The 114,773-nt window shown below is 65.0% G+C and carries 101 protein-coding genes, 1 pseudogene and 1 riboswitch (1 of these 103 running past the window's edge); of the genes and pseudogenes, 53 read left to right on the forward strand and 49 right to left on the reverse strand.

The genetic code is table 11. The features are described from left to right. Positions 1-107 (forward strand): annotated as a pseudogene (locus EN786_RS38725) (IS110 family transposase); the annotation flags it as partial. Positions 108-179: 72 nt separating this feature from the next. Here EN786_RS38725 and EN786_RS26230 read toward each other — a convergent pair. Together EN786_RS26230 and EN786_RS26235 are read right to left on the reverse strand one after the other, a co-directional pair. Continuing rightward, on the reverse strand, positions 180-689 hold the full coding sequence (locus tag EN786_RS26230; protein WP_127312152.1) for a flavin reductase: 510 nt from the start codon (positions 687-689) through the stop codon (positions 180-182). A gap of 11 nt (positions 690-700) precedes the next feature. After that, entirely contained in the window at positions 701-2,245 is a 1,545-nt protein-coding gene (locus EN786_RS26235) for a 4-hydroxyphenylacetate 3-hydroxylase N-terminal domain-containing protein (RefSeq protein WP_127312153.1), read from the reverse strand. A 94-nt stretch (positions 2,246-2,339) separates the two neighbouring features. On the opposite strand from EN786_RS26235, the gene EN786_RS26240 reads away from it, so the two are divergent. After that, entirely contained in the window at positions 2,340-3,209 is an 870-nt protein-coding gene (locus EN786_RS26240; protein WP_135909005.1) for a helix-turn-helix domain-containing protein, read from the forward strand. Positions 3,210-3,330: 121 nt separating this feature from the next. Here EN786_RS26240 and EN786_RS26245 read toward each other — a convergent pair whose 3' ends face one another. From EN786_RS26245 to EN786_RS26260, 4 genes are read right to left on the reverse strand one after another with little or no spacing between them, the layout of a single operon-like run. Beyond that, positions 3,331-4,686 (reverse strand): aminotransferase class III-fold pyridoxal phosphate-dependent enzyme, encoded by a 1,356-nt coding sequence (locus EN786_RS26245; RefSeq protein WP_127311383.1) that lies wholly within the window; start codon positions 4,684-4,686, stop codon positions 3,331-3,333. After that, the gene (locus EN786_RS26250; RefSeq protein WP_135909007.1) at positions 4,679-5,374 is read right to left on the reverse strand and encodes an HAD-IA family hydrolase; all 696 of its coding nucleotides are present in this window, start codon (positions 5,372-5,374) and stop codon (positions 4,679-4,681) included. Before EN786_RS26250 ends, EN786_RS26245 begins: the two co-directional genes overlap by 8 nt. Next, positions 5,371-6,657, reverse strand: coding sequence for a Tm-1-like ATP-binding domain-containing protein (locus EN786_RS26255; RefSeq protein ID WP_127311385.1), 1,287 nt, complete (start codon positions 6,655-6,657; stop codon positions 5,371-5,373). The genes EN786_RS26250 and EN786_RS26255 overlap by 4 nt, the downstream gene beginning before the upstream one ends. Further along, the gene (locus EN786_RS26260) at positions 6,654-7,418 is read right to left on the reverse strand and encodes an IclR family transcriptional regulator (protein ID WP_127311386.1); all 765 of its coding nucleotides are present in this window, start codon (positions 7,416-7,418) and stop codon (positions 6,654-6,656) included. Before EN786_RS26260 ends, EN786_RS26255 begins: the two co-directional genes overlap by 4 nt. Before the next feature lie 176 nt (positions 7,419-7,594). On the opposite strand from EN786_RS26260, the gene EN786_RS26265 reads away from it, so the two are divergent. Genes EN786_RS26265 through EN786_RS26275 form a run of 3 tightly spaced genes read left to right on the forward strand, consistent with a single transcriptional unit; the run spans position 7,595 to position 11,778 of the window. Continuing rightward, the gene (locus tag EN786_RS26265; protein ID WP_127311387.1) at positions 7,595-9,040 is read left to right on the forward strand and encodes an APC family permease; all 1,446 of its coding nucleotides are present in this window, start codon (positions 7,595-7,597) and stop codon (positions 9,038-9,040) included. Between the two features lie 48 nt (positions 9,041-9,088). Further along, positions 9,089-10,291, forward strand: a complete 1,203-nt coding sequence (locus tag EN786_RS26270; protein ID WP_246688759.1) for a cytochrome P450 — start codon at positions 9,089-9,091, stop codon at positions 10,289-10,291. Beyond that, a complete protein-coding gene (locus EN786_RS26275) occupies positions 10,288-11,778 on the forward strand; it encodes an aldehyde dehydrogenase (RefSeq protein ID WP_135909011.1) in 1,491 nt (496 codons plus the stop codon). Before EN786_RS26270 ends, EN786_RS26275 begins: the two co-directional genes overlap by 4 nt. Before the next feature lie 7 nt (positions 11,779-11,785). On the opposite strand, the gene EN786_RS26280 is transcribed toward EN786_RS26275, so the two are convergent. Then, complete coding sequence (locus EN786_RS26280) at positions 11,786-12,352, reverse strand: TetR/AcrR family transcriptional regulator (protein WP_127309695.1); 567 nt, start codon at positions 12,350-12,352, stop codon at positions 11,786-11,788. 102 nt (positions 12,353-12,454) lie between these two features. Between EN786_RS26280 and EN786_RS26285 the strand changes: the two genes are divergently transcribed. Then, a complete protein-coding gene (locus EN786_RS26285) occupies positions 12,455-13,270 on the forward strand; it encodes an oxidoreductase (RefSeq protein ID WP_127309694.1) in 816 nt (271 codons plus the stop codon). A gap of 66 nt (positions 13,271-13,336) precedes the next feature. After that, complete coding sequence (locus EN786_RS26290) at positions 13,337-14,338, forward strand: NADP-dependent oxidoreductase (RefSeq protein ID WP_127309693.1); 1,002 nt, start codon at positions 13,337-13,339, stop codon at positions 14,336-14,338. Between the two features lie 40 nt (positions 14,339-14,378). Here EN786_RS26290 and EN786_RS26295 read toward each other — a convergent pair whose 3' ends face one another. Beyond that, on the reverse strand, positions 14,379-15,269 hold the full coding sequence (locus EN786_RS26295) for a LysR family transcriptional regulator (protein ID WP_127284984.1): 891 nt from the start codon (positions 15,267-15,269) through the stop codon (positions 14,379-14,381). 207 nt (positions 15,270-15,476) lie between these two features. On the opposite strand from EN786_RS26295, the gene EN786_RS26300 reads away from it, so the two are divergent. Further along, complete coding sequence (locus tag EN786_RS26300; RefSeq protein WP_127309692.1) at positions 15,477-16,403, forward strand: DMT family transporter; 927 nt, start codon at positions 15,477-15,479, stop codon at positions 16,401-16,403. 68 nt (positions 16,404-16,471) lie between these two features. Then, positions 16,472-17,197, forward strand: coding sequence for a haloacid dehalogenase type II (locus EN786_RS26305; RefSeq protein ID WP_127309691.1), 726 nt, complete (start codon positions 16,472-16,474; stop codon positions 17,195-17,197). Between the two features lie 123 nt (positions 17,198-17,320). Here the strand turns inward: EN786_RS26305 and EN786_RS26310 are convergent, their stop codons facing one another. Both EN786_RS26310 and EN786_RS26315 read right to left on the reverse strand, forming a co-directional pair. Further along, positions 17,321-18,469 carry an amidohydrolase gene (locus tag EN786_RS26310; protein WP_135909013.1) on the reverse strand — a complete coding sequence of 383 codons (1,149 nt, stop codon included), beginning with the start codon at positions 18,467-18,469 and terminating at the stop codon, positions 17,321-17,323. Positions 18,470-18,565: 96 nt separating this feature from the next. Beyond that, complete coding sequence (locus tag EN786_RS26315) at positions 18,566-19,021, reverse strand: hypothetical protein (RefSeq protein WP_127309689.1); 456 nt, start codon at positions 19,019-19,021, stop codon at positions 18,566-18,568. Positions 19,022-19,294: 273 nt separating this feature from the next. Between EN786_RS26315 and EN786_RS26320 the strand changes: the two genes are divergently transcribed. The 5 genes from EN786_RS26320 (at position 19,295) to EN786_RS26340 (ending at position 25,311) form a co-directional block, all read left to right on the forward strand. After that, on the forward strand, positions 19,295-20,155 hold the full coding sequence (locus EN786_RS26320) for a xanthine dehydrogenase family protein subunit M (RefSeq protein WP_127309688.1): 861 nt from the start codon (positions 19,295-19,297) through the stop codon (positions 20,153-20,155). Next, positions 20,155-20,631, forward strand: coding sequence for a (2Fe-2S)-binding protein (locus tag EN786_RS26325; RefSeq protein ID WP_127284990.1), 477 nt, complete (start codon positions 20,155-20,157; stop codon positions 20,629-20,631). Before EN786_RS26320 ends, EN786_RS26325 begins: the two co-directional genes overlap by 1 nt. 1 nt (position 20,632) lies before the next feature. Then, on the forward strand, positions 20,633-22,897 hold the full coding sequence (locus tag EN786_RS26330; RefSeq protein WP_127309687.1) for a xanthine dehydrogenase family protein molybdopterin-binding subunit: 2,265 nt from the start codon (positions 20,633-20,635) through the stop codon (positions 22,895-22,897). A gap of 17 nt (positions 22,898-22,914) precedes the next feature. Continuing rightward, on the forward strand, positions 22,915-23,160 hold the full coding sequence (locus tag EN786_RS26335) for a MoaD/ThiS family protein (protein WP_127309686.1): 246 nt from the start codon (positions 22,915-22,917) through the stop codon (positions 23,158-23,160). 195 nt (positions 23,161-23,355) lie between these two features. Next, entirely contained in the window at positions 23,356-25,311 is a 1,956-nt protein-coding gene (locus tag EN786_RS26340) for an ATP-binding protein (RefSeq protein ID WP_135909015.1), read from the forward strand. Here EN786_RS26340 and EN786_RS26345 read toward each other — a convergent pair. From EN786_RS26345 to EN786_RS26355, 3 genes are read right to left on the reverse strand one after another with little or no spacing between them, the layout of a single operon-like run. Next, on the reverse strand, positions 25,295-26,320 hold the full coding sequence (locus EN786_RS26345; protein WP_127309684.1) for a hypothetical protein: 1,026 nt from the start codon (positions 26,318-26,320) through the stop codon (positions 25,295-25,297). The genes EN786_RS26340 and EN786_RS26345 overlap by 17 nt on opposite strands. Beyond that, positions 26,289-26,642 carry a MazG nucleotide pyrophosphohydrolase domain-containing protein gene (locus tag EN786_RS26350; RefSeq protein ID WP_127309683.1) on the reverse strand — a complete coding sequence of 118 codons (354 nt, stop codon included), beginning with the start codon at positions 26,640-26,642 and terminating at the stop codon, positions 26,289-26,291. Before EN786_RS26350 ends, EN786_RS26345 begins: the two co-directional genes overlap by 32 nt. Continuing rightward, the gene (locus EN786_RS26355) at positions 26,643-27,419 is read right to left on the reverse strand and encodes a hypothetical protein (RefSeq protein ID WP_127309682.1); all 777 of its coding nucleotides are present in this window, start codon (positions 27,417-27,419) and stop codon (positions 26,643-26,645) included. A 334-nt stretch (positions 27,420-27,753) separates the two neighbouring features. Here EN786_RS26355 and EN786_RS37830 point away from each other — a divergent pair, with 334 nt between their 5' ends. After that, positions 27,754-27,999, forward strand: coding sequence for a hypothetical protein (locus EN786_RS37830; RefSeq protein ID WP_189524306.1), 246 nt, complete (start codon positions 27,754-27,756; stop codon positions 27,997-27,999). Here EN786_RS37830 and EN786_RS37835 read toward each other — a convergent pair. Beyond that, a complete protein-coding gene (locus EN786_RS37835) occupies positions 27,996-28,148 on the reverse strand; it encodes a hypothetical protein (protein WP_189340376.1) in 153 nt (50 codons plus the stop codon). The two genes, EN786_RS37830 and EN786_RS37835, sit on opposite strands and share 4 nt — an antisense overlap. A gap of 396 nt (positions 28,149-28,544) precedes the next feature. Next, positions 28,545-28,961, reverse strand: a complete 417-nt coding sequence (locus tag EN786_RS26365; protein WP_127309681.1) for a DOPA 4,5-dioxygenase family protein — start codon at positions 28,959-28,961, stop codon at positions 28,545-28,547. A 265-nt stretch (positions 28,962-29,226) separates the two neighbouring features. Here EN786_RS26365 and EN786_RS26370 point away from each other — a divergent pair, with 265 nt between their 5' ends. Then, complete coding sequence (locus EN786_RS26370) at positions 29,227-30,282, forward strand: aminopeptidase (protein WP_189340379.1); 1,056 nt, start codon at positions 29,227-29,229, stop codon at positions 30,280-30,282. Here EN786_RS26370 and EN786_RS26375 read toward each other — a convergent pair. Together EN786_RS26375 and EN786_RS26380 are read right to left on the reverse strand one after the other, a co-directional pair. Further along, the gene (locus EN786_RS26375; RefSeq protein WP_127309679.1) at positions 30,269-30,916 is read right to left on the reverse strand and encodes a class I SAM-dependent methyltransferase; all 648 of its coding nucleotides are present in this window, start codon (positions 30,914-30,916) and stop codon (positions 30,269-30,271) included. The genes EN786_RS26370 and EN786_RS26375 overlap by 14 nt on opposite strands. 93 nt (positions 30,917-31,009) lie before the next feature. Beyond that, a complete protein-coding gene (locus EN786_RS26380) occupies positions 31,010-33,043 on the reverse strand; it encodes an ABC transporter ATP-binding protein/permease (RefSeq protein ID WP_135909017.1) in 2,034 nt (677 codons plus the stop codon). A 239-nt stretch (positions 33,044-33,282) separates the two neighbouring features. Between EN786_RS26380 and EN786_RS26385 the strand changes: the two genes are divergently transcribed. Continuing rightward, positions 33,283-34,137, forward strand: coding sequence for an alpha-1,2-fucosyltransferase (locus EN786_RS26385; protein ID WP_127311033.1), 855 nt, complete (start codon positions 33,283-33,285; stop codon positions 34,135-34,137). A 10-nt stretch (positions 34,138-34,147) separates the two neighbouring features. After that, positions 34,148-35,062, forward strand: coding sequence for a glycosyltransferase family 2 protein (locus tag EN786_RS26390; protein ID WP_127311034.1), 915 nt, complete (start codon positions 34,148-34,150; stop codon positions 35,060-35,062). 24 nt (positions 35,063-35,086) lie between these two features. Here the strand turns inward: EN786_RS26390 and EN786_RS26395 are convergent, their stop codons facing one another. Next, positions 35,087-36,307, reverse strand: coding sequence for a cytochrome P450 (locus EN786_RS26395; protein WP_127311035.1), 1,221 nt, complete (start codon positions 36,305-36,307; stop codon positions 35,087-35,089). Position 36,308: 1 nt separating this feature from the next. After that, positions 36,309-36,983 carry an N-acetyltransferase gene (locus EN786_RS26400; protein WP_127311036.1) on the reverse strand — a complete coding sequence of 225 codons (675 nt, stop codon included), beginning with the start codon at positions 36,981-36,983 and terminating at the stop codon, positions 36,309-36,311. Positions 36,984-37,087: 104 nt separating this feature from the next. Here EN786_RS26400 and EN786_RS26405 point away from each other — a divergent pair, with 104 nt between their 5' ends. After that, entirely contained in the window at positions 37,088-38,086 is a 999-nt protein-coding gene (locus tag EN786_RS26405) for a hypothetical protein (protein WP_127311037.1), read from the forward strand. A gap of 114 nt (positions 38,087-38,200) precedes the next feature. Here EN786_RS26405 and EN786_RS26410 read toward each other — a convergent pair whose 3' ends face one another. From EN786_RS26410 to EN786_RS26415, 3 genes are all read right to left on the reverse strand, one after another. Beyond that, a complete protein-coding gene (locus EN786_RS26410) occupies positions 38,201-41,605 on the reverse strand; it encodes an acyl-[ACP]--phospholipid O-acyltransferase (protein ID WP_135909019.1) in 3,405 nt (1,134 codons plus the stop codon). A 95-nt stretch (positions 41,606-41,700) separates the two neighbouring features. After that, positions 41,701-41,868, reverse strand: a complete 168-nt coding sequence (locus EN786_RS37840) for a hypothetical protein (RefSeq protein WP_187331219.1) — start codon at positions 41,866-41,868, stop codon at positions 41,701-41,703. 253 nt (positions 41,869-42,121) lie between these two features. Then, complete coding sequence (locus EN786_RS26415; RefSeq protein ID WP_127311962.1) at positions 42,122-42,868, reverse strand: IclR family transcriptional regulator; 747 nt, start codon at positions 42,866-42,868, stop codon at positions 42,122-42,124. Between the two features lie 157 nt (positions 42,869-43,025). On the opposite strand from EN786_RS26415, the gene EN786_RS26420 reads away from it, so the two are divergent. From EN786_RS26420 to EN786_RS26455, 8 genes are all read left to right on the forward strand, one after another. Beyond that, positions 43,026-44,417 carry a transaminase gene (locus EN786_RS26420; protein ID WP_128346397.1) on the forward strand — a complete coding sequence of 464 codons (1,392 nt, stop codon included), beginning with the start codon at positions 43,026-43,028 and terminating at the stop codon, positions 44,415-44,417. A 3-nt stretch (positions 44,418-44,420) separates the two neighbouring features. After that, positions 44,421-45,215 (forward strand): SDR family oxidoreductase, encoded by a 795-nt coding sequence (locus EN786_RS26425; protein WP_127310139.1) that lies wholly within the window; start codon positions 44,421-44,423, stop codon positions 45,213-45,215. Next, the gene (locus tag EN786_RS26430; RefSeq protein WP_127310138.1) at positions 45,212-45,985 is read left to right on the forward strand and encodes an SDR family oxidoreductase; all 774 of its coding nucleotides are present in this window, start codon (positions 45,212-45,214) and stop codon (positions 45,983-45,985) included. The genes EN786_RS26425 and EN786_RS26430 overlap by 4 nt, the downstream gene beginning before the upstream one ends. A gap of 132 nt (positions 45,986-46,117) precedes the next feature. Then, positions 46,118-47,515 (forward strand): SWIM zinc finger family protein, encoded by a 1,398-nt coding sequence (locus EN786_RS26435; protein ID WP_127310137.1) that lies wholly within the window; start codon positions 46,118-46,120, stop codon positions 47,513-47,515. Further along, positions 47,512-48,957 (forward strand): DUF5691 domain-containing protein, encoded by a 1,446-nt coding sequence (locus tag EN786_RS26440; protein ID WP_135909021.1) that lies wholly within the window; start codon positions 47,512-47,514, stop codon positions 48,955-48,957. The genes EN786_RS26435 and EN786_RS26440 overlap by 4 nt, the downstream gene beginning before the upstream one ends. Before the next feature lie 20 nt (positions 48,958-48,977). Further along, positions 48,978-50,057, forward strand: a complete 1,080-nt coding sequence (locus tag EN786_RS26445) for an AAA family ATPase (protein ID WP_127310135.1) — start codon at positions 48,978-48,980, stop codon at positions 50,055-50,057. Between the two features lie 3 nt (positions 50,058-50,060). Continuing rightward, positions 50,061-52,319 (forward strand): DUF5682 family protein, encoded by a 2,259-nt coding sequence (locus tag EN786_RS26450; protein WP_127310134.1) that lies wholly within the window; start codon positions 50,061-50,063, stop codon positions 52,317-52,319. Continuing rightward, the gene (locus tag EN786_RS26455; RefSeq protein ID WP_127310133.1) at positions 52,312-53,541 is read left to right on the forward strand and encodes a VWA domain-containing protein; all 1,230 of its coding nucleotides are present in this window, start codon (positions 52,312-52,314) and stop codon (positions 53,539-53,541) included. Before EN786_RS26450 ends, EN786_RS26455 begins: the two co-directional genes overlap by 8 nt. A gap of 25 nt (positions 53,542-53,566) precedes the next feature. Here EN786_RS26455 and EN786_RS26460 read toward each other — a convergent pair whose 3' ends face one another. After that, on the reverse strand, positions 53,567-54,292 hold the full coding sequence (locus tag EN786_RS26460; RefSeq protein ID WP_127310132.1) for an MgtC/SapB family protein: 726 nt from the start codon (positions 54,290-54,292) through the stop codon (positions 53,567-53,569). Between the two features lie 203 nt (positions 54,293-54,495). Here EN786_RS26460 and EN786_RS26465 point away from each other — a divergent pair, with 203 nt between their 5' ends. The 11 genes from EN786_RS26465 to EN786_RS26515 all read left to right on the forward strand — a co-directional run bounded on the left by EN786_RS26465 (position 54,496) and on the right by EN786_RS26515 (position 67,398). Beyond that, positions 54,496-55,470, forward strand: a complete 975-nt coding sequence (locus EN786_RS26465; RefSeq protein ID WP_127284683.1) for a sugar-binding transcriptional regulator — start codon at positions 54,496-54,498, stop codon at positions 55,468-55,470. 45 nt (positions 55,471-55,515) lie between these two features. Continuing rightward, on the forward strand, positions 55,516-56,961 hold the full coding sequence (locus EN786_RS26470; protein WP_127284684.1) for an extracellular solute-binding protein: 1,446 nt from the start codon (positions 55,516-55,518) through the stop codon (positions 56,959-56,961). A gap of 153 nt (positions 56,962-57,114) precedes the next feature. Then, the gene (locus EN786_RS26475) at positions 57,115-58,035 is read left to right on the forward strand and encodes a sugar ABC transporter permease (protein ID WP_126056079.1); all 921 of its coding nucleotides are present in this window, start codon (positions 57,115-57,117) and stop codon (positions 58,033-58,035) included. 9 nt (positions 58,036-58,044) lie between these two features. Then, positions 58,045-58,902, forward strand: a complete 858-nt coding sequence (locus EN786_RS26480) for a carbohydrate ABC transporter permease (RefSeq protein WP_127284685.1) — start codon at positions 58,045-58,047, stop codon at positions 58,900-58,902. Between the two features lie 5 nt (positions 58,903-58,907). Next, positions 58,908-60,026: an ABC transporter ATP-binding protein gene (locus EN786_RS26485; RefSeq protein ID WP_135909023.1), complete on the forward strand. Its 1,119-nt coding sequence runs from the start codon at positions 58,908-58,910 to the stop codon at positions 60,024-60,026. Next, positions 60,023-61,147 (forward strand): ABC transporter ATP-binding protein, encoded by a 1,125-nt coding sequence (locus EN786_RS26490; protein WP_135909025.1) that lies wholly within the window; start codon positions 60,023-60,025, stop codon positions 61,145-61,147. Before EN786_RS26485 ends, EN786_RS26490 begins: the two co-directional genes overlap by 4 nt. Further along, positions 61,147-62,700, forward strand: a complete 1,554-nt coding sequence (locus EN786_RS26495; protein ID WP_127312100.1) for an FGGY-family carbohydrate kinase — start codon at positions 61,147-61,149, stop codon at positions 62,698-62,700. The genes EN786_RS26490 and EN786_RS26495 overlap by 1 nt, the downstream gene beginning before the upstream one ends. Positions 62,701-62,710: 10 nt before the next feature. Beyond that, positions 62,711-63,751, forward strand: coding sequence for a 2-hydroxyacid dehydrogenase (locus tag EN786_RS26500; protein WP_135909028.1), 1,041 nt, complete (start codon positions 62,711-62,713; stop codon positions 63,749-63,751). A gap of 34 nt (positions 63,752-63,785) precedes the next feature. Then, positions 63,786-65,303, forward strand: coding sequence for a glycerol-3-phosphate dehydrogenase (locus EN786_RS26505; RefSeq protein WP_135909030.1), 1,518 nt, complete (start codon positions 63,786-63,788; stop codon positions 65,301-65,303). Further along, a complete protein-coding gene (locus EN786_RS26510) occupies positions 65,303-66,376 on the forward strand; it encodes a class II aldolase/adducin family protein (RefSeq protein ID WP_135909032.1) in 1,074 nt (357 codons plus the stop codon). The genes EN786_RS26505 and EN786_RS26510 overlap by 1 nt, the downstream gene beginning before the upstream one ends. A gap of 80 nt (positions 66,377-66,456) precedes the next feature. Beyond that, on the forward strand, positions 66,457-67,398 hold the full coding sequence (locus tag EN786_RS26515; protein WP_135909034.1) for a TIM barrel protein: 942 nt from the start codon (positions 66,457-66,459) through the stop codon (positions 67,396-67,398). 54 nt (positions 67,399-67,452) lie between these two features. On the opposite strand, the gene fba is transcribed toward EN786_RS26515, so the two are convergent. Next, positions 67,453-68,517, reverse strand: a complete 1,065-nt coding sequence (gene fba / locus EN786_RS26520; protein ID WP_127310708.1) for a class II fructose-bisphosphate aldolase — start codon at positions 68,515-68,517, stop codon at positions 67,453-67,455. Positions 68,518-68,784: 267 nt separating this feature from the next. On the opposite strand from fba, the gene EN786_RS26525 reads away from it, so the two are divergent. The 3 genes from EN786_RS26525 to EN786_RS26535 are packed head-to-tail and all read left to right on the forward strand — an operon-like array spanning position 68,785 to position 70,796. Further along, on the forward strand, positions 68,785-69,555 hold the full coding sequence (locus EN786_RS26525; RefSeq protein WP_127310709.1) for a DeoR/GlpR family DNA-binding transcription regulator: 771 nt from the start codon (positions 68,785-68,787) through the stop codon (positions 69,553-69,555). Further along, positions 69,542-70,327 carry a triose-phosphate isomerase gene (locus EN786_RS26530; protein ID WP_127310710.1) on the forward strand — a complete coding sequence of 262 codons (786 nt, stop codon included), beginning with the start codon at positions 69,542-69,544 and terminating at the stop codon, positions 70,325-70,327. The genes EN786_RS26525 and EN786_RS26530 overlap by 14 nt, the downstream gene beginning before the upstream one ends. Positions 70,328-70,355: 28 nt before the next feature. Further along, entirely contained in the window at positions 70,356-70,796 is a 441-nt protein-coding gene (locus EN786_RS26535) for an RpiB/LacA/LacB family sugar-phosphate isomerase (protein ID WP_127310711.1), read from the forward strand. Here the strand turns inward: EN786_RS26535 and dhaL are convergent. The 5 genes from dhaL to mtnK form a co-directional block, all read right to left on the reverse strand. Then, the gene (gene dhaL / locus EN786_RS26540; protein ID WP_127310712.1) at positions 70,793-71,431 is read right to left on the reverse strand and encodes a dihydroxyacetone kinase subunit DhaL; all 639 of its coding nucleotides are present in this window, start codon (positions 71,429-71,431) and stop codon (positions 70,793-70,795) included. The two genes, EN786_RS26535 and dhaL, sit on opposite strands and share 4 nt — an antisense overlap. A gap of 10 nt (positions 71,432-71,441) precedes the next feature. Beyond that, positions 71,442-72,455: a dihydroxyacetone kinase subunit DhaK gene (locus EN786_RS26545; RefSeq protein ID WP_189340570.1), complete on the reverse strand. Its 1,014-nt coding sequence runs from the start codon at positions 72,453-72,455 to the stop codon at positions 71,442-71,444. A gap of 68 nt (positions 72,456-72,523) precedes the next feature. Then, the gene (locus tag EN786_RS26550) at positions 72,524-72,997 is read right to left on the reverse strand and encodes a 6,7-dimethyl-8-ribityllumazine synthase (protein ID WP_127310714.1); all 474 of its coding nucleotides are present in this window, start codon (positions 72,995-72,997) and stop codon (positions 72,524-72,526) included. A gap of 78 nt (positions 72,998-73,075) precedes the next feature. Beyond that, positions 73,076-73,218: riboswitch (FMN riboswitch) on the reverse strand. Between the two features lie 77 nt (positions 73,219-73,295). Next, a complete protein-coding gene (gene mtnA / locus EN786_RS26555) occupies positions 73,296-74,390 on the reverse strand; it encodes an S-methyl-5-thioribose-1-phosphate isomerase (RefSeq protein WP_127310715.1) in 1,095 nt (364 codons plus the stop codon). Beyond that, positions 74,387-75,661, reverse strand: coding sequence for an S-methyl-5-thioribose kinase (gene mtnK / locus EN786_RS26560; protein ID WP_127310717.1), 1,275 nt, complete (start codon positions 75,659-75,661; stop codon positions 74,387-74,389). Before mtnK ends, mtnA begins: the two co-directional genes overlap by 4 nt. 136 nt (positions 75,662-75,797) lie before the next feature. On the opposite strand from mtnK, the gene EN786_RS26565 reads away from it, so the two are divergent. The 3 genes from EN786_RS26565 to EN786_RS26575 all read left to right on the forward strand — a co-directional run bounded on the left by EN786_RS26565 (position 75,798) and on the right by EN786_RS26575 (position 79,471). Continuing rightward, the gene (locus EN786_RS26565; RefSeq protein WP_127310716.1) at positions 75,798-77,309 is read left to right on the forward strand and encodes a sugar ABC transporter ATP-binding protein; all 1,512 of its coding nucleotides are present in this window, start codon (positions 75,798-75,800) and stop codon (positions 77,307-77,309) included. A gap of 66 nt (positions 77,310-77,375) precedes the next feature. Then, on the forward strand, positions 77,376-78,371 hold the full coding sequence (locus EN786_RS26570) for an ABC transporter permease (RefSeq protein WP_135909036.1): 996 nt from the start codon (positions 77,376-77,378) through the stop codon (positions 78,369-78,371). A 47-nt stretch (positions 78,372-78,418) separates the two neighbouring features. Further along, entirely contained in the window at positions 78,419-79,471 is a 1,053-nt protein-coding gene (locus tag EN786_RS26575) for a substrate-binding domain-containing protein (RefSeq protein ID WP_127311263.1), read from the forward strand. Between the two features lie 255 nt (positions 79,472-79,726). Here EN786_RS26575 and EN786_RS26585 read toward each other — a convergent pair whose 3' ends face one another. From EN786_RS26585 to EN786_RS26595, 3 genes are all read right to left on the reverse strand, one after another. After that, positions 79,727-80,797, reverse strand: coding sequence for a D-alanine--D-alanine ligase family protein (locus EN786_RS26585; protein ID WP_135909038.1), 1,071 nt, complete (start codon positions 80,795-80,797; stop codon positions 79,727-79,729). Positions 80,798-80,968: 171 nt separating this feature from the next. Beyond that, complete coding sequence (locus tag EN786_RS26590) at positions 80,969-83,023, reverse strand: bifunctional aldolase/short-chain dehydrogenase (RefSeq protein ID WP_135909040.1); 2,055 nt, start codon at positions 83,021-83,023, stop codon at positions 80,969-80,971. A gap of 91 nt (positions 83,024-83,114) precedes the next feature. Then, the gene (locus tag EN786_RS26595) at positions 83,115-84,080 is read right to left on the reverse strand and encodes a sugar-binding transcriptional regulator (RefSeq protein ID WP_127311266.1); all 966 of its coding nucleotides are present in this window, start codon (positions 84,078-84,080) and stop codon (positions 83,115-83,117) included. 188 nt (positions 84,081-84,268) lie between these two features. Here EN786_RS26595 and EN786_RS26600 point away from each other — a divergent pair, with 188 nt between their 5' ends. The 4 genes from EN786_RS26600 to EN786_RS26615 all read left to right on the forward strand — a co-directional run bounded on the left by EN786_RS26600 (position 84,269) and on the right by EN786_RS26615 (position 91,471). Continuing rightward, entirely contained in the window at positions 84,269-85,909 is a 1,641-nt protein-coding gene (locus EN786_RS26600; protein ID WP_135909042.1) for an acyl-CoA synthetase, read from the forward strand. A gap of 368 nt (positions 85,910-86,277) precedes the next feature. Further along, a complete protein-coding gene (locus EN786_RS26605) occupies positions 86,278-86,883 on the forward strand; it encodes a TetR family transcriptional regulator (protein ID WP_127311839.1) in 606 nt (201 codons plus the stop codon). 58 nt (positions 86,884-86,941) lie between these two features. Next, positions 86,942-88,090, forward strand: coding sequence for an efflux RND transporter periplasmic adaptor subunit (locus EN786_RS26610; RefSeq protein WP_127311840.1), 1,149 nt, complete (start codon positions 86,942-86,944; stop codon positions 88,088-88,090). Between the two features lie 234 nt (positions 88,091-88,324). Then, positions 88,325-91,471, forward strand: a complete 3,147-nt coding sequence (locus EN786_RS26615; protein ID WP_135909044.1) for an efflux RND transporter permease subunit — start codon at positions 88,325-88,327, stop codon at positions 91,469-91,471. 294 nt (positions 91,472-91,765) lie between these two features. On the opposite strand, the gene EN786_RS26620 is transcribed toward EN786_RS26615, so the two are convergent. From EN786_RS26620 to EN786_RS26695, 16 genes are all read right to left on the reverse strand, one after another. Next, the gene (locus tag EN786_RS26620; RefSeq protein ID WP_127282569.1) at positions 91,766-93,475 is read right to left on the reverse strand and encodes an APC family permease; all 1,710 of its coding nucleotides are present in this window, start codon (positions 93,473-93,475) and stop codon (positions 91,766-91,768) included. 250 nt (positions 93,476-93,725) lie between these two features. After that, positions 93,726-96,095 (reverse strand): aminomethyltransferase family protein, encoded by a 2,370-nt coding sequence (locus tag EN786_RS26625; protein ID WP_127310172.1) that lies wholly within the window; start codon positions 96,093-96,095, stop codon positions 93,726-93,728. Positions 96,096-96,365: 270 nt separating this feature from the next. Beyond that, complete coding sequence (locus tag EN786_RS26630; RefSeq protein ID WP_127310173.1) at positions 96,366-96,989, reverse strand: sarcosine oxidase subunit gamma family protein; 624 nt, start codon at positions 96,987-96,989, stop codon at positions 96,366-96,368. Then, positions 96,982-99,966, reverse strand: coding sequence for a sarcosine oxidase subunit alpha (locus EN786_RS26635; RefSeq protein WP_189524307.1), 2,985 nt, complete (start codon positions 99,964-99,966; stop codon positions 96,982-96,984). Before EN786_RS26635 ends, EN786_RS26630 begins: the two co-directional genes overlap by 8 nt. Further along, a complete protein-coding gene (locus EN786_RS26640) occupies positions 99,966-100,241 on the reverse strand; it encodes a sarcosine oxidase subunit delta (RefSeq protein WP_135909046.1) in 276 nt (91 codons plus the stop codon). The genes EN786_RS26635 and EN786_RS26640 overlap by 1 nt, the downstream gene beginning before the upstream one ends. Positions 100,242-100,257: 16 nt before the next feature. Beyond that, positions 100,258-101,511 carry a sarcosine oxidase subunit beta family protein gene (locus EN786_RS26645; RefSeq protein ID WP_127310175.1) on the reverse strand — a complete coding sequence of 418 codons (1,254 nt, stop codon included), beginning with the start codon at positions 101,509-101,511 and terminating at the stop codon, positions 100,258-100,260. A 94-nt stretch (positions 101,512-101,605) separates the two neighbouring features. After that, positions 101,606-102,913: a type III glutamate--ammonia ligase gene (glnT, locus tag EN786_RS26650; protein ID WP_127282574.1), complete on the reverse strand. Its 1,308-nt coding sequence runs from the start codon at positions 102,911-102,913 to the stop codon at positions 101,606-101,608. Positions 102,914-102,975: 62 nt separating this feature from the next. Continuing rightward, positions 102,976-104,304, reverse strand: coding sequence for an FMN-binding glutamate synthase family protein (locus EN786_RS26655; protein ID WP_126056046.1), 1,329 nt, complete (start codon positions 104,302-104,304; stop codon positions 102,976-102,978). A 6-nt stretch (positions 104,305-104,310) separates the two neighbouring features. Then, positions 104,311-105,042, reverse strand: coding sequence for a GXGXG domain-containing protein (locus tag EN786_RS26660; protein WP_127312243.1), 732 nt, complete (start codon positions 105,040-105,042; stop codon positions 104,311-104,313). Positions 105,043-105,046: 4 nt separating this feature from the next. Then, entirely contained in the window at positions 105,047-105,943 is an 897-nt protein-coding gene (locus tag EN786_RS26665; protein ID WP_135909048.1) for a glutamine amidotransferase family protein, read from the reverse strand. Positions 105,944-106,027: 84 nt separating this feature from the next. Continuing rightward, positions 106,028-106,357 carry a hypothetical protein gene (locus tag EN786_RS26670; RefSeq protein WP_127311180.1) on the reverse strand — a complete coding sequence of 110 codons (330 nt, stop codon included), beginning with the start codon at positions 106,355-106,357 and terminating at the stop codon, positions 106,028-106,030. Further along, complete coding sequence (locus EN786_RS26675; RefSeq protein ID WP_127311181.1) at positions 106,354-107,043, reverse strand: hypothetical protein; 690 nt, start codon at positions 107,041-107,043, stop codon at positions 106,354-106,356. Before EN786_RS26675 ends, EN786_RS26670 begins: the two co-directional genes overlap by 4 nt. Positions 107,044-107,089: 46 nt before the next feature. Next, on the reverse strand, positions 107,090-108,490 hold the full coding sequence (locus EN786_RS26680; protein WP_127282579.1) for an amino acid permease: 1,401 nt from the start codon (positions 108,488-108,490) through the stop codon (positions 107,090-107,092). 14 nt (positions 108,491-108,504) lie between these two features. Further along, complete coding sequence (locus EN786_RS26685) at positions 108,505-108,666, reverse strand: hypothetical protein (RefSeq protein ID WP_127282580.1); 162 nt, start codon at positions 108,664-108,666, stop codon at positions 108,505-108,507. A 15-nt stretch (positions 108,667-108,681) separates the two neighbouring features. Next, positions 108,682-109,059 carry a hypothetical protein gene (locus EN786_RS26690; protein WP_127282581.1) on the reverse strand — a complete coding sequence of 126 codons (378 nt, stop codon included), beginning with the start codon at positions 109,057-109,059 and terminating at the stop codon, positions 108,682-108,684. A gap of 5 nt (positions 109,060-109,064) precedes the next feature. Further along, positions 109,065-109,352 carry a hypothetical protein gene (locus EN786_RS26695; RefSeq protein ID WP_127282582.1) on the reverse strand — a complete coding sequence of 96 codons (288 nt, stop codon included), beginning with the start codon at positions 109,350-109,352 and terminating at the stop codon, positions 109,065-109,067. A 286-nt stretch (positions 109,353-109,638) separates the two neighbouring features. Here EN786_RS26695 and EN786_RS26700 point away from each other — a divergent pair, with 286 nt between their 5' ends. The 4 genes from EN786_RS26700 (at position 109,639) to EN786_RS26715 (ending at position 113,482) form a co-directional block, all read left to right on the forward strand. After that, complete coding sequence (locus tag EN786_RS26700) at positions 109,639-110,772, forward strand: aminomethyltransferase family protein (protein ID WP_127311182.1); 1,134 nt, start codon at positions 109,639-109,641, stop codon at positions 110,770-110,772. A 101-nt stretch (positions 110,773-110,873) separates the two neighbouring features. Further along, complete coding sequence (locus EN786_RS26705; RefSeq protein ID WP_127311183.1) at positions 110,874-111,470, forward strand: dimethylamine monooxygenase subunit DmmA family protein; 597 nt, start codon at positions 110,874-110,876, stop codon at positions 111,468-111,470. Further along, the gene (locus EN786_RS26710; RefSeq protein ID WP_127311184.1) at positions 111,467-112,432 is read left to right on the forward strand and encodes a PDR/VanB family oxidoreductase; all 966 of its coding nucleotides are present in this window, start codon (positions 111,467-111,469) and stop codon (positions 112,430-112,432) included. The genes EN786_RS26705 and EN786_RS26710 overlap by 4 nt, the downstream gene beginning before the upstream one ends. A gap of 9 nt (positions 112,433-112,441) precedes the next feature. After that, a complete protein-coding gene (locus EN786_RS26715; RefSeq protein ID WP_127311185.1) occupies positions 112,442-113,482 on the forward strand; it encodes a DUF3445 domain-containing protein in 1,041 nt (346 codons plus the stop codon). A gap of 39 nt (positions 113,483-113,521) precedes the next feature. On the opposite strand, the gene EN786_RS26720 is transcribed toward EN786_RS26715, so the two are convergent. Next, complete coding sequence (locus EN786_RS26720; RefSeq protein WP_127282587.1) at positions 113,522-114,244, reverse strand: XRE family transcriptional regulator; 723 nt, start codon at positions 114,242-114,244, stop codon at positions 113,522-113,524. 259 nt (positions 114,245-114,503) lie between these two features. On the opposite strand from EN786_RS26720, the gene EN786_RS26725 reads away from it, so the two are divergent. Next, positions 114,504-114,773: the 5' portion of an NAD(P)/FAD-dependent oxidoreductase gene (locus tag EN786_RS26725; protein WP_127282588.1), read on the forward strand. 1,089 nt of this gene lie beyond the right edge of the window; 270 of the gene's 1,359 nt are visible here — the first part of the coding sequence; the start codon lies at positions 114,504-114,506; its stop codon lies beyond the right edge, outside the window.

Genomic DNA, 114,773 nt, shown 5'->3' on the forward strand with positions numbered 1-114,773 from the left:
AGGGCAAGGAGCCGAAGGTCGCTCTCGTCGCCGTGGCACGAAAGATCCTGACCATCCTCAGCGCGATGATCCAAAACAACGAACCTTGGAATCCAAACAGGTCCTGACGAACACAGTTGCTCATCCGTCGCCTTCGGCGACACCTTCTCCCACAGGGGGAGAAGGGGAGGCGGCGTTCCTCACCCTCCGAAACTGCCGACCGCGCTCGGCTGCATGTAGTTGCGGCCGACATAGAGCAGCGCCGCTTCGTCGCTGCCGTGGCGGATGTCGACGACGCGGCCGAACATCACATTGTGCGTGCCGACCTTGTTCACCGCGCCGATCTCGCAATCGAAGCTGACGATGGCGTCGAGCAGCGCCGGCATGCCGGACGGCATGGTCTGCCAGCGCGCCGCTTGATAGCGCTCGGCCATGTCGCGGATCGCGCCGGCGAACTTTCCCGCCAGATGCATGTGCGACTGGGTGAGAACGTTGACGCAAAAGCGCTGGTTGGCGAGGAACAGGCCGGTCTGCGCCGAGCGCTCGTTCATGCAAACCAGCAGCGTCGGCGGATCGTCCGAAACGCTGCACATGGCGGTGGCGGTGAAGCCGCCGCGCCCGGCCGGGCCGTCCGTGGTGACGATGTTGACCGGCGCGCAGACCCGCGCCATGGCGTCACGGAATTCCAGCCTCGAGACCTGCGCCTCCATGGCCGGCCTCCTCAGCTCGCCGCAACTGAGAGCGGCGGCAGCCAGGTGTCGCCGGTCCAGCCTTTCTCGTCATAGTCGGCCATGCATTGGTCGACCAGCTCCTCCATCTGCTTCAGCCGGCCGCCGCGCTCGGCGCCCTTCAGCACCTGCAGCCGCACCTCTTCCGGCGCACCGGCATAGTTGAGCTCGTAGAGAGCGTGGCGGCCGCCGAATTCGGTTCCGGTCGCGTCCCACAACAGCTTCATGATCTTGATGCGCTCGACATGGCCCATGTCATTGGAGCCGCGCACATATTGCGCGAGGCAGCGGTCGATCTCCGGATTGTCGAAATCCCTGGCCGAGGATGGCAGGTAGATCAGCCCCGAGGCGATCACCCGGCGCACCGTGTCGATGACGCGAGGATAGGCCTCCGACATGAAAGTGCGGTAGGAAAGCGCCGCCTCCAGATTGGGCAGCACCGCGCCGCTGGCCCAGGGGATCGGGTTGTGCGCCATCGCGTTGGAAAAACTCCAGAACATGTGGCGCAGCGCGATCACCTCGCCGAGTGCTGCCTGGTTCCCGCGGAAAGCATCGCCGCCTGTAGCGCGCAGCGCCTTGGCGAGCAGGCCGCAGAGGAAGTCGAGCTTGACGGCGAAGCGCGTGCAGCCCTGGAAGCAGTAGCCGTGCATGAAGCCCGACGCCGGATGGAAGGACAGGATCTTCTGCGCGTCGCGCAGCACCAGCACGTCCTCCCAGGGGATGAAGACGTTGTCCAGCACCAGGATCGCGTCGTTCTCGTCGAAGCGCGACGACAAGGGATAGTCGAAAGGCTGGCCGACCGTATTGGCGGTCTGTTCGTAGGAGACGCGGCAGAACATCTTTATGCCCGGCGCGTTCATCGGCACGATGAACATCACCGACAGCGACGGGTCCTCGGTGACCGTCGCCGAGCTTTGCGCCAGGAAATTGTAGTGGGTCAGCGCCGACGACGTCGCCACCACCTTGGCGCCCGACACCCAGATGCCGGCATCGTTCTCCTTGGTGATGTGCACGAACACGTCCTTCACGGCCTCGGCCGGCTTGTGGCGGTCGATCGGCGGATTGACGATGGCGTGGTTCATGAACAGGACCGCTTCCTGGGCGCGTTTGTGCCAGGCCAGCGCATTGTCCTTGAACGGGCCGTACCACTCGGCATTGGCGCCGAGCGTGTTCATCAGCGCCGCCTTGTAATCGGGCGTGCGCCCCATCCACCCATAGGACATGCGCGACCAGTCGGCGATCGCGGTCTGCTGCTGGGCAAGGTCGGCGGCGGAGTGGGCGACGCGGAAATATTTGTGCGTATAGCCGCCCGAGCCGGTATCGGTCGGCGCGGTCAGCGCCGCCTGCCGGTTGGGGTCGTGCAAGGCGTCGTAAAGCCGGGCTAGCGAACGCGCCGAATTGCGCATCGCCGGATGGCTGGTGACATCGGCGACCCGCTCGCCATTGATAAACACCTCGCGCCCGTCGCGCAGGCTCGCGAGATATTCGGCGCCTGTGAACGGCCGTTTCGTGTCGGCCCGGAAATCTTCCGATCGCATCATGATCCTCCCTTTGATTGGTGGAGAGTAGCCGCAAGCCGCGCGATGGTTTATGGACGAAAGCGATAAATCACTTGGACTTTTTCGGGCCGCCATGAGCCAGACCGCCATTCCCGAATTCTTCGTCTACGGCGAGCCGGCACGGGCGCTCGACGTCGGTTTCCTGCATGTCGAGACGGTGCAGGCGCGCGCTTCCGTGCATCGCGGCCAGGTTCTGGCGCACAAACATCCGCAAATGGCGCAGATCACCTTCTGGACGGGTGGCAGCGGCACCTATCGGATCGAGGACGAGACCTGGAGTTTTTCCGCTCCCACCGTGAGCTTCATGCCGAGCGGCGTGGTGCATGGCTTCGACATCGAACCAGGCACCGATGCCATCGTCGTCTCGGTCGCCGATGCCGCGCTCGCGGTGCTCGCCGAGCAGTCCGCCCTGCCGCTCGACCAGCCGGTTTTCGTCACAGGGCGCGGCGAGGGCGCGCTGTGGGAGAGGTTGGGTAATACGGTCAGGATGATCCAGGCGGAATATGCCGACAGGCTGCCCGGCGTGGAAAGAATCCTGCCGCCGCTGATCGCGGTGGCGCTGTCGGGCATCGCTCGCCTCGATGCGCAATCGCATGCCATCGCGGTGCCGGCGGCGGTGGCGCTCGGCGGCCGGCTGCGGCGGCTGATCGACCGGCACTTCCGCGAGGACTGGCCGGTGGAGCGCTATGTCGAGGAACTCGGCACCACCCGCCACCTGCTCGACAAGGCCGCGCGCCAGGTGCTGGGCGCGGGCGTGCGCCAGGCGATCGGCGACCGGCGCCTCGTCGAAGCCAAGCGCCTGCTGCTCTTCACCATCCGCACGGTCGAGGACATCGCCTACGAGACCGGCTTCAATGATCCGGCCTACTTTTCTCGCTTCTTTCGACAGGCGGTTGGCTTGTCGCCGGCGGCGTGGCGGAGACAAAGAGTGAGTAGTGAGTAGTAGGTAGTAAACGGAGCGAGGATTGAACAAATGTTCGAACCGAAATTCTACTCATACTCACTACTCACTACTCACTACTCACTACTCACTACTCACTACTCACTACTCACTACTCACTTACTCACGCCGCCGCAGCAGCCAACCCCGCATCCAGCGCCTCGCCGATCTTCGCCACATCGGCCGCCGAGATGACCAGCGGCGGCGACAGAATGATGGTGTTGCCGGAGACGCGCAGCATGACGCCGGCCTGGTAGGCGGCTTCGGCCACCACGGCCAATGTCTTCTTGTCGGCCGGCTTCTTGGCGGCGCGGTCCGACACCAATTCGAGCGCCGCCATCAGGCCCTGGTAGCGAACGTCGCCGACCAGCTTATGCTTCGCCTTCAGCGCCTCCAGAACCTTGCCGAGCTCGACGCCGCGCGCCGCCGCGTTCTCGTTGACGGCGAGCCGTTTTGTCTCGGCGAGCGCCGCCAGCCCGGCCGCGCAGCCAACCGGGTGGCCGGAATAGGTGTAGCCGTGGCCAATGGCGCCGAAGCTCGTCTTGTCGGCCTCGAACACGCCGGCGACCTTGGCGCCGATCAGCGCAGCGCCGAGCGGGAAGTAGCCCGACGTGATCGCCTTGGCGATGGTCATGAAGTCGGGTTTCGTGCCGGAGAGCCGCGAGCCGGACCACGCGCCGGTGCGGCCGAAGCCGGTCACAACCTCGTCGGCGATCAGAAGGATGTCGTGGCGGTCGCAGATCGCGCGCACCAGCGGCATGAAGCTTTCATGCGGAACGATGACGCCGCCGGCGCCGAGCACCGGCTCCATGATGAAGGCGGCGATGGTGTCGGCGCCCTGGAAGGCGATCTCGTCCTCGATCGCCCGCGCGCAGAGCTTCGCCAGCTTCGCCGGGTCGGTCTCGTCGAACGGGTTCCGGTAGGTCCACGGCGCCGGCGTGTGGAAGACGCCGGGCAAGAGCGGCTCGTAGTTGCGGCGGAAATTGGCGTTGCCGTTGACCGAGGCGCCACCGAAATGCGTGCCGTGATAGCCCTTCTTCAGCGCCAGGAATTTCGTCCGGTCGCCTTGGCCTCTTATCTTCCAGTATTGGCGCGCGAGCCGCAGCGCCGTCTCCACCGAATCCGATCCGCCCGAGGTGAAGAAGGCGCGCACCATGCCCTCCGGCGCGAACCAGTCGGTGAGCTCGTAGGCGAGCTCGATCGACGGACCGGTCGAGGTGCCGCGAAAGCCGGAATAGTAGGGGAGCGCATCGAGCTGCGCGGCCATCGCTTGCTTGATCGGGTCGCAGCTGTAGCCGAGGTTGACGTTCCACAGGCCACCGACCGCATCGAGCACGGTGCGGCCGTCGGCATCGGTCACCGAGACGCCGTCGCCCTTCATGATGATCTTCGGCGGCGTCGCCCGCATCTCGGCCGGATGCGCCATCGGATGCCAGATCGGCTTGGCGTTGTTCTCGGTGAGGAAGTTGATGTCACGCATCGGTGGGAACTCCGGTTTCCGATTGGGGGAGGGCAAGGCCGAAATGGCCAAGCGCCTCGGCATAGCTCTGCGCCGGCCGGGCGACGTCGAAATGCACGGTCAGCATGCCGGCGGCGATGGCGCCGTCGATGTTGCGCTGCTGGTCGTCGACGAACACGCACGCGCCGAGTGGCAGCTCCAGCGCCTCGCCGACCATCGCATAGGCGCGGCGGTCTGGCTTGAGGACGTGCGTGTAGGTGGCGTCGACGATCGTCTCGAACAGCGACAGCAGCGGCAGCCGCTGGCGGAAGCTCGTGCCGTAGAAGAGGTCGAGCTCATTGGAGAGGATGGCCAGCCTGACGCCGGCCGCATGCGCCGTCCGGATCGCCTGCTCGGCCTCCGGCCGCACCACCGCTTGCGGGTCGGCGCCGCGCGCCCGCTGCACGAAGGTCGACATGTCCCGCCAGTCCTCGCCGACCAGCTGGCCGACCTCGCGCGTGCGCGTCCTCCAGTAGTCGCGCTCGCTGATCTCGTCCGCCTGCATGGCCCGCCACAAAGGATCGGAGGCCGGGTCGAACGGGCCGCGCCAGGCAAGCGTGCCCGGCGCCAGACCCAGCGCGCGCTCAGTCAGCGCATGCGTCTCGAATAGCGTGCGGGTGACGACGCCGCCGAAGTCGAGCACCAGCGCCTTTGGCGAAGGACGGCTCATGCGGCGTGCCCACGGCCGGGCGGAACGATGCCCTCGGCGACCCAGCGGTCGAAGATCTCCAGCGCCTTGGCGCAGAAAGCGGCCTCATTGATGTGTTCGGCGATCTCGTGCAGCTCGGCATTGGCAGGCACGCTGGCACGCATCTCCTCGACAAAGGCCGACAGCGCCTCTGGCTCATGCAGCGGCTCGCCTTCCTGGTCCCATTGCTGGATGCCGCCGGCGGGCAGGATGAAGGCGGTCGGGCCGGTCGCCGCGGCGAGCTTCTCGCCGATGGCGCGCGCGATCTCCTTGCGGGTCGAGGCGTCCGAGGTCACCGAGGCGAGCAACCGGTTGTGCGCATGGTAGGGCCGCTCGATGAAACGCGACGGCACCGTTTGCCAGGTCGGGAAATCCACCATGTCGATGGCGCCGGGTGCGACGATCTGCGGGATGCCTTGCCGGCCCGCATTCTCCAGCCGGTCGGTGCCGGAATTCACCACCGAGCCGGTGAGCTGGTTGGCGAGTTCCTGCAGGCTGAAATCCATCACCGCGACAAAACCCTTTTGCGCCGCGATCGCCTCCAGCGCCCGTCCGCCCATACCGGTGGTGTGGAAGACGATCACCTCGTAGCCGCGCTTTTCCAGCTCCGGCTTCAGCCTCACCATATAGTGCAGGCAGCTTTTGCCGAGCGAGCTCATGCCGATCCGCGGCTTGGCCTGGTCCGGCTTGACGACGGCCTGCGCGGCACCCACCACCGCGCCGCAGGCCTGCGACAGCACCGCCTTGCAGGCGCTGTTGAGGCCATAGAGCCCGCCGGCCCAAAGGATCATCATCAGGTCTGTGGCGATCCGCTCGGGCGGCAGGAGATGCGAATAGGCGATCGTCGAGACGACGAATTTCGGCACGCCGAGCGGCAGCGCCAGCGCCACGTCGAGCGCAAGGTCGGTGCCCATCGAGCCGCCGAGCGCGATGACGCCGTCGATCTCGCTTTTGTCGTGGAGCGCGCGCGCCAGCCGCGAGGCGCCGAGCGCCATCAGCGTCATCGCCGAGTTCTCGTCGCCGCTGGCGATGATCGCCTCGATCGTCGTGTCGGCGGCTCTGGCCACCGCTTGCCTGTCATAGGCCGGCCGGTAGGGCGGGTCGCCGAGCACACTGACATCCATCATCACCGCGACACCGCCGACGGCCTCGATGCGCTCGCGCATGAACAGAAGCTCGTCGGCCTTGGTGTCGCCGGTGCCGATAACCAGGATACGGCGTGTCTCCTCCACAGTCAGTTCTCCCTGCAATGTCGTTGTTGTCATGCCTGCTTGCGGCCCGGCAGGCGGCCGAAGAGCCGCTCGCTGATGCCGCGCGCCGCCGCGGCGACGCTGGCGCCGTGGCGCTCGATATCGCCTTTCTGGATCCGCACCCGGGGCGCCGCGACCGCGATGGCGCCGATGGCCAGGCCGTCGGCGCCGAGGATCGGTGCCGCGACGCTGAGCACGCCTTCCTCATAGCCTTGCGAGCCGGTCGAATGGCCGCGCGCGCGGGCGGCGGCGATATGTTCGGCGAGCGTTTCGGCGTCGCCGATCGTGTGGGGCGTGAAGGCCGGCAGCGGTCCGGCAAGGACGCCGGCGCGGACATGCTCCTCGGTGAACGCCAGGAAGGCAATTCCCGACGCCGTCGCATGCAAAGGCAGCACCTCGCCAAGCTGCACGCTGACGCGGTTGGCCTTGGCCGATTCGATGACATGGACCGAGATCAAGCCGCGCTTCGAATGTTCCGACAGATGCACGGTCTCGCCGGTCTCGGCCGCCAGCTGCTCGACCACCGGCACCGCCATGCGCAGGAACGGAAACTGCGCCTCGCGCATAAGCGCCAGCCGCGCGATGCCGGCGCCCAGCCGGTAAAGCCGCGTGGTGTCGTCCTGCTCCACCAGCCCGTGTTCGATGAGGGAGACCAGCAGTCGCCGTGTCGTCGCCTTGTCGAAGCCGGCGCGCCTGGCGAGGTCGGCAAGCGCCGTCTCGGGCGCGCCGCGACCGAGCATTTCCAGCAGCGAAACGGCTTTGCCTACCGTGCCCATCCCGGTCTGATCCTCCATCAGATACTTAACGTGCGAATTAACTTGACAGCAAGTCGATTCCTTTGCAAGTCTATATTCGAAATGTCGTTGCAAATAGTGAAACGATCATGGCCCGGCAGAAGGTCACGGCATTTCAGGGACACTTGGTTTTCGCGAGCGCGGATCTGGAGGGAAAGATGACGACAATTGAAGCCGGCGAAGCGAACCGGCTAAGGAAGAACAGCCTTGGCGTCGGGGCCATCACCTTCATGGTGATCTCGGCCGCGGCGCCGCTCACGGCGGTGGCGGGTGGCACGCCGCTCGGCATGCTGATGGGCAACGGCGCCGGCTTTGCTGGCACCTATCTCATCGTCACGGTCCTGCTGCTCTTGTTCGCTGTCGGTTACGTCGCCATGTCGCGCCATGTCGGCAATGCGGGCGCCTTCTATGCCTATGCGGCACGCGGGCTCGGCGGGCTGGCAGGCGGCGCGACGGCGCTGATCGCCATCCTGTCCTACAACGCCATGCAGATCGGCGTCATGGGCCTGCTCGGCGCCGCGACCGCCGGCCTGTTCGCCGGCTGGGGCATCGCTCTGCCCTGGTGGGTGTGGAGCTTCATCGCCATCGCCATCGTCGCCGTGCTCGGCTACCGGCAGGTCGACCTGTCGGCCAAGATCCTGACCGTGCTGGTGCTTGCCGAATATGTCGTGGTGCTGATCCTCGACCTGACGATCCTCAAGACCGGCGGCGACAGCGGCCTGTCGGCCGCACCGTTCAGCTGGAGCCAGATCACCAGCGGCGCGCCGGCGATCGCCATCCTGTTCTGCTTTGCCGCCTTCATCGGCTTCGAGGCGACCACCATCTATGCCGAGGAGGCGCGCGACCCCAAGGTCACCATTCCGCGCGCCACCTATTTCTCCGTCATCCTGATCGGCCTCTTCTACATGGTCACCGCCTGGCTGATGGCGGTCGGCGCCGGCGTCGACAAGCTGCTGCCGGACTTGCAGGGCCTGCAGGATCCGACCACCTTCCTGTTCGGCCTGTCCGACCGCTATTCCGGGACGGCGCTCACCCACGCCATGAGCATCCTGTTCGTGTCGAGTCTGTTTGCCGGGGTGCTGGCGTTCCACAACGCAGTCGCCCGCTACATCTACGTCGCCGGCCGCGAGAAGCTGCTGCCGCAGACCATCGGCGTGACCCATTCGGCGTACCAGAGCCCGCATGTCGCCTCGGTCATCCAGACCGTGCTTGCCGCTATTGTCGTCGGGCTCTTTGCGGTGCTCGGGCTCGATCCGGTGCTGGCGCTGTTTTCGTGGCTGACCAATGTCGCGACGCTGGGCGTCATCGTGATGATGGCGGTGGCCTCGCTCGCCGTCGTGATGTACTTCCGCGCCAATCCGTCCACCCAGGAAAACGCGCTGAAGACCACCGTGCTGCCGGGGCTGACCTTCATCGCCTTCGTCATCATCATCTATCTGATCGTCATCAATTTCGGCAGCCTGTCGGGCGCTGGCGGCTTCCTCGGCGTGTTCCTGCCGTCGCTGGTGCTGATCGCCGCCGTGGTCGGCCTGTTGCTGGCGAGCGCATTGAAGGGCCGCGATCCGGTCGCCTTCGACAATCTCGGCGTTCCGCTGAAGGATTGAGACAGACAAGGGGCGGCGCCTGGCGCCGCCCCTTCCATCGCAAAGGGAGTGACGGCATTGAGCTTTGCCGACGAGATCACCGTCGAGGCGCTGGAAGCCGATCCTTACCCGATCTACGCCGAACTGAGGCGCAGCGCCCCGGTCGCCTATGTTCCGGCGGTCAACCTCTGGTTCGTCACCCGCTGGAAGGATGTCGAGACCGTCGCCAAGTCGCCCGACATCTTCTCGGCAGTGGTCGGCACGTCGCCGGTCGAACGCTCCTTCGGCAAGCCGACCATCCTGACCACCGACGGCGAGACGCACAAAGACCTTCGCCAGGGCGTCGATCCAAAATATCGGCCGCGCACCGTCGCTTCCTATGCCGGCGACCTCGTGCGCGCGATCGCCGGGCCCTTTCTCGACCAGATCGCCGAACAGGGCACGGCGGAACTGATGGCAGACTATTTCGAGCCGGTGTCGACGCTCAGCCTGGCGCGCTCGCTCGGCCTCGACGACATCGATATGCCGACCCTGCGGCGCTGGTTCTATGGCCTCGCCCAGGGCGCCATCAATTTCGAGAACGACCCGAAGCGGCAGGAGGTCGCCGATGCGATCAGCGCCGAGGTCGGCGCCGCCATCCTGCCGACGCTTGAGCGGCTCGCCCGCGAGCCCGACGACTCGGCGCTTTCGCACATGCTGCATGACGGCATGCCGGATGGGAAAACCCGTCCAATCGATTTCCTGATGCCGAGCATCAAGGTCATCCTGCTCGGCGGCATGCAGGAGCCCGGCCATGGCGCCGGCTCGATCCTTGCCGGCCTGCTCGCCCATCCCGAACAACTGCGGCAAGTGCTCGACGACCCCGACACCTTCGTGCCGAAGGCGGTCGACGAGGGCCTGCGCTGGGTGGCGCCGATCGGCACCCAGACGCGCCAGACGACACGCGCGGTGGAGATCGGCGGCGCCGTGGTCCCCGCCGGCGCGCCGGTCGCGGCGCTGGTCTCCTCGGCCAGCCGCGACGAAAGCCGCTTCACCGACCCCGATCGTTTCGACATCCATCGCGACGAAGGCAACCACGCCGCCTTCGGCTTCGGCCATCATTTCTGTTCCGGCCGCTTTTTCGCGCGCGAGCAGATGTGCCTGGCGCTACGGTTGTTGCTCGAGCGCTTCCCGGACCTGAAACTGGTGCCCGGGAAGGAACCGGTGTTCCGCGGCTGGGAGTTCCGCGCGCCTACCACCCTCAATGTCGCCTTCGGAGCCGCTGCCCAATGATCAGCCAGACCACCATCGACACGCTGCGCAAGGCCGAGGTCGGCGCGCGAAATCTGTTCATCGATGGCGTCCAGACGGCAGCCGCGACCGGCGCCACCTTGCCGGTGATCTCGCCGATCGACGGACGTCCCTTCGCCAGGATCGCCGACGGCAATGCCGCCGATGTCGATCGCGCGGTGCTCGCTGCCCGCAAGGCCTTCGAGAAGGGGTCCTGGTCGCGCGCGGCTCCCGCCTTTCGCAAGAAGGTGCTGACGAGGTTCGCCGAACTGGTCGAGAAGCACGCCGACGAACTCGCCGTGCTCGGCGTGCGCGATAACGGCACCGAGATCGGCATGGCCTACAAGGCCGAGCCGCTGTCGGCGGCCGGCACCATCCGCTACTACGCCGAGGCGATCGACAAGATCTATGGCGAGATCGCGCCGACTGCCGACAATGTGCTGGGCCTGATCCACAAGGAACCGCTCGGCGTCGTCGGCGTCATCGTGCCGTGGAATTTCCCGCTGATGATCGGCGCCTGGAAGATCGCGCCGGCGCTCGCCGCCGGCAACTCGATCGTCGTCAAGCCGCCGGAAATCGCTTCGCTGACGCTGCTGCGGCTGGCCGAGCTTGCTGCCGAGGCCGGGTTGCCGGAAGGCGTTTTCAATGTCGTCACCGGCCGCGGCGCGGTGGCCGGCGAGGCGCTCGGCCTGCACATGGATGTCGACGCGATTGCCTTCACAGGTTCCGGTCCGGTCGGCCGCCGCCTGCTCGACTATTCGGCGCGCTCCAACCTGAAGCGCGTCTTCCTCGAGCTCGGCGGCAAATCGCCCAACATCGTCTTTGCCGACGCACCGGACCTGAAGCAGGCGGCGACCGTGTCAGCCAACGGCATCTTCCGCAATTCCGGCCAGGTCTGCGTCGCCGGCTCGCGCCTGCTCGTCCAGGCCTCGATCTACGATCGCTTCATGGACGAGCTCCTCAAGGCAACCGCCAGGCTGAAGGTCGGCGATCCGCTCGATCTCGGCAGCGACATCGGCGCGGTGTCGAGCGCAGAGCAACTCGACAAGAACCTCGGTTTCGTCACCAAGGCGGCGGAGGAGGGCGCCCGCCTCGTCACCGGCGGCCGGCGCATCCTGACCGAGACCGGCGGCAGCTACATGGCGCCGACCATCTTCGAGAACGTGACGCGGGACATGCAGCTCGCCCGCGAGGAAGTGTTCGGCCCCGTGCTCGGCGTCATGCGCTTCGACACCGAGGAGGAGGCCGTGAGCCTTGCCAATTCCACTGTCTACGGGCTGGCTTCCGCCGTGTGGACCTCGAACCTGTCGACCGCGCACCGCATGGTACGCGCCATCAATGCCGGCGTCGTCCACGTCAACACCTATGGCGGTGCCGACATCACCGTGCCGCTCGGCGGCGTCAAGCAATCCGGCTTCGGCCGCGACAAGTCGCTGCACGCCGTCGAGAAATACACCGACCTGAAGACCGCCTGGATCGCGCTCGGCTGACGGCGTTCTAACGCTGCTGGATCAGTGTCCGCGCCGCATCCGCTCCCGCCGAAAGGATGCGATCCGACAACTCCGTGCCTTCGACGGCGCGGGCCAGTTGCAGCGCGCCGATGAGCGTCGCAAAGACGCCCAGCGCCACGCCTTCCGGATCCTTGCCCGGCGGCAAAGCGGCGGACACCTGGCTCACCAGTGACAGGAAGCGCTCGGTATAGACTTGGCGGGTTTCAGGCGGCTGGCGCGCGATCTCCGGCAGCAGCGCGGCGGAGGCGCAGCCCTTGTCCGGATTGTCCCGATGCGCGGCCGACAGATATGCCCCTATGGCCATTTCGGGACCGCCCGAAGCCAACAACTCATGCATTTGCTGCGACTGGGTATCGAGGGCCGCCGCCACGCTTTCGCGGACAAGTTCCGCCTTCGACTGAAAGTGCGGATAGAAGGCGCCGTTCGTCAGTCCGGCGTCGCTCATGATGGTCGCCAGTCCGGACGCGGCGATGCCGTCGCTTCGAAAGCGTTCGGCGGCGACTTCCATGATCCGGCCGCGTGAGGCGTCCTTCCGGCCCTTTTCATAGCGCATGGCTGCACGTCCTTTCGGTTATTGCATTATGATTATAATGTGATATTATACTCGTAATTTAATGGGCTGGAAAGAGCCGACCTTGGTGATTTGGAGTATGACATGAGCGCGAATTCCGGAAAGACCGCTATCGTGACCGGAGCCTCCTCGGGCATCGGCCGGGCCAGCGCCGAGGCCCTGGCCCGGGCGGGGTTCACCGTCTTCGGGACGAGCCGCCGCGCGGCCGGCAACGGCCCGGAAGGGGTGACCATGCTGGCCTGCGACGTGACCGACGGCGATGCCGTCGCGGCGCTCGTATCGACGGTGCTCTCGCGCACCGGCCGGATCGACGTGCTGGTCAACAATGCCGGCGTCGGCATGCTTGGCGGCGCCGAGGAATTCTCGATCGCGCAGGTACAGGGCTTGTTCGACGTCAATCTGTTTGGCGTCGTGCGCATGACCAACGCGGTATTGCCGTCGATGCGGCGGCATGGCGAAGGGCGCATCATCAACATCGGCTCGATATTGGGTCTCGTGCCGGCGCCGTATTCGGCCCACTATTCGGCGGCCAAGCACGCGATCGAGGGCTATTCGGAATCGCTCGATCACGAGGTTCGTGCCTTCAACATTCGCGTCTCCGTCATCGAGCCGGCATTCGTGCGCACCGTCTTCGACCAGAACGGGATCGAGCCGGATTCCCCGTTGCAGGACTATGATCGGGCGCGCGCCGGGGTCGACGCCCTGCTTCGCGATGTGATGCCGAAGGCCGACCGGCCGGAGGTGGTGGCGGATGTGATCGTCAAGGCCGCGACCGATGCCCGTCCGCGGCGGCGCTACACCGCCGGCAAGGCCGCGCGGCAGGTCAGCATGCTGCGCCGCTTTGTCCCCGCCGAGATGTTCGACAAGAGCTTGCGCAAGCAGTTCCGCTTGCCGGTCTGAACAGGCGCGGGGCAGGGGGATGCTCACCGTGCGGCACACCAAAACCACTTTCAGGAAGTTACTGCCATGAAGGCATTCGTTGTCGACAAATATAACAAGAAGGGCATCCTGCGGCTGGCCGAGATGCCGGAGCCGAAGCTCGGGGACAGCGATGTCCTGGTCGAGATCCATGCGGCGGCGGTGAACCTTCTCGATTCCAAGGTCAGGACCGGAGAGTTCAAGCTCATCCTGCCCTATAGCCGGCCCTTCATCCTCGGCCACGACGTGGCCGGCAAGGTCATCCGCGTGGGATCGAAAGTTCGCAGGTTCAAACCCGGCGACGAGGTCTATGCGCGGCCGCGCGATGGGCGGATCGGGGCATTCGCCGAGTTCATCGCCATCGATGAAGCCGACGTCGCCTTGAAGCCCAGCAATCTCAGCATGGAGGAGGCGGCCTCGATCCCTCTGGTCGGTCTGACCGCCTGGCAGGTGCTCGTTGAACGGGCAAAGCTGAGCAAAGGACAGAAGGTCTTCATCCAGGCCGGCTCCGGCGGCGTCGGCATATTCGCGATCCAGCTGGCAAAGCATCTCGGCGCGACCGTTGCGACGACGGCGAGCGCAAAAAGCGCTGCCCTGGTCAAGGGCCTCGGCGCCGATGTCGTCGTCGACTACCGGAAAGACGACTTCGAAAAAATCCTGTCGGGCTACGATATCGTTGTGAACAGCCAGGACGCCCAAACGCTCGAAAAGTCGCTCACTGTGCTCAAACCCGGCGGCAAGCTCATCTCGATCTCCGGCCCGCCGGATCCCGAATTCGCCAGGGAAAAGGGGTTGAACCTGGTGCTGAGGACGCTCCTGCGCCTTATAAGCCGCGCCATTCGGTCCAAAGCCAGGCGCCGTGGCGTGAGCTTTTCGTTCCTGTTCATGTGGGCGCAGGGCCACCAGTTAGGCAAGATCACCGCCCTCATCGAATCCGGCGCGATCCGCCCGGTTGTCGATCGGATCTTTCCCTTCGAAGCGACCAACGAGGCTCTGGCCTACGTCGAAACGGGACGCGCCAAGGGCAAGGTCGTCATCAAGGTCAGATAGCGGCATCCTGGGCGTGCGCGGCTTTTGCAGCGCGATGCGCTCAGACGGCGATTTGAAGCGTCCCGTAGCGCTTTACTTCGGCCTCGATCTCCCTGACCAGCGTCTCCAGCGCGGGGTTTCGGGGGCTGCGCGCGCGCCTGACAATATAAGCCAGGTCTGGAGGCTTGGGGAATTTGTGGTCGACTATCTCCATATCGGGCTGCAGGTGCCGCTGACTCAAGAGTGCGACGCCGAGCCCCGCGGTCACGCCTGCAATGATCCCGGCTGCGCTGGAGCATTCGAACACGGTCTCGAACACCGTGCCCTCGTCCTGCCCGACGTCCATGCCCCAGCGCCGGAAGAAGCAGTCTTCATCGAAGGACAGGAATGGGACCGGCTTCCCGTTCGACAGAGCCAGGTCGCGCGATTTCACCCAATGCAGCGTCTCGCGAAACAGGAGGATATCGGCGGGCCGGACCTCGTGCTGGAACACCTGGATGATGGCGGCATCAAGAGCTCCTTGGCTGAGCTGCTCCTGCAGGACGAGGCTCATGCGCACATGCGTGCGGACGCTCACCTCCGGGTAGAGCCGGCGAAACCGGCCAAGAATGCGCGAAAGGTCCGTGCAGGTCGTATCCTCGGTCATTCCCAGCGCAATCTTGCCCTGCAACGTGCTTTTCGACAGGCTCAGGACCGCCTCGTCATGGATGCCCAGAATGCGCCGCGCATAACCAAGCAAATCCAGTCCGGCCGTGGTAAACATCGGCGCGTTTGCCTTCCGGGCGAGGATTTCGCAGTCGAGGCTCGCTTCCAGTCTCCTGATCTTGTGGCTGACCGCCGACTGCGACAAGCCGAGGATCTCGGCAGCGCGCGTGACGCCGCCGTGCTTCTCGATCGCGACCAGTGCGCGCAAGGCGTCGACATCCAGGCGGCGGCTCATCACTCCAGCCATGACAATCCTCAATCGAAACCAATGCGATACGCCGATTTCTGATCCGCCGACGCTTTTCAGGCAAGCCATTATGCTGATTTCGCGGCTATTTCATGATCGTATCGAAATTTGTCATGTGCAAACGTGCGTGCTTGTCGCCAATAGTCAGCGCCAAAATTGGCCGTGATCCGCTTCCCGGAGCTACGGGCGCCTGACCAAAGAGATCCCATGACGCTCCTGCACAGCAAAGCCCATCGCCTCGTGTGGCCAATGATGGCGACGGCCCTGGTGGTAAGCTGGAGTTCTGGCTTCGTCGGCATCCGCTACGCCAGCGAGAATGCCGATGTCATGCTGGTCCTGTTCTGGCGGACCCTGATGTCGGGATTGATTCTTTTGCCATTTGCTCTGCTGATCGGGCCGCGCATAGGCGCACGTGCCCTGGTCGAGCAGACGGTCTTCGGCGCGGCGATGATGTTCCTCTATCTGGGCGGATTCGCGCTTGCCATCGGTCAGCGCGTGCCGACCGGCCTTGTCGCGCTGATTTCCGATCTTGTCCCTCTCGCCATCGCAGCCTTGTCGCAGCCGGTTCTGGGGCAGCGATTGACCGGGCGACAATGGATCGGAACGGCTCTCGGAGTGACAGGCGTGCTCGTCGTCTCGCTGGACAGCCTGAGCCTCGGGACGGCCCCGGCCTGGGCCTATGTGTTGACAGTCGCTTCCATGATGGTTCTGGCGCTGGCAACGGTGGCGCAGAAGCGGATGGGGACGATCAATATGCCCATCCATCAGAGCCTATGCATTCAATGCCTGACGGCGGCGATCCTTTTCGCCGCCTACGCCGAAAGGAATGGCGGGCTGATGCCGCCCCTCGATGCCCGATTCGGGTTTGGCATCGCCTGGCTGGTGCTGTTTTCGACCTTCTTTTGCTACAGCACCTATTATGTGAGCCTGCGCCTCTACACGGCCTCGCAGGTCAGCAGTGTGATCTATCTCAGCCCACCGGTGACGATGCTCTGGGGCTGGTCGATGTTCGGCGAGCCGCTTTCGACGGCGATGTTCGTTGGCCTTGCGGTGACACTGTTTGGTGTCTGGTTCACGTCGTCGCGCAGCGCAGCGTGGAAGGACCTGGAGCTCGGTCAGCAGCATATCGGATGATCAGTCGATGACGGCTCGTGCGATCACGCCAGCGTCGATCCAATCATGGACATCAAGGAGGTGAACCTATGAAGCTCACGGATTTCAAAGCCCTGACCTTCGATTGCTACGGCACGCTTATAGACTGGGAATCCGGCATGATCGACGGCCTGAAGCCGTTGACCGAACGGGCTGGCCGCGGCTTGAGCCGGAACGAGATTCTGGAGGCGCACGCCCGGCACGAATCCAGTCAGCAGAAATGGACACCGGGGAAACGCTACCGCGATCTCCTGCCGATCGTTTACAAGCGACTTGCGGAGGAATGGGGTGTCATCGTCACCCGCGAGGAATGTGTGGCGTATGGCGAAAGCGTGAAGGATTGGCCGGCTTTTGCCGACTCCGCACAAGCCTTGCAGTATCTCAAAAGGCACTACAAGCTAGTCATCCTCTCCAACGTCGACAACAAGAGCTTTTCGTTTAGCAACAAGAAGCTCGGCGTGGATTTCGATGCGATCTATACGGCGGAGGATATCGGCTCCTACAAGCCTTCCGACCGGAACTTCGACTATATGCTCGAAAAGCTCGGGACAATCGGGCTCGAGAAGCGACAGATCCTGCACACGGCGGAAAGCATGTTCCACGATCACGCTCCCGCCAACCGGTTCGGCCTGACATCGTGCTGGATCTATCGCCGGCATGCGGATCAGGGCTTCGGTGCCACGATGAACCCGGGCGACGTACCGACGGTGGATTTCCGCTTCGACAGCATGGCCGATCTGGTGAAGGCGCATGCTGAAGAATTGCGGCGTGGCTGATAGCTGAGCCGCCGGGCCGCTATTGCGTGACACCGCGCCCGCAGAAGCGGTCGTTCGACAATGTCCAATTTTGACCAAGGCCGTCGTTCGTTATGACCCGCAAAGGCCACGCCGCCAGCCTCTTCACCCCAGCAAATTGCGCGCCGTGCGCATGAAGATCTTCGATCCGATCGGGATCAGGTCGTCCGGAAAATCATAGTCCGGATTGTGCAGCGCCGGGTAGCGCTCGCCGGCGCCCAGGAAGAACATCGCCGACTTGGCGCTGTGGCCGAACAGGCCGAAATCCTCCGAGGCGCGCATCGGCAGGGCTTCTTCGCCGTGGACGACGCTCTCTTCGTCGAGGGCGCGGCGCAGGTGCTCCACCGCGTCCGGTGCGTTGACGCTGGCGACGAAGATCTCGTGGTAGTCGGAGCTGACGGCAAGGCCATGCCGGCCGGCGATTTCCGCGGCCAGCGCTTCCGCCGCGGCGCAGAGATCCGCCATGCGCTCGTCGCGCCGGGTGCGCAGCGTCGCCCAGACTTCTGCATGAGCGGGCGCGATGCCGAACACGGCTTCGCCCATCTCGGTATGGGTGACGGTCACCATGGAAAAATCGTCGTCGGCGAAGCTGCCGCGCCCGAGCGCCGGCAGCGCCGGCATCAGCTCGCTGATCGCCAGCATCGGCGAGACGCCGGTCTCCGGCATCGACGAATGCGCGGTCTTGCCCTCCAGCACGATGCGCATGCCGCGCGAGGCGCAGTTGACCACGCCGCTCTTCAGCCGCACCTCGCCGAACGGCACGCCGGGCAGATTGTGCAGCGAGAAGGCGAAATCCGGCGCGATCTCGCCGAAGCGCGGGTCGGCGACGACGCCGGCTGCGCCGTTGCCGGTTTCTTCCGCCGGCTGGAACATCAGCACGACACGGCCGCTTGCCGGCCGCTCGCGCCCGAGCTGACGGCCGAGCGCGGCCAGGATCGCGGTGTGTCCGTCATGGCCGCACATATGCGACTTGCCCGGTACCTGCGAGGCATGCGGCACGCCGGACAGTTCCTCGATCGGCAGCGCGTCGAGTTCGGTGCGGAATAGCACCGTCGGGCCGGCCCGGCCGCTGTCGTAGACCGCCGCGACGCCGTGCCCGCCCAATCCGGTCAGCACTCTGTCCGGCCCCGTATCGGCGAGGAAGGAGACGACTTCCTTTGCCGTTTTCTCCTCCTCGTTCGAAATCTCCGGCTGCCGGTGCAGCTTGCGCCGCCACGCGGTCAGCTCGACAATATCCCGATTTGTCAGGGGCATGCTTCTTGGCCTCCGATGACGACTTGCTAGCGACAAATGGCCGTGGCCGCCACGGCCATGGTCCGGGCTTGGGCGGGCCAGGCCTGGCCACCGGCCTTACTTCACCCGGTTGGGGCACAGCGCCTTGAACTGCTCCAGCGTATAGTCGTAGCCGGAAGCGCCGGAGCCATCGAGCACCACATTGTCATCAATCGATGTGATCAGATAGTCCGTCGTCACATCGGTGCCCTCATTGTGGCCCTGGAACAGCATGTTGGCGCCATAGAAGGTGGTGAACTTGCCGGTCTTGCAGTTGGCGGTGATCTCGAAGTGCAGGGGCGACTTCATTTCCGCGTCGATGCAATCCTTGGAGAAATCGTGGCCATATTCGCGGCAGAAGACGCCCGCCTTCCGCCGGTTGTGTTTGGCCAGGATGCTGGCGTGCGTGGAGCCGATGCCCGTCTTTTTGACGATGGTGAGTTCCATTCCCACCCTGGCGCCGTAGGCTATCGTACTCGCTTGCGCCGCTGTCGCCAGGGTCAAGGCGGGCAGAACAACCACCAGATGTCGCATGCAAACTCCTCCCTTTGACCGGAGGTTTCACGCCGGCGATCGTCGGGTCAAGCCCCTGCAGCGGGTCATCGTTTCGCGGCGACGCCGAGCCGCTCTATCTTGTCGTCTGGCGCAATTTCCGGGCCGCTGACGGCCCGTCCGGACTGGCGTAAGCCTGTTTGGGACTGCATTTTGCGGCGCCTGGCCCAATCGCCGCCAATGCGGAAGAGGATGGCCATTATGAGGAGACCCTTTATAACGGTCGCTGAGATTTGCCATATCCAAGGGGAGACGATGCGTTACATACGTCCGCTTTCAATCGAAGATGCCGTCGGCCAGTTGGCCGGATCGGCCGGCACCGCCGCCATCCTTGCCGGGGGCAGCGACCTGCTGGTGAGGATGAAGGGCGGCTTCATCGAACCCGACCTGATCGTCGACATCAAGGCCATCGAGGGCTTGAGCGAGATCCGCGAAACGGCCGAAGGCTTCAGCATCGGCGCCGCGGTGCCCTGCGCCGTGCTGGGCGAAAGCGCTTCGCTCAAGAAGGCATGGCCGGGCGTCGTCGAGGCGGCAAACCTCATAGGCTCCAAGCAGGTGCAGGGACGCTGCACCATGACCGGCAACCTCTGCAACGCCTCGCCGGCCGCCGACAGCGTGCCGGCGCTGGTGGCCGCCGGCGCCAGGGCATTGATTGCCGGACCTTCGGGCAAGCGCACGATTGCCGTCGAGGCGGTGCCGACCGGGCCGGGCCGAACCTCGCTCGCCAAGGGCGAGATCGTCGAGGCGATCCTGCTCGACAAGCGGGCGCCGCGCTCGGGCGATGCCTATCTGCGCTTCATTCCGCGCACCGAGATGGACATCGCCGTGGTCAGCGCCGGCGTCAACCTGACGCTCGACGAGCAGGGCGTGATCAAGGCGGCCCGCGTGGCGCTGGGCGCTGCGGCGCCGACGGTGCTTCTGGTCGACGAGGCCGCCGAGGCCCTTATCGGCAGGAAGCTCGACGAAGCAGCGCTCGAGCGGCTGGCCAAGGTCTGCGCGGGCGCCTGCCGCCCCATCGACGACAAGCGGGGCACCATCGAGTTCAGACGGAAAGTCGCGGGCGTGCTGGCCAGGAGAGCCGCCACGACCGCCTATGCGCGTGCAGGAGGCAAGTGATGGCTGGCGTAGCGGTTTCAACGACAATCAACGGCGACACGACGGAATATCTTTGCCAGCCGGATGAGACGCTGCTCGACGTGCTGCGCGACCGGCTCGGCCTGACCGGCGCCAAGGAAGGCTGCGGCACCGGCGACTGTGGCGCCTGCTCGATCATCCTCGACGACCGGCTGGTCTGCTCCTGCCTGGTGCTGGGCGCCGAGGCGGAAGGCCGGCGCATCGAGACCGTCGAGGGCATGGCGCATGGCGAAAAACTGCATCCGCTGCAGCAGAAATTCCTCGAGCATGCCGCCCTGCAATGCGGCATCTGCACGCCGGGTTTCCTGATCGCGGCGAAAGACCTGTTGGCCAAGAATCCCGACCCGACCGAGGAGGAAATCCGCTTCGGCCTGGCCGGGAACCTCTGCCGCTGCACCGGCTACGACAAGATCGTGCGCGCCGTCCAGGACGCGGCAAACGTGATGAAGGGAGCCTGAGATGAATTTCGATCCGCGCTATTCGGGACGCAATTTCTCTTCCGTCGGCACGCGCCCCATCCGCCCCGACGGCGTCGACAAGGTGACCGGCCGCGCCCGCTACGGCGCCGACTTCAACATGGCCGGCCAGCTCGTCGGGCGTGTTCTGCGCAGCCCGCATGCCCATGCGATCATCAGGAAGATCGACACCTCGAAGGCGGAGAAGCTCGCCGGCGTCAAGGCGGTGATCACGGCGAAAGACCTGCCCGACCTCACCGACGGCGATGCCGGCATGTACGACATCCTCGACAACTGCATGGCGCGCGCCAAGGCGCTCTATGACGGCCATGCGGTGGCCGCGGTCGCCGCGGTCGATGCCCGCACCGCCAGGCAGGCGCTGAAGCTGATCGAGGTCGACTACGAGGTGCTGCCGCATGTCACCGATGTCGACGAGGCGATGAAGCACACCGCGCCGCTGATCAACGACACGATCTTCACCGAGGGCCTCGAGGAAAAGCCGGTCAAGCCCTCCAACGTCACCAAGCGCAGCCAGTTTGGCCATGGCGACGTCCATCAGGGCTTTGGCCACGCCGACTTCATCGTCGAGCGCTCCTTCAAGACCGAGCAGACGCACCAGGGCTATATCGAGCCGCATGCCTGCGTGGCGAGCGTGTCGTCCGATGGCACCGCCGACCTCTGGGTCTGCACGCAAGGCCATTTCGTCTACCGCCAGCACTGCGCGCAACTGCTTGGCATGGAAGCCTCGAAGCTGCGCGTCACCTCCTCCGAGATCGGCGGCGGCTTCGGCGGCAAGACCCATGTCTGGGCCGAGCCGGTGGCGCTTGCCTTGTCCAGAAAGGCCGGACGGCCGGTGAAGCTGGTGATGACCCGCGACGAGGTGTTCCGCGCCTCAGGTCCGACCAGCGCCACCTCGATCGACGTCAAGATCGGCGCCAGGAAGGACGGCACCATCACCGCCGCCGAAGCGACGCTGCGCTACACGAGCGGGCCCTATGCCGGGACGTGGGCTGAGATCGGCGCCATGACCGCGTTCGCCTGCTACAAGCTGGAGAACGTCAAGACCGTCGGCTACGAGGTGCTGGTCAACCGGCCGAAGACTGCGGCCTATCGCGCGCCTTCCGCGCCGATGGCGGCCTTCGCGGTGGAAAGCGCCGTCGACGAGCTCGCCAAGGAGGTTGGCATCGACCCGGTCGAGTTCCGCATCAGGAACGCCGCCCAGGAAGGCACGCGCTCGTCCTACGGCCCGGTCTACGGCCCCATCGGCATCGGGCCTACTCTTGAGGCAGCGAAGAACCATCCGCACATGAAGGCGCCGCTCAAGGAAAACCAGGGCAGGGGCATGGCCTGCGGCTTCTGGTTCAACTTCGGCGGCCAGACCTGCACCGACCTGAACATCGGCATGGATGGCTCGGTCTCGCTCGCCGTCGGCACCGTCGACGTCGGCGGCTCCCGCGCCTCGCTGTCGCTGGTGGCGGCGGAGGAGCTGGGCATCGACTATAGCCAGGTCAAGGCGATCGTCGCCGACACCTCCAGCCTCGGTTACAACGACATGACCGACGGCAGCCGCGGCACCTTCTCCTCCTCGATGGCGACCATCTCGGCCGCCCGCAACGCGATAAAAATCCTGCGCGAGCGCGCCGCGCAGATGTGGGACATCGCGGTCGACGACGTCGCCTGGGAGCAGGGCCACGCCGTCGCCAAGGGCGACAAGCACGGCAATCTCGGAAAACTGTCGCTGAAGGAGATCGCCGCCAGGTCGGGCACGACCGGCGGGCCGATCGCCGGCCACAGCGAGCTCGTCGCCGACGGCGCCGGCGTCTCCTTCGCCACCCATATCTGCGACATCGAGGTCGACCCCGAGACCGGCTTCACCAAAGTGATCCGCTACACGGTGCTGCAGGATGCCGGCAAGGCCGTGCACCCGACCTATGTCGAGGGCCAGTACCAGGGGGGTGCTGCGCAAGGCATCGGCTGGGCGCTCAACGAGGAGTATATCTACGGCAAGGACGGGCGGCTGCAGAACGCCGGCTTCCTCGACTACCGCATCCCGGTCTGCTCCGACCTGCCGATGATCGACACGCAGATCCTGGAAATCCCCAACCCCAACCACCCCTATGGCGTGCGCGGCGTCGGCGAGACCTCGATCGTGCCGCCGCTGGCGGCGATCGCCAACGCGGTCTCGAACGCCGCCGGCGTGCGCATGACCCACATCCCGATGTCGCCGCCGCGCATCCTGGCGGCGATCGAGGCGGAGCGGGAAGGCTGAGAGGTGGCTTAGCTCCGATGGTCGAAGTCACCCTTTGGGGCTCGCTCAGCGCCGTCGCCGGAGGCAAGGCCAAGCACGACATCGAGGCCAAGGACATCAGGGAGCTGTTCCGCAAGCTGGCGGAACAGTATCCTGGGATTGAGCCCTGGATCGACCGCGGCATCGCGGTGGCGATCGACGGGACGATTTATCGGGATACGTGGTCGAAGGAGCTGCCAGAGGACGCGGAGATTTTTCTGCTGCCGCGGTTGGCGGGGGGGTGATGGAGGCGGTCGCACGCATGACTTGCATCGCCGAAGGGTCAACTGTTCCCTTTCTGTTCTGCATGATTTTTCATGGTAAGGTAGGCCTGTAAGCGGCAGGGGTGCGTTATGAGGCTAAAGACCAATCTAAGGGGCCAGGTACGTCAAACAGCGCTTCCAAAATGGAAATGCCTGCTGCCTCTATTTGAGGCAGTGATGAATGCCTTCCAAGCCATTCAGGATGCAGGCTCGAAACACGAGCACTCCATCGTCATCGAATGCGAGCGCGAAGCCGATCTTGTGAGTGACGATCTCGCCCCTTTTGTTAGATTTACCGTCCGAGATACTGGGGTCGGCTTTAACGATGCAAATTTCGATTCCTTCAACACGGCCTTCTCGGAGTACAAATACGAACGAGGCGGCAAGGGGCTAGGTCGCATAATGTGGCTGGTCGCTTTCGACAGAGCCGAAATCGATAGCGTTTTCGTCGAGTCCGACACCTCCCACCCCTGGCGCCGGACCTTCACATTCGACACCGCTTACGACCCTGATCAAGCTCCGCCCGTCGCGATTGACGCCGGGGCCCCGGGCACGACTGTCACGCTGTCAGGTTTCAAAAGCCCCTACCGAGAGGAGTGTCCGCGCGCCGTAGAGGCTCTTGCTCAGCGCTTAATCGAGCATTTCATCCTAGTACTTCTGAGACCTGATTGCCCGAAGATAGAGCTGCGTGCCGATGGGCAGCGGCATAGCGTAAACGCGATCTTCCGGGACTACTATCAAGCTAACGCCTCGGAGACCATGTTCTCCCTGAGCGGAGCTGATTTCACCTTACATGGCTTCAAGATCACCTCGCCAAGGGCCAATAAACATCGCCTGATCTATGCCGCTAACTCACGCGGCGTCCTGACGGAAAACTTGGACGACCACATTCCCAATCTCTCAACCAAGTTGATCGAAGATGACGGATCTCAGTTCGTCTATCTGGCCATCGTCCAAGGTCAATACCTCGACCAGAAGGTTAACAACTATCGCACAGATTTCGATATTTCGGGGGCGGAGTCGGCCGACGCGGATAACGTTCAGCTATCCCTGATTCCCTCGGAGACCATCTCAAAAGCTGATATCCGAACTGAATGCGTGGCCGCGATCAACGAAGCCCTGTCGCACTACATCCAGGCGCTTAACGATGCGAAGATCGAGCGCATTTACAGGTACGTGAAGGACGAAGCGCCGCAGTACAAACCGCTGATGCGCTATAAAGACAATTTTATCAATAAGATACCGCCTAACGTCGCCAAGATCGATCTGGAAATGGCCCTTCACCGCGAGTTGCATCAGCGCGAAGTCGAGATCAAGCGCGAAAGCAGCAAGATGATCACCGGCGCCGAGAAGATTGAGGACTATGATGCCTACCGTCAACGGCTTTCGGATTTCATCGAACGCTACAGCGAGCTTGGGACTGCCGCTCTGGCGCATCATGTCATGCATCGCAAGATTATCATCGATTTCCTCGAAAAAGCTATTTCGATCAACGAAAAGACCGGGAAATACCCCCTTGAACAGGTAGTTCACAATATAATCTTCCCCATGCGCTCCACAGACCGCGAAACGCTCTATTCTCAGCAAAATCTCTGGATCATCGACGAACGCCTAACCTTCCACACATACATCGCTTCGGATAAGCAAATAAATACGTTCGAAGGGATTGAAAACGATTCGGCGAGGAGGCCAGACATCGCTATTTTCGACCGGAAAATAACCTTCTCGGAGCCCGTGGAGGATGCCAGCCCGCTCAATTCTGTCGTCGTAGTTGAATTTAAAAAGCCACAGCGCGATGATTATTCGGACGAGAAGAATCCGATCCTTCAGGTTTTCGACCAGATCAACGAAATAAGGGCAGGACTGGTGCTCAACGACGCCGGTCGGCCAATTCGCCCCGCCAATTCAATGATACCTGCATTCGCCTATGTCATTTGCGACATCACGCCGAAGCTCGACAAAGTCCTGAAAAATAGTGACGCGACGCCAACACCTGACGGTCTCGCCTACTACGGCTATCATCGCAATCATCAAATCTACTATGAAGTGATCGACTATGGGAAAATCGTGTCCGACGCAAAGAAGCGAAACCGCATATTCTTTGAACGATTGAGCATCAACTCTTTAAACTAGGTTGCCGGCCGCCTTGCGCTTCAGTCCACCTTGCACACGTAAGATGACTGCCACCACGTGAGTAGTAGTGACACTTGCCATGGTTTTTGCAGCCGTCGTCTGGCTCTTGTAAAAACTTAGGGTTAGCTATGAGATCCCGACATATACCTGGATGCATATTAGACGGAATGCCGGCCCAGTCTTGGTTCAGGGCGCGCCCAGAAAGAATAAAAGAGCGCTTTGGATGCCTCAGGCCGAGAGCGACACTTTCCTGGAGCCGCGCAGCGAGGATATCCGGCCGAGCAGGATAAATTAAACGCTTATCAATATTGTAGAATCCTGATGATATATCAACATAATCAAACGGAAGTTGAGTGATTGCGTCTTGGAATTCGATAGAGCCTGTGCTGTCAAAAGCTGAATCACCGGTTTTTAGTGAAATGCGGATCGATGATTGCACGCCCTCCTGCCTCAGCCGCTCTGCAAGCAATCCAAGCCGATCGAGCACGATATTCGCATCACGATTGATACGATGATCAGCTAGTAAACTAAGCAAATAGCCATGAGCAGCGTGAATTTGGATGTGAGCGAACCCATGCCGGATAGCGATGCTTGCTGCCAGGTCGAAAGAGTTGATGACTGCGGTCGCCCTTTCGGATCCCATAGACTCCACCTTACGGCGCGCAAGAGGAATGAATTTAGATGCCTCGCCCGTTTGGAATTTCCGCGAGCCGACATAGCCTTCCCACGTAGTGGCCAGCTGGATGCCGGGCAGCGTGCCTTCTGCTCGAATAGCAGAGACCAGATCCGCCCAAACAGGCTCGGTAGTAAGGGTGGGCGTCGCGGCATTACTGGCGAAGCCGCCTGGCACGACGACGTTTCCGACAATCGCGCAGTGTAGCTTTGGCGAACTCCGGCCTCTGTAAAAATCTAAGAAACGATGGTCCGGTGTCCCGTCAGTTACAAATCCGGTATTTACGGCGACCAAAAAAACGAGCCTATCGCTCAAGGTAACGATATCGTTCTTCATTGATTTTCATCTTATTTAAGATATCTTGCTCAAGATCGCCCTCTAGGATCGTAGACAGTCTAAACAGGTAAATCGCAACGTCTGCGAGCTCAGATCGCAGACGTGGTGCGGCCTCCGACAGACTGGGGCCAGCGTAACCTACGGTTGAGAGCGCCAGGCCAACTTTCTTCAATAAGTCGGCGAACTCGCCAGCCTCCCCGATCAAGCCGACTAGATCGCGCATAAGTTGGTCGTGCCGTTCAGCGTCACTCCCGAATCTCACCGGAAAACCTCGACGCTCATCCGCATCAATCTGCTTCTTTATAAGTGCCGAAAGTTCCACTCAGCCATTCCTTCCACGGAAATTGATAATCAATCCAGCAACAGTTAGTATAGCGCTTGCTGCTAGATTACCTACTATCCCATAGAAGTTATCCTCTAGTTTGCCGCCAATTGCAAAAAGCGACGCCGCATTTATCAAGATCGCCAAGAATATTCCGACGTTGGTTAACAGTTGCGTATTTTCAATGCGACGTATAACTGTTCGCGTTGCATCCGGAAGAAGGGTGAATGCTTCTTCTTTTTCCGAACGCACACGCGGGTCTTTCGCCACATCACTGTGCTCCTTCTGCAGGTGGGTTTTGATAGGCCAAATGCCGACCTGAAATCCGTGTTGACCTTTGTATAGATGCTCGGCAGGCGTCGAAAGCCGAGTGAAGTCTGCCTTGGCTATCGGTTCGCCTTGTGGAAGTTCTATATATTTGTCACTGATGTTCTGAGTCACAATCCCTAAGTTTCCACTGAACCCGGGATCTGCGTAGGTTGCAACCGGGCTTAACCCGACGCTAAACAATGAGCCTTTACTTACCACGCGCACCAAGATATCCGACGGAACATTGAAATCTTCGGCCGTAATGAGCACAACGCGGTGACCCGGTTTGATAAGCACCATTTGACCTGGCGTCAGAGCAATTCGCTTTCCGCCCTCCGTCAGATCGTAATATACGCTGCCCATCCGCAGTTCGTAGCAAGCTCCTTCTAGTCGTCGCGGGTCCGCATCGCGAAGCAGCCGCTGCGCCTGGATTTCCTTGCCAATATCAACATCGCTAAGTGTCGTCATTAATCCCGCCCTCGCAAAGCGCCTAAAGTGGTAGCGCAAAATTCTGCTAACTTACTCGTCCAACTCTATCAAGCCTGTGGATGGCCCTAACGAGTACGATATCTATGTTCGAGACGGCGTGAATTCAATTTAGATCAAATCAAGTACCATCAACCGAGGTTCGTTCGCAGCTCTGCTTGGTACGCCGGGCAAGTCATGGTGACCTTTGGCAAGTCGTGGGCTTCATCTTGCAATCCCCCCCGCTGCCGAGCCGTCGAGCGGGGCAGGCCCCCATCCCTACCGATTAGACGTTGCCAGCTTCAGCGCCAAACCCACAAACACCAACCCAGCAACCATGTTCAACCAAATCTGCCCCCGGTCGGACTGGCGCAGTCAGCGGCTCAGCGCCCCGGCCAGCATCGAGATCAGCGTGAACGAGGAAGGCGCAGAGGATGAAGATGGCGCCCAGCATCAGCATCTGGGCGACGATGCTGCCGCGCTCCGGTACTGCGGCAGGAAGGCCAGGAAGAAGATCGCCACCTTCGGGTTGGTCACGTTGATGACGATGCCGCGCATATATGGCGGGTCTGGCGAATTCTAATCGCGGTCCTTGGCGAAGCGCTTGCGGTTGGTGGCGATCGCCGGCGTCCAGCCAAGGCCGCGGCAGGTGATCCACAGCAGAAAGGCCTGGCCGGCGAGGCCGACGACAATCGAAGCAACGGCTATGCCCGAGACGATATCGGAATCCATGTTTGCGAGCCCCCGCCCAGCATGATTTACCAGCGGGAAGTATTGGCCTCACTCGCGCGTGAGTCACTTACCGAATAATATGGACTAGGCCGAAAGGGGTATGTTGCGACGGGCGAAGCAATTCCTGCAAGCGCAACGGTCGCCGATGGCGACAGAGAGCGCGTTAAGGAGCGCCGTGCCTATCACCTTCGTCATCCTAGGGCGGAGCAAGGAGCGAAGCGACGCGCGCAGACCCTAGGATCCATGCCGTGACCTGCGAGCGTTGCGACGGTGCGGAATTTCTGTCAGGACGCATGCTTCGGCAGGCGTCACGGCATGGATCCTCGGGTCAAGCCCGAGGATGACGAAGCGTTGGCGGAGCCACCGATACGCCTCCAGCGTTGGCGGAACCGCCCCTCACGCCTCCAGCGTAGGCTCCGTATTCACCTCCAGCGCCTCTTCCGCCTCGTCCTCCTCGCCAAGCACCTCCTCATGCACCCCCAGCGCCTTCCCTATCCACACCGGATCGACCGTATGGTCGCGCTTGGGGTTGGTGGTGTTGGGGTGGATGAGGATGCTCAGGCCGCCGTGGTTCAGCATCAGCCATGGCACCAGCGTCGCGAAAACCTCGTTGGCGAACGAGACCTGGTACATGGCCTGCTGGTGCGGGCCGACCGGCTCGTCGCGCCAGTTGCCCAGGCGCACGCGGAAGCGTTCTGCGATGCGCAGGCGCAGCCATTCGGCATGCTGCCGCTCAGGCTGCCCGGCGTAGTAGATATGGGCGTGATAGCTGGCGATCTCCGCAAGCTGCCTCGGACTGGTTTTCTCGTTCACCGCGATCCTCCCCTTCGATTGGTGTCGCGCCCGGCAGGACGCTTCCCGGGCCCTCCAGGCAGCCTCGCGCGCTTGGCGGACTTAAGTCAATTCACAGGCGGATGGCCGCCTTTGCCAATCCTGCCAAAGTCGAAAGTCCGGCCCCTCGACATCTTGACGAAAATCGGTGCGCCTGATGAGACATGGTGCAATCGGTTCCAGCGGGAGATGGGCAAGCGGTGGGCAGGCTGTGAAGCGCGTTTTTCGTTTGCTTGCCGCTGTTATCATGGCGTCCGGGCTGACCGGCTGCACCAGCATTTCCTACTATGCGCAGTCGCTGCAGGGTCATGTCGAGATCATGGCGGCGCGGAAAGATGTCGGAACGCTCGTCCGCGACCCGTCGACGCCCGAGGCCTTGCGCGCCAGGCTGACGTCGGCGAGCGCCATCAGGCGGTTTGCGACGGATGAACTGGCGCTGCCCGACAACAGCAGCTACCGCAGCTATGTCGACATCCATCGCGACGCCGTGACCTGGGCCGTTTTCGCTGCGCCGCAATTCTCGCTGGCGCCGCGCACATGGTGCTTTCCGGTGTTCGGCTGCGTTCCGTACCGGGGCTACTTCGCCCGCAAAGCTGCGACGGAAAGCGCTGTCGAACTGCACAGGCAGGGGCTGGACGTCTATGTCACCGGCATCACCGCCTATTCGACGCTCGGCTGGTCGAGCGATCCGCTGCTCAGCACCATGCTCGGTCAGGACGACACTTATCTCGCCAGCCTGATCTTTCATGAACTGGCGCACCAGCGCCTCTATGTCGACGGCGACTCCGCCTTCAACGAGGCTTTCGCGGTTGCCGTCGAAACCTCTGGCGTCAGGAAATGGCTGCGCGCCGCTGGCGATCGCGCCGGATTGCGCCGCTACGAAGCCGATCGCAGGCGCCGGGCCGATTTTCTCGCGCTGCTGGCGAAAACCCGCGACGAGCTGGGGCAGGTCTACGAAAGTCCTCGCAGCCCGGAGCAGATGGCGGCTGCCAAGGCTGCCGCGATCGACAGGCTGCGCATGCGCTACCGGCAGATGCGCGACAGGCGCTGGGCGGGATATCGGGGCTACGATGCCTGGTTCGCGGCCCCGATCAACAACGCGAAGCTCGCCGCGACCGCCGTCTACGGCGAACAGGTTCCGGCGTTTCTCCGCCTGTTCGACTTGTGCGCCGGCGACTATCCGAGGTTCTACGCTTCGGTTCGACGCATCGCCGATTTGCCGCAAGCTTCCCGTGCCGAAGCGCTCAAGTCTGCCGCTACGTGCGATCGACCAGGCACGAGGACCGCAACTACAGCTTTCTGAAGAACCCGGACAGGATGTTCGGACCGGCTTCGCCCGGCCGCAGCCTGATCCCGTCCTCGAACGAGTTCAGCGTCACGCACTCGAAGCCGTGATGCGCGAGCAGCGCCACCAGCGAGTCGCGATCGAAATGGTGCAGGTGCTCGTCGGGCAGGCGCATGCGCCAGCTTCGGAACCACGCGTCGCCCTCGGCGCCGAGCTCGCGCCAGCGGCAATAGGGCACCGCGATGGCCAGGTGGCGGGCCTGCAGGCGGCCGAGGAAACTCAGATCCGGTATGTGCTCGAGCACGTCGAACATGGCGACGAGATCCCACGAGCCGGCGAGCGCCTCATCCCAATCGACGAAGCGGACGCCCTGCGGCAGCGGAAACCTGGCGATGTCGCAGCCGGCGCAGTCGGCGACGCCGGTTATCTTCGCGGCTTCGACGAACGTGCCGGTGCCGTAGCCGATCTCCAGCACCGACCGGGGAATCTCGCCGGTGACGCCCAGCACCCAGCCAAGCCGCTGATAGCCGAGCTTGATGGTCCGCTCGCTCAAATCCTCGTAATAGGAGATGTATTGCTTGTCGTACTTGATCGGGGTGAAGTCGATCTGGTGGATCACGCCGAACCCGTCCAGCTCGTAGTTGTCCAGCATTCGCGTGCGCCCTCCGCAGTGCGGAATCCATATATGGCGGAGCTAAACGCAAGGTAACCGGCCGGGCCGGCCAAAGAATCGAACCAGCGGGCCTCACTCCACCTCTCGCCGCGCTCCGCCCTTCGTACCGCTCCCCCACAGGGCGCGCTGGAACACGTTGCGCTTGCCCTTGCGCGGGACGAGCTCGATGTCGCTGACCAGCTTGGCGCCGCCCTTGCGCCGCTCCAGCGTGATCTTGCGGCTGTGGAAGGCTTCGAGTTCGGCGCGATGCGCCACGCTGATGATGGTCACCTTCGGCAGCTCGTGGACGATGGTCTCCATCATCTTCTCCTGGCTCTTCTCGTCGAGCGCCGAGGTCGCTTCGTCGAGCACCATGATGTCGGGGCTGTGCAGCAGGAGGCGCGCGAAGGCGAGGCGCTGCTTTTCGCCGCCCGACAGCGTCTGGTCCCACGGCGCCTCTTCCTCGAGCCTGGCCGCGAGATAGGCGAGGCCGACCTTGTCGAGGGCGGTGTTGATCTCCTCGGCCGTCCAGTTGTCGGCGGCGGCCGGATAGGCGACGGCGCGACGCAGCGTGCCGGTGGGGATGTAGGGCCGCTGCGGCAGCATGAACAGCCGCCTGCCGGGATGGAAATTGACGCTGCCGCCGCCCCATGGCCAGAGGCCGGCGACGGCGCGCACCAGCGTCGACTTGCCCGAGCCGGACTCACCCGCCACCAGCACCCGCTCGCCGGGTTCGATCGCGACCCCGGTTTCCTTGACCACGGCGGTGCCGTCGTCGAGCGTCACCGAGAGATTGTCGAGGCTGAGCATGGCGCCGTCCTCGGTCTCGCCGCGGCTTATGCGTCCGAGCGCGTCGCTCTGCTCGGCGCGCTCCAGCCCGTCGAGCGACATCATCAGCGAGGCGACGCGCCGCGCCGAGGCGTTCCAGTCGGCGAGCCGCGGGTAGTTGTCGACCAGCCAGCCGAACGCGCCCTGCACGATGCCGAAGGCGGAAGCCGCCTGCATCACCTCGCCAAGCGACATGCCGCCGGCGAGGAATTTCGGCGCGCAGAGCAGGATCGGCACCACCGGCGCGAACAGCAACGACCCTTGCGATACGAGTGCCGTGCGCATGTGCTGGCCGGTCAGCAGCGCCCATTGCCTCAGCACATGGCCGAAATTCCTGTCGATGCCGCTGCGCTCCTCGTCCTCGCCGCCGAGCAGCGCGATGCTCTCGCCGTTCTCGCGCACGCGCGTCAGCGTGTAGCGCAGCTCGGCCTCGGCCTGGTTCTTCGTCTCGGAAATGCGCACGAAGTTGCGGCCGATGACCACCATCGAGGTCGAGGTGATGGCGGCGTAGATCACCGCCGTGATCACCAGGAAGCCCGGAATGGTGACGCTCTCGCCGCCGATCGGCAGGGTCAGCGCGCCGCCGATCGTCCACAGCACGATGATGAAGGTCGAGGCCGACAGGAATGCGTTGAGGACGCCGGCGATGAAATCGACGGGCGATTCGGTGGCGATGCGCAAATCCTCGGTCATGCGCGCTTCGGGGTTCTGGTGGTCGCCGCCGACCAGGTTGAGCTGATAGTAGCGGCCGCTGGCCAGCCAGCGCGCGATGACCGCGGTGGTCAGCCAGGAGCGCCAGCGGCGCTGGATCGTCATGCGCAGATAGACCTGCGTGACGACCAGGCTGCCGCTGCACAGCACCAGCGGCACGAACACGGCGCTGAGGAAATAGACGCTGCGGGCGTTGCGCTGCTCGAGCGCGTCGAAGATCGAGCGGTTCCAGACATTGATGCCGTACTGGAAGCCGATGTTGATGCAGATCAGCAAAAGCACGCCGATGGTGAACGGCCAGGCCAGCCGGTCGCCGCGCCGGCTCCAGTAGCCGCGCGCGCTGATCCAGAAACGCTTCAGCAGATATTTCCTGCGTGCCTGCTCGGCTTGCTCGGGCGCCAGCTGCGGATCGGGTTCGGCAGCCTCCGGCGGTGGCGCCGCCTCGCCATTGACCTCAGGCGCGGCTTCGACGACCAAAGCCTTGTCTTCATTCGATTTCTCCCGGCCCGATTTCGCTTTGCCCGGCGTTCGGGCAGTACGCGATTTGGCGCCGCGGACCGGTTTCGATTTGGATCTAGCTTCTGACATCAGGCCGACAACGGCCTAAAAATCAAAAGGTTTCATGACGTTCGCCACGCCATCCCGCCGCCGGCGCGCCTTGGTTCCGGTGCTGGCGGCACTCCGTCGTGATTGCCGGGGTAGCCGCGACAAGTGGAAACACGGAGCCGGAAGCTTGCCTATCGGACAAACCTCACGCGATTATTCCGGCCAACAATGCCGCGACCGTATCGACAGGCTCGATCCGGTGCCGGCCTGAAGGGGGTTCGATGCGGCGTGTACCGATCGTCATGCGACCGCTTGGCGGTATGGGCAACAGGATGTTCCAGTACATGTTCAGCCATGTGCTGGCCAGGCGCATTCCCGGCGGCTATGTCTGCAATGCCGACCTGCCGGAATGGTCCGTCGCCACGGTGCGGCCACCCCTGCTGTGGCGGTACCGGGCGCTTCGGCTCGAAGGCTCGCATCGCTACGATCTCGACGCGATCGCCGCCGCGTTCCGCCAGAAACGGGCGCGCAGCGTCCTGTTCAAGGGCTTCGCACAGAGACTGGGCTATTACGATCGAGCCGAGGTTTCCAGGATTTTCGACGGGCGCCCAGCCGAGGCGCCGACCTATGGCGACGACTTCCTCGTCATCCATGTGCGGGCCGGCGACATCCTCGACGGCTTCCACAAGAACTACTGCCCGATGCCGTTCGCCTTCTTCGAAACCTTGATCCGCGACAGCGGCCGCAAGCCGGTCTTCGTCGGCCAGACCCATGACGACAACGACTATTGCCGGCGCCTGCGCCAGCGCTTTCCCGATGCCGCCTTCGCGCCGCAGGCATCGCCGTTGACCGATTTCGAGACGCTGCGCCGGGCAAGCCATGTCGTCGCGTCGGTAGGCACCTTTTCCTGGCTGGCCTGCTGGCTGTCGTCGGCACGCACGATCCATCTGCCGGTGGCCGGCATCCTGGATCCGGCGATCAGGCCGGACATCGACCTGCTTCCGCCCGGCGACGCGCGCTACCGCTTCCATAAGCTGGACATCGGCGACTGGACGGCGTCCGCCGAACAGCTCGCGGCCTTCTATTGCGATGCGATCGCGTTTCGGCAGGTCGAACTTGGGCAAATTGCGCGATGAAAGAGTTGCGATGAGATTTCCGCTTTCCATCGACAGGCCCGTGATCTGCGCGATCATGAAGCTGGAGCAGCCCTATGTGATCGAGTGGATCGCGTGGCACAAGCTGCACGGTTTCGATCTGATGATCGCCGACAATTGTCTCGCCGGACCGCAGACGGCAGTGCTTTCGGCATTGCGCGACGCCGGCTGGATCGAGCTAGTGGACTGGCGGCACGATCGCTCACAGCCGCAGCGGCGCGCCTATTCGCACCTTTATTGGCGGGCGCTGCTGCAGGGCTATCGCTATCTCGGTTTCCTCGACGCCGACGAATTTCTCGAGCCGCTCGACGGACCGCCCTGGAGCGGCGCCGAGCTCGTCCGCTCGCTGCTCAGACGGCGCGGCGTGCGCAGCGTCGCCTTCCGCTGGGCGAATTTCGGCAGCGACGGCAAAGAGGCCTATGAGGACGAGCTGGTCACCGTCCGGTTTCCGAGACGCGGCCGGCACGACGCCTCGACGGCGCGCTGGAAGAAGGCGTTTGCACGCGTGTCGTCATGCTTGCCGAAGGCCATGCGAAGCCCGACGCTGTTCATGGCGCACCCGCACGGCTTCCCGATCGGGCAGCGCAGGACGCTGGTCGACGGCATCACCCTCGACAGGCATCAAGCCGCCATGCCGATGGAATGGAAGCTCGGCTGGATCCGCCACTATGCGGTCAAGTCGCGGCAGGAATTGCTGAGCAAGCACGCCCGTGGCGGAGGCTTCACGCCGGCGAGCGAGGCGCCCTCCCTGGAAGAATATATCGCGTCGCGGGATCAAAATGACATTCTCGATCCGCTCGACGAGGCGGCGATCGAGGCCCTGCTGGCCAAGGTCGCGGAGATCGTCCGGTCGCTCGATCCGGCGATCCTCGAGCAGACGCGGCCGCTGTTCGAACAGCACAAATAGGCATCGGCGGCGCGTGGCGAGCCCCTAGGCAAGCACAAGCGGCGCGGTGCTCATCCCGTGGAACGACAGCGACGGGCGGCGCGTGGCGCCGGCTGCATCGAGCCGCCAGCCGGGCGCGCGGGTAAACAGCGCCTCGATCATCGCCGCGATCGCGATGCGGGCGACATGCTGGCCGAGGCAGACATGCAGGCCGGTGCCGAAGGTCAACGACAGGGCCGGCGAGCGCGTGAGGTCCAGCCGGTCACCGTCCGCGAACACCGCATCGTCGCGGTTGCCGCTGCCGAGCACCGCCACCACGGCCTCGCCGTTCGCGATCCTGGCTGTGCCGAGGTCGATGTCTTCGGCCGCGATGCGCGCGACCGCGTATTGCACGGAGGCGCCGTAGCGCAGCAATTCGGCGGCGGCGCTGCTCCAGTCGACGGCCCGGCGCTCGAGCAGGGCGCGCTGCTCTGGAAAGCGGTGCAGCGCGACGATGGCGTTGCCGAAAGCGTCGACGACGGTCTCCTGTCCGGCAAACAGCATGAACACGACATTGGCCACCATGTCCTCGCGGGACCAGCGCCCTTCCGCGACTTCCCGCGCCATGCGCGCGACCATTCCGTCCGGCCGGAAGGCCTGTTGCGCCAGCCGCTCCTCGACAAAGGCCCGGCATTCGCCATAGGCCGCGGCGCTGGCTGCCGGCGGCTGGTCCGTTCGCAGGTCGAACGCACCAGCCATGCGGCTGGTCACCGATTTCAGCGCCCATGGATCCTCGATCTCGATGCCCATGATTTCCTGCAGGAGCCAGAAGGAGACCGGCACGGCGAGCCCGGCGACGGCATCGATGCGGCCGTCCGCCATCGCCCGGTCGACCAGCTCGCGGCTTAGCGCGCGCAGGCCCTGTGTCAGCGTCTCGACGGCGGATCTGGAGAGGCAGCCTGCAACCGGCCGGCGCAGCTCACCATGATGCGGCGGATCGGCGAGCATCACAGACCGGCTGAGCAGCGCCATCGGCGCCTGGTCGACAAGCTTGCGGCGGACCTCCTCATACCTGCCGGGCGGCGCCTGCAGGAGAGCTGGATGCTTCAGGACGCGGGACACCAGCTCATGGCTGAAGACGTAATGCGCGTCGGCAAGCTCGGGATAGGGCGCGGCTCCGCGCGCGATGCCGCCCAGAGCGCGCATCTCCGCAAAATGCGCGAACGGATCTTCGCCGAGCGCGAACGGATTGAAGAACGGAGCCGTCATGCCGTGGCCGGCCCGCATGTCATTTCTTCAGGTCCTTGGCCGAGATGACCCGGAACCCACCGGACGCGGCGTCCTGCGGGAAGAAATCCGGCATGACGTAGAGGAACTCGCACTCGTAGACGCGGTAGTGCAGCCGCAGCAGCGGATCGCGGATGATCTCTTCGAGCGGCGGCCTTATGCCGGTCTCGTTCCAGCGGTCTATGGTGGCGCGGAACCGCGGGTCGGACGTGACCTTGTCGTCGTCGTCCTCGTCGCCGGATGAGCCGGCATAGGCCGAGCAGCGGCCGTCGCCGATCAGCCAGCGCGCGCCGAGGCGGCGGCCGTGGTGCTCCATCTCCTTCAGCAGCCGGATTGCCGTGTTGCCGCCGCGGTGGCTGGGGCGGACGCAGAGATTGTAGGCATAAAGCGAGTGCACCGGCTCGCTGCGCGGCAGCGATGCAAAGGCATCGAAATTCGTGGGAAAATCGGCGCGCACCAGCGGGTCCTGGCTGGTTTCGGTGAAGCAGAGCGTGCCGGCCAGCGCGTCGCCGTCGATCGCGCCCAGCATGGTGTGGCCAAGCGCCAGCCGGCGGCGGATGGTCGCCTCGCTGGCTCGCAGCGGACCGGCCCAGGCGGCAGCCTCAAGCTCCATCAGCAGCGGCATGTCGTCCGCGTCCAGCTTCCGGATTGGAAGCGCATTGCTCTCGACGTTCATCTCTCGGCCACCCGACTTGCCCACGCGCTATAGGGCGTGCCGCAGCTTTTTGCTAGTCAGCAAGGCTGCCGTTTGCAATTGTGCGGGCCGGGGGACGCGATCACTTGATATTCTACGTCACGCATAGAAAGCACGCCTATACTCATGCGGTCGTGCTTCTCTATCACCGCCCAGACCTGCAAGCATCGTTCCGGCTGGTTCGCTATGAGGATGCCGGGTTGCTGCGCGGCGTTCGCGCGGGCGTGGTGGTCTGGTCGGACATGGACCGGCTGAGCGCCGAGGAGTTGCAGCGGGCAGCCGAGCTGAGCGCCGAGCTGGCGCAGCAAACGGGCTTGACGCAGCTCAACCATCCGACGGCCAGCCTGCAGCGCTTGGATCTGTTGCGCTTGCTGCGCGGCGACGACGGCAACTTTTTTCGCGCATTAAGGCCTGACGAGCTCGATGACACGATGCGCTATCCCGTCTTCATCCGCGACGAGGTGGGCGCGCTGTACGAGGAGCCGCCGCTTCTGCACGACCGGCCAGCGCTAGACGCGGCACTCGCAAGGCCGGACGGGCGCAAGCTGGTGCGGCCGATCGTGGTGGAGATGACCGGCACGCCAGGGCCTGACGGATACTACCGGAAATTCGCCGCCTACCGGGTCGGCGATACGATCTACGCCCAGCATATTGCGATGTCGAAATCGTGGTTCGTCAAGAATGCGGCCGATCGGCTCCTGCCGGCCCACATCGACGAGATCAGGGCCTACATTACCGAGAACCCGCATGCCGGGCGGGTGATGCAGGTCTTCGAAAAGGCCCGCATGCAGTATGGACGCATCGACTACACGCTTGCCGAGGGCAAGCTTGTGGTGTTCGAGATCAACAGCAATCCGACCGTGCTGAGCGACCCGCCGACACCGTTCGCCACCTACGACCCGCAGCCTTTCGCCGACCGCCACGCCGACGCGCTGCTCGCGCTGCCGCAGGCGGCAGCGCTGGACTCGCTGCCCGAGATCGACGCCGCCAACCGGGCGACGCTGGCGAAATTACGGCGCCGCTACGAGTTCAAGCGGCTGAAGCTCGTGCTGCAGAAGATCTTTGGGCGAGGTGGGGCAAAATAGTCTGAAGCGCGACGCCTTGCCCAGCGACCCGTGCGAGCGAAACAAGCGCAAAGCCGGGGCCGGCGGAAGTCCTGGCGGGCCGGCGCATTGCGCCCGCCCGTTCGCCTATCCGCATCAGGCGGCCTTGACCTTCAGCTCTTCCTCGCCGCGCACCAGCTTGGTCACGCCGGCGAAGTCGAGCTTGCCGGAACCGAGCACCGGCACCTTCGGCACCACGCGCACCTCGGCCGGCACCATCAGGTCCATGGCGCCATGGGCCTTGGCGAAGGCCAGGAATTCGGCCCGGGTGGCGTTGGCGGCCTCGGTGATGAGGATCAGCTTTTCGCCCTTGCGGGCATCCGGCACGCTGGCAACCGCCGACAGCGACCCTTTCCACAATTCGCCGGCCAGCGCCTCGACAGCGGCCAGCGAGATCATCTCGCCGCCGATCTTGGCGAAGCGCTTGGCGCGGCCGCGGATGGTGATGAAGCCGGCCTCGTCGACGGTGACGACGTCGCCGGTGTCATGCCAGCCGTCTGCCAGCGGCTCGAGCACGCCCGGCTTCTCGGCCCGCAGATAGCCCGACATGACATTGGGGCCGCGCACGTAGAGCCGTCCGCCGTCGTCGACGCCGGGCACCGGATCCAGCCGATACTCCATGCCGGGCATGATTTTGCCGACGCTGCCGGATCGGTTGTACATCGGCGTGTTGATCGAGATCACCGGAGCCGCCTCGGTCACGCCGTAGCCCTCGAGGATGCGCAGGCCGAACTTCTCCATATAGGTCATGCGCGTCGCCGGCTTGACCGGCTCGGCGCCGGCAAAGCAGTAGCGCACCGAGCGGAAGTCGTAAGGATGCGCCGTGCGCGCATAGCCCGAGAGGAACGTATCGGTGCCGAAGATGATCGTCGCATTCGACGCGTAGACCAGTTCCGGCACGATGCGATAGTGCAGCGGCGAGGGGTAGAAATAGACCGGCACGCCCGAGATCAGCGGCAGCACCGTTCCCGCCGTCATGCCGAAGGAGTGGAAGATCGGCAGGACGTTGAACACCTTGTCGCCCGAGTGGAAGTCGATGCGCGAGGCAGCCTGGGCGGCGTTTGCCAGGATGTTGCGGTGGGTGAGCACCACGCCCTTCGGCGTGCCTTCCGAACCCGAGGTGAACAGGATCACCGCGGCGTCGTCGGGCTTGCGGGCGACCCGCGGCGTGGTCTTGCGCAGCAAGCCGAGCAGCTTGTCCTTGAGGCCGATGCCGGCCCGCAGGTCGTCGAGCCAGACGATCTCCACCGAGCGGCCGATTTCCTCGACCACGGCGCCGAGCTTTGCCTGTTCGACAAACGCGCGCGAGGTCAGCACGGTTTTCACCTCGGCTGCCTTGCAGGCGGAGAGGATGTTCGCCGCACCGGCGGTGAAGTTGATCATCGCCGGCACCTTGCCGGCCGACATGACGCCGAGCAGCGTCGCGCATGCGCCGTTGGCGTTGGGCAGCATGATGCCGATCGTCTGCTGGCCGGCATAGAGGTGCTCGAACTTCTCGCCGAGCACGGCGGCGGCCGTCAGCAGCTTGCCATAGCTCAGCGAGCCGGTAACCGGGTCCTGCACGGCGAGCTCTTTCATGCCGCGCTCGTTCGCCGTCAGGATGATCTTCTCCAGCACGGTCCTGTCGATGTCCTCGGTGCGGAAGACGAGATCCGACATCACCTGATAGAGGGCGGCGCCCGCCGCAGTGCGACGCTGGCGGCCCTTGAGCTCTTGCGGAACGTCGAGCTTCACCGGCTCCAGGATGGTCACCTTGACCTTCGGGAACAGGCGGCGGCGCACGTGCTGCGACGTCAGCCGCGAGAAGTAGCTCTTCTCCAGCCCGTCGATGCGCACCGGCACCACCATCGAGCCGGTCTTGTCGGCGACCATGGCGGCGCCGTCATAGACCTTCATCAGGCCTCCGGTGACGGTGATGCGGCCTTCCGGGAAGATGACCAGCGGATCGCCGCCCTGCACGATCTTGATCAGCCTGCGGGTCGACATCGGCTTCGCCGGATTGAGCGGCAGGGCGCGGGCGAGCTTCAGGAACGGCTTCATCCACCACGCCTGCGCGATGGTGTGGTCGATGGCGAAGACCGGCTCCTCGTCGGTCAGCGTCAGGGCCAGCGGACCGTCGAGGAAGCTGACATGGTTGAGCGCCAGGATCGGCGCCGGGCCGGCGGCCTTGAGGTTGTCCAGCCCCTCGACCTCCAGATAATGGAAGGCGCGGAACAGGATGGAGACGAAATCGCGGAAAGGATTCGTCGGCAGGTATTTCAGCATCAGCCAGGCGGCGACGGCATTGACCGCGGCAAGGCCGGCCAGCACGCCGGCGATCGAGACGCCGGCGCCCTGGATGACGGCGACGAGGCCGCCGCCAATGGTCATGAAACCGGCGCTGACGACATTCACCGCGGCGACGACACGGGCGCGGCGGTCCTCCGGCGCCCAGGCCTGCACGGCCGCGAAGGTCGGCACGACCAGGAAGGCGCCGGCGATCGCCAGGCCGGCGAGATCGATGGCGACGCGAATGGTGTTCTGGCCGGCGAAGAAGGCGCCGAGCGTCTCGGCCTGGACCGTGCTGTGCAGGCCCCACACGCTCCAGGCGAGGTCCAGCCCGAAAACAGCCATCAGCGCGGTGCCGACAGGAGCCGGCAACAGCACCATGCGGCCCTGCGACATCCATGCGGCGATGGCCGAGCCGACGGCGACGGCGACCGCGAAGACGGCCAGATAGGCGGTCACCGCGATCTCGGTGCCGCCGAGCGAATTCTTGACCAGGGGGGGCAGGATGGAAAGGACGATGGCCCCGACCAGCCAGAACCACGACGCCATCAGCGCCGCCCGCCAGATGCGCTGGTTGGTGCGCAACTCGCTGACCAGACGCCAGGTGGAGCGCAGGATGTTCTTGTCGATCGCGAGATCGGGTGCGGCCGAACCGGTGGCCGGGATGTAGCGGCTGACGAGCCAGCAGCCGACGGCAAGCGCCATCATGATCGGGCCGAACACCGCAACGCCGATGCCGTCGGCCGAGACGATGCCGCCGGCGATGGTGCCACCGAGGATCGCGGCGAAGGTGGCCGACTCGATCCAGGCGTTGGCGCGCGGCAGTTCCTTGCGCTCGAGGTGATCGGGCAGGATGCCGTACTTGATCGGGCCGAACAGCGCCGAAATGACGCCGAACAGGAACAGCGCCGTCAGCAGAACCGGAATGGAGGAGAGCGCGATGCCGATGACCGCGAGCAGTGCGGCGCCGATCTCGACGAACTTCAGCCTGCGCGCCACGAAAGCCTTGTCGAAGCGGTCGGCGATCTCGCCGCCAAGCGCGGACAAGAGCAGGAAAGGAGCCATGAAGATGGCGCCGGCCAAGGTCACCAGTGACGCCGCCTGGTCGGCGGCAAGGGTGAAGAGGATGAGGAACACCAGCGTGTTCTTCAGGAAATTGTCGTTGAAGGCGGACAGGAACTGCGTCCAGAAGAGAGGCGCGAAGCGCCGCGACATCATCAGATGGGTGTTCATGGCAGGTTCCAATGGGCAAGGCCATCGAGCAATCCGAGATGGATCGGTCAGCGGTTGCTTGCGCGGTTTGAGCCTCGTTTTAAGCGGGAAGCCGGTTAAACTTCGTTACTGCGGTTGATATCCATCATCAGCTTTTCGGTCTTAGCGCCTTGCAGCCTGTTGATGAACCGGCCCGTTTCCTCCGCGTCACGCAGCGTCTTGGTGATGGCGATGGACGTCTTCCAGGCACTCGAATGGTTGGAAACATAACTGTTGGTGGCCATCGATATGATCCTTTCGTTTCAGGGTTAAGCCGGGTCGGCGCTGGCTGGTTTCAGGGCCGGATACAATCAGCAGGCTTCGTCATCCTCTTCGCCGCTCATTTTCCATGAACGATGTTCATAAACGCAACATAGCACATTGTGAACGGTGTTCAAGAAAAAAGTGAACACCGTTCAAAGATTCAAATGAAGGCGGCGACCGCGACCTTGGGCGAGGCCGCGCATACGGCGAGTTCCGCCTCGCCGATGCGGGATGTCACGCCTCGCCGGTCAGCCGTGCCGCAATCAGGCGCGCCGCCTTGACCGCCGCAGCACCCTGGTTGGCCGCGACCGCATCGTCGACGCGGGATATGGGGGACGCCACCGCCAGCGCGCCGATCGGTTGGCCGTCGGCGCCGAGGATCGCGGCGCCGATGCTGTGCACGCCTTCCTCATAGCCCTGCGAGCTGCGCGAATAGCCGCTCGCGGCGGCAAAAGCGATGGCTTTGGCCAGCGTGTCCGGTCCTGTCACCGTATGCGCGGTGAAGGCCTGCAAGGGCTTCTCCAGATAGGCGCTGACCACTTGCAGCCGCGAGGCGGCGAGGAAGGCGATGCCGGAGGCCGTGCCGTGCAGTGGCAGGATCTGGCCGACATCGACATTGACGCGGTTGGCCTTCGCCGACAGTTCGACATGCACGGTGAGCAGCGCGCCGGCGCTGAACTCCGACAGATGCACGGTCTCGCCGGTTTCGAGCGACAGCTCCCGCGCCACCGGCGCCGCCACGCGCACGAAAGGGAAATGCGCGTCGCGGATGCGGGCCAGCCGCGACAGGCCGGCGCCCAGCCGGTAGCGGCGGCTTTGCGGCTCCTGCTCGATCAGCCGATGGTTGGCGAGCGCCATCAGCAGGCGCCGGGCTGTCGCCTTGTCGAGGCCGGCCTTGCGGGCGAGGTCGGACAGCCCGATCTCCGGCTCGTCGAGCGTGAACAGCTCCAGCAGCGAGACCGCCTTGCCCACCGTGCTCATGATGCATTCTCCAAGATAGTTCGCATGTGAATTAACTTGACAGCAGCCGAGGTAGCCTGCAGTTTGTCTATAACATACAAAACGATGGTTCAAATAGTGAACCGACAAGAAAATCATCTTGTGCCCAACTGACGGCACACAAGGGAGGCTTCGCCCCGTGACGGCTGCCAAAAACGCTTTCCATTCAAAGACAACCGGCGATCTGCTCGACAGCGAGCAGCAGCGCTTCCTCGAAAACCACCCGCGCTCGGCGGCAGCATGGGAAGAGGGCAAGAGGCACTTCCTCTATGGCGGTCCCTCGCACTGGATGCGACGCTGGGCCGGCGGCTTCCCGGTCTATGCGGCGTCGGCCAGCGGCGCCCATATCCGTGACATCGACGGTCACGACTATGTCGACTTCGCCCTTGGCGACACCGGAGGCATGTGCGGCCATGCGCCGGAAGCGGTCACCCGCGCCGCGCTTCGCCAGTTGCAGAACGGCACCACGATGATGCTGCCGACCGAGGACAGCCTCTGGGTCGGCGCAGAGCTTACGCGCCGCTTCGGCCTGCCTTACTGGACGCTGACCACCTCGGCCACCGACGCCAATCGCGGCGCCATCCGCATCGCCCGCATGATCACCGGCCGCGACAAGGTGCTGGTCTTCTCCGGCTGCTATCACGGCGGCGTCGAGGAAGCGCATGTCGAGATCCGCGACGGCCGCGTCGGTATGCGCAACATGATCCATCCCAACGGCGTCGACCATTCCGCCGTCTCCAGGGTGGTCGAGTTCAACGACATCGCGGCGCTGGAGGAGGCGCTCTCGGCCGGCGACGTCGCCTGCGTGCTGACCGAGCCGCTGATGACCAATTTCGGCATGATCCCTGTCGCCGACGGTTTTCACGCCGCGCTTCGCGAAATCACGCGCCGCACCGGCACGGTGCTGATCATCGACGAGACGCACACCATCTCCAGCGGGCCGGGCGGCTATACTGCGCAGCACGGTCTGGAGCCGGACATGCTGGTCGCCGGCAAGGCAATCGCCGGCGGCATCCCGGCCGGCGTCTTCGGTGTCTCGCGGGAGATCGCCGAGCGGCTGTGGGCGATCGTGCCGATGGTCAATCCGCGTGTGCGTCAGTCGGCGCATCTCGGCATCGGTGGCACGCTGGCCGGCAACGCGCTGACCGTCGCCACCATGCGCGCGGTGCTGGAGGAGGTGCTGACGCCGGCCAATTTCGAAAAGATGATCGCCAACGCTTCGCGGCTGGCCGAGGCGGCGCGGGGCATCATCAGCGCCAACAAATTGCCCTGGCATGTGACGCAGATCGGCGCCCGCGCCGAGATCATGTTCATGCCCGCGCCGCCGCGCAACGGCGCCGACGTCATTGCCGGCCGGCGCGGCGATCTCGAGACGCTGCTGCATGCCTTCTACATGAACGAGGGCATATTGGTGACGCCGTTCCACACCATGTTCCTAATGTGCCCGGCGACCTCGCCGTCCGACGTCGACCGCCACACGGATGTCTTTACCCGCTTCGTCGATCTGGTTCGCAGCGCGGGCGTCGTCTAAGCGATGGCAAATCCATTCGACCTCAAGGGCCGGGTGGCGCTGGTGACCGGCGGGGGGCGCGGTATCGGTGCCGCGATCGTCACGCGCTTCGCCGAGGCTGGCGCTTCGTTGGTCATCGCCAACCGCACGCTCGACGTTGCCGAAACCCTCGCGGCCGATCTCTCGGCGCGGGGCCTCTCCGTCCGCGCCGTTACGCTTGCCGGACTCGACCGCGCCGCCTTGCACGGGCTCGTCGGCGACGTCATCCGCGAAGCCGGCCGCCTCGACATCGTCGTCCACAATGCCGGCGGCTGCCCCTGGGCCTCGATCGAGGACCTCGACGAGGACAAGCTCGAAGAGGCATTGGCGCTCAATCTCAAACCCTGCTTCTGGCTGGCGCAGGCGGCGGCGCCGGCAATGCGCGCCAACGGTTTCGGCCGCATCCTCGTCACCTCGTCAGTGTCGGCGCGCGTGGCCATGGCCGGCGGCGCGCACTATTCGGCGGCCAAGGCCGGCGTCAACGCCTTCATCCGGGGCGCCGCCTTCGAGTTCGCGCGCGACGGCATCACCATCAACGGCGTCGAGCCGGGCTTCATCGCCAAGGGCAGGGGCACAATGAGCGCGCCGGAAGTCGCCGACAGGCTCGGCCGGTTCATCCCCGCCGGCCGTCTCGGCGAGGCAGACGACATCGCCTATGCCATGCTCTACCTCGCCTCCGAGCAGGCGAGGTACTTGACCGGCCAGACCATCGTCGTCGACGGCGGCTCGACCTTGCCGGAGACCGGCTATGCCGTCGAGCGGCATTGGGGGCTGGCATGAGCCGGCGCCTTGAAGGCCGCAAGGCGCTGATCACCGGTGCCGCCACCGGCATGGGCCGCGCCACCGCCGAGCTGTTCGGCCGGCATGGCGCCGAGGTCATCGCCTTCGGCCATGGCGACGAAGTGCTGGACGAGGCCGCGAGGGCAAGCGGCGGCATCGCCGTGCGCGGCGACATCACGGTTCCCGGTGACATAGCCTTCGCCATCGACGCCTGCGAGGGTCGCCTCGACATCGTCGTCAACGCCGCCGGCGTGATGATCCTCGACGAGCCGGAGACGCTGAGCGACGAGACCTGGGCCAAGAGTTTCGCCGTCAACGTCACCGGCTCGATGATGGTCTGCCGCGCGGCGCTGCCGCTGCTGAAGCAGCGCGGCGGCGCGATCGTCAACATCGCTTCCGTCGGCGCGTTCAACGCCAGCGGCCAGAACGCCGCCTATTCGGCAAGCAAGGCAGCGCTCGTCTCCTATACGCGCTCGCTCGCCTTCGCACACGGCCCCGACGGCATCCGCGCCAATGCCGTGGCGCCCGGCTGGGTGCGCACGCCGATGAGCGTGTACGAGATGGAAGTGGCGGCGGCCGCCAACGGCTCGACGCCGGAGAAGGAGTTCGCGGCGCTGACCGGCCGCATCGCGCTGCGCCGTGTCGCCGAGCCCGAAGAGATCGCCTCCTGCTGCCTGTTCCTCGCCTCCGACGAAGCGTCCTTCGTCACCGGCGCGGTGCTGGTCGCCGACGGCGGCGGCCGCGCGCCGACGCAGAACAGGGCGGTGTGACGTGATCTGAAATTTCCCGTTCACCACGTTGGTCGCGGGTAAAACTTTGCGGCAGTTGGAGCTACACCAGCGCGCCGCAAACGGCTATCTATCGTCGCGGTATCATGCTTCGGGGTCATGAGAGGCGCGGGCTTGCAACTGGACCTGAAAACCATTGAAGCGCTTGCCCCTGACCAGGCCTCGCTCAGCGCCGCCTCCAAGCTGACCAAGCGCTCGAACTGGCCGCGCCTGGAGATGAATGAGCAACTGGGGCTCATCTGGGGGGAATGCCAGGGCTCGGGATCGAATCCCTATCGTGTCGCGTTCGACACCGGCGACCATGGCTACAAATGCACCTGTCCATCGCGAAAATTCCCGTGCAAGCACATATTGGGGCTGATGTGGATCGGCGCCACCGCGCCGGCCAGCTTCGATCGCGTCGATCAGACGCCGGAATGGGTGAATGACTGGCTCGGACGCCGCCGCAAGACCGGGCAGCAGCCAGCACAATCGGCGGCCAGCGCCGAAGGCAAAAGCATCGACGAGGCATCGCGGCCGGACGAGAGCGCCCCGGTCGAGGATGCCGCGGCCGCCGAACGCCGCGAGGCGGCACAGCGCAAGCGGGCAGAGGATACGCGAAGCGCGGTCTCGGCGGCGTTGGACGAGCTCGATCAATGGATAGCCGACCAGCTCCGGCTCGGCCTTGCCGGGTTCGTCGATGCCTGCAGCGAGCGCTGCCGCCGCATTGCAGCCCGGCTTGTCGACCTCAAGGCGACCGCGCTTGCCGGCCGCATCGACGAGTTGCCGGCGCGGCTGATGGCGCTGCGCGGCGAGGAGAAGCCGGATGCCGCGATCCGCGAGCTGGGCAAGCTGGTGCTGCTCGCCAAGGCCTGGCGCGCCACGCCCGATGATCCCGAGCTGAAACGACTTGTGTCGACATCTGAGACGCGCGAGCAGGTCCTCGCCAACCCCGATGCCGTCCAGGTCGCGAGCGACTGGGAGGTGCTGGGAGAAAAGATCGAGACCCGCCGCGACGGCCTCGTCAGCCATGCGACCTGGCTGCTCGATCTGCAGAGCCCGGCGCCGCGCTTTGCCGTCCTGCTCGACTTCTTCCCGGCCTCGGCCGGGCGGCGCTCAGGCGCCTTCGCGCCGGGCGATCGCTTCAAGGCCAGGCTGGTATTCTATCCATCGCGCACTCCGCTGCGGGCGCTGGTCGCGGAGCGGCTCGGCGATGCGGCGCCCGGTGCATGGCCAGCTTTCGCCTCGGACGCCGGCGATCCGCTTGCCGCCTATGCCGCTTTCCAGGACGGTGCGCCATGGCTGTCGGATTGCCCGGTCATCCTGCCGGCCGGCGCGATCGCGCTGGACGAGAAGGACGGCGCGTGGTGGCAGGCGGCGAACGATCCGCACGGCATTGCCCTGCCTGTCGAGGGCTCGGTCAACCGGACCTTGCTGGGCCTCGATCTCGCGGCCACGGCCGCGCTCTGGAACGGCGCCAGGCTGGAGCTGCTGGCGTCGCAGAGCAATATGGGGAGGCTCGATCTGTCGTGAACGAGCCCGAGCAGGCAGGGCTGGCGAGATTGCGCGACGGCTGGATTTCCGGCGGCGCCGCTTTCGAACTTGCCCCTGCAGAATGGAAGGAAGTGGCGGCAGCGGCCAACCCGGACGAGCAGGAGCGGCGGCTGTTGGCGATTGCCGCGCAGGCGCTCGATGTCGCGCTTCGCCCGGCAGCGCCGAAAACCCTGAAGCGGCGCCCGCCGTTGCCGGCGCTGGCCATGCCGATGATCCCGGAACGGCTGCGGCCGTTGCTGCGCGCCGCATTGAAATATGCGGCCGATGCGAGGCTCAAGGCCCGCGTGGCCACGCTCGTCGCCAGCCGAGGCTTCGTGCTGCATCCGATGGATTGGATGCCCGCTGCCTCGGATCAGGAAAGTCCCGAGGTCTATGCCCCCTGGGTCGACTGGCAGGCAGGCGCGGATGGCGAGAAACAGTCCCGGCGCGAGCAGCTGACAGCGGAGACCTGGGATGACTTCTATCCAGCGGCGCGCCGTACCGCGCTGGTCGATTTGCGGCGCACCACGCCTGCTCTGGCGCGGACGCTGATCGAGACCAAGGGGGCAAGCGAGTCGGCGGAGGTCAGGCTTGCGCTGGTTGAACTCATGCGCTTCGGCCTGGGTGCCGACGACGTTCCGTTCCTTAAGAGCCTGTCCGCCGATCGCTCCGGCAAGGTGCGCGAACTGGCCGGCCGGCTGCTGGCAAGGCTGGGGGAGCATGGCAATCAGGCTGATGGCGGGTCGGAAGATCCGACAGCCGAGCTCGCCGCCTTCATCGAGGAAGGCAAATCCGGCTTCATTCGCCGCCGCACCACCTACGCACCGATGAAACTCAAATCGCCTGCGCAACAGGCCCGTCGCGCCGACTTGTTCGCTTCCTGCTACTTCGGCGATCTTGTTGCTCGCTTCGGCAAGACAGAGCCTGATTTCATCAGCGCATGGCAGTTCGGCGTCGATGACAATGCCGATCGTTTTCTCGTTCTAATGGTCTCGGTGTCCGGCAGCGATGCGGCGGTGGCCTGTTTGGCGGATAGGCTTGTCGCCGAAGGCGGCAAGCTTCCGCTTCTCGCCCTCCAGCTCATGTTGCGTTTGGACAGCGGCAGGAAGCGTCTTTTGATCAGTCAGATCCTGAATGACGCACAAAATCTGCACGCGCTAAACCTGGTCGAAGGCGTAGAAGCAGGCTGGCTGGATTGGGGCGACCTCGCCAAAGGCAAGACGCTTTCGGCGCTGCGCGCCGCAGTCTCGGGTGACAACGACGTCATGAAGCGAAGCGCTGAGCAGCATCTCGAGGCCATAGGCTTTCTCGCCACGGCGGCGACGGCGGAGAAACTGATCGGCGAGGTCGTCACCGCCGGCCTGCCGCCCGCATCGCCATCGCTCGGCCTGCTGCGGCTCAACGCGGCGCTGGCCGATAATCCTCCCCAATACGACAGATGACGAAACCCGGAGATGATCGCATGAACGCAGCCATCCGCCTTCCGGCCGAGCAGGTCTATACCGCCGAACTGCAGGCGCTCGCGCTGGGCGACGACCGCCAGAAGCCAGCCGGCTGGAGCCTGTCGCCCAAGGCCGTGCTGACCTACCTGATGGGCGGCAAGGCAAGCGACGGCACGCCGATCGCGCCAAAATATGTCGGCCGCCGCCAATTGATGGAAACCGCTATCGCGACGCTTGCCACCGACAGGGCGCTGCTGCTGCTCGGGGTGCCGGGCACGGCGAAATCCTGGGTCTCGGAACATCTCGCCGGCGCCATCATGGGAAACTCGACGCTGATCGTGCAGTGCACCGCCGGCACCGACGAGAACCAGATCCGCTATGGCTGGAACTATGCCCAGCTGCTGGCCAAGGGCCCGAGCCAGGAGGCGCTGGTGCCGACGCCGCTCTACCGCGCCATGCAGGAGGGCAAGCTCTGCCGGCTGGAAGAGCTGACGCGCATGGGTTCCGACGTGCAGGACACGCTGATTACCGTGCTGTCGGAAAAGATGATGCCGGTGCCGGAATTGAACACTTCGATCTACGCCCAGCGCGGCTTCAACATCATCGCCACCGCCAACAATCGCGACAAGGGCGTCAACGAGCTCTCATCGGCGCTGAAGCGTCGCTTCAACGTCGTGGTGCTGCCTCTGCCCGAGGACATGGCGGAAGAGGTCTCGATCGTCTCCCGGCGCGTCGGCGAGATGGCCGGCGGGCTGGACCTGCCGGTGCCGAAAAATGTCGGCGAGGAGATCGCCCGGGTGCTCACCATCTTCCGCGAGTTGCGCTCCGGCGCGACCGCCGACGGCAAGGTGACGCTGAAGACGCCGTCGGGCTCGCTCTCCACCGCCGAGGCGATCGCCACGATGGTCAGCGGCCTCAGCCAGGCGGCTTGGTTCGACGGCGGCAAGCTCCACGCCGAAGGCCTGGCGCCAAGCCTGGTCGGCGCCATCGTCAAGGATCCTGTGCAGGACAAGGTGGTGCTGGAGGAATATCTGGAGACGGTGCTGAAGAAGCGGCCGGACTATGCCGGCTACTACGCGGCGCTCAACGCGGCCATCTGAGCCATGACTGAGGACGGCATCAGCTATTTCGGCATACGCCACCACGGTCCGGGCTCTGCCGAGAGCCTGGTCAAGGCGTTGCAGGAATTGCAGCCGGTCGCGGTGCTGATCGAGGGGCCGGTCGATGCGTCGCCGCTGCTGCCGCTGCTCGCCAGTCCCGAATTGAAGCCGCCGGTGGCACTGCTCTGCTATCCCGAGGACGATCCGGCCGCGACCAGCTTCTGGCCCTTCGCCGAATTCTCGCCCGAATATCAGGCGGCGCTGTGGGCGGTCGCCAACAAGGCGGCGCTGCGCTTCATCGACCTGCCGTCCGCGGCGCGGTTGGCCGAGATGGCGCCAGAAAGTCCGGCCGACACCGATGCCGCCGAAGCGGAACCCGTCGAAGAGCAAGGCGAGGAAGCGACGCGCATCCAGGATCCGATCGGCACGCTGGCGCGCGCCGCCGGCTACGAGGATGGCGAAAGCTGGTGGTCCGACATCATCGAGCAGAATCCCGCGCCGGGGCCGATCTTCGCGGCTATCGCCGACGCGATGACGACGCTGCGCGACGGCGAGGGGGCGATCGGCAAGTTCGAGGCGATGCGCGAGGCGCACATGCGGCTGGAAATCGCCGCCGCGCGAAAAGAGTTCGATGGGCCGCTGGCGGTCGTCTGTGGCGCCTGGCATGTGCCGGCCCTGCGGGCTGCCCATACGCAAAAGAGCGACCAGGCGCTGCTCAAGGGAATGGCCCGCCGCAAGACCATGATGACCTTCGCGCCATGGACGGGGCCGCGCCTGGCGCTCGGCTATGGCTACGGCGCCGGTGTCGTCGCGCCCGGCTGGTGCAAGCATCTGTGGCAGACGCGCGGGCAGGGCGACTCTTCCATCCTGTGGCTGGCGCGGATTGCATCGGTTCTCAGGGCGAAAGGCCACATGATTTCGACGGCATCGCTGATCGAGGCCGAGCGGCTGGCGCGGACGCTCGCCGCCATCCGCGAACGGCCGAAGCCGGGTTTCGAGGAACTGCGCGACGCTTCGATTTCGGCCCTGTTCAACGGCGAGGCCCTGCTGTGGAAGATGGTCGAGGCCGAACTGCTGCTCGGCGCCGATGTCGGCGAGATTCCGCCTGACACGCCGCTGGCGCCGCTGATCGACGACCTGCAGCGCAACCAGAAAGCGGCGCGGCTCAAGCCCGAGGCCTTGGAGCGGGAACTCTCCATCGACCTGCGCAGCGAGAGCGGGCTGTTTCGGTCGACGCTGCTGCACCGGCTGAACGTGCTTGGCGTGAGCTGGGGCAAGCTGACCGACACCGGGCGCAGCCGCGGCACCTTCCGCGAGCGATGGGTGCTGGCCTGGCAGCCGGAATATGCCGTTCGCCTGGTCGAGAACCTGGTCCATGGCCCGACTATCGAAAAGGCCGCCAACGGCCGCCTGGTCCAGATGATCGGTGCCGCCGCGACGCTCGACACCCTTGCCACGCTGGTCCAGAGCGCCATCACGGCGGCTCTCAGTGAAGCCTCCGCCGCCGGCCTCGTCGCGCTGGAGCAAAAGGCGGCGCACAGCAGCGAGTGCCTGGAACTGCTGGCCTCGGTGCCGCCGCTGGCCGACATCATCCGCTATGGCGAAGCGCGCAAGACCGAGACCGAACGTCTTGCTGGCCTCTTGGAACGGCTGATCGTCGAGGGCTCGATCGCGCTGCCCTACGCCGCGCGCGATCTTGATGCGCAGGCGGCCGCGGCGCTGATGGGCGCGCTGCGCAAGGCCGACGAGGCGATCAGGCTGGTGGAGCCGGGCGCGGATGTCGTGGATGCCTGGCGCAACGGCCTCGCGGCCGTGCTCGAGTCGTCGCGATCGACGGCGCTCGTCGCCGGTTGCGCGGCGCATCTGCTCTACGAGGCCGGGCGGCTTTCCGCCGAGGACGCGGCCGACCTTTTGGCAAAGCGCCTCTCGCCGGGGACGCCGGTCATCGAAGCGGCCGCCTTCTTCGAGGGTTTCTTCAGCGGCGCCGGTCAAAGACTGATCTATGACGAGGGTCTGCGCGGCGCCGTCGATGCATGGCTTGCCTCACTCGACGAAGAGGCCTTCGTCGCCCATCTGCCCTTGCTGCGCCGGGTCTTCTCCAACCTCGACAGCATGGAGCGCCGGCGTTTGATCGAGGCCGTGCTCGGCCGCAGGGCCAGCCTGCCCACCGGGCTGACGCCGGCGCCCGATGGCGGCGAAGCCTGGCGCCGGCATTTTGGTCTCCTCGGCAGGCTGCTCGCGGGGGAGCCCAGCCATGGATGATGACGCGATCGTGCCGGACCCAAGCGAAGATCAGCGCGAGCGCCGCTGGCGGCTGGCGATCGGCGCCGACGATGAAACGTCGTCGGCACTGTCGGCGGAAGACCGGCGGCTTTCGGCGGCGCTCGATGCGCTTTATGGCGACGGCAGCGGCGAGACGGCCGGCGATCCGCGCAAGCGGCGCGGCGGGCTCGGCCGCTCGGCGCCGCGCGTCGCGCAATGGATGGGGGATATCCGCTCGTTCTTCCCCGAGCAGGTCGTCCAGGTCGTGCAGAAGGACGCCTTCGAGCGGCTGAACCTGAAACAAATGCTGATGGAGCCGGAGTTCCTCAAGGCGATCGAGGCGGACGTCAATCTCGTCGCCGACCTGGTCTCGCTGCGTTCGGCGATGCCGGACAAGACCAAGGACATCGCCCGTTCGATCATCTCCGACATCGTCGCCAAGCTGATGCAGCGCCTCGAGCAGAAGACCGCCGAGGCGATCCGCGGCGCGCTCGACCGGTCGCGGCGCACCAACCGGCCGCGGCAGCGCGACATCGACTGGCCGCGCACCATTACGGCGAACCTCCGCCACTACCAGCCGGACCACAAGACCGTCGTGCCGGAAAGACTGGTCGGCTTCATGCGGCGCCAGCGCCGGCTGGTCGACCTCGACGAGGTGACGCTCTGCGTCGACCAGTCGGGCTCGATGGCAAGCTCGGTCATTTACGCCTCGATCTTCGCCGCGGTGATGGCCTCGTTGCCGGTGGTGCGCACCAAGCTCGTCTGCTTCGACACCGCGATCGTCGACCTGACGGAGGAACTCAGCGATCCGGTCGAAGTGCTGTTCGGCGTCCAGCTCGGCGGCGGCACCGACATCAACCAGGCTGTCGCCTATTGCGCCGAGCGGATCGAGCGGCCGACCAAGGCGCATTTCATCTTGATCACCGACCTTTACGAGGGCGGCAACGGCCAGGAGCTTCTGCAGCGGTTGGCTGCGCTGGTCCGGTCGGGCGTCAATGTCGTCGTGCTTCTCGCCCTCACCGATCAGGGCCGTCCCGGCTATGATCCCGCAATGGCGGGGTCGGTCGCATCGCTGGGCATCCCGGTTTTCGCCTGCACCCCGGACCATTTCCCGGACATGATGGCGGCGGCGCTGCGTCGGGAAGACATCGGCGCCTGGGCGGCAGGGGCGGACATCAAGCTGATCCGGGCCGACACCGAAGCAGCCAAGACAGCCGAGTAAGCCTGCCGCCGCCGTTCAACGATGATCAGCCTGCTTTCTCGCTGATCAGCTCGAAGCGCTCGACTTCGCAGTGCTGGCCGACCACGGCCAGGATTTCCATCGACGGTTCGACCGCATCGGGCTGCTTCCATCCGAGATTGAAGGTGTGGACGAAGCGGTCACGGCCGGCGTCATGTTCCATGCCGACAAAGCGCGCGTCATAGCCGAGTGGACGAACCATTTCCCGCAGATCCGGCGGCGAGCCTTTCGGCCACGAGACCGCCAGGATCGCATGGTGGTCGCGCGGGATCCTGAGATCGACCCATTTCAGCGCCTGCAGCGTCACCAGCGTCAGCACCGTCGCGATCGCGCCAAGGCCGAACTGGCCGCCGCCGAAGGCCAGCCCGATCATGGTCATGATCCACATCGTGGCGGCGGTGGTGACGCCGGTCACGAGATCGCCGCGCCGCAGGATGGCGCCGCCGCCGATGAAGCCGACACCGGTGAGCACGCCCAGCGGAAAACGCAGAACGTCCATGCGCACGAAAGAGTCCGTGCCCTTGCCGGCGACATCGAGCAGCATGTTGGCCTGGATCATGGCGATGGCGGCGGCAAGGCCGACCAGGATCGTCGTGCGAAGCCCGGCGGTATGGCCGCGTGCCTCCCTGTTCAGACCGATCAGGAACCCCGCCAGCAGCGTGAGCAGAAGCCTCGCCAGCAGGTCTGGCCAGCCCGGATGAAGCGGCATGTCGCAGCAAAGCGGCTCGAACATCGTTCCACGAGGCGCGGGCGCGCCGCGCTCCTTGTTCCCAACGACTTCAACCTCGCTGGCGGGCTGAAGGTTCCTTGGCGGGCCAGGAGCACTGGCGCCGTCTGTCGCACCCCGCGCACGATTTTGAGACTGGCGCCGCTTGACTCCGGCGAAGCCTTGTGAAAAATTTTGCAGCAACTGATAAAAATATCAAAAGGGCGGAAATGGTTGGGTTCGGCAATGGCCTCCTGCGCGATGACGAGACCAGCATGGCCGCTCGAGCCGCCTGGCTTCACTATGCCGGCGGCCTGACCCAGGCCGAGGTCGCCAAGCGGCTCGGCCTCACCAGCCTCAAGGCGCATCGCCTCATCACCAAGGCCAACCAGGAAGGGCTGGTTAAGGTCTATATCGACGGCGAGATCTCTGAATGCGTGGCGCTGGAGGACGAGCTGTCCGGCCGCTACGGGCTCGACTATTGCGAAGTGGTGCCGGACTTCGATCCGGAAGACCTGCCGCTCAAGGCGCTTGGCATTGCCGGCGCCCAGTTTCTCAAGCGCGAGATCGAGCGCGGCGAGGACAAGCTGATCGGCGTCGGCCACGGCCGCACGCTCGCCGCTTGCGTGGAGTACCTGCCGCGCATTTCGGCCGACGGCATCCGCTTCGTCTCGCTGCTCGGCGGCCTGACGCGCAAGTTCTCGGCCAACCCGCACGACGTGATCCATCGCCTCGCCGAGCGCACCGGCGCCGAAGCCTATGTCATGCCGGTGCCGATGTTCGCCAACACGGTCGAGGATCGTGCCGTGCTGCTCGGCCAGAAGGGCATTAGCGAGGTCTTCGATCTGGCGAAATCCGCCGACCTGCTGCTGGCCGGCATCGGTACCGCCGAGCAGGAGGCCTCGCTGGTCGCCACCGGCATGATCGACAAGGCCGAGATGGAGGAGACCCGCCGCAACGGCGCCGTCGGCGAACTGCTCGGCCATTTCTTCGACGAGGCCGGCAAGCCGGTGGCGACCACGGTTTCCAGCCGCGCCCTGGCGCTTGCCCGCGAGGACATCGCCAACCGCAGGATCGTCGCCGTCGCCGGCGGCAAGGTGAAGGTTCGCGCCATCAAGTCAGTGCTGGAGGGCCGTTATCTCAAGGGCCTGATAACCGACGAGCGGACGGCGCGATCGCTCGTGGAACAGACGCCGGTCGGGTAGCCGGCACCGCTTTGGTTGAAACTACCCTGTGGAGGAGAAGAGGACATGCATGAGAAAGAAAAAGACCTGATCGACGCGTTCCTGCGTGGACAAGTCGACCGCCGTGGACTGATCAGGGGGCTGGGCGCCATGGGCCTCGCCGCAAGCACCGCCGGTGTCCTGCTCAATATGGGCCAGACCCGCGCGCTCGCCGCCGATTTCGACTGGCAGGCGCACAAGGGCAAGACCATCAAGCTCTTGCTCAACAAGCACCCCTATGCCGACGCGATGATCGCCGACCTCGACAACTTCAAGCAGCTGACCGGCATGAACGTCGTCTATGACGTGTTCCCGGAGGACGTCTATTTCGACAAGGTCACCGCCGCGCTCTCGGCGAGCTCCTCCGAATACGACGCCTTCATGACCGGCGCCTACATGACCTGGACCTATGGCCCGGCCGGCTGGATCACCGACCTCAACGAATGGATCAAGGACCCGGCCAAGACCAATCCGAAATATGCCTGGGACGACTTCCTGCCTGGCGTCAAGAACTCCTGTGCCTGGAACGGCAAGCCGGGCGGCGCGCTGGGTTCGGAAGACGCCAAGCAGTGGTGCATTCCGTGGGGCTTCGAGCAGAACAACATCACCTACAACAAGGCGATGTTCGACAAGGCCGGCGTCAAGGTTCCCGGCAGCATGGACGAGATGGTGGCGGCCGCCGCCAAGCTCACCAAGGATGTCGGTGGCGGCGTCTACGGCATCGGCGTGCGCGGCTCGCGCTCCTGGGCGACGATCCATCCGGGCTTCCTGTCGGCCTACGCCAATTTCGACCAGAAGGACCTCAACGTATCGGCCGACGGAAAGCTGTCAGCCGCCATGAACACCGCCGAATCCAAGGCCTTCCACAAGCAATGGGTGCAGATGATCCAGGAGAGCGGTCCGAAGGACTGGTCGACCTACACCTGGTACCAGGTCGGCACCGATCTCGGCGCCGGCGCCTCGGCGATGATCTTCGACGCCGACATCCTCGGCTACTTCATGAATGGCGGCACCAACAAGATGGCCGGCCAGCTCGCCTTCGCCGGCTTCAAGGCCAATCCGGCCGCCAAGGCGCCGACGCCCAACATCTGGATCTGGTCGCTGTCGATGTCCAACTTCTCCAAGGACAAGGACGCCACCTGGTACTTCATGCAGTGGGCTTCCGGGCTCGATCACTGCCTGTTCGGCGCCACCAAGATGGACTTCGTCAATCCGGTCCGGCAGTCGGTCTGGAAGGACGAGGTGTTCCGTGAGAAGCTGAACAAGAGCTACCCGGGCTATGTCGAGATGTTCGACGCCTCGGCACCCGGCGCCAGCATCAAGTTCACGGCGCAACCGCTGTTCTTCGACCTCACCACCGAATGGGCCGCGACGCTGCAGAAGATGGTGGCCAAGGAAGTGCCGATCGACGAGGGCCTCGACAAGCTGGCCGAGAGCATCAACGGCCAGCTCAAGGAGGCCGGCCTCGGCTGATATCGGGCAGCGGCTGGCGCGCGAGCGCGGGCCAGCCGCGACCCTCAACGACACTCGCGAGGCGAAGCAGTATGCTTCGCCAACGCCCGACCGGCCGCCTTGCTCCCTTGGGCGGCCGGCAGGGCGGAGCAACCGGGATAACGGAAGAGCGCGATGACCGCGGCGACGACAGTCCACAGACCCTCCGGCTTCAGGATCAGCAAGCGGGTTCTGCCCTATCTCCTCAGCCTGCCGGCGCTCCTGGTCTGCATCGGCATCCTGATCCCGTTCCTGACCTCGGTGGTCTATTCCTTCCAGCGCTACCGGCTGAGCCAGCCATGGGCCAGGCAGTTCAACTGGGGCGACAACTACATTTCCTTCTTCACCGACCCGAAGTTCTGGAACACGCTCGAGGTGTCGCTGCTCTATGCCGGCATCACCGTCGTGCTCGAACTGCTGCTCGGCCTCGGCATCGCCATGCTGTTGCAGAAGCGCTCGACGCTGAACAACTTCATCTCGATCATGCTCTTGATGCCGCTGATGACGGCGCCGGCGCTGGCCGCCCTGATGTGGAAGCTGATGACCAATCCCGGCTTCGGCGTGCTGAGCTATCTTGCCAGCCTGATCGGCCTGCAGGACTTCCGCTGGGCGTCCTCGCCGTCGACCGCGCTGCTCACCGTCGTTCTGGTCGATATCTGGGTCTACACGCCCTTCATCATGATCCTGCTGCTCGCCGGCCTGCGCAGCCTGCCGACGCAACCCTTCGAGGCGGCCGCGCTCGACGGCGTGCCGAGGAGCTTCGTCTTCTTCCGCATCACGCTGCCGATGCTGACGCCCTATATCCTGACGGCGACGCTGTTCCGCCTGCTCGATTCCATCCAGCAGTTCGACATCATCTACGCGATGACTCAAGGCGGCCCCGGCGACACGCTGACCGTGTTCCAGGTCGAGGCCTACCTCAACTTCTTCCAGTCGACCAATGTCGGGCGCTCGGCGGCGCTGATGATCATCCTGTGGGCGATCACCTATTTCCTCTCCAACATCTTCATCAAGAACTGGCTCCGACTGCGCGAACGCGCCCGCGGCCAGGCATAGGCGGCAGGGATGGAACACACCTCGCTTCTCGAACGCATCCTACGCGGCGCAGCGCTCACGCTGGTGGTGATCTTCTTCATGTTCCCGATCGCCTGGATCTTCATGATGTCGTTCCAGACCAACGAGACCATCCTGCGCATCCCGCCGCAGCTGATCTTCGAGCCGACGCTCGCCAACTACACGGCGCTGATCACCGGCAAGCTGGTGACGGCGGCCGGCACGCTCGACATCGCCTTCATGCGCAATCTCTGGAACTCGGTGTTCCTGTCGGTGACCTCGGTTGCCGTCTCGCTGCTGCTCGGCGTGCCCGCCGCCTACGCCTTCGCCCGCCACAAATTCCGCGGCTCGGAGGACATCGCCTTCACGCTCTTGTCGTTCCGCTTCGCGCCGGCGCTGCTGGTGCTGCTGCCGCTCACGCTCTATTTCCAGAAGCTTGGCCTCGCCAACACCTATATCGGCCTGATCTGGGTCTACCAGCTGATCTGCCTGCCGCTCATCCTGTGGATCGTGCGCGGCTATTTCGAGGACATCCCGGCCGACATCGAATACGCCTACCGCATCGGCGGCCATTCCTGGTTCGCCACCTTCCGCAAGATCGCGCTGCCGCTTGCCGGGCCGGGCATCGCCGCCGCCGGCCTGCTCGCCTTCATCTTCGCCTGGAACAATTTCGTCTTCGCGCTGGTGCTCGCCTCCGCCGACAAGCAGCCGGTGACGGTCGGCGCGCTCGCCTTCATCACCTCGTCCGGCATTCAGTATGGCCAGATCTCGGCCGCGATCGTGCTGTCGATCACGCCGACGCTGGCGCTGGCGCTGTACGCGCAGCGCTATCTCGTCGAAGGCCTGTCGCTCGGCGCCGTGAAAGGGTAGTTCCGATGGCCAGCCTCGAACTCAAAAATGTCGTCAAGCGCTACAAGAGCCAGACGGTCCTCGACAATCTGTCGCTGAGCGTCGCCGACGGCGAAACGCTGGTGCTGTTCGGCCCGTCGGGTGCCGGCAAGACGGTGCTGCTGCGCATGATTGCCGGCGTCATCGATCCCGACGAGGGCAAGATCCTGATCGGCGGCGAGGACATGACCGATGTCGACGCCGAGTTCCGCGGCGTCGGCATGGCGTTCCAGAACTTCGCGCTGTTCCCGCATATGAGCGCCTTCGACAACATCGCGACGCCGCTCGAGGCCAGGCACTCCTCGCAAGGCGCGATCAAGTCCGGCGTCGAAAGCGTCGCCAAGCTGCTCAAGATAGACCATGTGCTGAGCCACAAGCCGCGCGCGCTGTCCAACGGCCAGAAGCAGCGCACAGCCCTTGCCCGCGCCCTGGTCGGTTCGCCGCCAATTCTTCTGCTCGACGATCCCTTGCGCAACGTCGACGCCAAACTGCGCTTCGAGATGCGGCTCGAACTGCCGCGGCTCCTGCATGATCGCGGCGCGACCGTCGTCTACGTCACCCAGGACTACAAGGAGGCGATGGCGCTCGGCAACCGCATCGCGGTGATGTCGCAAGGCGTCATCCGCCAGCTCGGCACGCCCGAGCAGATCTATCGCGAGCCAGCCAATGTCGAGATCGCCAGCCTGTTCGGCGACCCGACCATCAACCTGCTCGACGTCAAGCCGGCGCGCGACGCCAAGGGCATCTATGTCGGCCTGTCGAACGTCCAGGTCCATCTCGCCGGCGCCTATGAGGCGGCGGTCGGGCGCGACTGCGTCATCGGCCTGCGGCCCGAGGCGCTGAGCTTCGTCGGCGAGGGCACGCCCGGCGCCGTTCCGGTGACCGTTGAGGCCGAGACGCCGCTCAACGAAAAGATCGTCACCTTGGTGCGCACCGTGCGCGGCCGTGAAATCCTGGTTTCGCGCCCGGCTGGAACGCCGGGCCAGACTGAGGGCAAGGCGCATATCGCCGTCGACGGCAAAAGCGCGCTGCTGTTCGATCATGCCAGCGGCGAGCGCATCGGCGCCAACAGGATCGTCAACTTGCGCAGCGGAGAAGCGGCATGAGCGCCAGCGCTCTCACCATTTCCGGCGTCGACAAATTCTACGGCCCGATCGACCGCGGCGTGCATGCGGTGAAGCAGCTGACGATCGAGATCGCCAGGGGCGAGATCGTGGCGCTGCTCGGCTCGTCGGGCTGCGGCAAGACCTCGACGCTGCGCATGATCGCCGGCTTCGAGGAGGTTTCGCGTGGCGAGATCGCCGTCGCCGGCCGCAAGGTGCACACGCTGGCGCCGGTCAAGCGCAACGTGGCGATGGCCTTCGAGGGCTATTCGCTCTATCCGCCGCTCACCGTGCGCGAGAACATGGCCTTCGCCCTGAAGGCGGCAAGGCTTTCGAAGAGCGACGTCGACGCCAAGGTCGCCAGCATCGCCAAGCTGCTCGAGATCGAGGACATCCTCGAGCGCTATCCGAGCTCGATTTCCGGCGGCCAGCAGCAGCGCGCCAGCCTCGGCCGCGCCTTGATCCGCGAGGCGGACCTGCATCTGCTCGACGAGCCGATGGGGCAGCTCGAGCCGCAGTTGCGCGCCGTGCTGCGTGGCCGCATCAAGCACTTCATCAAGGAGCGGGGCCTGACCGCGATCCTGGTCACCCACGATCAGACCGAGGCCAACGCGCTCGCCGACCGCATCGCGGTGATGGAAGGCGGCGTGCTGCAGCAGTTCGACACGCCCGACATGATCAAGCGGCGGCCGGCGAACCTGTTCACCGGCACCTTCGTCGGCGAGCCGCCGATGAATGTCTTCGAAGCCTTTGTCGGCACGACTGCCGGCAAGATCAGCCTGAAGCTCCCCGACGGACTCTCGCTCGACTACGACAAGGATGCTTTCAGCGGCCCGGTGCGCGACCAGCTGCTCGCCCGCGAGCGTGTCGTCATCGGCGTCAGGCCCTACGCGGTGCGCCGCTCGAAGGACGGCGTGCCAGCCACCGTCTCGGCCAATCAATGGCTCGGCGACCAGACCCACATCGCCGCCGATTTTGCCGGCGGATCGCTGGTGCTGGTCGAGCACGACCGCACCCGCCTCGAGCTCGGGGCGCCGATCAACGTCAGCATCGATCCGAAGAACCTGCACGTCTTCGACCAGGCCGACGGCAAGGCGATTTCGCACGGGATGGAGCTTGCCTGATGCGGGATGTGCTGATCGGCATCGACGCCGGCACGTCTGTCATCAAGTCCGTCGCCTTCGACAGGGCGGGCCGGCAGATCGCGGCCACCGCGCTGGCGAATCGCTACGAGACACTGCCTGGAGGTGGCGCCGAGCAGGACCTGGCGCGCACCTGGGCCGATACGGCGACCACCTTGCGCCAGTTGGCCGACAAGGTGCCGGACCTCGCCAACCGGGTGATCGCCATTGCAGTGACCGGGCAGGGCGACGGCACCTGGCTGATCGACAAGGCCGGCGAGCCGGTCGCCAAGGGCTGGCTGTGGCTCGACGCGCGTGCCGCCAACATCGTCGAGGAGATCCGCGCCCGGCCGGAGGACCGGCTGCGCTTCGAAAGGACCGGCAGCGGCCTTGCCGCCTGCCAGCAGGGATCGCAGTTCGTCTTCATGAAGCGCAACATGCCGGCAATGCTCGAGAGGGCCGCGACGGCGTTCCACTGCAAGGACTGGCTCTATTTCAAGCTGACCGGCGAGCGCGCCACCGATCCCTCGGAAGGGACCTTCACCTTCGGCGATTTCCGCACCCGCGACTACAGCGACGAGGTGCTCGAGGTGCTCGGCGTCGCCGATCTCAGGCATTTGCTGCCGCCGATCGTCGACGGCACCAGGCACAGCGCCGGCCTGTCGAAGGCAGCGGCCGACGCGGCCGGGCTCACCGCCGGCACGCCGGTCGTGCTGACCTATGTCGATGTGGTCTGCACGGCGCTCGGCGCCGGCCTGTTCGACCGAAAAAACAAGCCCGGCTGCACCATCATCGGCTCCACCGGCATGCATATGCGGCTTGCCGAGACACCGGACGAGGTGCAGCTCAACGAGGCGAAGACCGGCTACACCATGACCATGCCGGCGCCGGGCGTCTTCGCGCAACTGCAGTCGAACATGGCGGCGACCCTCAACATCGACTGGGTGCTCGGCCTCGCTTCCGGCATCCTCGCCTCCCAAGGCATTTCGCGCTCGAACGGTGAGATGATCGCGCTGGTCGATGGCTGGATTTCGTCGTCCAAGCCGGCCTCGCTGATCTACCAGCCCTATGTGTCCGAGGCCGGCGAGCGCGGCCCGTTCGTCGACGCCAATGCCAGGGCCGGCTTCGTCGGCCTCTCCTCCCGCCACGGCTATGCCGACATGGTGCGCGCCGTCTTCGAGGGGCTCGCCTTCGCTTCGCGCGATTGCTACGCCGCCATGGGGCCGCTGCCGAGGGAAATCCGCCTTACCGGCGGCGCGGCGCGCAGCCCGGCGCTGCGCAAGATCCTCGGCGCCGCTGTCGGCGCCTCCACCCGAACCAGCGAACGCGAGGAGGCGGGCGCCGCGGGTGCCGCCATGATCGCGGCGGTCTGCGTCGGCCTCTACCGGTCAATGGACGATTGCGTCGCCGAATGGGTCACCCCCCTGCTTGGCGAGGCCGAGCCGAGCGACCCGGAACTCGCCGCCATCTACGAGAAGATGGCGCCATCCTACACATTGGCGCACGAGGCGCTGCGCCCGGTCTGGCGGTCGATGGCCGCGACCAAGGCAGATTGAGAAGTCGAGCATGCACAGGAAAATTGCGATCATCGGCGACCGTTTCATGCTTCCGGAGGTCTTTCGGACTGAGATCGAGAAGGCCTGCGGCAACAGCCTCGACATCCGCACGCTGGAAACAGCGTGGCCCGACGAGCCGATGGAGTTCGGCAACACCGCGCTCGGCCTGGACAAGGTCAAGGAGTATTTCGGCCATCCGGACGAGGTGGTCGATTTTGTCGGCGATGCCGAGATCCTGGTGACCCAGCTCGCTCCGCTCTCGGATGGAATGATGCGGCGCCTTCCGGCGCTGAAACTGGTCGCTGTGTCGCGCGGCGGACCGATCAACATCGACATGGCCGCCGCCAAGGCTCACGACATCCGCGTCGTCAACGTTCCAGGCCGCAATGCGAGCGCGGTGGCCGAATTCACCATCGGCGCCATCCTCGCCGAGACGCGGCTGATCCGCGTCGGCCACGAGGCCTTGCGCAAGGGCGAATGGCGCGGCGATCTCTATCGCGCCGACCGCACCGGCCGCGAGCTCAGCGAGATGACCGTCGGTGTCGTCGGCTACGGCAATATCGGCACCAAAGTGGTGCGCCTGCTGCGCGCCTTCGGCTGCCGCGTCCTGGTCTGCGATCCCTACGTGCAGCTGAGCGCGGACGACCGCAATGCCGGCGTCGAGCTGGTCGCGCTCGACGAACTCCTGTCGCGCTCCGACGTGGTCACCCTGCATTCCCGGGTCACAGCGGAAACCCGCGGCCTGATCAACAAGGACACCATCGCCGGCATGAAGCCCGGCGTGATCTTCATCAACACCGCGCGCGGGCCGCTGGTCGACTATGACGCGCTTTACGAGGCGCTGGTCTCCAGCCATATCGCCAGCGCCATGCTGGAAACCTTCGCGATCGAGCCGGTGCCTTCGGACTGGCCGCTGCTGCAGCTGCCGAATGTGACGCTGACCCCGCACATCGCCGGCGCGTCGGTGCGCACCGTCACCTACGCGGCAGAGCAGGCGGCCGAGGAAGTGCGCCGCTACATCGCCGGCCTGCCGCCGGTCAATCCGTGCTGACCGCCATGAAGCGTTGTGCAGAGGGTTCGGCGAGATGAGCGGCGACGGCGACATTGTCGACCTTTTCGTCGTCGGCGGCGGCGTCAACGGCGCCGGCATAGCGCGCGACGCCGCCGGCCGTGGCCTGTCCGTCATCCTGTGCGAGAAGGACGATCTCGCGGAAGGCACCAGCTCGCGCTCGGGCAAGCTGGTCCATGGCGGCCTGCGTTATCTCGAGTATTACGAGTTCCGCCTGGTGCGCGAGGCGTTGATCGAGCGCGAGGTGCTCCTGGAATCCGCGCCCCACATCATCTGGCCGATGCGCTTCGTGCTGCCGCACAGCCCCGACGATCGCCCGGCCTGGCTGGTCCGCATCGGCCTCTTCCTCTACGACCATCTCGGCGGCCGCAAGCGGCTGCCGCCCACCCGCACGCTGAACTTGCGCACGGCGCCGGAGGGCGCGCCGATCAAGGACGCTTTCAGACGCGGCTTCGAATATTCCGACTGCTGGGTCGACGATGCCCGCCTCGTCGTCATCAACGCGTTGGACGCGGCGGAGCGCGGGGCGAAAGTCTTCACCCGCACCACTTGCACCGCCGCCCGCCGCGACAAAGGCCTGTGGTCGGTCGAGATGCGCGACGGCAGGACCGGCGTGAGGACCGCGGTGCGGGCGCGCGCCCTGATCAACGCCGCCGGTCCCTGGGTCAACGACGTCGTCAACCGCGTCGCCGGGCAGAACTCCAAACGCAACGTCCGCCTGGTCAAGGGCAGCCACATCGTCGTGCCGAAATTCTGGGAAGGGCGGCAGGCCTATCTCGTCCAGAACAATGACAAGCGCGTCATCTTCATCAACCCCTATCAGAACGACCTGGCGCTGATCGGCACCACCGACATTCCCTATGAAGGGCGGCCGGAAGACGTGGCGGCGGAGGAGAGCGAGATCGACTACCTGATCAAGGTGGTCAATCGCTACTTCAAGCGCGGGCTGACGCGCGGCGACGTCGTCTATTCCTTCTCCGGCGTCAGGCCGCTCTACGACGACAATGCCGACAACCCGAGCGCGGTGACGCGCGACTACATCTTCGAGCTCGATGCGCCGACCGGGCAGGCGCCGCTGCTCTCCGTCTTCGGCGGCAAGATCACCACCTTCCGCAAGCTCGCCGAGCACGCGCTCGATCGCATCCAGCCGTTCTTTCCGAAGATGGGCAAGGCGTGGACGTCCGGTGCGCATCTGCCGGGCGGCGACATCGCAAATGCCGATTTCGAGCAGTTCCTCGGCGATCTCGGCCGCGACTACCCCTGGATGCCGGCGTCGCTGCTCAAGCACTATGGCCGGCTCTACGGCACGCGCACGCGTTCACTCGTCGGCAATGCCGGATCGCTCGACCAGCTCGGGCGGCGCTTCGGCAAGGATTTCTTCGAGCGCGAGGCGAGCTACCTGTTCGAGCATGAATGGGTGTCGACCGCTGCCGACATACTCGACCGTCGCACCAAGCACGGCCTGCATCTCTCGGCCGTCGAGAGAGGGGCCTTCGAGGACTGGTGCGCCAACCGATTGGCAAAGGCCGGCTGATGGCAGCTCGCATTGATCACGATGCCGCCGAATCGCAGGCGTTGCGTGTCCTGTCGGCCAGTGTTGGCGCCGATCCTCTGCTGGTCCAGGGCGCCGGTGGCAACACCTCGCTCAAGCAAGCCGGTGTGCTGTGGATCAAGGCGTCCGGCACCTGGCTGATGAATGCGGCGACAGCCGACATCATGGTGCCGGTGGCGCTGTCGCCGTTGCTTGATGCCGTCGCGCGCAAGGACCCGGCGGCCGAGAAGGCCGCCGCATTCACGCTTGCCGAGCTCAACCCGCACCAGTTGCGGCCGTCCATCGAGACGACGGTGCATGCATTGCTGCCGCAAAAGGTCGTGGTCCATGTCCACTGCGTCGAGACCATCGCCATCGCCGTCCAGGCCAACGCCGAGGCGCTGCTGGAGGAACGGCTGCGCGGCCTCGACTGGGCCTTCGTGCCCTATCGCCGCCCGGGCCTGCCGCTGGCGCAGGGCATTGCCGAACGGCTGAAGCCACGCACCGACGTCCTCGTCCTCGGCAATCATGGGCTGGTCGTGGCCGCCGACACCGTCGCCGAAGCAAACCTGCTGCTGCGGCGCGTTACCGGCCTGCTTGCCCGCACGCCGCGCAAGGCGCCGGCGCCGGACCTCGACGCGCTGCTCAGGCTGGCCATGGGCAGCGATTACCGCCTTCCGGTCACGGTCGAGGCCCATGCCGCCGCCACCGATCTCGCCAGTTGCCGGATTGCCGCGTCGGGCAGCCTTTACCCGGACCACGTCATCTTCCTCGGCATAGGCTCGGTGATCGCCGGTCCGAACGAGAATGCCGCTGCCGTGGTGGCGCGGACAACGGCCGGCGGGCAGCCGGCACCCGCCTCCATCCTTTTCCCGGGCAAGGGCATATTGATGCGCCGGGATGCCAATGCCGGCGCCGAGGCGATGGCGCGCTGCCTTGCCGATGTCGCCATCCGCGTCGATCCGACGGCGCGCGTCAACTATCTCAGCATCGAGGAGAATGCCGAGCTCCTGAACTGGGACGCCGAGAAATACCGCCAGGAGCTCAACCGGCGCGCCGGCAGCGTGCTGCAATGATTGCGCTTCATGCCGGCAGTTCGGGTGCGTGCGCCATCGATCGCCACGCCGTCGGGCAGGCCTGAACAGGAGACTGGAATTTGGCCTTCACGCTCTCCCTCAACACCAATCCGCTGGTCAACCGCTTTGCCGATCCGGACGACCTGATCGACGCCATCGCCTATGACATCGGCATAAGGGACGTCCAGCTCACACATGAATTCGTCAATCCCGGCTGGCCGGCGGCGACGATCACCAAGTTCGTCCGGCTGTTCCAGGCAGCACTTGCCCGCACCGGCGTGCGCATCACGTCCGGCATGACCGGCCCCTATGGTCGGCTCAACCATTTCGGCCATCCCGATGCCGACGTGCGCCGCTACTATATCGACTGGTTCAAGACCTTCGCCGCCATCTCGGCCGAGCTCGGCGCCAGCGGCATCGGCACGCAATTCGCGATCTTCACCCACAGGGACTACGACGATCCCGAACGCCGCGCCCGGCTGCTCGACATCGCGATGGAATGCTGGCGCGAGGTCGCCGATCATGCCAAGGCGGCTGGCCTCACCTACCTGTTCTGGGAGCCGATGTCGGTCGGCCGTGAATTCGGCCATACCATCGACAGCTGCCGCGCGCTGCACCGGGAGATCGAGGCAGCGGGCTTGGCCATCCCGCTGCAGATGATGGTCGACATCGACCATGGCGACGTCACCTCCAGCAACCCCGCCGACATCGACCCTTACGCCTGGGCCGAGGCCTTCCCGAAAGAGTCGCCGATCATCCACATCAAGCAGTCGTCGATGAACAAGGGTGGCCACTGGCCATTCACCGCCGCCTACAACAGGGATGGCCGCATTACTCCGGAGAAATTCCTGGAGACGGTGCGGCGCGGCGGCGGCACCGACAACGAGATCTGCCTGGAACTGTCATTCCGCGAGCGCGAGCCGGTCGATCACCAGGTCGTCGCCATGATCCGTGAATCGGTCGACTACTGGACGCCGTTCATCGACGCCGGCAGGGCGGACCTGAGGCCGCGACCAAAATGAAAAAGGGCGGGAGCCGCTATGGCTCCCGCCCTTGAACTCTCGATCAGATGTAACTCAGCCGAACTTCGGATCGAGGCTGCCCGCCTTGTAGCGCTTGGCCATGTCCGACAGCGGGATCGGCTTGATCTTCGGCGCATTGCCGGCGGTGCCGAACTGCTCGAAGCGCTCCTTGCAGAGCTTCTTCATCGCCGCCATGGCCGGCGTCAGGTATTTGCGCGGGTCGAACTCGCTCGGGTTCTCGGTCAGCACCTTGCGGATGGCGCCGGTCAGCGCCATGCGGTTGTCGGTGTCGATGTTGATCTTGCGCACGCCGTGCTTGATGCCGCGCTGGATCTCCTCGACCGGAACGCCCCAGGTTGGCTTCATCTGGCCGCCGTACTTGTTGATGATCTCCTGCAGATCCTCCGGCACCGACGACGAGCCGTGCATGACCAGGTGCATGTTCGGCAGGCGGCGGTGGATCTCCTCGATCACGTTCATCGCCAGCACCGCGCCGTCCGGCTTGCGCGAGAATTTGTAGGCGCCGTGGCTGGTGCCCATGGCAACCGCCAGCGCGTCGACATGCGTGTCCTTGACGAACTCCACCGCCTGTTCCGGATCGGTCAGAAGCTGGTCGTGGCTGATCGCGCCCTCGACGCCGTGGCCGTCTTCCTGCTCGCCGCCGCCGCTTTCCAGCGAGCCGAGCACGCCGATCTCGCCTTCGACCGAGACGCCGCCCCAATGCGCCATGTCGACGACGCGGCGCGTGATGCCTGAATTGTAGGCGTAGTCGGCCGGCGACTTGCCGTCTTCCTTGAGCGAGCCGTCCATCATCACCGAGGTGAAGCCGTACTGGATCGCGGTGACGCAGGTGGCTTCGTTGTTGCCATGGTCGAGATGCATGCAGACCGGGATGTCGGGGTGGATTTCGACCAGCGCATCGATCAGCTTGGCAAGCACCACGTCATTGGCATAGGCGCGCGCGCCGCGGCTGGCCTGCAGGATGACCGGCGACTTGGTCTCCTCGGCCGCCTCCATGATGGCGAGGCCCTGTTCCATGTTGTTCATGTTGAAGGCCGGCACGCCATAGCCGTGTTCGGCGGCATGGTCGAGCAATTGTCTCAGTGTGATGCGAGCCACCCAATAGTCTCCCGTAACTGGTTTCGAATTCGGTTGCTGGCTGTTCGACCGTCGTCCAGCCCGCCGATGCTTCTGGCCGGAATCCCGGCCGACCGCAACCGTCCGGCGCGTCGCAGGGAGCAATTCTTGTTACAGGTCGGCAATCTCCGGCAAAGGAAAATCCCACGCCATTGTCACATTATCACAGATATTGTGATATGAATGCGATGTCCGTTGTTATATATGGAAGAGCGACCAAAGCGCCCGGACGCTCGGAGGAACCGCGGAATGAAGACCGACAGCCGCCGGCAAGGCGTCATGGATTTCATGATGGAGGCGGGCACCGCCTCCGTCGAGGATATCGCCGCGCGCTTCGGCGTCTCGAAGATGACCGTTCATCGGGACCTCGACGAGCTGGAGGAGAGCGGCTTCCTGCGCAAGGTGCGAGGCGGCGCCTCGATCCAGCCGAGCGGCCTGTTCGAAAGCGATTTCCGCTACCGGCAAAAGCAGGCGGTCGGTGAGAAGCAGCGCCTTGCCGCCGTCGCCGTCGCCATGATCGAGCCGGGGCAGACGGTGATCATCGATGACGGCTCGACGGCGGGCGGCATTGCCGGGCACCTCGCCGATCTTCGCCCGCTGACCGTGATCTCCAACAATCTGGCCGTCATCCAGGATCTCGCCGGTGTTGGCGGCATCACGCTGATCGCGCTTGGCGGCCAGTACAGCAAGAAGTTCCACGGCTTCTTCGGCCTGCTCGCCGAGGAGACGCTGAAATCGCTGCGCGCGGATGTCGCCTTCCTCTCGTCCTCGGCCATCCACGGCAGCTCCGCCTTCCACCAGGACCAAGAGGTGGTGCAGACCAAGCGCCTGATGATGGCGGCGGCGGGGCGCAGATATCTGCTGGTCGATCACGGCAAGTTCGGCCGCACGGCGCTGCATTTTCTCACCGACCTCAAGGCGTTCGACGCGGTCTTCACCGGCAGTGAACTCGGCCAGCCCGTGCGTGACGAGCTGGAAGCCACAGGGGTTTCACTGACGGTTGTCGATGGCAAGGAATAGGGGAGCGGTACGCGTGGTCTGCTGGGTCGGTACAAGCTGGAAGATGAACAAGACGCTCGCCGAGGCGCTCGCTTTCGCCAGAGCGCTGGCCGGCTTCGCGCCGGGGTTCGACCAGCGCATCCAGCCCTTCGTCATTCCGCCCTTCACGGCGGTGCGCGAGGTCAAGCAGGCGCTGGCCCCGACGCGCATCAAGGTTGGCGCCCAGAACATGCACTGGGCCGATGCCGGCGCCTGGACCGGTGAGATCTCGCCGCTGATGCTTGGGGATTGCGGCCTCGACCTGGTCGAGCTCGGCCACAGCGAACGGCGCGAGCATTTCGGCGAGACCGACCACACGGTCGGCCTCAAGACGGCGGCGGCGGCCAAGCACGGCCTGATCCCGCTGATCTGCGTCGGCGAAACGCTGGCCGAGCGCGAGAGCGGCAAGGCCGATGCGGTGCTGACCGCGCAGGTCGAGGGCGCGCTGCAATTCCTCGAAGGCGAGGCGAGGGGCGCGAAGATCCTGTTCGCCTATGAGCCGGTCTGGGCGATCGGCGACAAGGGCATTCCGGCCAGCTCCGACTATGCCGACAGGCAGCAGGCGCTGATCAAGACGGTTGCCGGCGGCCTGCTGCCTGCCGTGCCGCCGGTGCTCTATGGCGGCAGCGTCAACCCCGGCAATGCCGCCGAGCTGATCGGCCAGCCAAACATCGACGGCCTCTTCATCGGCCGCTCCGCCTGGCAGGCGGAGGGCTACATCGACATCCTCCAGCGCGCCTCAGCCGCGATCTGACATCATCCGACCAGGAAAGGACACGACCATGAGAATAGCCATCGGAGCCGACAGCGCCGGCAAGCCGCTGCTCGACGTCATCGCCGCCCACCTCGCCACCAAATCCGGCCTGACCGTCAGCGACCTCAGCCAGGCCGGCTTCTATGCCGACCTGTCGCAGAAACTCGCCCAGACCATCGTCGACGGCGAGAACGATCGCGGCATCCTGTTCTGCGGCACCGGCATCGGCGTCTCGATCTCGGCCAACAAGGTGCCGGGCATCCGCGCCGCACTCACCCACGACACCTATTCGGCCGAGCGCGCGGCGAAATCCAACAACGCCCAGATCATCACCATGGGCGCCCGCGTCATCGGTCCGGAACTCGCCAAGGCGATCGTCGACACCTGGCTCGCCTCCGAATTCGACGAACAGGGCCCGTCGGCCGGCAATGTTCAGGCGATCAACCGTTTGGATGCAGCAAAGGCCTAATTGAGACTGCTTCGCATCGCGCCGATGACGGTGACGGCCGAGGCAGCACCCGGGTCGATATGGCCGAGCGAACGCTCGCCGAGCCGCGAGGATCGGCCCTTGGCCGCGATCATGTCCTTGGTCGCTTCGGCGCCGCGTTCGGCGGCGGTCAGCGCGGCCTGCAGGCTCTCGGCCAGGCTTTTGCCCGCGGCATGCGCGGCGGCGGCCGCCTCGGCCGCCGGCTGCCAGGCGTCGATCATCGTCTTTTCGCCGATTTCGGCCTTGCCGCGATCCTTGATGCCTTGCGCCATCGCCTGGACCATGGCGATCACATCGTCTGCCGCCAGCGTCGCTTTGCCTTTGACGGCGGCGGCGGCGCGCATCAAGGCGGTCGCGTAAAGAGGTCCCGACGAGGCGCCGACGGCGTTGAGAAAGGATTTCGCCGCAGTGTTGAGCAGCGCCGTCGGCTCGATCGCCACAAGGTCGAGCGCGGCGAGCGCATCGCGCGCGGCATTGAAGCCGAGCGCCATGGCGATGCCGTGGTCGGCGTCGCCGATGACGCCGTCGAGCTGGCAAAGCCTGTCCTTGTCGGCCTCGATCGCCGCGGCGATGGCGTCGAACATTCTCTTCAGCTCTGCCGTTCCGATGGCGGTCATGGACAGTCCCTCAGCCGGCGCGGAACATGGCGCAGTCGCAAGGATGGTCGAGCAGGGTCTGCAACTCGCCGTCGAGATGCTCCAGTGTCAGCGAGGCGCCAGCCATTTCGAGCGAGGTGCAGTAATTGCCGACCCAGGTCGCATGCACCGAGACGCCGATGTCGTCGAGCCGCTGCTTGACGCGCCGGTTCATGATGTAGAGCTCCATCAACGGCGTCGAGCCGAGCGAGTTGACCAGCACCGCGACCTTGTCGCCGCGCGACGGCGCCATCTCGGCAATGATCCTGTCCAGCATCTCGTCGGTGATCTCGTCGGCGGTCCTGAGCTTGCCGCGCGCGATGCCGGGCTCGCCATGGATGCCCATGCCGATCTCCATCTCGTCGGCGCCGATCTCGAAGTTCGGCCGCCGCGTCTGCGGCAGCGAGCAGGGCGACAGCGCCACGCCCATGGTGAAGGTGTGGTCGTTGGCCTTCCTGGCGATGCGCTCGACCTCGTCGAAGGAGAGCATGCGCTCGCAGGCTGCGCCCGCCGCCTTGAAGATGAAGAAATTGCCGGCGACGCCGCGCCGCTTCTGCCGCTGGTCGCGCGGCGCCGAGGCGACGTCGTCGGTGGTCAGCACCGTGCGCACCTCGATGTCGTCCATCGCCGCCATCTCGGCCGCCATGTCGAAATTCATCACGTCGCCGGCATAGTTGCCGTACATGAACAGGACGCCCGCGCCGCCGCTCACCGCCTTGGCGCATTCGAGGATCGGGTCCGGCGGCGGCGAGGCAAAGACATTGCCGATCGCCGCGGCATCCGCCAGCCCCTTGCCGACGAAGCCGAGAAAGGTCGGCTCGTGGCCCGAGCCGCCGCCGATGACCAGCCCGACCTTGCCTGGCCGTGGCCCGTCGCGGGCGATGATCGAGCGCGGGCTGCCGTCCACGCTCCTGAGGTGGCGAGGATGCGCGGCCAGTATTCCTTCCAGCATCTCTTCGAGGGAGCGGTTGCCGTCGTTGATGATCTTCTTGGTCTGCACCGGCATCCTCCCGATCTCGGTTTTTCCGCGATATTAGAGGCTGTTACCGGGATTGCCACCCCGGCAACCGCGCCTCACGCCGCGATCTTTTCCCGCGCCGCACTTATCTCGACGCAGGCCTTGGCCGCTTCCTTGCCCTTGACCTGGAAGTGTTCGAAGAAGAAGCGGTGGTGCTCGGCGCTGTCGTGATAATTGTGCGGCGTCAGCACCGCCGAAAGCACCGGCACGCCGGTCGCGAGCTGCACGGTCATCATGCCGTCGAGGACGGCGCCGGCGACGAAATCGTGCCGGTAGATGCCGCCATTGACGACGAAGGCGGTGCCGAGGATCGCGGCGTAGCGGCCGGTCTCCGCCAGGGTCTTGGCATGCAATGGGATCTCGTAGGCGCCGGGCACGTCGAAGACGTCGACGGTGAAGCGGCCGCCGCCGAGAACGGCAAGCTCCGCCTCGAACGCCGTAACGCACTGGTCGACGATGTCGGCGTGCCAGCGCGCCCGTATGACGGCAACGCGGCGGATTTCATAGTCTTTTGGGGAATGCTGATTCATGGGTCCATCCTTCCGTTTCGAACCAGAATCAGGACGCACGATACGAAAACCCGGCCCGCGCGAGCGGCCCGTCCTTCCGTTCGTTCTCTTTCATCCGGACTGTGACCGTCGGCTCCGGAATCACACCGGATCTGCTGACCTTCCCTTCCGGGAAGCGCTCGCGGGCTTGAGCCGAGGCTCTTACCGCCGGTGGGGACTTTCACCCCGCCCTGAGAACTTTAACGGTGAAGCTATGGAGGGGGAGGGCGGCGCTGTCAATTAGCGCCGTCGCCGCAGCTGCCAATCTCCCTCCTTGTGGCTAACCACGCTCCGGGAACATCGCCTTCAGCCCTTCGCGCGAGGCCTTGGCGACGCCGCGCTCGGTAATCAGGCCGGTGACAAGCCGCGCCGGGGTCACGTCGAAGGCCGGGTTTGCCGCCGGCGTCGCTTCCGGCGAGACGCGCACCTGGGCGATCTCGCCCTTGGCGTTCTTGCCCCAGACCAGCGACACCTCGTCGCCGGAGCGTTCCTCGATCGGGATTTCCGCGAGCCCGTCGCCCACCGTCCAGTCTATGGTCGGCGAGGGCAGCGCGACATAGAAGGGCACATCATTGTCGGAGGCGGCCAGCGCCTTGAGATAGGTGCCGATCTTGTTGCAGACGTCGCCGTCGGCGGTCGTGCGGTCGGTGCCGACGATGACCATGTCGATCTGGCCACGCTGCATCAGGTGGCCGCCGGCATTGTCGACGATCAGCGTGTGCGGCACCCCGTGCCCGGCCATTTCCCAGGCGGTCAGCTGGGCGCCCTGGTTGCGCGGCCTGGTCTCGTCGACATAGACGTGGACCGGAATGCCGGCTTCGGTCGCCAGATAGATCGGCGCGGTGGCGGTGCCGTAGTCGACGGTCGCCAGCCAGCCGGCATTGCAGTGGGTCAGGATGTTGACTGTCTCGCCCGGAGCTTTTCGCGCCGCGATTTGCTTGATGATGGCAAGCCCGTTCTCGCCGATGGCGCGGTTCAGCCCGACATCCTCGTCGGCGATCTCCGCTGCGCGCTTGTAAGCGGCCTCGGCGCGCTCGGCCGGCGGCAGCGGCTTGAGAAAGCGCCGCATCTCGTCCAGCGCCCAGCGCAAATTGATCGCCGTCGGCCGCGTCGCGTGCAATGTCTCCCAGACGGCGTCGAGCGCCGCATCCGACGGGTCGCCTTCCATCTGGATGGCTACGCCATAGGCGGCAGTGACGCCGATCAGCGGCGCGCCGCGCACCCACATGTCTCGGATCGCAGTGGCGATGCCGGCAACGGTGCCGATCTTCTCGATGCGGAACTCATGCGGCAGCCAGCGCTGGTCGATGATCTCGACCGAGCGGCCGTCGCCGCTCAGCCAGATGGTGCGGTAGTGGCGCTCGCCGACGTTCAAAGGCTGCTCTCCTGTTCGATCCGCGCGGCCAGATTGTTGACCTCGTCGATGCCATGGATCTGGCGCCGGTTGACGGCGATGTGGCGGCCGAACTTCAGCGCCTTCGCCTCGCATGTGGCGCGCAGATTCTCATCGGCAATGGCCTCGAAGTCGGCATTGTGGGCGAGGCCGAGGATACGCCGGTGCACCTCGATGCCGGCAAAGCCGAGCAGGTCGGTCCAGATCGAATGGAGCATATGGTCGAGCGCCTGCTCGGCGCCGAGCCGGTCGCCCTGATCCTCGAACAGGCTTCTGTGGTAGAGCATGCCGGTGCGCTCGGTCCGCCACAGATGCGAGAACTCGGCGCGGAACACAGCCCAGGTCTCGGCGGTGACCCCAAGCAGATAGGCGCGCATGGCGTCGCGTTTTTCCGTCTGCTCATGGCCGCGCTGCGAGAAGAACGACATCCAGAAATTGGCGAGCAGCATGCCGACGTCGAAGGCGATCGGTCCGTAGAAGGCGAACTCCGGATCGATCATCCGGGTTTCTGTGTCGGTCACCATGATCGAGCCGGAATGCAGGTCGCCATGCAAGAGCGTCTCGGCATTGGCGGCGAAAAGATGCTTCAGCCGCTGCGCCTCGACCTTGAGATCGCGGTCGGCGCGCAGCTCGGCGACCAGGCCGTCTAGCTGCGGCGACGTATGCCGGTTCAGCTTGGCGTCGAAATAGGGATCGGTGAACACCAGGTCCTCGGTGATGCCGCAGAGCTCGACATTGTCGGCGAACAGCGCCAGATCGGCTTTGCGGTCCCTGGTCGGCATATGCAGGTCGGAGCCGCGGAACAGGGTGCGGGCCATGAACAGGCCGATGTCGCGGGCGATGTTCGGCAGTTGCCGGCCTTCGATCAGCGCACGCCGCAGGATGATGTGCGGCGGCGCCAGGTATTCCATGACGATCAGCGCCTGGGCCTCGTCGAAATGGTGGATTGCGGGCACCGAGCCGGGCGCTCGGCGCTCCTGCCTGGTCAGCGCGTGATACTCGAAGAAGGAGCGCTTCAGCGGCAGCGGCCAGCTGTCGCCGACCAGCCGCACATAGGGCAGGGCCTGCTTGACGACGACCGCGCCTTCGGCGCCCTCGACGATGAACACCAGGTTGAGATTGCCGTCGCCGACCTCACGCACCTTCCAGCGCCGGGCATCCTTGCCGATCTGCGCGGTGACGGCCTCGTTGGCGCCGAGGCGCGCCGGCAGCGTTTCGACCGATAGTGCTTCGAACGGCAGTTTCTGCGTCATCATCATCCTCTCGCTTATGCGCTCCGAACATAACGGAGGCATGGCGGCGGGGCCAAGCTAGGAAGCAAGCTGGCAATTGTCAATCGTGTTGACAATTGCCGATATAGCCCATAGCGTCTGTGTCAGGGAGGAATGAATGGGCACTGGTGCCGTGTTCCGCGTGGACGGCCTGAGGAAGTCCTTTGGCCATATCGAGGTGCTTGGCGGCATCTCGCTCGACTTGCATGCGGGCGAAGTCACCGTGCTGATGGGCGCCAACGGCGCCGGCAAATCCACCCTGGTCAAGATCGTCAGCGGCGTTTACGAGCGCGGCGGCGGCATGATGCATCTCGCCGGCGAGGACTTCGCGCCGAACACGCCGGCCGAGGCGATCCGCGCCGGCGTCGTCACCGTGCATCAGAACATCAATGACGGTGTCGTCGCCGACCTCGACGTCGCCACCAACCTGACACTCGACAGGCTGACCGGCAGCGGCGCGCCGACTTTCTTCAATCCGGGCCGGGTGCGCCGCGAGGCCAGGGCCGTCGCCGATCGCATGGGGCTCGCCATCGACCTCAAGGCCCGCGTCAGCGACCTGTCGCTGGCAGACCGCCAGATGGTGGCGATCGCGCGGGCCATGGCGCACCGGCCGAAGGTGCTGATCCTCGACGAGCCGACCTCGTCGCTGTCCAGCGCCGAAGCCGACCGGCTGTTCCAGCTGATCGACCGGCTGCGCGAGCAGAGCGTGGCGATCCTCTACATATCGCACCGCATGTCCGACATCCGCCGCCTTGCCGACCGCATCGTCTCGATGCGCGACGGCGTGGTGAGCGGCGTGTTCGACAACAAGCCGCTCGACTATGAGGGCGCCGTCAACGCCATGCTCGGCCGCAAGATCCATCTCGACCGGGTGGTCGCGAGAAGCTCGGCGCGTGCCGTCTTCACCGCGGAAGGCCTGCGGATCGCGCAAGGGTCGAAGCCGATCTCGATGACGCTCGGCGCCGGCGAGGTGGTGGCGATCACCGGCTTGGTCGGCGTTGGCAAGACGGCCTTGGCCGAAACGCTGTTCGGCGTGCGCCGGCCGCTCGCCGGCGTCATGACCATGGACGGCAAGCCCTATGCGCCGGCCTCGGCCGGCGAAGCGATCGCCGCCGGCGTCTTCCTCGTCGCCAAGGACCGCGCCACCAGCGGCATCGTCGGCGGCTTCAACATCGAGCGCAACATCAGCCTGCCCTTCCTCAAGCGCCTGTCAGGCTTCGGCATCATGAAGCGCCGCGCCGAACGCGGCATCGCGCGCCGGCAGATCGACGAGCTCGCCATCGTCTGCCGTTCGGAGCGGGACGAGCTTTCCGCACTTTCGGGCGGCAACCAGCAGAAGGTGATGGTCGGCCGCTGGATGTCGCAGGATGCAAGACTGTTCATCCTCGACGAGCCGTTCCAGGGCGTCGACATCTCGGCCCGGCGCGACATCGCCGCCAAGCTCCGAGCCAGCGCCGACGGCCGCGCCACGCTGCTCTTCGTCACCGAGCTCGACGAGGCGCTGGAGACGGCGGACCGCATCCTGGTCATGTCGGAGCAGACGATCGTCGGCGAGCACAGGAACGAAGACATCGATCTCGAGCGGCTGCTTGCCGAAGTGGCGGGCGGCCCGCTGCACAGCGCGGCGTGAGATCATGGACAGGAATGGAGCAGGCATGCGTTGGACTGACACGGCAACGGCGCCGGAGAGCGACGCATGACGGCGCGTGACCACGCCATCCGCTACGGCTTCATCGTCCTTCTGTTCGGCCTGATCGCCTATTTCGCGGTCGCTGCCGACGGCTTCGTGTCGCCGCAAAGCGCAGTCTTCATTTTCCAGTCCGTCGCCATCACCGGCGTGCTGGCGCTCGGCGTCACCGCCACCTTGGTGGTCGGCGGCTTCGATCTGTCGATCGGCTCGGTCGCCACCAGCGCCATGATGGCGGCCGCCTATGTCATGGTTGTGCTGGAGCAGAACGCCGTCGTCGCGGTCGTCGTCTGCCTGCTGATCGGCGCTGTCGTCGGCCTGATCAACGGCTGGCTGATCGTCTATATGCGGGTGCCCGACCTGCTCGCCACGCTCGGCATGATGTTCCTGCTCGTCGGCCTGCAGCGCATCCCGACCGAAGGCCGCTCGATCGCCACCGGCATGACCATGCCCGACGGCTCGGTCGCCAACGGCAAGTTCGGCGAAGCCTTCCTGGCGCTCGGCCGCCATCGCTTCGATTTCTTCGTGCCGAACCTCGTTCCGGTGTCGGTCGTGGTGCTGATCGTGCTGGCGCTGCTGATCTGGTTCTTCCTCGAATACACCCGCTTCGGCCGCATGATGTATGCCGTCGGCAGCAATGAGCGCGCCGCCGAACTCGCTGGTGCGCCGGTCAAGGCCTACAAGATCTGGGCCTACGTCATTTCGGGCGTCTTTGCCTCGATCGGCGGCATCCTGCTCGCCGCCCGGCTCGGCCGCGGCGACATCGCCTCCGGCAACAATCTGCTGCTCGACGCGGTGGCCGCCGCGCTCATCGGCTACGCGGTGCTCGGCGCCGCCAAGCCGAACGCCTTCGGCACGGCCGTCGGCGCGGTCTTCGTCGGCGTGCTGCTGCAGGGCCTGACGATGATGAACGCGCCTTACTACACGCAGGATTTCGTCAAGGGCGGGGTTCTCGTCGTCGCCCTTGTCTTCACCTTCGCCCTTTCCGGCAGGGGCGGGAGATAGGTTCGACCGGGGCATATTTTCGAGTTCAACAAAGTGGAGGAAACAAAGTGAGCATCACAAGAAGACTTTTGGGGAAGGCGGCGCTCGGGTTGGCTGGCGCCGCGCTGCTGATGCAGGGGACCGCGACGGCCGCGGACAAGCCGGCGCCCTTCGACAAGCCGGGCGTCAAGATCGCGCTGGTGCGCTATCTCTCGACCGGCGACTTCTTCCAGGCCTATCTCTCCGGCGTCGAGGCGCAGGCCAAGGCGCTCGGCGTCGACCTGCGCGTGCTCGACAGCCGCCAGGACGCCGCCCTTCAGGCCGACATGGTCGACCAGGCCATCGCGCTCGGCGTGCAGGGTATCATCATCCAGCACGGCCTGACGGAATCGATGAAGGACGCCGCCCAGCGCGCGGTCGATGCCGGCATCAAGGTCGTCGCCTTCGACGTCAATGTCGAGAACCCGAAGATCCCGCAGATCGAGCAGTCCGACCGCGACCTTGCCCGCCTCGCGCTGGAGCAGGCGGTCACCGACAATGGCGACAGCTGGAAGGCCGGCTATGTCTACGTCGCCGGCATCGCGCCGCTCGACCGCCGCAACGAAACCTGGGTCGACGTCAAGAAGAAGCATGCCGGCATCGACGAGGTCGCCATGTTCGGCACGCTCGACAACCCGATTGCCAACTCGGTCGCCAACCAGGCGCGTTCGGTGCTGTCGGCGCATCCCGACATCAAGGTGATGTTCGCCCCCTATGACGAATTCGCCAAGGGCGTGAAGATCGCCGTCGACGAGGCAGGCATGAACAAGGCCATCAAGATCTATTCGGCCGACATCTCGACCTCGGATATTTCGGCGATGCGCGAGCCTGACAGCGCCTGGGCCGCCACCGCCGCCACCAACCCGGCTGTCGTCGGCCAGGTCTCGGTGCGCGCGCTGGCGCAGCTGCTTGCCGGCGAGGATCCCGGCCACAACGTCATCGTGCCGCCGACGCTGATCACCCAGAAGGAACTCATCGACAAGGACATCAAGAACATGGAGGACCTGTCGGCCAAGCTGCCGCAGTTCGCCCATGCCGATGTCGCGATGCCCGCCTGGATGCCCAACCCGAACGCCAAGTAGTTCTGGTCTAGGCGAAAGGGGAGCCGTCGACCCCCACTCCGTCGAGCTTCGCTCGACACCTCTCCCCCGATCGACGGGGGAGAGGAAAGGCGCGACCTCAATCAGATGGCACCTTCCTCTCCCTCCGGAGGGGGGAGAGGTGGCGCCGCGAAGCGGGGACGGAGTGGGGGACGGCGCTTCTGAAATGCGCACTCGCCGAAAAACAGGCACAACCCAGCAAGCACGAAGACTCAGGTCGGCAGCTAAACCCGACCCTCAGCCCACTCTTCCGGCGCGCGCCAGCCCGTGCGCCACCAGCCGGTCGATAACCTCCGGGTAGCTGACGCCGCTCGCCGCCATCGCCTTGGCGTACATGCTGATATCGGTGAAGCCGGGAATGGTGTTGAGCTCGTTGATCAGGAACGTCATGTCCGGCATCAGGAAGAAGTCGACACGCGCCATGCCGTCGCAACCGACGGCCCTGAAGGCCCTTGCCGCCATGTCGCGCATCGCCTGCTCGACTTCCCGCGGCAGTTCGGCCGGCACGATCAATGCCGCGCCGTTCTCGTCGATATACTTGGCATTGTAGTTGTAGAAGCCGTGGCTTTCCGCCGGCACGATCTCGCCCGGCCGGGAGACGAAGAGCTTGCCCGCGGGGTCTTCGAGCACGCTGAATTCGATCTCGCGGCCACGGACGAATTCCTCCGCCAAGAGCTTGCGATCGTGCTGGAAGGCTTCCGCAAGCGCTCGATCGAATTCCTGGCTGGCATTGACCTTTGCGACGCCGACAGACGAGCCCTGCCGCGCCGGTTTGACGAAGAGCGGCAGGCCGAGCTGGTCTCCCAGCACGGCAAGCGATGGCGCCGAACCTTCCTCAATGGTCACCGACCGCGCAACCGGCAGGCCGGCCGCCTTCAGCAGCCGCTTGGCGATGTCCTTGTCGAGCGCCGTCGCCGAACCCAGTATGCCGCAGCCGGCGAGCGGCACCTTTGCCACTTCCGCCAATCCCTGCACCGCGCCGTCCTCGCCATGCAGCCCGTGCAGGACGGGAAACAGGATGTCGATATCTGGCAGCGCGTAGGGCGCGCCCTCGGCCGGGACCGCCAGCATGCGCCCGTGTCCGCCCGGCACCAGGCAAACCTCCGTGCCGCCGGAAGGTGCCGACAGCGTGCCGTCCTCGAAACGGCTGAGCAGCCATTTTCCCTCCCGGCTGACGAAGATCGGAACGGCATCGTACTTCGCCGGCTCCAGCGCGCGCATGACGTTGGTCGCTGAAAGAACCGACACCTCATGCTCGGCGGAGCGGCCGCCAAAGAGCACGGCAATACGAAATCTTTTCACGGCCACGACTGTCTCCACCTTCCAAGCCGTTTGAGAAATAGATTGAAGCGGAATTTCGGCAACCGCTTCAGACCAACGACAGTTTTCAACGCGTGGCGGCGAGGTCGCTGATTGTCGAAGTCGCCGCCGGCCCTCTGAACCCCTGCAAGACGGCAGGGGTTCATGGCAGGGCTGTCGCTAGCGCAGCGCCGCTGCGATGTTGCCGCCATCGACCGTCGTCACGTCGGCGGTGGTCCGCTCGGCCAGCGCCTGGTGCAGGAAGGCCTGTGCCACGTCCTCGGCCGTCACTTCCTGGCCGAGCAGATTGCCGGACATGTATTCCTTCTCCGACACGCCGCGCGCGCCCGAGCGGCTGGCGATCATGGCGTCGGTCAGAAGCCCCGAGCGGATGCGGTCGGCATTGACCGCGTTCGAGCGGATGCCCTGCGCGCCGTAGTCCAGCGCATATTGCCTGGACAAAAACAGCGTCGCCGCCTTCGGGATGCCATAGGCCCCGAACTTCGGCCCCGGGTTGATCGCCTGCTTGGAGGTGTTGAACAGGAGCACGCCGCCGGTGCCCTGTTCCAGCATGATGCGCACGGCATTCTGCGCCGCCGACTGGTGGGCGAAGAAATTGAGCTCGAAGCTCTTACGCAGCGTGGCGTCATCGATCTCGCCTATGCGGCCTTCCCAGGCCGCGCCCGCATTGGAGACCAGGATGTCGAGGCCGCCATAGACCGCGACCGCCCGGTCGAATGCGGCGCGCAGTTCGACGGGATTGGTGATGTCGGCGCCGACGCCGATCGAGCCGTTGCCGGCCTTCTTCGCCGCTTCAGCGGCCTTGGCCGGATCGAGGTCGACGATGACGGCATGCGCGCCGTTGTCGGCGAACAGCTTGGCCGTCGCCGCGCCGATCGCGCCGGCGCCGCCCGTCACCAGCACCACCTGGCCGGTCAGCGGCTTCGGCTTGTTGGAGGCGAGCTTGGCCTGTTCCAGCGACCAGTATTCGAGCGGGAAGAGATCGGCCTTGGACAGCGGGTGGAAATGGCCGACGGCCTCGGCCCCGCGCACCGCCTCGATCCACATCTCGCCGACATCGGAGGCGATTTTTGCGTCCTTCAGCGTGCGGCCGTGGCCGAACATGCCGAGGCCCGGCACCAGCGTCAGGCGCGGCATCGGATCGAGCATGGTGCGCTTGACGTCGTCCAGTGCGTCGTTGGTCTCGAAATAGGCGCGGTAATCCTTGGCGAAGGTCTCGACATGGTTGCGGATGACGGCTTTGTAGTCGCCGATCTTGTCGGCGTCCGGCGCCGGCACGGCCATCGGCCCGGTCTTGATGCGGATCGAGAGATCCGGCGTCGAGACACCGCGCCCGGCATAGTCGGCGATGCTGGCCGAGTTGATGAAATCGACGATCGAATCCGAAGTGCGGAAGTCGCTGATCATGCGATCGAAGCGGCCCTCGCCGCGCGCCACCGCGACGGCGCCGCGCAGCGCGGGCGCGATATCGGACGGTCTGGCGAGCTTCGCCGGCAGCGCCGCCTTGACCGTCTTCGGCTTGCCGTTTTTGGCGACATAGTCCTCGGCGACCGTCACATGGTGGATCATGCGGTCGTAGGCCTGCCTGGCGTCATCGCCGAAGGTGAAGATGCCGTGCTTGTCGAGGATCAGGCCTTCGACGCTTGGATCGGCATCGAAGACGTCGCCCGCCGCCTTCGCCAGGTCGAAGCCTGGCATGATGTAGGGCACGTAGCCCATCTTCTCGCCGAACACTTTCCTAACCAGCGCCTTGCTGTCTTCCTGGTCGACAATGGCGAGGACGGCGGTCGAATGCGTGTGGTCGACGAATTTGTGCGGCAGGAACGCGTGCAGCAGCGTTTCGACCGACGGATTGGGCGAGGCGGGATCGATGAGGTTGGCGCGCTGCAGCGCCACCATGTCCTCGTCGGAAAGCCTCTCCAGCGCGCGCGCCTTGAGCAGCGCGCCCATCTTCACCGCCGGCAGGCCTTGCGGCTCGATGACGGCCATGTCCCAGCCGCTGCCCTTGACGCAGAGCACGTCCCACTCGTCGCCGACAAGATCGGTGGCCTTGATCTTGCACGACGTGTTGCCGCCGCCATGCAGCACCAGCCGCGGCTCGCCGCCGAGCAGGCGGGTCGTGTAGACGCGCAGCGCGAGGTCGCGGCCGACGCCCTTCTTGGCATAGTCGGCAACCATCTTTTCCGCGTCGCCGTCATTCCACAGGTTTTTCATTTCGCTTCATCCGCTTTCATGTCTTTGATTGCTGTGAACAGGAATGCCGCGACGCTTTGATGACAAGGCGCCGGCGGCGAGGGTTGTTTGTCTAGGAAGTCTTCCTGGTCACCGCTCCGGCATGGTCCAGCAGCCGCTGCGCCATGCGCGCGCCGACAACCAGATGCGTGCAGAGCCCGCCGGCGAGCGCGGCAAGCAGCGGCTCGAACTTGCTGTCCTCCTGCACCACCATCAGCCGCTTTTCGATGGCGCCGAGCGAGCCGAGTTCGGCGGAGATGACCCGGCGGTTGTAGCTGCAATCGAGCGCCTCGCCTGCGGCATCGATGATCTGTCCCGCGATCACGCCGGCGGCGCCGGCGTTGCGTAGCACTTCCATTTCGCTCACTGTCAGCGCGCCGCATTTGACGACATGGCTGTCGGCGTCGACGGTGCCGACGGAAAACAGCGCGAGGTTGCAATCGCTGATGCCTGCCAGTTGCTCGCGGATCACCGGCTCGGCGCGCAGGGCCCGCGCCAGCTCTTCCGTCGACAGCACCAGCGGCGCGTAGAAATTCAGCCCCTTGGCGTTGAGCCGCCGGGCGATTTCCATCGTGCACTGATCGGGCCGGTAGGAATAGGGCGCGCCGAGATTGCCGCAGAGCTGTACCACCGTCACGTCCTGCAGGTCTGCGAAGGACATGATGTCGGCGATGGTGTAGACGGTGCGGCCCCAGGCGACGCCGATGCGGTCGCCCTTCTTGACCAGCTCGAGAAAGACGCTGGCCGCGAGCACCGCGATGTCGGTCGACGGATCGACGACATAGGCGTTTTCGGGCGCGATCCAGACGGCGTCGAGCTTCAGCGCGTCTTCCAGTCGACGCGCCAAGACGTCGTCGATGAAAAGCTGGGTCGAGGTCGAGATGTTGACGATGCCGGTCTCGCGGGCCTTGCGCAGATACATGGCAACCGAGGCGCGCGAAATCTTGAGCTGGTTCGCCACTTCGTCCTGGCGCAGGCCATGGGCGTAGTAGAGCCAGGCGGCCTTGTGGATAAGCTGTTCTGCCGGTCGGATCGCCATGCCATCTCCTCGACTGACATTATTCACGGCTCTCGACAAAAGTCAAACCGAGCGGAGGTATGCATTTCCGTTTCACCGGCTGACTCTAGATCACCATTGTGCCAAATGCCCCCTGTCGTGGCATCGTTGGTGGTGACGCGGAGCGGAGCCTGTGATTAGAAGTCGATAAACATATTGGGGAGGATGGGATGGGCAATCCCTACGAACAGGATCTCGACAGGAACGCCGCCAACCACCAGCCGCTGACGCCGCTGACCTATCTGGAGCGGGCGGCAAAAACCTATCCCGACCATGTCGCCATCATCCATGGCAACCAGCGCATCACCTATCGCGATTTCTGGCGTCGCTCGCTGCGGCTCGCCTCGGCGCTGGCCAAGCGCGGCATCGGCAAGGGCGATACGGTGACGGTGATGCTGTCGAACACGCCGCCGATGCTGGAGGCGCATTTCGGCGTGCCGATGACCAGGGCGGTGCTGCATTCGCTGAACACAAGGCTCGACGCCGCCGTCATCGCTTTCCAGCTCGACCACGCCGATACAAAGGTGCTGATCGTCGACCGTGAATTCTCCCGCGCGGTCAGGGAGGCGTTGGCATTGGCCAAGGCCAAGCCCTTGGTCATCGACTATGACGATCCCGACTATGCCGCCGATGCCCCCTATCCGAAGGGCGAGCGGATCGGCACATCAGACTATGAGGAGTTCGTCGCAGGCGGCGATGAGGCTTTCGCCTGGTCGATGCCCGACGACGAGTGGGACGCCATCTCGCTCAACTACACCTCCGGCACCACCGGCAACCCAAAAGGCGTCGTCTATCACCATCGCGGCGCGGCGCTGATGGCCTATACCAACACCATCCATGCCGGCATGGCCAAGCACGCGGTCTATCTGTGGACGCTGCCGATGTTCCACTGCAACGGCTGGTGCTTTCCCTGGACGCTGGCCGTGCAGGCCGGCACCCATGTCTGCCTGCGCTGGGTGCGGGCAAAGCCGATGTTTGACGCGATCGCCGATCATGGCGTCACCCATCTCTGCGGTGCGCCGATCGTCATGTCGGTGCTGATCAACGCGAAGGACGAGGACAAGCGTGAGTTCGCGCAAACCGTCACCTTCAACACGGCGGCCGCGCCGCCGCCGGAGGCAGTGCTGTCAGGCATGGCCGATGCCGGCTTCGCCGTCACCCATCTCTACGGCCTGACCGAGACATACGGGCCGGCTGTCGTCAACGAATGGCACAATGAGTGGGACGAGTTGGAGAAGGGACCGCGCACGGCGAAGAAGGCGCGCCAGGGCGTGCGCTATGCTTCGCTCGAGGGCCTGACGGTGATGGATCCCGAGACGATGACGGAAACGCCGGCGGACGGCGAGACCATCGGCGAGGTCATGTTCCGCGGCAACATCGTCATGAAGGGCTATTTGAAGAACAGGAAGGCGACTGACGAGGCCTTCGCCGGCGGCTGGTTCCACTCAGGCGATCTCGGCGTCATGCATCCCGACGGCTACATCCAGCTCAAGGATCGCTCCAAGGACATCATCATTTCCGGCGGTGAGAACATCTCGTCCATCGAGGTCGAGGACGCGCTCTACAAACATGCCGCCGTCGCCTCCTGCGGCGTCGTTGCGAAGTCCGATGACAAATGGGGCGAGGTGCCTGTCGCCTATGTAGAGCTGAAGCCAGGCAAGAGCGCGACCGAGGCCGAGATCATCGACCACTGCCGCACTTTGCTCGCCCGCTTCAAGGTGCCAAAGGCAGTGGTGTTTGCGGAAATCCCGAAGACCTCGACCGGGAAGATCCAGAAGTTCCGGCTGAGGGAAATGGCGAAAGGTCTCTGAGTTCGTCATCCTAGGGTGGAGCAGTCGCGGATCGACGCGGAAACCCTGGGATCGATGCCGTGACCTTGCGGCCGTGCTCCGGCGGTCGAGAATAGCCCTGCACGAATCGCGGCGATGGCAAGCTAACTGCTTGATCCTACTCTATTCTTTGGCCGGCGTCACGGCATGGATCCCAGGGGCTGCGCTGCGTCGCTTCGCTCCTTCCTTCGCCCTAGGATGACGAACTCATTCGTCGGTTTCCCGCTTCCTCGCTGTCACCATCTGTCACCAATTGTACGCGTACGTCGATTCCGCGTTGACATGCCGCTCGTTTCGATTTACGACTGACGAAAATTGAAATTCGTCACTCGTTATTTGACAGAGAGCTAATGTCCGAAGCCGCCCACATCGTGGCCGACCCCGCCCGCCAGGAAAACGTGACGCGCATCCTCGATTGCGCCGAGCGTCTGTTCCGGCACTACGGTTACGGCAAGACCAACGTCGCCGACATCGCCCGCGAGCTCGGCATGTCGCCGGCCAACATTTACCGCTTCTTCGCCTCCAAGGTCGAAATCCACCAGGCCGTCTGCGGCCGTATGCTCGGCGCCAGCTACAAGATGGCCTACGAGATTTCGCGTCTTCCGCTCAGCGCCGAGGAGCGGCTGCGCCGCTACGTGCATGCCCAGTACAAGATGACCATGGAAGTCATGCTCGACGACCAGAAGGTGCATGAGATGGTCATCGTCGCGCTCGAGCGCGACTGGGCCGTCATCGACAAGCATGTCGACAGCATCCACGATCTGTTCGCCGAGGTGATCCGCCAGGGCATCGAAGCCGGCGAGTTCAGGGACCAGGATCCGGTGATCGCATCGCGCTGCTTCGGCGCCGCCACCGTCATCCTGTGCCACCCGCAGATGGTGGCGCAGTGCCTTGCCAAGACCAACCGGGCGATGCCCGACGATCTCATCGATTACGCGATCAAAGCCTTGAAATAGCCGCCGCCCGCCGGGCGCGCCGGTGTCGAAAAGTTGATCTCCAGTCAGGAGTGCTAAGGTGTCTTTGTCCAATTCCATCATCCGCAGGCTGCCGGTCGCCGGCCTGATCGTCGCCGCTCTCGGGCTTGCCGGCTGCAGCCAGGAGAAGGCCGAAATCAAGGAAATCATCCGGCCGGTCAAGGTGGTCGAGATCGGTGAGGCCCAGACCACCCGCGAGCTCGACTATTCCGGCTCGGTGCGCGCCCGCACCGAGATGAATCTCGGCTTCCGCGTCGCCGGCAAGGTCACCGAGCGCCTCGTCGATATCGGCCAGCATGTGAATTCGGGCGATGTGCTCGCTCGCATCGATGCCTCCGACTACGATTTGTCGGTCAGGAGCGCGGCGGCGAGCCTCGACGCCGCCGAGCGGCAGGTCGAAACGGTGGATCTGGCAAAGAAGCGCGCCGAGCAGCTCTACGCCAAGAGCTTCGCGTCGAAGTCGCAGCTCGACCAGGCGACGCTGACCTATGCTCAGGCCGTGGCGACGCGCGACGCCGCCCGCTCGACGCTTGCCCAGGCGAAGAACCAGGTCGGCTATACCGATCTCAAGGCGAGCGAGGACGGTATCGTTACCGCCATCAGCGCCGATATCGGCCAGGTGGTCGGCGCCGGAACGCCGGTGATGACCGTTGCCGTCGACGGCGAGAAGGAAGTGCTGATCGCCGTTCCCGAGATGGACATCGCCGAGTTTCGGCCGGGTAAGGACGTCAAGGCCGGCTTCTGGTCCGACGATGCGCTGACGCTGGCCGGCAAGGTGCGTGAGGTTTCCGGCAGCGCCGATCCGCAGTCGCGTACCTTCGCTGTCCGCGTCTCGCTGCCCAACGATCCGCGCGTGCTGCTCGGCATGACCGCCAACATCGAAGCCTCGGTGGCGAGCCGGAAGCAGATGGTGTCGATCCCCCTCAGCGCGCTCGCCGAGAAGGACGGCCGGAAGATTGTCTGGACCGTCGACCGCACCAGCGAGACGGTTCATCCGCGCCCGGTCAAGGTCGGCGACTTCACGGTCGACGGCGTCAATGTCGCCGACGGGTTGAAGCAGGGCGACGTCGTGGTTGCCGCCGGCACGCAGTTCATGACCGAGAACCTCAAGGTCAAGCTCTCCGGCGACGCGGCGCAGCAGTCGGCGTCGGCCGAAGGCAAGGCCGACATCACCAGCAGCCTGCGCTGAAGCCGGGCGAATGAAAACGCCGCTCGCTCGGGCGAGTGGACCATGGTTTCCGGGCGGCGAGCGCCCGGCTGTCGAGACGTCAGGTTGATGTAACCCCCACATCGATCCTCGCGTCCCACCGCGACGAGTGTCTCTCCGCCTCGGAAAGCCTCGCCGCCCGGAAGCCAGCATCGGAAATATCGTGAGCACGCGCAGATGCGTGCCTTGCCGATCAATCGGAATGGACTGACGCCGATGACCACCGACAGCACTGAGAAGCGGCCCTTCAATCTTTCGCGCTGGGCGATTGGCCACCCCAGCATCGCGCGCTTCCTGTTCGGCCTGATCATCCTTGCCGGCGCGCTCGGCCTGATGCGCATGGGCCAGAAGGAAGATCCTGACTTCACTTTCCGCGTCATGGTCGTCCAGGCCGTCTGGCCGGGCGCCTCGATCCAGGAGATGGAGGACCAGGTCGTCAACAAGATCGAGCGCAAGCTGCAGGAAACGCCGCATCTCGATTTCGTGCGCTCCTATACGCGCGCCGGCAGCGCCATCATCACCCTGCAGGTGAAAGGCGACACCAATGCCGAGCAGGTGAAGGACGCCTTCTACCAGGTGCGCAAGAAGGTCGGCGACATCGCCAGCGACCTGCCGCAGGGGCTGCTCGGCCCGTATTTCAACGACGAGTTCGGCGACACCTTCATCACGCTGCATTCGATCAGCGGCAACGGCTACAGCTATCCGGAGCTGAAGAAGTTCGCCATCCAGGCGCGCGATATGCTGTTGACGACGCCGGGCGTCGAGAAGGCCGTCATCATCGGCGACCAGCCCGAGAAGATCTATATCGACGTCTCGTCGAAGGCGCTGGCCGAGCGCGGCCTGACGCTGACCGACCTGCAGAACGCGATCAAGGGCCAGAACAATGTCGATCCGGCGGGCTCGGTCGACACCGGACAGCGCTCGGTGCGCATCTCGGTCGAGGGCGACGTCACCAGGGCCGCCGACATCAGGGAACTGCGCCTGCGCGCCGGCGGCCAGGTGACGCGGCTCGGCGACATCGCCACAGTCTCTTCGGGGCTGGAGGATCCGTTCCAGCGCAAGTACCGCTTCAACGGCCATGAGAGCGTCCAGCTTGGCGTCGTCATGGCCAAGGGCTTCAACGTCACCGACGTCGGCAAGGATGTCGAAGCGACCTACCAGCGCTTCGAGGAAGGCCTGCCCTACGGCGTCGCGGTCGACCAGATCTCCGACCAGCCGGAAGTCGTCCGCGATGCCGTCAAGGAGTTCATGGAGGCGCTCGGCGAGGCGCTGCTGATCGTGCTTGCCGTCTCCCTGCTGTCGATCGGCTGGCGCTCCGGCCTGGTCATTGCCATCGCCATTCCGCTGGTGCTCGCCGCCACCTTTGCCATCATGTACGAGCTCGGCATCGACCTGCAGCGCATTTCGCTCGGCGCGCTGATCATCGCGCTCGGCCTGCTCGTCGACGATGCGATGATCGTCGTCGAGATGATGGAGCGCAAGCTGGAGGAGGGGCTGGTCAAGATCGAGGCGGCGAGCTTCGCCTATTCCTCGACCGCCTTCCCGATGCTGACCGGGACGCTCATCACCACCGCCGGCTTCATCCCCGTCGGCTTCGCCGCGTCGACCGCCGGCGAATATGTGCGCACCCTGTTCTACGTCGTCGGCATCGCGCTGGTCGTATCCTGGTTCGTGGCGGTCTATTTCACGCCATGGCTCGGCCACATGATCCTGAAGCAGCGCAAGCATGCCGGCAGCCATCACGATGTCTTCGACACGCGCTTCTACCGCCGCCTGCGCGCCACCGTCGGCTGGGCCGTGCGCCATCGCATCATCGTGCTGGTGATGACGCTGGTCACCTTCGCCACCAGCCTGTGGGCGTTCCAGTTCATTCCGCAGAACTTCTTCCCGCAGTCCTCCCGGCCCGAAATCCTCGTCGACCTCTGGCTGCCGGAAGGCACCTCGATCAAGGAGGTCGAGACGCAGGCCAAGGCGCTCGAAGGCAAGATGATGGACGATCCGGACAAGCGCTTCATCGCCACCTATATCGGCGAGGGCGCGCCGCGCTTCTTCCTGCCGCTCGACCAGCAGCTCAGGAATCCGAACTTCGCCCAGCTCCTGGTGATGGCCAAGGACGAACCGGCGCGCGAGCGGCTGATCGTCAAGCTGCGCACCATCCTGGCCGAGGATTTCCCATCGATCCGGTCCAAGGTCGACCGCCTGTTCCTCGGTCCGCCGACCGGCTGGCCGGTGCAAATGCGCGTCATGGGCCCGGACCGCCAGGAGGTGCGCCGCATCGCCGACGAGGTGAAGGCGAAGTTCCAGGCCAACCCGCTGCTTGGCGCCGTCCATGACGACTGGCTGGAGCCGGTGCCGGCGATGAAGCTGGTCATCGACCAGGATCGCGCCCGCGCGCTCGGCGTCACCTCACAGCGCATCCGCCAGATGCTGCAGGCCACCATGTCCGGGGCGCCGCTCGACGATTTCCGCGACGGCGAGGAGACCGTCTCGATCGTCGCCCGCGAGCCGGATGCGAGCCGCAAGCTGCTGTCCTCGGTCGATTCCGTCTACATCCCGACCGATTTCGGCGGTTTCGTGCCGCTGTCGCAGGTGGCCAAGGTCGTTCCGGTGCTGGAGCAAGGCATCGAGTGGCGGCGCGACCGCCTGCCGACCATAACGGTGCGCGGCACCCTGCCGGACGGCGTGCAGTCGAACGACGTCGTCACCAAGATGTACAACGACATGAAGGACCTGCGTGCCGGCCTGGCGCCCGGCTACAAGGTCGAGATCCAGGGCGGCGCCGAGGATTCGGCCGAAAGCCAGGCCTCGATCGCCGCCAAGGCGCCGATCATGCTGGCCATCATCGTCGTGCTCTTGATGATCCAGCTGCAGCATTTCGGCAAGGCGATGCTGGTGCTGGCCACCGGCCCGCTCGGCATCATCGGCGCCGCCGCGGCGCTGCTGATCAGCGGCGCGCCCTTCGGCTTCGTCGCCATCCTCGGCGTGATCGCGCTGCTCGGCATCATCATGCGCAACTCGATCATCCTGGTCGACCAGATCGATCAGGACATCGCCGCCGGCATGGAGCGATCCGAGGCGATCATCGGCGCCGCCGTGCGCCGCTTCCGGCCGATCATGCTGACGGCGCTCACCGCCGTGCTGGCGCTGATCCCGATCTCGCGCGCCGTGTTCTGGGGGCCGCTGGCCTACGCGATGATGGGCGGCATCCTCGTCGCCACCGTTCTCACCATCCTGGTGCTGCCGGCAGGCTACGCGCTGTTCTTCGGCCGCGAGCGCAGGAAGGCCGGGGTCGAGGACAAGGGGCCCGAGTCCGAACTGACGCAGAACAACGAAAAGCCGGAGCTGGCGCTGGCCGCGGAATAAGGTGGTGGCAACCTCGGATCGTCCGCCATCGCCACGGGTCGATGGCGGACGATCTGCGTCGCGGGCCGGCGCGCTAGAGCAATTCCAGGAAAAGTGTGAAGCGAATTGCAGCGGCGCGGCATCTTCAGGCGCGAGTATGAGGGCTCGACGCTGCGCGAGAATCTCGGCCTGAAGCGGCCGCCGAACCGGTTCTTCGAGGAGACGGCGATCCGCAGGGCGGGCTGACGAGAGGCCGTTGGACAAAAGAGATCGGGCGCGCCGAGGCGCGCCCGATCTTGTTCTCAGGTCGCTGCGTCAGATGACGAACAGCCAGTTGGCGATCAGCATCACCGCCACGCCGGCGATCAGCGTCAGATAGGGCAGGGCGCCCGCCTTCTTGACCTTGAGGTCGGCCGACGTCATGCCGAGATCGGCCAGCATATGGTCGGGGAACTTGCCGCCGTCCTGGATGTAGTGACGGAAGCAGAACACCGGGATGATCAGCGCCGCAGTGATCAGGCCCGCCCACAGCGCCATCGGGTTCCACACCTTGGCGCCGGCGCCCATGAAGACGGCGTTGACATAGGCGAAGATCGCCCCGATGCCGAGCAGCCAGGTCGGCGCCCGCCACGGCCGCGCGATGTGGCCGTTGTCGATGCGGTGGATCCAGCCGGCATTGAGGTTGAGGAAGTTGAAGATGATGTAGCCGCAGTTCGACACGGCGAGGATGAAGAAGAAGCTCGTCGCGTCGGCCGAGGCGATGGCCAGCACGGCCAGGTTGAAGACGAGGTCGGTCCACATCGCCCGCGTCGGCGCGCCATGCTCGTTGACATGGCTGAGATAGCGCGGCAGCCAGCCGTCGACCGAGCCCTGGTAGAGCGTGCGCGAGGAGCCGGCCATCGCCGTCATGATGCAGAGCACCAGCGCCAGGATCATCAGCATGACCAGCAGGCTGTGGATGATCTTGCCGCCGCCGACCATGCCGGCCAGCGCATCGGCGACGCCGGAGCCGTCGACGATCGGCGTCGCCAGCATGCCGTTGAGGCCGAGCACGCCCTGGAAGGTGAACGGCACCAGGATGAACAGCAGCATGCAGAGCAGGCCCGAATAGAAGATCGCCTTGAACGTGTCGGTGCCGGGGTTCTTGAACTCGGACGTGTAGCAGACGGCGGTCTCGAAGCCGTAGGTCGACCAGGCGGCGATGAACATGCCGCCCAGCACCAGTGTCCAGCCGGCGATGTTCCAGGCTCCCGGGTCGGGCGCGTAGGCGGCCGCCAGCGGCACCAGCGGCGAGAAGTTCGCCCAGTTGATCTGGCCGGTGAAGATCGGCACCACGCCGACGATCAGCATCGGGATGATGACCAAAAGGCCGATATATTTCTGCACACTGGCCGTGCCGAGGATGCCGCGATGCTGGATCGAGAAGATCATCAGCATCAGCACCGCGCCGATGAAGAAGGTGGCGTTGAAGGTGAAGGACACCGGACCCAGCGTATGGCCCCAGAGCGACCAGGTGCGGATCGCCGGCGTCGCGGCGGCGGCCACCGCCGCGATGGCATCGGCGGGCGCCGTGCCGGCATGGGCGGCGATATAGGCGACCACTTCCGGCGAGGTCTCGCTGAAGACCGGGATCGGCGCCAGCGCGTTGAGGATGTAGGCGGCGGCGATCGAGCAGCCGAGCGACAGCACCGGCGACCAGGCGAACCAGTTGCACCACACCGACAGCGGCGCGATGAATTTCGAGTAACGCAGCCAGGCGGTGGCGCCGTAGATCGAGGCGCCGCCGGACTTGTTCGGGAACAGACCGGCGATTTCGGCATAGGTGAACGACTGCAGGAAGCCCATGATCATGGACACCGTCCAGATCACGAAAGCCAGGGTTCCGGTCGTGCCGGCAATGCCGCCGATGGAGAACAGGACGAGGGCGGGAACGCCGCTTGCCACCCAAAAGGCGCCACGCCAGTCGATATGCCTGAGCAGCTTGCCTTCCGCAGGCTGCTCAAGGACCGTGCTCATTGTGCTCATATGTATGAATTCCCCTTTTTTGCTGTTCCCCGCCGGTGTGCCTCGGCTGCGCGAAGCTTCCCCCCGGCCTCATTTCGAACGGCTGTAGTGTTTCCACTCAGTCGCATTTTTTTCTTAACAGTGAAGATTGATCCGACGCGCTTTCACGTCAAGCGTTTTGTGGCGCCGTGCACATCACGCTTGCGAAACATGGCACGGACGCCACTGCGGCCGCCATCAAGACGGTCGGATGAGGCCTTGGAGGCGGCCGTCAGGAGCGCGGTTTCGTCTTTTGCGGGTCGTAATGCGCGAAGGCCACGACTCGCGCCGGCAGCCGCTTGGCATGGCCGTCGAGCTTGCCGACCTCGACCTCAGTGCCGATGTCGGCATGGGTGACGTCGAGCCGCGCCAGGGCGATGGTCTTGCCGAGCAGCGGAGAGCGCATGCCGGAGGTGACGACGCCGATCTGGGCGCGGCCGACATGGACGCAGTCGCCGTGGCCGACAGGGATGTTCGCATCGATGTCGAGGCCGACCAGTTTCGTCTGCGGATGTTCCTTGCGCCTTATCAGCGCGTCGCGGCCGATGAAGTCGTCGGTCTTGGTCTTCAGCGGCACGGTGAAGCCGATGCCGGCCTCGAACGGATCGGTCTGGTCGGAGAACTCGTAGCCGGCGAAGATCAGCCCGGCCTCGATGCGCACCATGTCGAGCGCCTGCAGGCCCATCGGCTTCAGCCCATGCGGCTGGCCGGCCTCCCAGATGGCGTCAAACACCTTTTCGGCGTCGCGCGGATGGCACCAGATCTCGTAGCCGAGCTCGCCCGTATAGCCGGTGCGCGAGACGACCACCGGAACGCCGTTGCCGCCGCCGATGCGGGCGACCGCGAAGCGGAACCATTCGAGCTCGCCGATCGAGGGCTGCAGCGGCGAGGTCCAGACGACCTCCTTCAAGATGTCGCGGCTCTTCGGGCCCTGCACGGCGATGTTGTGCATCTGGTCGGTGGACGAGCGCACCAGCGCATTGAGGCCGAGTTTCCTGGCCGTCTCGCGCAGCCATTCGCCGGACAGGTCGTCGCCGCCGACCCAGCGGAAATTGTCCTTGCCGAGCCTCAGCAGCGTGCCGTCGTCGATCATGCCGCCATGCTCGTAGCACATCGCCGAATAGACGACCTGGCCGACGCCGAGCTTCTTGACGTCGCGGGTCAGCGTGTATTGCAGCAGCGCTTCGGAATCCGGTCCTGTCACCTCGAACTTGCGCAGCGGCGACAGGTCCATGATCACCGCCGCCTGCCGGCAGGCCCAGTATTCGGCGATGGCGCCCTCTTTGGCGAAGGAGTTGGCCAGCCAGTAGCCCCTGTACTCGGCGAAGTCGCGCGTGTGCTTGGCAAAGCTCGAATGAAAAGCTGTCTCTCGGGTCATCTTCGGTTCCGAATCGGGCGTCATGCGTCTGGCGATCGCACGCGAGAATTTGTGCTGGCCGGAATAGGTGCGCACATGGATGTCGGTGAGATTCCAGCCATTGGCGGGCGTGGTGTCGTCGGGGCAGGCGGAGGAGACGCAGACGATGTCGGTCAGTGCGCGCAACAGCACATAGTCGCCCGGCCGCGACCATGGCTCGTCCGACACCATGACGCCATGCGCGTCGATTGCCGTGTTGAAGAAGAAGTTGATCGCCATCCAGCCGGCGCGGGGCGTGACGCCCTTGTCCGAAAGCGCCTTGTTGAAATTCTCCGAGCAGTTGGTGTGCCCGGGATAACCAATATCGTCGTAATATTTGGCCGCACAGGCGAGCGCGAAGGCGTCGTGGCGGCCGCAAGTGTCCTGCACCACCTCGACCAGCGGCTCCATGTCCTGGTCGTAATATTTCGAGTGCAGGCCGGGCATCGGATAGGCGGCGCCCATCAGCGTGCGCGTCGTCGTCACGTCGAGCGGCAGGTCGCGGCCCTTGTCCAGCTTGCGCGCCGAAAAACACTGGAAGTCGGTGCACTGGCGGCCGTCGACATCGATGATCTGCAGATAGTCGCCGGCCTTGACGAAATAGGCTTCGGCGGTCGCCGAATGGACCCTGAGATCGAGCACCGGATCGGCGAGCGGATCGGCAAGCCCGGACTTCGCCTTCAGCCGGATCGTCGCGCGGCGCACGATGACGGTGAGCGGCGTCGCGGTGTCGTGGCCGTCGACCAGCATCGGCCCGCCGGGCGCGGCAATCAGGATTGCGCCGTCGCGCTGCAGAACAAAACTTTGCTCGGTGCCGGGGGGCGTCGCGCCGCCGAAGACGCGCACGGCCTTCGGTTGCTCAAGCTGAACTTGGCGGCGTTGCAGGCCGAGACGCAGCGCCGACAAGCTGTCGTCGTCATCCGCCAGCAGCGCCTTGATGCCTGCGGCGTTGCTGTTTGCGGCCTCGCCGAAAATGCCGGGATCGGTGACGCCGTCCTTGCCCCAGGCCAACAGCTCGCAGGCCTGTCCGCCTTCGATATTGCGCACGCTCACCGTATCGCCGGCCTCGACGTCGATCAGCACCGCGCCATTGCCCTGCACGGTGTAGCGCTCCATGCCGGGCGGCAGCGCGATCTGGCCAGGCCTGAGGATCAGGCTCGGCCGGGGCGGCCCGGAGGCGACGGCGGGGTAGGGCGACTGGCTCATCTCGACCCTATGTTTCGAGCAACAAGTTTGCCTGTGTGTGAAATTAGTTTAGCAGCAAGAATAGCAGCGGGGTTGGATTTGGCAAGGTGGAGATGGCGCCGGCTCCTCCTTCTCCCCTTGTGGGAGAAGGTGTCGCCGAAGGCGACGGATGAGGGGTGCGCGAAGGAACGCCAGGGTCTCACTCCGTCGCGCACCCCGCATCCGTCTCGGCGCTAACGCGCCGATCCACCTTCTCCCACAGGGGGAGAAGGAGGGGTGCGCGCACATGCGCTACGCCAGTTCCTCGGAATGGCCGATCGTAACGCCATACTCCGCGGCCGAATCGAGAATGGTGTGCCAGAGACTTTCGGCGAAGGTCGAAAACACCAGCAGGTTGAACACCGCCTGTCCGCCGCGATCACCACCCCGCCACAGCGTGACGCTGGTGTGATCCATCGAGGTCGCAGCCGCCATGCCCACCGCAAACACATCGGGATGCAGATCGATCGACGACAGCTTGGCGAGCATCGCGCGCGCTCTCTGCCCGGATACGCTGATCAACGCCCGCGCATGCGACTGGTCCGAAAGCGATGCCGATCCGGCAAAGACCGAGGCAAGCGCCTCAATCCCGTGCCTGCCGCCTTTCGACAGCACGAAAAACTGATCCGGTCCGGACCAGATCAGCGTCGCGTCGGCGGTGCCGACCGCCTTCGGCGTTTCCGGCGCGGCGACACCGAAGCGGGCCTTCGCGGCCGCGGCCATCTCGGCCGCCTTGCCGCGGCGCGCCATCACCTGGACGAGGTCGAAATTGCGGATCTCGGTCAGCGACAAGCCGGCTTCACCCCGCGCGCCATACGGCCCGGTGACGAGGGTGCGGTCGAGCGGGCTGCGGATATCCCAGGAAAACTCAGCCACGCTGGCGCCCTCCTTCCGGATCGTAGAAGACGGGATTGCAGAGCTCGACATCGTACTGCTCGCCACGCAGCGGGTCGTGCGCGCGCACGATCTCGCCGATGCGCTCGCGGCCGCGTTCGACCAGCCCGAGCCCGATCCACTGGTCGAGTGTCGGCGAGAAGCAGACCGAGGTGACATAGCCCTGGTCGTTGCCGGGGCCGGGGATCTCGCCCTTCGGAATGACATGCGCGCCGGAGCGCAGCCGCCGCGCCTTGTCGGTCGGCTTGATGCCGACGACCACCTGCCGGTCCGGCGCAACCAGCGCCTCGCGCCCGGCCATGACGCGGCCGATAAAATCCTTCTTGGTCGACATCATCTTGCCGAGGCCGAGATCGGCGGCGGTCGTGGTGCCGTTGAGCTCCGGCCCGGCGACATGGCCCTTCTCGACGCGCATCACGCCGAGCGCCTCGGTGCCATAGGGTGTCACGCCGAACGATTTTCCCGCAATCATCAGATTGCGCACCAGCGCCTCGCCGCAACGCGCCGGCACCGAAATCTCGAACGCCATTTCGCCGGAGAAGGAAATGCGGAACAGCCTGGCCTTGATGCCGCCGCGCAAGGCGACTTCGCGCGCGCCCATGAACGGAAAGCCTTCGTTCGACAGGTCTTCCGAGGGATCGACAATTTCGCGAAGCAGGTCACGGGTCTTCGGCCCGGCGATGGAGAACTGCGCCCACTGGTCGGAGACCGAAGACAGCTGCACGTCGAGTTCGGGGAACAGCACCTGGCGGCAGAATTCGAGATGCTGCATCACCAGCCCGGCCTTGGCGGTGGTGGTGGTGAGGAAATAATGATCCTCGGCCAGCCGCGAAGTCGTGCCGTCGTCGTAGACGATGCCGTCTTCGCGCAGCATCAGCCCGTAGCGCGCCTTGCCGACGGCGAGGTTGGAGAACGAGTTGATGTAGACGCGGTCGAGGAAAACGCCGGCGTCGGGACCGTGCACGTCGATCTTGCCCAGCGTCGAGACATCGCAGAAGCCGACGCCGCCGCGCACCGCCTTGACCTCGCGGGTCACCGATTCCAGCCAGTCCTTTTCGCCCGCGCGGGGATACCACTGCGCCCGTTTCCATAAACCGGTGTCGACGAACACCGCGCCCTGTTCCGCCGCCCAGTGATGTGACGGCGTCAGGCGCGTCGCATGGAAGGTCTCGTCGCGATGGTGGCCGGCGAAGGCGCCGATGGCGACCGGCACATAGGGCGGCCGGTAGATCGTCGTGCCGATTTCCGGGATCGACTTGCCTGTGACGGCGGCCATGATGGCGAGGCCGGCAATGTTGGAGGTCTTGCCCTGGTCGGTCGCCATGCCGAGCGTGGTGTAGCGCTTGAGGTGCTCGACCGATTCGAAACCTTCGCGCTGCGCCAGTTCGACGTCGGAAGCGGTGACGTCGTGCTGCTGGTCGACGAAGGCCTTGCCCTTGCCGGGGATGTGCCAGAGCGGGGTGAGCGAGAAGGCCTCGTCGTCGGCGACCGGCGCTGAACCTGCGGTGCCGCCGCGCCCGCTATCGCTTGCGGCAGCGGCGCCGGCCTCAAACCCCTGGCGCAAGCAAGCGCCGAGGCCGAAGGCGCCGTTGGCGGCGCCTACAGCGACCATGCCGGGCGGCGCGCCATCCGGCACGAAGGCGGCGATGTCGTCGCGCCATTTCGGCCGGCCGCGATGATAGGAGGTCAGCCCGACCGAAGGATTCCAGCCGCCGGAAACGGCAAGCCCGTCGGCGTCGACCTCGGCGCGCGCGCCGCCGGTCAGCGAGACGGCGATCTTGCGCACGCCGTCCTTGCCGCCGTCGACGCCGGTAACTGAGCCATTGAGCACCGGGAAGCCGTTCTTCGAAGCAAGCGAGCGATGCTGCGGCGAGACATCCGGCCGCGCATCGATCACCGCCGCGACCTGCAGCCCGGCGGCAATCGCCGTCTCGACCGTGCGCCAGCCGTCCTCGTTGTTGGTGAACAGCGCGACGCGTTTTGCGGGCGTTGCCGCATAGCGGCCGATGTAGCTGCGCATGGCGGAAGCCATCATTACGCCGGGCGTGTCGTTGCCGGCAAAGACGATCGGCCGCTCGATCGCGCCTGCCGCGACAATGCTGCGCTTCGCCACGATCCGCCACAGCCGCTGCCGCACCTGGTGCTCCGGCGGAACTGGCAGATGGTCGTTGACGCGCTCGATCGCGCCATAGGTGCCGCCGTCATAGACGCCGAACAGCGTCGTGCGCGTCATGATGCGGACATCGGGCATCGAGCCAAGCTCGGCCAGCGTGCGGGCAATCCATGCGGCGGCCGGCAGGCCGTCGATCGTTCCGCCGTCAGCAAGCAAGCGGCCGCCCGGGACAAAATCCTCTTCGCACAGGATGACGCGCGCCCCGCTGCGGCCTGCCGCCAAAGCCGCCGCCAGTCCCGCCGGACCGGAGCCGGCGATCAGCACGTCGCAATGCGCCCAGGCCTTGTCATAGTGGTCGGGATCAGCAATGCCAGCGGCGTGGCCGAGACCGGCGGCGCGGCGGATCGCCGGCTCGTAGATCGCTTCCCAGAACTTCGCCGGCCACATGAAGGTCTTGTAGTAGAAGCCGGCGACGAAGATCGGCGCGAACAGCTGGTTGACCGACAGGAAATCGTGGCGCAGCGACGGCCAGCGGTTCTGGCTGGCGGCCTCGAGACCGTCATACAGTTCCGCTGTCGTCGCTTTGGTGTTCGGCTCGCGCCTTGCGCCGCTGCGCAATTCGACCAGCGCGTTCGGCTCTTCCGATCCCGCCGTCAGGATGCCGCGCGGGCGGTGGTACTTGAACGAGCGCCCGACCAGCTTGACGCCATTGGCGACCAGCGCCGAGGCCAGCGTGTCGCCCTGGAAGCCAAGCAGGGTCTTGCCGTCGAAGCGGAAGCTCAGCGGCACCGAGCGGTCGATGAGGCCGCCGTCTGCCAGCCGGTGTGTTTGCGCGTCGCCCACCATCACGCGTCAACCTTTGCCGCACCGACGCCAGCAGCGGGCACGACAGCCGAAATCTCATGCGTCAGCGTGTTGCGGGTGACCTTCAGCCAGGCCCTGCAGCCGCCGCCATGATACCAGTGCTCGCTCATCGGGCCGGCGATGTTGTCGCGCAGGTAGACATAGTCGTAGACGGCGTCTTCGCCCGCGTCCGCCGCCGGCCGTTGCGGCTTGGCGTCGCCGAGATAGGTGAACTCGCCGAGTTCGCGTTCGCCGCAGAAGGGACAGACAATACGCATGATTTCCTGGCCGCCTTCAGTGCAGGTTCGGTTGGGCGCCCTGGCCCTTTTCGTCGATCATGGCGCCGCGCTGGAAGCGATCGAGGCGGAAGCGCGCGGCTTCCCTGTGCGCTTCGTCGCGGGCGATGAGATGGGCAAAGACCAGGCCGGAGCCGGGCGTCGCCTTGAAGCCGCCATAGCACCAGCCGGCATTGAGATAGAGGCCTTCGACAGGGCTCTTGTCGATGATCGGCGTGCCGTCCATCGACATGTCCATGATGCCGCCCCACTGGCGCAGCAGCCTGACGCGGCCGATCATCGGGATCAGCGCCATGCCGCCCTCGCAGACATCCTCCATGACCGGAAGGTTGCCGCGCTGGGCGTAGGAATTGTAGCCGTCGATGTCGCCGCCGAAGACCAGGCCGCCCTTGTCCGACTGGCTGACATAGAAGTGGCCGGCGCCGAAGGTCATGACATTGGGCAGCAGCGGCTTGATCGCCTCGGAGACGAAGGCCTGCAGCACGTGGCTTTCGATCGGCAGGCGCAGGCCCGCCATCGCCGCGACCCGCGATGAGGAGCCGGCGACCGCCATGCCGACCTTGCCGGCGCCGATGCGGCCGCGCGAGGTCTCGACACCGGTCACCTTGCCATTGCCGTCGCGCGTGAAGCCGGTAACCTCGCAGTTCTGGATGATGTCGACGCCAAGCGCGCTGGCCGCATGCGCATAGCCCCACACCACGGCGTCGTGCCGTGCCGTGCCGCCGCGCCGCTGCAAGAGCCCGCCCTGCACAGGAAAGCGCGCATTGTCGAAGTTCAGGAACGGCATCATTTTCCTGACCGCCGCGAGGTCGAGCAATTCGGCGTCGATACCGTTGATGCGCATGGTGTTGCCGCGCCGCGCATAGGCGTCGCGCTGGGCGTCGGAATGGTAGAGGTTGATGACGCCGCGCTGGCTGACCATCGAATTGTAGTTGAGGTCTTGCTCCATCCGCTCCCACAGCTTCATCGACAGCTCGTAGAAGCCGGTATTGCCGGGCAGGCCGTAGTTGGAGCGGATGATCGTGGTGTTGCGGCCGGCATTGCCGGAGCCGATCCAGCCCTTTTCGAGGACGGCGACGTTGCGGATGCCGAACTCGCTGGCGAGGAACCACGCCGTCGCCAGCCCATGGCCGCCGCCGCCGATGATCACCACATCGTAGCGGTCCTTCGGGCTGGCGTCGCGCCAGGTGCGCTGCCAGTTCTTGTGGCCGGAGAGGGCGGCGCGGGCGAGCGAGAAGATCGAATATTTCATAAGGTCATTCCGAGATCGCTCGCGTCGCGCTGGTGGTCTTCCTCAACGCATCGGATTCGTCCGAAAACCGCTTCGCACTATTCGGTCCGATGCTTCAGATATCCAGCGTGTGGTCGCGCTCCCACTGCGTGAAGTGCGAAGCATAGGAATTCCATTCCTGCTGCTTCAGCTTTAGGTAAGCCGACGAGAATTCCTCACCCAGCGCCGTCTTCAGCGATTTGTCATTGTCGAACTCGCGCAGCGCGTCGAGCAGGTTGAGCGGCAATTTCGGCGCGTCCGTCACGGTATGGCCGAACTGGTACATGTCGATGTCGTAGCGTTTGCCCGGGTCGGCCTTGGAGCGGATGCCATCGAGACCAGCGGCGATGATGACGGCTTGCAGCAGATACGGGTTGGCTGCACCGTCGGGCAGGCGCAGTTCGAAACGGCCCGGGCCTGGCACGCGCACCATGTGGGTACGGTTGTTGCCGGTCCAGGTCACCGTGTTCGGTGCCCAGGTCGCGCCCGAAATCGTGCGCGGCGCATTTATGCGCTTGTAGGAATTGACCGTCGGGTTGGTGATGGCCGCAAGCGCCGAAGCATGCTTCATGATGCCGCCAAGGAAGTTCTTGCCCTTGGCCGAGAGGCCGAGCTCCATCGCATTGTCGGCGAAGACATTGGTCTTGCCGGTCTCGTCCCACACCGAGATATGCGCATGGCAGCCATTGCCAGTCAGGCCCTGGAAGGGCTTGGGCATGAAAGTCGCGCGCAGGCCGTGTTTTTCGGCAATCGACTTCACCATGAATTTGAAGAACGAGTGCTTGTCGGCGGTCGCCAGCGCATGGTCGAAGGTCCAGTTCATCTCGAACTGGCCGTTGGCGTCCTCGTGGTCGTTCTGGTACGGGCCCCAGCCCAGCGCCAGCATGTGGTCGCAGATCTCGGCGATGACGTCGTAGCGGCGCATCACCGCCTGCTGGTCGTAGCATGGTTTTGAGGCGGTATCGTATTCGTCGGAGATCGCCTTGCCGTCCGGGGAGATCAGGAAGAACTCGGCCTCGACGCCGGTCTTGACATGCATGCCGTCGCGGGCGGCCTCTTCGATCACCCGCTTCAGCGTATTGCGCGGCGCCTGGCCGACCTCCTTGTCGTCCATGACGCAATTGGCGGCGACCCAGGCGACCTCCGGCTTCCACGGCAACTGGATGACGGAGGCTGGATCCGGCACCGCCAGCATGTCCGGATGCGCCGGGGTGAGATCGAGCCAGGTGGCGAAGCCGGCAAATCCCGCGCCGTCCTTCTGCATGTCGGCGATCGCCTGTGCCGGCACCAGCTTCGCACGCTGCCCGCTAAACAGGTCGGTGTAGGAGATCATGAAATATTTGACGTTTTTCGCCCTTGCGAATTCTGCAAGATCAGTAGTCACACCAGTTCCCCATTTTTTGTCGGCCATGGCCCAAGGCATTTGGGTCTTGGCCCTTCAATTGATTAGAAGCCGTTCTTCCCCGGTATCCAGTTGGTGCCGGCAAGCGGCACGCCCGCCATGGCGGCCGCCTCGATGGTGAGCGCGACGAGATCCTCGGGCTCGAGGTTGTGCAGGCTGTTCTTGCCGCAGGCGCGCGCGATCGTCTGCGCCTCCAGCGTCATCACTTTCAGGTAATTCGCCAGCCGCCGTCCTGCCGCGATCGGGTCGACCCGCTTCATCAGCTCGGGGTCCTGGGTGGTGATGCCGGCCGGGTCGCGGCCTTCATGCCAGTCGTCATAGGCGCCGGCGGTGGAGCCGAGCGCATTGTACTCCGCCTCCCACCGGGGATCGTTGTCGCCCAGCGCAACCAGCGCCGCCGTGCCGATCGACACAGCGTCGACGCCGAGCGCCAGCGCCTTGGCGACGTCAGCGCCGTTGCGGATGCCGCCGGAAACGATCAGCTGCACCTTGCGGTGCATGCCGAGGTCCTGCAGCGCCTGCACCGCCGGCCTGATGCAGGCAAGCGTCGGCTGGCCGACATTTTCGATGAACACTTCCTGCGTCGCGGCGGTGCCGCCCTGCATGCCGTCGACGACGACGACGTCGGCGCCGGCCTTCACCGCGAGCGCGGTGTCGTAGTAGGGGCGGGCGCCGCCGACCTTGACGTAGATCGGCTTTTCCCAGTCGGTGATCTCGCGCAGCTCGAGGATTTTGATCTCGAGGTCGTCGGGCCCGGTCCAGTCGGGATGGCGCGACGCCGAGCGCTGGTCGATGCCCTTTGGCAGCGTGCGCATCTCGGCGACGCGGTCGGAGATCTTCTGGCCGAGCAGCATGCCGCCGCCGCCGGGCTTGGCGCCCTGGCCGACGACCACTTCGATCGCGTCGGCGCGGCGCAGGTCGCGCGGGTTCATGCCGTAGCGTGACGGCAGATACTGATAGACCAACTGCTTGGAATGGCCGCGCTCTTCCTCGGTCATGCCGCCGTCGCCGGTGGTGGTCGAGGTGCCGGACAGCGTCGCGCCGCGTCCCAGCGCCTCCTTGGCGGGGCCGGACAGCGAGCCGAAGCTCATGCCGGCGATGGTGATCGGGATCTTCAGCTCGATCGGCTTCTTGGCGTGGCGCGTGCCCAGCACCACGCTGGTGTCACAGCGCTCGCGATAGCCTTCCAGCGGATAGCGCGAGATCGAGGCGCCGAGGAACAAGAGGTCGTCGAAATGCGGCAGCTTGCGCTTGGCGCCGGCGCCGCGGATGTCATAGATGCCGGTCGCCGCGGCGCGGCGGATTTCGGAGAGCGTGTAATCGTCGAAGGTCGCGGATTTGCGCGGCGTCGTCGGCGGGTTGCGATAGGTCATCTTGCCTCAATACGCGTCGGCGTTGTCGATATTGAAATTGTAGAGCTTGCGCGCCGAGCCGTAGCGCTTGAACTCTGAAGCTTTGACGCCGGTCACGCCGGCGCGGTCGAGCAGGCCTTGCAGGAATTCCAGATGCTCGGGCCGCATCTCCTTGGCGATGCAGTCGGCGCCCAGGCTCTCGACCTTGCCACGCACGAACAGCCGCGCCTCGTAGATGGAATCGCCCAGCGCATCGCCGGCATCGCCCAGGACCACGAGGTTGCCGGACTGCGCCATGAAGGCCGACATGTGGCCGATATTGCCGTGCACGACGATGTCGATGCCCTTCATCGAGATGCCGCAGCGCGACGACGCGTTGCCTTCGATGACCAGCAGGCCGCCGCGGCCGGTGGCGCCGGCATACTGGCTGGCGTCGCCTTTGATCACGATCGAGCCCGACATCATGTTCTCGCCGACGCCGGGGCCGGCCGAGCCATGCACGGTGATGGCGCCGCCGGCATTCATGCCGCCGCAATAGTAGCCGACGCTGCCGCGCACATCGATGGCGACCGGCTGGTCGACGCCGACGGCGACCGAATGGCTGCCCTTGGGGTTGAGCACCTCCCAGGCCGTCTCGTTGGAGCCCGGGGTCAGCTGATGCAGCGCCTGGTTCAGCTCGCGCAGCGACAGTGCGGCAAGGTCGAACACCCTGGCGTGGCTCTGGTCGCGCTGAGCGGTGGATATGTTGGTTGCCGGCATGAACTCAATGCTCCCAGAAATAGACGGTTGCGGGCTCCGGTTCCCAGACCCTCGCATTGTCTATGCCGGGCAGTTTGGTGAGCGCGCGATATTCCGAACCGAAGGCGACATACTGGTCGGTCTCGGCCATGACGGCAGGCTTGCAGGCGATCGGGTCGCGCACCACGCCAAAGCCGTTCTTGGTGCCGACGACGAAGGTGAAGAAGCCGTCGAGATCGGAGAGTGTGCCCTCCAGCGCCTCGCCGAGGTTCTTGCCATGCGCGATCTTGGAGGAGAGATAGGCGGCTGCCACCTCGGTGTCGTTTTCGGTCTCGAATTTCATGCCCTCGCGGATCAGCTCGCGCCGCACATTGTTGTGGTTGGACAGCGAGCCATTGTGCACCAGGCATTGGTCGGCTCCGGTCGAGAAGGGGTGCGCGCCCATCGTGGTGACCGCCGATTCCGTCGCCATGCGGGTGTGGCCGATGCCGTGCGTGCCGGTCATCGAGCGCACGTCGAAACGCTCGACGACGGCTTCCGGCAGGCCGACCTCCTTGTAGATCTCGACCGCTTCGCCGGCGCCCATGATGCGGATATCGGGCCGAAGCGATTGCAGTGCCTCACGCGCGGTGTCGACCTTGTCCGGAGCCGTCCTGATCACCGCATGCGTCGACTTGACCGCGACGCTCACCGGCGCGCCGATCGCCTTGGCGAGCTCAGCGTCGAGGCCGCGGAAGTCGTGTTCCGGTTTCGCTGACTGGATGGTGATCTTGGCCTCGTTGCCGGCCGGTGCGCCATAGATGGCGATGCCGGCACTGTCCGGACCCCGGTCGGTGAGGCAGATCAGCATCTCCGACAGCATCGCGCCCAGCTTGGGCTCCAGCGACTTGTCCTTGAGGAAAAGTCCGACGATTCCGCACATGTCAGCCTCCGACGTTTATGGCTCTCAAATGATGTACCGAATGAGGAATTAGAATTCAACCATATGAAAAAAATTTTCCTCTAGTTACGTGTGCGGCTCTGCGCCGCCGGCCGCGCCGTCATCGCTTCGGCGGTCACTATGAGCCCATTGCGTGTAGCGGATGCGTGCAATCTTGTAGGCATCGAGGATCGACAGCGCATAAATCAGGAAGCCGCCGGCATGACGGCCGACGAAACTGGCGTCCGGTGCCGCCACCTTGGTGGTCACCCAGCCAAGGATCACCATGAAGAACAGGAATTGCAGCCCGCGCGTCGGCACGCCGAGCATGACATGTCCGCTCCCCGGCAGCACGATCGCCGCACCGAGCACGAGATACGGATTCGCCGGGGCGGGGGAACTGGCTTTGTCGGTCATGCGGCCTGCCGTTTGCGCTCGTTGATGGCATCGCGAAGCGTCGAGGCCGATTGCAGCAGCCTTTCGATCAGCGCCGGATCCAGTTTCGTGTCGCCAAACGCAGCCTGCCGGAACACGCCGTAGCGCGCCCGCTCTGCCTCGGCCAGCAGCCAGACGATGCGCACGCCCTTCGGTGTGACCAGCAGCTCCTTGGCCCGGCCCTCGGCGAAGATGTCGAGATGGCCGGTGATCACGTCCTGCGGGAAGGCGACCCCCTTGCGGTCCGTGCGCAGCACCGCCTCGACGGGAAAGCCGGCGGTCTTCGGCAGCGTGTGGCCAAGGTGATCGAAATTGGAAAACGTGGTCGCCGAGCCCGGCCGCATCATCATGTCGAAAGTTCCCGGAACGTCGACAGGCTCGGTGACCGTGACGGTGAGCCAGCGCGCCGGCAGTTTTCTGGTCGCCAGCGTGTCGACGATGGTGCGGACCTGCACACGAAGCCCGTTCCAGGTGCCCGCCCAGATGGCGACACCAGCCGTGCCGTCGGAGATATCGACGGCGTCGGCAACAACAGTGCGAATGCCGGCGGTGTCTGCGGCAAGCGCCTCCCTGGCCCGGTTGCGGCTTTTGCGCGCGAGCCACACAAGGTGGACGACGACGGCAAGCGCAATCGCCCCGGCAAGCAAAGTTGACGTCAACTCAGACATCTCGACACGCCAGAGCCCGCCGTCAGCCGGCGGGCTTTCTTTCCACTCAATAGCCCTGCGGCTTCGGCCACGGCATGGTGAACTGGTCGCCGCGGCGCACGAATTTGTAACGGTAGAAGTGGAACCACAGCGAGATCAGGAAATAGAAGATGGTCATCGCGATCAGCTGCGAGCCGAAGCCGAGGAAGATGGCGAAGAAGGTGACCACGCACAGGCAGAACAGCACGATCGCCGGCAGCGGATGGAACGGGTGCGTGTAGCCGCGGCGGATGGAACCCAGCGGCCACTTCTTGCGGAACATCATGATGTTGATGCTCATGAAGGTGTATTGCAGCACGCCCGACAGGATCGAGAAGGTGATCGCCTGGTTGAGGTCGGCGATGAAGGCGAAGGCGAGCGCGATCGGCAGCAGGAACAGGATCGAGCGGTAGGGCGTGCGGTATCTCGGATGCACCGCCGAGAACCAGCTCGGCAGGTAGCGGTCGCGGCCGAGCGAGAACCATGCACGGGCGGCATCGTTGATGCAGCCATTGGCCGAGGCAAGTGCTGCCAGCAGCGTCGCGATGAACAGCAGGTTCTCGAGCAGCGGGCTGCCCGTCAGCTTGCCGGCGTCCCAAAGCGGATAATAGGTGATGCCGAGATACTCCCACGGCATCATCGAGGCGCAGACATACCAGGTCATGGCAGCGGCGATCAGAAGCGTGATCATGCCGGCCATGGTGCCGTAGGGCAGCGAGCGCGCCGGTGAGCGCACTTCTTCGGCCGCCTGCGTGGTGCCCTCGATGCCGAGATAGTACCAGATGCCGAACTGGAAGGCGGCGATGACGCCGATCCAGCCATAGGGCAGCGCATTGCTGGGCGTCACCAGTTCGTTGAGCTTCAGCACCGCGCCTTGCGTCCACGGGCTCACCGAGAAGAACAGGATGACGATCGAGATGTAGGCAATCGCGGTGATGACGAAGTTGACGTTGAGCGTCATCAGCACGCCGCGATAGTTCAGCCAGGCCAGCACCACGATGGTGGCGGCGATGAAGGAATTGTGCGTTAGGCCCTCGACGCCGGCCTTGGCGACGATCGTGTCGCCGAGCAGGATGGCGTCCGACACTTCCAGCATCGTGTAGGCGAAGACCAGGAACAGCGCGACGTTGAAGGCCATCAGCGGCCCGACGATGTGCTTGGCCTGGGCGTACTGGCCGCCGGCGGCGGCGACGGTCGATGTCACCTCGGAATCGATCATGGCGACCGAGGTGTAGAGCAGCCCGACGAGCCAGCAGACGATCAGCGCCGCCAGCGCGCCGCCCTTGTCGGCGGCGAAATTCCAGCCGGTGAATTCGCCGACCAGCACGATGCCGACGCCGAGCGCCCAGACATGGGCGGGGCCGAGCACCCGGAGCAGCGAGACCCTGTCGCCGTGGATGGTGGTGGTGTTGTCAAGCGCGACCGTCATCGATCAATCCCCACTCAGATCCGGTGCTTTTCGGAAACGGCTTCAAGCTCGCCTTCGCGCGAGGAGGTCAGCACCTCCTCGGAATAGGTCGTATCGACCTTGAACCAGTCGTAGAGCATCCACAGCGCGAGCACGATCGAGATGCCCCAGCAGGCGTAAGACAGCGGTATCCACATGATCGTGTCCCCGGGTTACTTGTCGTCGAACTTTTCGTTGATGACTTCGCGATATTCCCGGTCCGATGCGCGGAACAGGAACACGAAATAGCCGATCAGCACCGCCGCCATGATGATCAGCGTCGGCCAGTCGATCACATAGTGGAAGCGGTTCTGGATGATGTCGTGCGCGGTCTCGGGCGTGTAGCCGAGCTTCTCCCAGATCGACGCCATGGTCGCATTCTGGCCAAGCGCGTCCCAAGTCTTGGCGTCGAGCGGATCGATGGACTTCGCGGCTCCGGCGAGGCCGAGCTTCAGCGGCAGCCAAAGCGCCACGAAAATGGCGACCACGACCACAGCGATATCGAGGATCTGGCCGGCCTTGCTCTGTTCCGGCGGCTTGTAGCGGGACATGCTGTCTACCCCTTGCGGTTGCGGAACGCGTCGGCGTTCTTGATGTCGAGCCCGTAGATGAAGTCCTTGTCTTCCTTGTAGTGGTTGACCATCGCCAGGATGGCGGCCGTGTTGAAGATCAGCACGGCGCCGGCGGCGACCGCGACGACCAGCTTGATGCCGGCGTGCGGAATGTATGGCCATGTCATGATGAGGACGAAGAGGATCGTCGCCCACAGGCAAATGATCAGGAGCGCGGATCCGCGCACGTCGGAACGGTACAGCGCTTCGATGCGCTGCTGCAGGTCGGACATCGGTTTTCCCCTTCTCTCGACGTCCGGTCCCGAATCGGCCGGGCGTCTCACTCTTTCAACAGAGTGAAATTTTTTTCATAAATTCCGACCGAATTCCGGAATTGTCAAGCCGCATTTCCGGGTTGTGAACCGTTCGTTCCATGTCAAGAAATTTGCCTGACAATGAAATTATTTGCTTCAAGGGGATTGCAGCGCTTCGTCGTTTGCGGTCAATATTCGATCAAAGCTCCGGCCATCGAGCCAAGGAGCAGGGAACAGCAATGACTTTCTGACGGAGGACGATCGGATGACGGCATCCTGGAGATTTTCGACCTTGGCGGACCGCCATCGCGCGCTCGGCTCGAAGCTCGAGGACTGGAGCGGCATGGGCACCGCCTGGACCTACGACAAGGATGCCGACGAGGAATATGTCGCCATCCGCACCAAGGCCGGCCTGATGGACGTCTCCGGCCTGAAGAAGGTTCACATCACCGGGCCGCACGCCGCGCACCTCATCGACCTCGCCACCACCCGCGACGTCGAGAAGATCTATCCCGGCAAGTCGGCCTATGCCTGCATGCTGAACGAGGCCGGCAAGTTCACCGACGACTGCATCATCTACCGCATCAGCCCCAACAGCTGGATGGTCGTGCACGGCTCCGGCACCGGCCATGAGGAGTTGCAGCGCGCAGCGGCGGGCCGCGACGTTTCGCTACGCTTCGACGACAATCTGCACGACCTCTCGCTGCAGGGCCCGACCGCCGTCGACTACCTGGCCAAGCACGTGCCGGGCATTCGCGACCTCAACTACTTCCACCACATGCAGACGCAGCTGTTCGGTTTCCCGGTGATGATCTCGCGCACCGGCTACACTGGCGAGCGCGGCTACGAGATCTTCTGCCGAGGCCAGGATGCCGGCACGATCTGGGACAGGATCCTCGACGAGGGGAAGGGCGTCGGCATCATCCCGTGCCGCTTCACCACGCTCGATATGCTGCGCGTCGAGAGCTACCTGCTGTTCTATCCCTATGACAATTCCCAAAAGTATCCGTTCGAGAGCGAAGGCCCCGGCGACACGCTGTGGGAACTCGGCCTCGACTTCACCGTCAGCCCCGGCAAGACCGGCTTCCGCGGCGCCGAGGAGCACTATCGCCTGAAGGGCAAGGAGCGCTTCAAGATCTACGGCGTCCTGCTCGACGGCAGGGAGCCGGCCGACGAGGGCGCGCCGGTCTATCGCGACGGCAAGAAGGTCGGCGTCGTCACCTGCGCCATGTATTCGCCGCTGGTCGAGAAGTCGATGGGAATCGCCCGCCTCGACGTCGACTGCGCCGTCAAGGACACCAGGCTCGAGATTCGCAACAGAAGCGGCTCGATCAGGGCGACGGCGCAGCCATTGCCGTTCGATGATCCCAAAAAGACCAAGCGCACCGCCAAGGGCTGAGGCATTATCAACGGGGAGGGGTTTCGAGGCACTAGAGCATGATCCCGAAAAGTGGGAACCGGTTTTCGGAAAAGATCATGCTCCAACTGATCTAAGGTAGAATGGCAGCCAAGACGATCATCAGCCGGCCCGTTTACGGAACCCTGTCTCCGCAGCCCGGCAAGCACCACCTTTTCGTGGCGGATGCCGAAGGCGCGCTCGCGATCATCGACATGGCCGGCAAGGCGCCGGCCGGTTTCTTCGACGGCGCCGAGATCGTCTTCATTGCGGCTCCAGACGGCAAGCACATCGCCGCTCTCGAAGCGCTGAAGCCGGCACAGCTCCATCTGCCGCCGTCCTTCGCCAGCTTGCTGCCGCGATTGAGGCAGACGCTGACCAACGCCCATATGGGCCTGCGCCTCTATCTTTCGGGCACCGAAGGGCTGATCGGCCAGGCCATGCAGGTGGCGCTCGAGGCCGGCATCGACCACACCTCCATGCAGACCGAGCATCGCGGCTCGCTGGCGCGCCGCATGCAGTGCGTGCACTGCAAGGGCATCACCGAGCACGTGACGACGCAGCCGGCGACCTGCGCGCATTGCGGCCTGCTGCTTCTGGTGCGCGACCACTATTCGCGGCGCCTCGCCGCCTTCCAGGGCGTCTGCATCAATGCCGAGGATCGCTCAGAGATTCCTCCAATGGAGGAGGTCTTCCGATGAGCACCGGCACCACCAAACTCGACGTCGTCGTCAGCGATGTCGTCCCCGTCAACGACCTGGTCACCCGCTTCCATTTCCGCCGCCGCGACGCTGAACTCCTGCCGACCTTTTCAGGCGGCGCTCATGTCGTGGTCGAGATGCGCGATGGCGACCGCACCAGGCTCAACCCCTATTCGCTGATGGGCTCGCCGCTCAATACCAGCGAATACACGATCTCGGTGCGCCGCGACGATGTCGGCCGCGGCGGCTCGCTGTTCATGCACAGGTCGGTCAAGCCCGGCCTGGAGATGGTGATCAGCTATCCGGTCAACCTGTTCTCGCTCGACCTGAGAGCCAGGAAGCACCTGATGCTAGCCGGCGGCATCGGCATCACGCCGTTCATGGCTCAGACCGCGCAACTGGCGGGATCGGGAGGCAATTTCGAGCTGCACTACACCTGCCGCACCGCTTCGCTCGGCACCTATGCCGATATACTGCAGCAGCGCTACGACCGCCGGGTGAAACTCTACCATGACGATCGCGACGAGCGCATCGATCTCGACCGTCTGCTTTCGACGCAGCCGCTCGGCACGCATCTCTATGTCTGCGGCCCGGCGGGCATGATCAACTGGGTGCGCGACCGCGCCGCCGCTCTCGGCTGGCCGTCGGAAACGGTGCATTTCGAGCATTTCGCGGCGCCGCAGCCCGGCGCGCCTTTCGATGTGGCGCTGGCCGTCAGCGGCAAGACGATCCGCGTCGGCTCGCAGCAGAGCCTGCTCGAGGCGATCGAGGCCGCCGGCGTCGATCCGCCCTATCTCTGCCGCGGCGGCGTCTGCGGCCAGTGCGAGACCAATGTCATCTCTTCCGACGGCAAGTTCATCCACAACGACCACTGGCTGAGCGAGGAAGACCATCGTTCCGGCTGCAAGATCATGCCTTGCGTCTCGCGCTTCGAGGGCAAGTCGCTGGTCCTGGAAAGATAGGAGGCGAGCTTGGGCATCACCTTTCGCAAGGAAACCTTTCGGGACGACTACACGTTCAGGAACAGCCCGGAGCACATCAGGCGCTTCCCGTTCCCGTTCAACGAAGACAGCTACATGTATGCCGTCAACATCGAGCCGCACGTCGTCGGCCCGAAGGGCAGCGTGCTGGAAAACCTGATCGACGTCGACGAGCACTATGTCGCCGAGATGCAGGATCGCGCTTTGGTTCTGGCCGAGGATCCGCTGCGCTGCCAGTCGCTGCCGCATATGACGCTGGCCGGCTGGGACCTGCTCGAGCTGCTGATGGAGCAGCAGGCGCTCGGCTATCCCGAGCATTTCACGCTGACCCGCGACGGTGACCGCTGGCGCTGGATCAACCGGCCGCTCGGCATCGACGACACCTTCACCTTCGGCGACACCTCGACGCTGCCCTATGGCCCGATGGAATACATCACCCGCCAGAGCCAGGGCGATTTCTGCATCCTCGACCAGCGCGACGGCAATCTGTGGATGGATGCCGGCATGGTCACCACCCAGGCCGACTGGTCGCTCGATTTCGACATCGGTATGAATTTCTTCGAGTGGCACGCGCCGGTGCCGCTGGCGCACGAGAAGGGCATCTTCATCCGTGCGCTGAAATTCCTCACCAACATCCAGCAGGGCAAGCCGGCGCGGCGGCTCAACTGGACGATGACCATCAATCCGCGCCTCGACACCAGCCCCGAGAATTATCACAAATGGGGTCCCGACCGGGCGACGGTCACGCCTGAGAATGTCGGCGACAAGGTGCATCTGCGCGTCGAGCTGCAGAGCTTCTGGCGGCTGCCGCGCTCCAACGGCATCGTCTTCCCGATCCGCTGCTACCTGATCAAGATGGACGAGCTGGTGACGCAGCCGAAATGGGCACGTCGCCTGCACCGCGTCATCCGCGACCTGCCCGAGGAGCTCGCCACCTACAAGGGCCTCACCCGCTACCGTCCGACGCTGGTCGAGTGGCTGTCGAAGCTGGACGATGGCAGCCCGACGAGCCCGGGTTTCGGGCCGGATTGAAGCTGTCGATCTCCCCCACGAGGGGGGAGATTTAGCCATTCACCCCGCGCTGCTTTGCGGATAGCAGATGATCGACAGGTACCGCATCGGCAGCCGCGTCAGCTGTTCGGGTCCATGCGGCGCGTCGGCGTCGAAGAACAGGCTGTCGCCGGGCTTCATCGGGTAGAGGTTGTTGCCGTGCCGGTACACCACCTCGCCCTCCAGCATATAGAGGAATTCCATGCCCGCATGCTGGAAGGTCGGGAACACATCAGAATCCTCGGTCAGCGTGATCAGGTAGGGCTCGACGACGACGCCGCTGGTGTTGGAGCCGATGTGGCCGAGCAGATTGTACTGATGACCGGCGCGCGTGCCGCGGCGTTCTACATCGAGGCCTTCGCCGGCCTTGACGAAGACCGCGGCATGCTCCTCCTCGAAGCGGCGGAAGAAGGCGGTGACCGGCACACCGAGCGCCCTGGACAGCGCCTGCAGCGTGGTCAGCGACGGCGAGGTGATGCCGTTCTCGATCTTCGACAGCATGCCGAGCGAAATGTCGGTGGCGACGGCGAGATCGGCGACCGTGATGCCGAGCTTCTTGCGGAATGCCCGCACCTCGCGCCCGATCGCCACTTCCAGCACCTTCTCGCGCGTGTCGCGAATGGCGTGCGGGTTCTGGGTCAGCGGCGTGCGGATCGTGCGCCCGTCGGCCGACACGGCCTTCGGCGAAGGCTTGCTCTTGGCGGCGCCGGCGCCGTGCTTGAGATCGGAAGCCTTCTTGGCCATGTCGCCCCCTGCATTCTGCGGAATTATTTCACTCAAGGTGAACATATTCATTGCCGGTACACGAGCGCAATCGTCGCAACAAGCCATCCACGGCCGATTTCTGCGTTTCCCGCTCACAGCCCGCCGGCGGTTTTTCACCGGAAGTTGCCGATGCGGAACGCGCTTTCGCCAGAAGGACCGTTGACAGCACGAGAGGTGCGATTACTGTTACTGACAGTGAAATTTGTTTCGCTGGGGAAATGAGAACGGGAGACCCGCCATGAACAGTCGCGTTGCCGTCATCGGAGCCGGGCCGTCCGGTCTGGCACAGCTTCGAGCCTTCAAGTCAGCCGCCGACAAGGGCGCCGAGATTCCGGAAGTCGTCTGCTTCGAGAAGCAGTCCGACTGGGGCGGGCTGTGGAACTACACCTGGCGCACCGGCCTCGACGAGCATGGCGACCCGGTGCACGGCTCGATGTACCGCTATCTCTGGTCGAACGGGCCGAAGGAGTGCCTCGAATTCGCCGACTACACTTTCGAGGAGCATTTC

The organism is Mesorhizobium sp. M4B.F.Ca.ET.143.01.1.1 (assembly GCF_004792275.1).
Taxonomy (GTDB): domain Bacteria; phylum Pseudomonadota; class Alphaproteobacteria; order Rhizobiales; family Rhizobiaceae; genus Mesorhizobium; species Mesorhizobium abyssinicae.

Bases quoted from the DNA above. Each gene is read 5' to 3' on its own strand.
- EN786_RS26230 (WP_127312152.1), bottom strand. From the start codon at position 689: ATGGAGGCGCAGGTCTCGAGGCTGGAATTCCGTGACGCCATGGCGCGG.
- EN786_RS26235 (WP_127312153.1), bottom strand. From the start codon at position 2,245: ATGCGATCGGAAGATTTCCGGGCCGACACGAAACGGCCGTTCACAGGC.
- EN786_RS26240 (WP_135909005.1), top strand. From the start codon at position 2,340: ATGAGCCAGACCGCCATTCCCGAATTCTTCGTCTACGGCGAGCCGGCA.
- EN786_RS26245 (WP_127311383.1), bottom strand. From the start codon at position 4,686: ATGCGTGACATCAACTTCCTCACCGAGAACAACGCCAAGCCGATCTGG.
- EN786_RS26250 (WP_135909007.1), bottom strand. From the start codon at position 5,374: ATGAGCCGTCCTTCGCCAAAGGCGCTGGTGCTCGACTTCGGCGGCGTC.
- EN786_RS26255 (WP_127311385.1), bottom strand. From the start codon at position 6,657: ATGACAACAACGACATTGCAGGGAGAACTGACTGTGGAGGAGACACGC.
- EN786_RS26260 (WP_127311386.1), bottom strand. From the start codon at position 7,418: ATGGGCACGGTAGGCAAAGCCGTTTCGCTGCTGGAAATGCTCGGTCGC.
- EN786_RS26265 (WP_127311387.1), top strand. From the start codon at position 7,595: ATGACGACAATTGAAGCCGGCGAAGCGAACCGGCTAAGGAAGAACAGC.
- EN786_RS26275 (WP_135909011.1), top strand. From the start codon at position 10,288: ATGATCAGCCAGACCACCATCGACACGCTGCGCAAGGCCGAGGTCGGC.
- EN786_RS26280 (WP_127309695.1), bottom strand. From the start codon at position 12,352: ATGCGCTATGAAAAGGGCCGGAAGGACGCCTCACGCGGCCGGATCATG.
- EN786_RS26285 (WP_127309694.1), top strand. From the start codon at position 12,455: ATGAGCGCGAATTCCGGAAAGACCGCTATCGTGACCGGAGCCTCCTCG.
- EN786_RS26290 (WP_127309693.1), top strand. From the start codon at position 13,337: ATGAAGGCATTCGTTGTCGACAAATATAACAAGAAGGGCATCCTGCGG.
- EN786_RS26295 (WP_127284984.1), bottom strand. From the start codon at position 15,269: ATGGCTGGAGTGATGAGCCGCCGCCTGGATGTCGACGCCTTGCGCGCA.
- EN786_RS26300 (WP_127309692.1), top strand. From the start codon at position 15,477: ATGACGCTCCTGCACAGCAAAGCCCATCGCCTCGTGTGGCCAATGATG.
- EN786_RS26305 (WP_127309691.1), top strand. From the start codon at position 16,472: ATGAAGCTCACGGATTTCAAAGCCCTGACCTTCGATTGCTACGGCACG.
- EN786_RS26310 (WP_135909013.1), bottom strand. From the start codon at position 18,469: ATGCCCCTGACAAATCGGGATATTGTCGAGCTGACCGCGTGGCGGCGC.
- EN786_RS26315 (WP_127309689.1), bottom strand. From the start codon at position 19,021: ATGCGACATCTGGTGGTTGTTCTGCCCGCCTTGACCCTGGCGACAGCG.
- EN786_RS26320 (WP_127309688.1), top strand. From the start codon at position 19,295: ATGCGTTACATACGTCCGCTTTCAATCGAAGATGCCGTCGGCCAGTTG.
- EN786_RS26325 (WP_127284990.1), top strand. From the start codon at position 20,155: ATGGCTGGCGTAGCGGTTTCAACGACAATCAACGGCGACACGACGGAA.
- EN786_RS26330 (WP_127309687.1), top strand. From the start codon at position 20,633: ATGAATTTCGATCCGCGCTATTCGGGACGCAATTTCTCTTCCGTCGGC.
- EN786_RS26335 (WP_127309686.1), top strand. From the start codon at position 22,915: ATGGTCGAAGTCACCCTTTGGGGCTCGCTCAGCGCCGTCGCCGGAGGC.
- EN786_RS26340 (WP_135909015.1), top strand. From the start codon at position 23,356: ATGAATGCCTTCCAAGCCATTCAGGATGCAGGCTCGAAACACGAGCAC.
- EN786_RS26345 (WP_127309684.1), bottom strand. From the start codon at position 26,320: ATGAAGAACGATATCGTTACCTTGAGCGATAGGCTCGTTTTTTTGGTC.
- EN786_RS26355 (WP_127309682.1), bottom strand. From the start codon at position 27,419: ATGACGACACTTAGCGATGTTGATATTGGCAAGGAAATCCAGGCGCAG.
- EN786_RS37830 (WP_189524306.1), top strand. From the start codon at position 27,754: ATGTTCAACCAAATCTGCCCCCGGTCGGACTGGCGCAGTCAGCGGCTC.
- EN786_RS37835 (WP_189340376.1), bottom strand. From the start codon at position 28,148: ATGGATTCCGATATCGTCTCGGGCATAGCCGTTGCTTCGATTGTCGTC.
- EN786_RS26370 (WP_189340379.1), top strand. From the start codon at position 29,227: ATGGCGTCCGGGCTGACCGGCTGCACCAGCATTTCCTACTATGCGCAG.
- EN786_RS26375 (WP_127309679.1), bottom strand. From the start codon at position 30,916: ATGCTGGACAACTACGAGCTGGACGGGTTCGGCGTGATCCACCAGATC.
- EN786_RS26380 (WP_135909017.1), bottom strand. From the start codon at position 33,043: ATGTCAGAAGCTAGATCCAAATCGAAACCGGTCCGCGGCGCCAAATCG.
- EN786_RS26385 (WP_127311033.1), top strand. From the start codon at position 33,283: ATGCGGCGTGTACCGATCGTCATGCGACCGCTTGGCGGTATGGGCAAC.
- EN786_RS26390 (WP_127311034.1), top strand. From the start codon at position 34,148: ATGAGATTTCCGCTTTCCATCGACAGGCCCGTGATCTGCGCGATCATG.
- EN786_RS26395 (WP_127311035.1), bottom strand. From the start codon at position 36,307: ATGCGGGCCGGCCACGGCATGACGGCTCCGTTCTTCAATCCGTTCGCG.
- EN786_RS26400 (WP_127311036.1), bottom strand. From the start codon at position 36,983: ATGAACGTCGAGAGCAATGCGCTTCCAATCCGGAAGCTGGACGCGGAC.
- EN786_RS26410 (WP_135909019.1), bottom strand. From the start codon at position 41,605: ATGAACACCCATCTGATGATGTCGCGGCGCTTCGCGCCTCTCTTCTGG.
- EN786_RS37840 (WP_187331219.1), bottom strand. From the start codon at position 41,868: ATGGCCACCAACAGTTATGTTTCCAACCATTCGAGTGCCTGGAAGACG.
- EN786_RS26415 (WP_127311962.1), bottom strand. From the start codon at position 42,868: ATGAGCACGGTGGGCAAGGCGGTCTCGCTGCTGGAGCTGTTCACGCTC.
- EN786_RS26425 (WP_127310139.1), top strand. From the start codon at position 44,421: ATGGCAAATCCATTCGACCTCAAGGGCCGGGTGGCGCTGGTGACCGGC.
- EN786_RS26430 (WP_127310138.1), top strand. From the start codon at position 45,212: ATGAGCCGGCGCCTTGAAGGCCGCAAGGCGCTGATCACCGGTGCCGCC.
- EN786_RS26445 (WP_127310135.1), top strand. From the start codon at position 48,978: ATGAACGCAGCCATCCGCCTTCCGGCCGAGCAGGTCTATACCGCCGAA.
- EN786_RS26450 (WP_127310134.1), top strand. From the start codon at position 50,061: ATGACTGAGGACGGCATCAGCTATTTCGGCATACGCCACCACGGTCCG.
- EN786_RS26455 (WP_127310133.1), top strand. From the start codon at position 52,312: ATGGATGATGACGCGATCGTGCCGGACCCAAGCGAAGATCAGCGCGAG.
- EN786_RS26460 (WP_127310132.1), bottom strand. From the start codon at position 54,292: ATGTTCGAGCCGCTTTGCTGCGACATGCCGCTTCATCCGGGCTGGCCA.
- EN786_RS26465 (WP_127284683.1), top strand. From the start codon at position 54,496: ATGGTTGGGTTCGGCAATGGCCTCCTGCGCGATGACGAGACCAGCATG.
- EN786_RS26470 (WP_127284684.1), top strand. From the start codon at position 55,516: ATGCATGAGAAAGAAAAAGACCTGATCGACGCGTTCCTGCGTGGACAA.
- EN786_RS26475 (WP_126056079.1), top strand. From the start codon at position 57,115: ATGACCGCGGCGACGACAGTCCACAGACCCTCCGGCTTCAGGATCAGC.
- EN786_RS26480 (WP_127284685.1), top strand. From the start codon at position 58,045: ATGGAACACACCTCGCTTCTCGAACGCATCCTACGCGGCGCAGCGCTC.
- EN786_RS26485 (WP_135909023.1), top strand. From the start codon at position 58,908: ATGGCCAGCCTCGAACTCAAAAATGTCGTCAAGCGCTACAAGAGCCAG.
- EN786_RS26490 (WP_135909025.1), top strand. From the start codon at position 60,023: ATGAGCGCCAGCGCTCTCACCATTTCCGGCGTCGACAAATTCTACGGC.
- EN786_RS26495 (WP_127312100.1), top strand. From the start codon at position 61,147: ATGCGGGATGTGCTGATCGGCATCGACGCCGGCACGTCTGTCATCAAG.
- EN786_RS26500 (WP_135909028.1), top strand. From the start codon at position 62,711: ATGCACAGGAAAATTGCGATCATCGGCGACCGTTTCATGCTTCCGGAG.
- EN786_RS26505 (WP_135909030.1), top strand. From the start codon at position 63,786: ATGAGCGGCGACGGCGACATTGTCGACCTTTTCGTCGTCGGCGGCGGC.
- EN786_RS26510 (WP_135909032.1), top strand. From the start codon at position 65,303: ATGGCAGCTCGCATTGATCACGATGCCGCCGAATCGCAGGCGTTGCGT.
- EN786_RS26525 (WP_127310709.1), top strand. From the start codon at position 68,785: ATGAAGACCGACAGCCGCCGGCAAGGCGTCATGGATTTCATGATGGAG.
- EN786_RS26530 (WP_127310710.1), top strand. From the start codon at position 69,542: ATGGCAAGGAATAGGGGAGCGGTACGCGTGGTCTGCTGGGTCGGTACA.
- EN786_RS26535 (WP_127310711.1), top strand. From the start codon at position 70,356: ATGAGAATAGCCATCGGAGCCGACAGCGCCGGCAAGCCGCTGCTCGAC.
- dhaL (WP_127310712.1), bottom strand. From the start codon at position 71,431: ATGACCGCCATCGGAACGGCAGAGCTGAAGAGAATGTTCGACGCCATC.
- EN786_RS26545 (WP_189340570.1), bottom strand. From the start codon at position 72,455: ATGCCGGTGCAGACCAAGAAGATCATCAACGACGGCAACCGCTCCCTC.
- EN786_RS26550 (WP_127310714.1), bottom strand. From the start codon at position 72,997: ATGAATCAGCATTCCCCAAAAGACTATGAAATCCGCCGCGTTGCCGTC.
- mtnK (WP_127310717.1), bottom strand. From the start codon at position 75,661: ATGACGCAGAAACTGCCGTTCGAAGCACTATCGGTCGAAACGCTGCCG.
- EN786_RS26565 (WP_127310716.1), top strand. From the start codon at position 75,798: ATGGGCACTGGTGCCGTGTTCCGCGTGGACGGCCTGAGGAAGTCCTTT.
- EN786_RS26570 (WP_135909036.1), top strand. From the start codon at position 77,376: ATGACGGCGCGTGACCACGCCATCCGCTACGGCTTCATCGTCCTTCTG.
- EN786_RS26590 (WP_135909040.1), bottom strand. From the start codon at position 83,023: ATGAAAAACCTGTGGAATGACGGCGACGCGGAAAAGATGGTTGCCGAC.
- EN786_RS26595 (WP_127311266.1), bottom strand. From the start codon at position 84,080: ATGGCGATCCGACCGGCAGAACAGCTTATCCACAAGGCCGCCTGGCTC.
- EN786_RS26600 (WP_135909042.1), top strand. From the start codon at position 84,269: ATGGGCAATCCCTACGAACAGGATCTCGACAGGAACGCCGCCAACCAC.
- EN786_RS26605 (WP_127311839.1), top strand. From the start codon at position 86,278: ATGTCCGAAGCCGCCCACATCGTGGCCGACCCCGCCCGCCAGGAAAAC.
- EN786_RS26615 (WP_135909044.1), top strand. From the start codon at position 88,325: ATGACCACCGACAGCACTGAGAAGCGGCCCTTCAATCTTTCGCGCTGG.
- EN786_RS26620 (WP_127282569.1), bottom strand. From the start codon at position 93,475: ATGAGCACAATGAGCACGGTCCTTGAGCAGCCTGCGGAAGGCAAGCTG.
- EN786_RS26625 (WP_127310172.1), bottom strand. From the start codon at position 96,095: ATGAGCCAGTCGCCCTACCCCGCCGTCGCCTCCGGGCCGCCCCGGCCG.
- EN786_RS26635 (WP_189524307.1), bottom strand. From the start codon at position 99,966: ATGGTGGGCGACGCGCAAACACACCGGCTGGCAGACGGCGGCCTCATC.
- EN786_RS26640 (WP_135909046.1), bottom strand. From the start codon at position 100,241: ATGCGTATTGTCTGTCCCTTCTGCGGCGAACGCGAACTCGGCGAGTTC.
- EN786_RS26645 (WP_127310175.1), bottom strand. From the start codon at position 101,511: ATGAAATATTCGATCTTCTCGCTCGCCCGCGCCGCCCTCTCCGGCCAC.
- EN786_RS26655 (WP_126056046.1), bottom strand. From the start codon at position 104,304: ATGACCTATCGCAACCCGCCGACGACGCCGCGCAAATCCGCGACCTTC.
- EN786_RS26660 (WP_127312243.1), bottom strand. From the start codon at position 105,042: ATGCCGGCAACCAACATATCCACCGCTCAGCGCGACCAGAGCCACGCC.
- EN786_RS26665 (WP_135909048.1), bottom strand. From the start codon at position 105,943: ATGTGCGGAATCGTCGGACTTTTCCTCAAGGACAAGTCGCTGGAGCCC.
- EN786_RS26670 (WP_127311180.1), bottom strand. From the start codon at position 106,357: ATGACCGACAAAGCCAGTTCCCCCGCCCCGGCGAATCCGTATCTCGTG.
- EN786_RS26675 (WP_127311181.1), bottom strand. From the start codon at position 107,043: ATGTCTGAGTTGACGTCAACTTTGCTTGCCGGGGCGATTGCGCTTGCC.
- EN786_RS26680 (WP_127282579.1), bottom strand. From the start codon at position 108,490: ATGACGGTCGCGCTTGACAACACCACCACCATCCACGGCGACAGGGTC.
- EN786_RS26685 (WP_127282580.1), bottom strand. From the start codon at position 108,666: ATGTGGATACCGCTGTCTTACGCCTGCTGGGGCATCTCGATCGTGCTC.
- EN786_RS26690 (WP_127282581.1), bottom strand. From the start codon at position 109,059: ATGTCCCGCTACAAGCCGCCGGAACAGAGCAAGGCCGGCCAGATCCTC.
- EN786_RS26695 (WP_127282582.1), bottom strand. From the start codon at position 109,352: ATGTCCGACCTGCAGCAGCGCATCGAAGCGCTGTACCGTTCCGACGTG.
- EN786_RS26700 (WP_127311182.1), top strand. From the start codon at position 109,639: ATGACGGCATCCTGGAGATTTTCGACCTTGGCGGACCGCCATCGCGCG.
- EN786_RS26705 (WP_127311183.1), top strand. From the start codon at position 110,874: ATGGCAGCCAAGACGATCATCAGCCGGCCCGTTTACGGAACCCTGTCT.
- EN786_RS26710 (WP_127311184.1), top strand. From the start codon at position 111,467: ATGAGCACCGGCACCACCAAACTCGACGTCGTCGTCAGCGATGTCGTC.
- EN786_RS26720 (WP_127282587.1), bottom strand. From the start codon at position 114,244: ATGGCCAAGAAGGCTTCCGATCTCAAGCACGGCGCCGGCGCCGCCAAG.